Source organism: Bartonella sp. HY406, from assembly GCF_025449315.1.
Taxonomy (GTDB): domain Bacteria; phylum Pseudomonadota; class Alphaproteobacteria; order Rhizobiales; family Rhizobiaceae; genus HY038.
Genome location: NZ_CP104893.1, coordinates 2,479,876 through 2,595,218 on the forward strand (window position 1 = coordinate 2,479,876; position 115,343 = coordinate 2,595,218).

General features: G+C 40.8%; 94 protein-coding genes and 1 pseudogene (2 of these 95 only partly in view). 37 read left to right on the forward strand and 58 right to left on the reverse strand.

Annotated features, from left to right (window positions below):
* The 4 genes from N6B01_RS10535 to N6B01_RS10550 all read left to right on the forward strand — a co-directional run.
* Nucleotides 1–108: the 3' end of a carbohydrate ABC transporter permease gene (locus tag N6B01_RS10535; protein WP_182417725.1), read on the forward strand. Its footprint begins 783 nt before the window's first position; 108 of the gene's 891 nt are visible here — the last part of the coding sequence; its start codon lies beyond the left edge, outside the window; it ends in the stop codon at nt 106–108.
* The gene (locus N6B01_RS10540; protein ID WP_182417726.1) at nt 105–914 is read left to right on the forward strand and encodes a carbohydrate ABC transporter permease; all 810 of its coding nucleotides are present in this window, start codon (nt 105–107) and stop codon (nt 912–914) included. Before N6B01_RS10535 ends, N6B01_RS10540 begins: the two co-directional genes overlap by 4 nt.
* 57 nt (nt 915–971) lie before the next feature.
* Nucleotides 972–1,790: an inositol monophosphatase family protein gene (locus N6B01_RS10545; RefSeq protein ID WP_262078665.1), complete on the forward strand. Its 819-nt coding sequence runs from the start codon at nt 972–974 to the stop codon at nt 1,788–1,790.
* Between the two features lie 128 nt (nt 1,791–1,918).
* A complete protein-coding gene (locus N6B01_RS10550) occupies nt 1,919–3,346 on the forward strand; it encodes an RtcB family protein (RefSeq protein ID WP_262078666.1) in 1,428 nt (475 codons plus the stop codon).
* A 117-nt stretch (nt 3,347–3,463) separates the two neighbouring features.
* Here N6B01_RS10550 and N6B01_RS10555 read toward each other — a convergent pair whose 3' ends face one another.
* From N6B01_RS10555 to ubiG, 13 genes are all read right to left on the reverse strand, one after another.
* A complete protein-coding gene (locus tag N6B01_RS10555; RefSeq protein WP_262078667.1) occupies nt 3,464–5,068 on the reverse strand; it encodes a formylglycine-generating enzyme family protein in 1,605 nt (534 codons plus the stop codon).
* The gene (locus N6B01_RS10560) at nt 5,058–6,251 is read right to left on the reverse strand and encodes an ABC transporter permease (RefSeq protein ID WP_262078668.1); all 1,194 of its coding nucleotides are present in this window, start codon (nt 6,249–6,251) and stop codon (nt 5,058–5,060) included. Before N6B01_RS10560 ends, N6B01_RS10555 begins: the two co-directional genes overlap by 11 nt.
* Complete coding sequence (locus N6B01_RS10565) at nt 6,248–6,988, reverse strand: ABC transporter ATP-binding protein (protein ID WP_262078669.1); 741 nt, start codon at nt 6,986–6,988, stop codon at nt 6,248–6,250. Before N6B01_RS10565 ends, N6B01_RS10560 begins: the two co-directional genes overlap by 4 nt.
* A 37-nt stretch (nt 6,989–7,025) precedes the next feature.
* Entirely contained in the window at nt 7,026–9,047 is a 2,022-nt protein-coding gene (locus tag N6B01_RS10570; protein ID WP_262078670.1) for a vWA domain-containing protein, read from the reverse strand.
* Nucleotides 9,044–10,237, reverse strand: coding sequence for a hypothetical protein (locus N6B01_RS10575; protein WP_262078677.1), 1,194 nt, complete (start codon nt 10,235–10,237; stop codon nt 9,044–9,046). Before N6B01_RS10575 ends, N6B01_RS10570 begins: the two co-directional genes overlap by 4 nt.
* 262 nt (nt 10,238–10,499) lie before the next feature.
* Complete coding sequence (locus tag N6B01_RS10580) at nt 10,500–13,199, reverse strand: virulence factor SrfC family protein (protein WP_262078678.1); 2,700 nt, start codon at nt 13,197–13,199, stop codon at nt 10,500–10,502.
* A gap of 113 nt (nt 13,200–13,312) precedes the next feature.
* A complete protein-coding gene (locus N6B01_RS10585; RefSeq protein WP_262078679.1) occupies nt 13,313–16,420 on the reverse strand; it encodes a virulence factor SrfB in 3,108 nt (1,035 codons plus the stop codon).
* A 225-nt stretch (nt 16,421–16,645) separates the two neighbouring features.
* A complete protein-coding gene (locus N6B01_RS10590) occupies nt 16,646–18,355 on the reverse strand; it encodes a hypothetical protein (protein ID WP_262078680.1) in 1,710 nt (569 codons plus the stop codon).
* Nucleotides 18,352–20,469, reverse strand: coding sequence for a trypsin-like peptidase domain-containing protein (locus tag N6B01_RS10595; protein WP_262078681.1), 2,118 nt, complete (start codon nt 20,467–20,469; stop codon nt 18,352–18,354). Before N6B01_RS10595 ends, N6B01_RS10590 begins: the two co-directional genes overlap by 4 nt.
* A 402-nt stretch (nt 20,470–20,871) precedes the next feature.
* Entirely contained in the window at nt 20,872–21,606 is a 735-nt protein-coding gene (locus tag N6B01_RS10600; RefSeq protein WP_262078682.1) for a glycerophosphodiester phosphodiesterase, read from the reverse strand.
* A gap of 380 nt (nt 21,607–21,986) precedes the next feature.
* Nucleotides 21,987–22,397, reverse strand: coding sequence for a group III truncated hemoglobin (locus tag N6B01_RS10605; protein WP_262078684.1), 411 nt, complete (start codon nt 22,395–22,397; stop codon nt 21,987–21,989).
* Between the two features lie 79 nt (nt 22,398–22,476).
* Nucleotides 22,477–23,538, reverse strand: a complete 1,062-nt coding sequence (locus N6B01_RS10610; RefSeq protein WP_262078685.1) for a hypothetical protein — start codon at nt 23,536–23,538, stop codon at nt 22,477–22,479.
* Nucleotides 23,539–23,647: 109 nt separating this feature from the next.
* Entirely contained in the window at nt 23,648–24,394 is a 747-nt protein-coding gene (gene ubiG / locus N6B01_RS10615) for a bifunctional 2-polyprenyl-6-hydroxyphenol methylase/3-demethylubiquinol 3-O-methyltransferase UbiG (RefSeq protein ID WP_262078686.1), read from the reverse strand.
* A gap of 814 nt (nt 24,395–25,208) precedes the next feature.
* Here ubiG and mdh point away from each other — a divergent pair.
* The 5 genes from mdh (at nt 25,209) to odhB (ending at nt 33,299) form a co-directional block, all read left to right on the forward strand.
* A complete protein-coding gene (gene mdh / locus N6B01_RS10620; protein WP_262078687.1) occupies nt 25,209–26,171 on the forward strand; it encodes a malate dehydrogenase in 963 nt (320 codons plus the stop codon).
* 62 nt (nt 26,172–26,233) lie between these two features.
* The gene (gene sucC, locus N6B01_RS10625; protein WP_182417743.1) at nt 26,234–27,430 is read left to right on the forward strand and encodes an ADP-forming succinate--CoA ligase subunit beta; all 1,197 of its coding nucleotides are present in this window, start codon (nt 26,234–26,236) and stop codon (nt 27,428–27,430) included.
* Nucleotides 27,431–27,433: 3 nt separating this feature from the next.
* A complete protein-coding gene (gene sucD / locus N6B01_RS10630; protein ID WP_182417744.1) occupies nt 27,434–28,336 on the forward strand; it encodes a succinate--CoA ligase subunit alpha in 903 nt (300 codons plus the stop codon).
* 654 nt (nt 28,337–28,990) lie between these two features.
* Nucleotides 28,991–32,002 carry a 2-oxoglutarate dehydrogenase E1 component gene (locus N6B01_RS10635; RefSeq protein ID WP_182417745.1) on the forward strand — a complete coding sequence of 1,004 codons (3,012 nt, stop codon included), beginning with the start codon at nt 28,991–28,993 and terminating at the stop codon, nt 32,000–32,002.
* Nucleotides 32,003–32,075: 73 nt separating this feature from the next.
* Nucleotides 32,076–33,299, forward strand: coding sequence for a 2-oxoglutarate dehydrogenase complex dihydrolipoyllysine-residue succinyltransferase (gene odhB / locus N6B01_RS10640; RefSeq protein ID WP_262078688.1), 1,224 nt, complete (start codon nt 32,076–32,078; stop codon nt 33,297–33,299).
* Nucleotides 33,300–33,452: 153 nt separating this feature from the next.
* Here odhB and N6B01_RS10645 read toward each other — a convergent pair whose 3' ends face one another.
* Entirely contained in the window at nt 33,453–34,679 is a 1,227-nt protein-coding gene (locus N6B01_RS10645) for an MFS transporter (protein ID WP_262078689.1), read from the reverse strand.
* A 213-nt stretch (nt 34,680–34,892) separates the two neighbouring features.
* On the opposite strand from N6B01_RS10645, the gene N6B01_RS10650 reads away from it, so the two are divergent.
* Nucleotides 34,893–35,447 carry a hypothetical protein gene (locus N6B01_RS10650; RefSeq protein ID WP_262078690.1) on the forward strand — a complete coding sequence of 185 codons (555 nt, stop codon included), beginning with the start codon at nt 34,893–34,895 and terminating at the stop codon, nt 35,445–35,447.
* A gap of 80 nt (nt 35,448–35,527) precedes the next feature.
* On the opposite strand, the gene N6B01_RS10655 is transcribed toward N6B01_RS10650, so the two are convergent.
* The 4 genes from N6B01_RS10655 to gloB all read right to left on the reverse strand — a co-directional run bounded on the left by N6B01_RS10655 (nt 35,528) and on the right by gloB (nt 37,893).
* Entirely contained in the window at nt 35,528–35,998 is a 471-nt protein-coding gene (locus N6B01_RS10655) for an Imm63 family immunity protein (RefSeq protein WP_262078691.1), read from the reverse strand.
* Between the two features lie 48 nt (nt 35,999–36,046).
* Nucleotides 36,047–36,520, reverse strand: a complete 474-nt coding sequence (locus tag N6B01_RS10660; protein ID WP_262078692.1) for an Imm63 family immunity protein — start codon at nt 36,518–36,520, stop codon at nt 36,047–36,049.
* A 129-nt stretch (nt 36,521–36,649) separates the two neighbouring features.
* A complete protein-coding gene (locus N6B01_RS10665; RefSeq protein WP_262078693.1) occupies nt 36,650–37,132 on the reverse strand; it encodes a hypothetical protein in 483 nt (160 codons plus the stop codon).
* Entirely contained in the window at nt 37,129–37,893 is a 765-nt protein-coding gene (gloB, locus tag N6B01_RS10670; RefSeq protein ID WP_262078694.1) for a hydroxyacylglutathione hydrolase, read from the reverse strand. The genes N6B01_RS10665 and gloB overlap by 4 nt, the downstream gene beginning before the upstream one ends.
* Before the next feature lie 980 nt (nt 37,894–38,873).
* On the opposite strand from gloB, the gene N6B01_RS10675 reads away from it, so the two are divergent.
* The 3 genes from N6B01_RS10675 (at nt 38,874) to N6B01_RS10685 (ending at nt 44,492) form a co-directional block, all read left to right on the forward strand.
* Nucleotides 38,874–40,214 (forward strand): autotransporter outer membrane beta-barrel domain-containing protein, encoded by a 1,341-nt coding sequence (locus N6B01_RS10675; protein ID WP_182417754.1) that lies wholly within the window; start codon nt 38,874–38,876, stop codon nt 40,212–40,214.
* Nucleotides 40,215–40,461: 247 nt separating this feature from the next.
* Nucleotides 40,462–43,089 carry a bifunctional lysylphosphatidylglycerol flippase/synthetase MprF gene (gene mprF, locus N6B01_RS10680; protein WP_262078695.1) on the forward strand — a complete coding sequence of 876 codons (2,628 nt, stop codon included), beginning with the start codon at nt 40,462–40,464 and terminating at the stop codon, nt 43,087–43,089.
* Nucleotides 43,086–44,492, forward strand: coding sequence for a virulence factor family protein (locus N6B01_RS10685; protein ID WP_262078696.1), 1,407 nt, complete (start codon nt 43,086–43,088; stop codon nt 44,490–44,492). The genes mprF and N6B01_RS10685 overlap by 4 nt, the downstream gene beginning before the upstream one ends.
* A 58-nt stretch (nt 44,493–44,550) precedes the next feature.
* Here N6B01_RS10685 and N6B01_RS10690 read toward each other — a convergent pair whose 3' ends face one another.
* Both N6B01_RS10690 and N6B01_RS10695 read right to left on the reverse strand, forming a co-directional pair.
* The gene (locus N6B01_RS10690; protein WP_262078698.1) at nt 44,551–45,192 is read right to left on the reverse strand and encodes a CatB-related O-acetyltransferase; all 642 of its coding nucleotides are present in this window, start codon (nt 45,190–45,192) and stop codon (nt 44,551–44,553) included.
* A gap of 27 nt (nt 45,193–45,219) precedes the next feature.
* Nucleotides 45,220–45,786: a hypothetical protein gene (locus N6B01_RS10695; RefSeq protein WP_182417757.1), complete on the reverse strand. Its 567-nt coding sequence runs from the start codon at nt 45,784–45,786 to the stop codon at nt 45,220–45,222.
* Nucleotides 45,787–46,025: 239 nt separating this feature from the next.
* On the opposite strand from N6B01_RS10695, the gene N6B01_RS10700 reads away from it, so the two are divergent.
* The 3 genes from N6B01_RS10700 to N6B01_RS10710 are packed head-to-tail and all read left to right on the forward strand — an operon-like array spanning nt 46,026 to nt 49,839.
* Nucleotides 46,026–46,739: a gluconate 2-dehydrogenase subunit 3 family protein gene (locus N6B01_RS10700; protein ID WP_262078699.1), complete on the forward strand. Its 714-nt coding sequence runs from the start codon at nt 46,026–46,028 to the stop codon at nt 46,737–46,739.
* Between the two features lie 3 nt (nt 46,740–46,742).
* Complete coding sequence (locus tag N6B01_RS10705) at nt 46,743–48,509, forward strand: GMC family oxidoreductase (RefSeq protein WP_262078701.1); 1,767 nt, start codon at nt 46,743–46,745, stop codon at nt 48,507–48,509.
* A 10-nt stretch (nt 48,510–48,519) separates the two neighbouring features.
* Nucleotides 48,520–49,839 carry a cytochrome c gene (locus N6B01_RS10710; RefSeq protein ID WP_262078702.1) on the forward strand — a complete coding sequence of 440 codons (1,320 nt, stop codon included), beginning with the start codon at nt 48,520–48,522 and terminating at the stop codon, nt 49,837–49,839.
* Between the two features lie 79 nt (nt 49,840–49,918).
* Here the strand turns inward: N6B01_RS10710 and N6B01_RS10715 are convergent, their stop codons facing one another.
* From N6B01_RS10715 to phnF, 7 genes are all read right to left on the reverse strand, one after another.
* Nucleotides 49,919–50,638 (reverse strand): phosphonate C-P lyase system protein PhnL, encoded by a 720-nt coding sequence (locus N6B01_RS10715; RefSeq protein ID WP_262078703.1) that lies wholly within the window; start codon nt 50,636–50,638, stop codon nt 49,919–49,921.
* A gap of 54 nt (nt 50,639–50,692) precedes the next feature.
* Nucleotides 50,693–51,529: an ATP-binding cassette domain-containing protein gene (locus N6B01_RS10720; RefSeq protein ID WP_262078704.1), complete on the reverse strand. Its 837-nt coding sequence runs from the start codon at nt 51,527–51,529 to the stop codon at nt 50,693–50,695.
* A complete protein-coding gene (locus N6B01_RS10725) occupies nt 51,499–52,413 on the reverse strand; it encodes an alpha-D-ribose 1-methylphosphonate 5-phosphate C-P-lyase PhnJ (RefSeq protein WP_262078706.1) in 915 nt (304 codons plus the stop codon). The genes N6B01_RS10720 and N6B01_RS10725 overlap by 31 nt, the downstream gene beginning before the upstream one ends.
* Complete coding sequence (locus N6B01_RS10730) at nt 52,410–53,498, reverse strand: carbon-phosphorus lyase complex subunit PhnI (RefSeq protein ID WP_262078708.1); 1,089 nt, start codon at nt 53,496–53,498, stop codon at nt 52,410–52,412. Before N6B01_RS10730 ends, N6B01_RS10725 begins: the two co-directional genes overlap by 4 nt.
* 14 nt (nt 53,499–53,512) lie before the next feature.
* On the reverse strand, nt 53,513–54,058 hold the full coding sequence (gene phnH, locus N6B01_RS10735) for a phosphonate C-P lyase system protein PhnH (RefSeq protein WP_262078709.1): 546 nt from the start codon (nt 54,056–54,058) through the stop codon (nt 53,513–53,515).
* Nucleotides 54,058–54,525 (reverse strand): phosphonate C-P lyase system protein PhnG, encoded by a 468-nt coding sequence (phnG, locus tag N6B01_RS10740; protein ID WP_262078710.1) that lies wholly within the window; start codon nt 54,523–54,525, stop codon nt 54,058–54,060. The genes phnH and phnG overlap by 1 nt, the downstream gene beginning before the upstream one ends.
* A 99-nt stretch (nt 54,526–54,624) precedes the next feature.
* Nucleotides 54,625–55,347 carry a phosphonate metabolism transcriptional regulator PhnF gene (phnF, locus tag N6B01_RS10745; RefSeq protein WP_262078711.1) on the reverse strand — a complete coding sequence of 241 codons (723 nt, stop codon included), beginning with the start codon at nt 55,345–55,347 and terminating at the stop codon, nt 54,625–54,627.
* A gap of 190 nt (nt 55,348–55,537) precedes the next feature.
* Here phnF and phnC point away from each other — a divergent pair, with 190 nt between their 5' ends.
* The 6 genes from phnC (at nt 55,538) to phnN (ending at nt 60,910) form a co-directional block, all read left to right on the forward strand.
* Complete coding sequence (gene phnC / locus N6B01_RS10750; RefSeq protein ID WP_262078712.1) at nt 55,538–56,389, forward strand: phosphonate ABC transporter ATP-binding protein; 852 nt, start codon at nt 55,538–55,540, stop codon at nt 56,387–56,389.
* A 68-nt stretch (nt 56,390–56,457) separates the two neighbouring features.
* The gene (phnD, locus tag N6B01_RS10755; protein WP_262078713.1) at nt 56,458–57,450 is read left to right on the forward strand and encodes a phosphonate ABC transporter substrate-binding protein; all 993 of its coding nucleotides are present in this window, start codon (nt 56,458–56,460) and stop codon (nt 57,448–57,450) included.
* A 126-nt stretch (nt 57,451–57,576) separates the two neighbouring features.
* Nucleotides 57,577–58,371: a phosphonate ABC transporter, permease protein PhnE gene (gene phnE, locus N6B01_RS10760; protein ID WP_262078714.1), complete on the forward strand. Its 795-nt coding sequence runs from the start codon at nt 57,577–57,579 to the stop codon at nt 58,369–58,371.
* Entirely contained in the window at nt 58,371–59,045 is a 675-nt protein-coding gene (locus tag N6B01_RS10765) for a DUF1045 domain-containing protein (protein ID WP_262078715.1), read from the forward strand. The genes phnE and N6B01_RS10765 overlap by 1 nt, the downstream gene beginning before the upstream one ends.
* Before the next feature lie 112 nt (nt 59,046–59,157).
* Complete coding sequence (locus tag N6B01_RS10770) at nt 59,158–60,303, forward strand: alpha-D-ribose 1-methylphosphonate 5-triphosphate diphosphatase (RefSeq protein WP_262078716.1); 1,146 nt, start codon at nt 59,158–59,160, stop codon at nt 60,301–60,303.
* Nucleotides 60,296–60,910, forward strand: a complete 615-nt coding sequence (gene phnN / locus N6B01_RS10775) for a phosphonate metabolism protein/1,5-bisphosphokinase (PRPP-forming) PhnN (protein ID WP_262078717.1) — start codon at nt 60,296–60,298, stop codon at nt 60,908–60,910. The genes N6B01_RS10770 and phnN overlap by 8 nt, the downstream gene beginning before the upstream one ends.
* A gap of 442 nt (nt 60,911–61,352) precedes the next feature.
* Here phnN and N6B01_RS10780 read toward each other — a convergent pair whose 3' ends face one another.
* Both N6B01_RS10780 and N6B01_RS10785 read right to left on the reverse strand, forming a co-directional pair.
* Nucleotides 61,353–63,023, reverse strand: a complete 1,671-nt coding sequence (locus tag N6B01_RS10780; RefSeq protein WP_262078719.1) for a calcium-binding protein — start codon at nt 63,021–63,023, stop codon at nt 61,353–61,355.
* A gap of 228 nt (nt 63,024–63,251) precedes the next feature.
* Nucleotides 63,252–63,806, reverse strand: a complete 555-nt coding sequence (locus tag N6B01_RS10785; RefSeq protein WP_262078721.1) for a L,D-transpeptidase family protein — start codon at nt 63,804–63,806, stop codon at nt 63,252–63,254.
* A 109-nt stretch (nt 63,807–63,915) separates the two neighbouring features.
* On the opposite strand from N6B01_RS10785, the gene N6B01_RS10790 reads away from it, so the two are divergent.
* From N6B01_RS10790 to N6B01_RS10800, 3 genes are all read left to right on the forward strand, one after another.
* The gene (locus N6B01_RS10790; protein WP_182417779.1) at nt 63,916–64,599 is read left to right on the forward strand and encodes a response regulator transcription factor; all 684 of its coding nucleotides are present in this window, start codon (nt 63,916–63,918) and stop codon (nt 64,597–64,599) included.
* A 520-nt stretch (nt 64,600–65,119) separates the two neighbouring features.
* The gene (locus tag N6B01_RS10795; RefSeq protein ID WP_182417780.1) at nt 65,120–65,572 is read left to right on the forward strand and encodes a cyclic nucleotide-binding domain-containing protein; all 453 of its coding nucleotides are present in this window, start codon (nt 65,120–65,122) and stop codon (nt 65,570–65,572) included.
* 78 nt (nt 65,573–65,650) lie between these two features.
* Nucleotides 65,651–66,175 (forward strand): gamma-glutamylcyclotransferase, encoded by a 525-nt coding sequence (locus N6B01_RS10800; RefSeq protein WP_262078723.1) that lies wholly within the window; start codon nt 65,651–65,653, stop codon nt 66,173–66,175.
* 54 nt (nt 66,176–66,229) lie between these two features.
* Here N6B01_RS10800 and N6B01_RS10805 read toward each other — a convergent pair whose 3' ends face one another.
* The 17 genes and pseudogenes from N6B01_RS10805 to rpoH all read right to left on the reverse strand — a co-directional run bounded on the left by N6B01_RS10805 (nt 66,230) and on the right by rpoH (nt 89,276).
* Nucleotides 66,230–66,769, reverse strand: a complete 540-nt coding sequence (locus N6B01_RS10805) for a hypothetical protein (protein ID WP_262078724.1) — start codon at nt 66,767–66,769, stop codon at nt 66,230–66,232.
* 15 nt (nt 66,770–66,784) lie between these two features.
* Entirely contained in the window at nt 66,785–67,093 is a 309-nt protein-coding gene (locus tag N6B01_RS10810; protein WP_262078726.1) for a PAAR domain-containing protein, read from the reverse strand.
* A 24-nt stretch (nt 67,094–67,117) separates the two neighbouring features.
* Nucleotides 67,118–67,486, reverse strand: a complete 369-nt coding sequence (locus N6B01_RS10815; protein ID WP_262078727.1) for a hypothetical protein — start codon at nt 67,484–67,486, stop codon at nt 67,118–67,120.
* A 196-nt stretch (nt 67,487–67,682) separates the two neighbouring features.
* Complete coding sequence (locus tag N6B01_RS10820; protein ID WP_262078728.1) at nt 67,683–68,309, reverse strand: tetratricopeptide repeat protein; 627 nt, start codon at nt 68,307–68,309, stop codon at nt 67,683–67,685.
* Nucleotides 68,310–68,357: 48 nt separating this feature from the next.
* Nucleotides 68,358–69,000, reverse strand: a pseudogene (locus tag N6B01_RS10825) (IS1595 family transposase).
* Between the two features lie 382 nt (nt 69,001–69,382).
* On the reverse strand, nt 69,383–73,903 hold the full coding sequence (locus tag N6B01_RS10830; protein ID WP_262078729.1) for an RHS repeat-associated core domain-containing protein: 4,521 nt from the start codon (nt 73,901–73,903) through the stop codon (nt 69,383–69,385).
* Nucleotides 73,904–73,938: 35 nt separating this feature from the next.
* A complete protein-coding gene (locus N6B01_RS10835) occupies nt 73,939–74,955 on the reverse strand; it encodes a hypothetical protein (protein ID WP_262078730.1) in 1,017 nt (338 codons plus the stop codon).
* Between the two features lie 23 nt (nt 74,956–74,978).
* Nucleotides 74,979–75,398: a DcrB-related protein gene (locus tag N6B01_RS10840; protein WP_262078731.1), complete on the reverse strand. Its 420-nt coding sequence runs from the start codon at nt 75,396–75,398 to the stop codon at nt 74,979–74,981.
* A 12-nt stretch (nt 75,399–75,410) separates the two neighbouring features.
* Nucleotides 75,411–78,248, reverse strand: a complete 2,838-nt coding sequence (gene tssI, locus N6B01_RS10845; RefSeq protein WP_315973313.1) for a type VI secretion system tip protein TssI/VgrG — start codon at nt 78,246–78,248, stop codon at nt 75,411–75,413.
* Nucleotides 78,249–78,564: 316 nt separating this feature from the next.
* On the reverse strand, nt 78,565–79,080 hold the full coding sequence (locus N6B01_RS10850; protein ID WP_262078373.1) for an Hcp family type VI secretion system effector: 516 nt from the start codon (nt 79,078–79,080) through the stop codon (nt 78,565–78,567).
* A 735-nt stretch (nt 79,081–79,815) separates the two neighbouring features.
* Entirely contained in the window at nt 79,816–80,223 is a 408-nt protein-coding gene (locus tag N6B01_RS10855) for a PAAR-like domain-containing protein (RefSeq protein ID WP_262078732.1), read from the reverse strand.
* Nucleotides 80,224–80,266: 43 nt separating this feature from the next.
* Nucleotides 80,267–81,892, reverse strand: a complete 1,626-nt coding sequence (locus N6B01_RS10860) for a DUF2169 family type VI secretion system accessory protein (protein ID WP_262078734.1) — start codon at nt 81,890–81,892, stop codon at nt 80,267–80,269.
* A 63-nt stretch (nt 81,893–81,955) separates the two neighbouring features.
* A complete protein-coding gene (locus tag N6B01_RS10865) occupies nt 81,956–83,557 on the reverse strand; it encodes a Tle-like phospholipase domain-containing protein (protein WP_262078736.1) in 1,602 nt (533 codons plus the stop codon).
* A gap of 16 nt (nt 83,558–83,573) precedes the next feature.
* Nucleotides 83,574–84,629: a hypothetical protein gene (locus N6B01_RS10870; RefSeq protein ID WP_262078738.1), complete on the reverse strand. Its 1,056-nt coding sequence runs from the start codon at nt 84,627–84,629 to the stop codon at nt 83,574–83,576.
* A 48-nt stretch (nt 84,630–84,677) separates the two neighbouring features.
* Entirely contained in the window at nt 84,678–86,918 is a 2,241-nt protein-coding gene (locus N6B01_RS10875) for a type VI secretion system Vgr family protein (RefSeq protein ID WP_262078739.1), read from the reverse strand.
* A gap of 316 nt (nt 86,919–87,234) precedes the next feature.
* Nucleotides 87,235–87,750: an Hcp family type VI secretion system effector gene (locus N6B01_RS10880; protein ID WP_262078373.1), complete on the reverse strand. Its 516-nt coding sequence runs from the start codon at nt 87,748–87,750 to the stop codon at nt 87,235–87,237.
* 569 nt (nt 87,751–88,319) lie between these two features.
* Nucleotides 88,320–89,276 (reverse strand): RNA polymerase sigma factor RpoH, encoded by a 957-nt coding sequence (gene rpoH, locus N6B01_RS10885; RefSeq protein WP_182417793.1) that lies wholly within the window; start codon nt 89,274–89,276, stop codon nt 88,320–88,322.
* Nucleotides 89,277–89,722: 446 nt separating this feature from the next.
* Between rpoH and N6B01_RS10890 the strand changes: the two genes are divergently transcribed.
* Entirely contained in the window at nt 89,723–91,348 is a 1,626-nt protein-coding gene (locus N6B01_RS10890; protein WP_262078740.1) for an MFS transporter, read from the forward strand.
* 311 nt (nt 91,349–91,659) lie between these two features.
* Here N6B01_RS10890 and N6B01_RS10895 read toward each other — a convergent pair whose 3' ends face one another.
* Entirely contained in the window at nt 91,660–91,794 is a 135-nt protein-coding gene (locus N6B01_RS10895; RefSeq protein ID WP_262078742.1) for a hypothetical protein, read from the reverse strand.
* A gap of 24 nt (nt 91,795–91,818) precedes the next feature.
* On the opposite strand from N6B01_RS10895, the gene N6B01_RS10900 reads away from it, so the two are divergent.
* Nucleotides 91,819–92,079, forward strand: a complete 261-nt coding sequence (locus N6B01_RS10900) for a hypothetical protein (RefSeq protein WP_262078744.1) — start codon at nt 91,819–91,821, stop codon at nt 92,077–92,079.
* A gap of 53 nt (nt 92,080–92,132) precedes the next feature.
* On the opposite strand, the gene glmM is transcribed toward N6B01_RS10900, so the two are convergent.
* The 3 genes from glmM to ubiA all read right to left on the reverse strand — a co-directional run bounded on the left by glmM (nt 92,133) and on the right by ubiA (nt 96,427).
* Nucleotides 92,133–93,485 carry a phosphoglucosamine mutase gene (glmM, locus tag N6B01_RS10905; RefSeq protein ID WP_182417797.1) on the reverse strand — a complete coding sequence of 451 codons (1,353 nt, stop codon included), beginning with the start codon at nt 93,483–93,485 and terminating at the stop codon, nt 92,133–92,135.
* Between the two features lie 182 nt (nt 93,486–93,667).
* Complete coding sequence (locus N6B01_RS10910; protein ID WP_262078745.1) at nt 93,668–95,059, reverse strand: L-cystine transporter; 1,392 nt, start codon at nt 95,057–95,059, stop codon at nt 93,668–93,670.
* A 378-nt stretch (nt 95,060–95,437) separates the two neighbouring features.
* Nucleotides 95,438–96,427, reverse strand: coding sequence for a 4-hydroxybenzoate octaprenyltransferase (ubiA, locus tag N6B01_RS10915; protein ID WP_262078747.1), 990 nt, complete (start codon nt 96,425–96,427; stop codon nt 95,438–95,440).
* Nucleotides 96,428–96,646: 219 nt separating this feature from the next.
* Between ubiA and N6B01_RS10920 the strand changes: the two genes are divergently transcribed.
* Entirely contained in the window at nt 96,647–97,558 is a 912-nt protein-coding gene (locus N6B01_RS10920; protein WP_262078749.1) for an enhanced serine sensitivity protein SseB C-terminal domain-containing protein, read from the forward strand.
* A gap of 40 nt (nt 97,559–97,598) precedes the next feature.
* Nucleotides 97,599–98,357 (forward strand): hypothetical protein, encoded by a 759-nt coding sequence (locus N6B01_RS10925; protein WP_262078750.1) that lies wholly within the window; start codon nt 97,599–97,601, stop codon nt 98,355–98,357.
* On the opposite strand, the gene N6B01_RS10930 is transcribed toward N6B01_RS10925, so the two are convergent.
* Together N6B01_RS10930 and N6B01_RS10935 are read right to left on the reverse strand one after the other, a co-directional pair.
* On the reverse strand, nt 98,332–99,732 hold the full coding sequence (locus N6B01_RS10930; RefSeq protein ID WP_182417802.1) for a TrkH family potassium uptake protein: 1,401 nt from the start codon (nt 99,730–99,732) through the stop codon (nt 98,332–98,334). The two genes, N6B01_RS10925 and N6B01_RS10930, sit on opposite strands and share 26 nt — an antisense overlap.
* A gap of 304 nt (nt 99,733–100,036) precedes the next feature.
* The gene (locus N6B01_RS10935; RefSeq protein ID WP_262078751.1) at nt 100,037–100,804 is read right to left on the reverse strand and encodes a hypothetical protein; all 768 of its coding nucleotides are present in this window, start codon (nt 100,802–100,804) and stop codon (nt 100,037–100,039) included.
* Between the two features lie 303 nt (nt 100,805–101,107).
* Here N6B01_RS10935 and N6B01_RS10940 point away from each other — a divergent pair, with 303 nt between their 5' ends.
* The 7 genes from N6B01_RS10940 (at nt 101,108) to modC (ending at nt 106,909) form a co-directional block, all read left to right on the forward strand.
* A complete protein-coding gene (locus tag N6B01_RS10940) occupies nt 101,108–101,662 on the forward strand; it encodes an RNA pyrophosphohydrolase (protein ID WP_182417804.1) in 555 nt (184 codons plus the stop codon).
* Between the two features lie 152 nt (nt 101,663–101,814).
* Complete coding sequence (locus N6B01_RS10945) at nt 101,815–102,264, forward strand: GNAT family N-acetyltransferase (protein WP_182419751.1); 450 nt, start codon at nt 101,815–101,817, stop codon at nt 102,262–102,264.
* A gap of 280 nt (nt 102,265–102,544) precedes the next feature.
* The gene (locus tag N6B01_RS10950; RefSeq protein WP_262078753.1) at nt 102,545–103,297 is read left to right on the forward strand and encodes a TSUP family transporter; all 753 of its coding nucleotides are present in this window, start codon (nt 102,545–102,547) and stop codon (nt 103,295–103,297) included.
* Nucleotides 103,298–103,430: 133 nt separating this feature from the next.
* Nucleotides 103,431–104,216: a molybdenum-dependent transcriptional regulator ModE gene (locus tag N6B01_RS10955; RefSeq protein ID WP_262078755.1), complete on the forward strand. Its 786-nt coding sequence runs from the start codon at nt 103,431–103,433 to the stop codon at nt 104,214–104,216.
* 42 nt (nt 104,217–104,258) lie between these two features.
* On the forward strand, nt 104,259–104,999 hold the full coding sequence (modA, locus tag N6B01_RS10960) for a molybdate ABC transporter substrate-binding protein (protein ID WP_262078756.1): 741 nt from the start codon (nt 104,259–104,261) through the stop codon (nt 104,997–104,999).
* A gap of 141 nt (nt 105,000–105,140) precedes the next feature.
* Nucleotides 105,141–105,818 (forward strand): molybdate ABC transporter permease subunit, encoded by a 678-nt coding sequence (modB, locus tag N6B01_RS10965; RefSeq protein WP_182417808.1) that lies wholly within the window; start codon nt 105,141–105,143, stop codon nt 105,816–105,818.
* Nucleotides 105,815–106,909, forward strand: a complete 1,095-nt coding sequence (modC, locus tag N6B01_RS10970) for a molybdenum ABC transporter ATP-binding protein (protein WP_262078758.1) — start codon at nt 105,815–105,817, stop codon at nt 106,907–106,909. Before modB ends, modC begins: the two co-directional genes overlap by 4 nt.
* Before the next feature lie 175 nt (nt 106,910–107,084).
* Here the strand turns inward: modC and N6B01_RS10975 are convergent, their stop codons facing one another.
* Both N6B01_RS10975 and N6B01_RS10980 read right to left on the reverse strand, forming a co-directional pair.
* Entirely contained in the window at nt 107,085–108,152 is a 1,068-nt protein-coding gene (locus N6B01_RS10975) for an alkene reductase (RefSeq protein ID WP_262078760.1), read from the reverse strand.
* A gap of 104 nt (nt 108,153–108,256) precedes the next feature.
* The gene (locus tag N6B01_RS10980; RefSeq protein WP_262078762.1) at nt 108,257–109,135 is read right to left on the reverse strand and encodes an EamA family transporter; all 879 of its coding nucleotides are present in this window, start codon (nt 109,133–109,135) and stop codon (nt 108,257–108,259) included.
* A gap of 103 nt (nt 109,136–109,238) precedes the next feature.
* Between N6B01_RS10980 and N6B01_RS10985 the strand changes: the two genes are divergently transcribed.
* Entirely contained in the window at nt 109,239–110,141 is a 903-nt protein-coding gene (locus N6B01_RS10985; protein WP_262078763.1) for a LysR family transcriptional regulator, read from the forward strand.
* 329 nt (nt 110,142–110,470) lie between these two features.
* Here N6B01_RS10985 and N6B01_RS10990 read toward each other — a convergent pair whose 3' ends face one another.
* The 4 genes from N6B01_RS10990 to mtgA form a co-directional block, all read right to left on the reverse strand.
* The gene (locus N6B01_RS10990) at nt 110,471–110,866 is read right to left on the reverse strand and encodes an Hsp15 family ribosome-associated heat shock protein (RefSeq protein WP_262078765.1); all 396 of its coding nucleotides are present in this window, start codon (nt 110,864–110,866) and stop codon (nt 110,471–110,473) included.
* Nucleotides 110,863–113,868, reverse strand: a complete 3,006-nt coding sequence (locus tag N6B01_RS10995) for a helicase-related protein (protein ID WP_262078767.1) — start codon at nt 113,866–113,868, stop codon at nt 110,863–110,865. The genes N6B01_RS10990 and N6B01_RS10995 overlap by 4 nt, the downstream gene beginning before the upstream one ends.
* A 330-nt stretch (nt 113,869–114,198) precedes the next feature.
* Nucleotides 114,199–114,378 carry a 50S ribosomal protein L32 gene (rpmF, locus tag N6B01_RS11000; RefSeq protein WP_182417812.1) on the reverse strand — a complete coding sequence of 60 codons (180 nt, stop codon included), beginning with the start codon at nt 114,376–114,378 and terminating at the stop codon, nt 114,199–114,201.
* A gap of 185 nt (nt 114,379–114,563) precedes the next feature.
* Nucleotides 114,564–115,343, reverse strand: the 3' portion of a protein-coding gene (gene mtgA, locus N6B01_RS11005; RefSeq protein WP_262078768.1) for a monofunctional biosynthetic peptidoglycan transglycosylase. It continues 6 nt past the right edge of the window; the window shows 780 of its 786 coding nt (coding positions 7–786); its start codon lies beyond the right edge, outside the window; it ends in the stop codon at nt 114,564–114,566.

The following is a 115,343-nucleotide window of genomic DNA, read 5'->3' on the forward strand; positions in this document are numbered from 1 at the left end:
TGGGATACGCCCTATGCCGCAACATTAAGTGTAACCTTGATTATCGTGTTGGCGGTTATTGCAATTACTAAATTTGTTATTCTTGATCGCAGGACCCATTACCAATGAGCCGTACAACTGAATTTCTTGAAACAATTGGCGCTTGGTTTTTGGCTCTTTTATGGATCCTACCCGTGATCTATGCCTTTTGGACAGCGTTCCATCCTAGCGAATACGCGACCCGCTTCGATTTAACCGCACCGCTTACACTTGATAATTTTAAGCATGCATGGGCACAAGCACCGTTTTTACGCTATTATTTTAATACAACCTGTCTTGTATTGCTTATTTTATGCGGGCAGATCATTGTTGCAACTCTTGCTGCCTATGCATTTGCGCGGTTTAATTTCATCGGCCGCGATATTTTGTTCATTCTGGTGCTTATCCAGTTGATGATTATGCCCGATGTCCTCATTGTTGAAAATTACCGCATTGTTTCAGGTCTTGGGCTACTTGATACAATTCCTGCGATGGCGCTACCCTATATTGCGTCAGCCTTTGGTATTTTTCTATTACGGCAAACATTTAAAAATGTTCCCAATGATCTTGTCGATGCGGCTAAGGTTGAAGGCACATCATCAATTGGTATTTTGCTAAAAGTTTTTGTGCCACTTGCAAAACCAACCTATATTGCTTTTGCACTTGTTTCAGCAAGTTTCCATTGGAATAATTTTCTTTGGCCGCTTATTGTTACCAATTCAGTTGAAAGTCGCCCTTTAACCGTTGGTTTGGCAATTTTTGGCTCGCCAGAAACTGGTGTCAACTGGTCAACCATCACCGCAGCAACAGTGATGACAATTGCCCCCCTATTAATTGCCTTTTTGTTGTTTCAACGCCAATTTGTGCAATCCTTTATGCATGCTGGTATAAAATAGGCGTGACGATTTAATTTGCAAAAGCAATAGCAACATCAAGATTATTGGAAGACCAAGATGAGCCAAGAATTTCAAGCTTTTGATTATAACATTGTTATCGAGATAGCACGCCAAGCAGGTCAATTGGCAGCGCAGCATTTTAACAATATTGGGCAACTGGAAGTCATCGAAAAGGGCCATCTTGATCTTGTTTCCATTGCCGACAAGGAAGTGGAAAATTTTATCTATGGTGAAATTGACCGCCATTTTCCTGATGATGGTATTTTCGGTGAAGAAGGCGGCGCAAAGCCAAGCCAAAATGGCCGCGTATGGATCATTGATCCCATTGATGGCACATTTAATTTTTTACGTGGTAGCGGCGATTGGGCTATTTCTATTGGCTTATTAGAAGGTAACCACTCAATTTTTGGTGTTGCAAATGCACCAATTCGTGGCGAGTTGATTTATGGCGGTGTCAATTGCCCACCACAACTCAATAATAGACCTTTGAAAGAATTGGCAAGCCTTGATGCTAAAAAAGCGGTCATTGATATTGCAGTCCACCCCAAATGGGCACCCATTTATGAAATGACAATGCTTGAAGAAATATTGATCCATCAAAAAATGGCCTATCGTGCAACGGGTTCCTCGGTCATTTCGCTAATGCGCGTTGCCATGGGACTAAGCGATGGCTATATAGCGGCGGGCGTTGCATCATGGGATGTGGCTGGGCTTTTACCTATTTTAACTGCTTTGGGGGCAGAAAACACCCTAAATTGGCAAGACCGCCGACTTGAGCAAGAAGTAAATATTTTGGTGGGTAAAAAGGGAATTATTTCACAATTGCAAGCACTTAAAACTATTTGCTATGTACCAGAACAACAAATCACTAGCTAAAGACTATATTTGGCTTTTTGAAACTTTATAAAATTTACTTGATTTTTAAAAGCAAAGCTAATATTGAACCGTGAAATAACTCCGTATTGCTGCGGCTGCTGAACCTGCACAATTTTAGGAGTTAAGTCATGTTACATGATAAACGCCCAGTAAACATGGGCGAACATATTTTTTCATCTATTCCATATCAAGCAATTATTGCGAAAAATGAACCGCAAGGCCATTACTTACGGGCACTCGATGATTTGCGCCGCGCTTTACATGAACCGCAATTAACAAGCGATACCATTGACAATATTGTCACAACACCCGATTTTCATGCGGGCAAACCAGTACCTGTTGGGGTTGTGGTTGATACACAGCATGTCCTAATGCCTCATCTAATTGGCAATGATATTGGCTGTGGCATGCGCATGGTCACTATTGATAATGTGTCACCTGATGAATTATTGCCTGAGCTTGACGGTCATTTAAGGCATATATTATTTCAAGGTGGGCGCAATATTGCGCTGACAGGACGCAATCGCCAAGCCATTTTACAACATGGCATTTTAGGGTTATTGGATAGCTTTAAAGCAGGGCGACAAGGCTTGTTGGCTGATATTAATATTGATGCCGCATGGCACGATGTTAATCATCAAGGCGATTATGGCCATTTCAACGCGAATAGAATTATTGAAGACTTTGCTGATTTTGGCAAAGGATTAGACGAATTTCGCCATGATGCTATTTTGGGAACAATTGGTGGCGGCAACCATTTTGTTGAATTTGGTTTTGTCGATGACATTGTTGATGGTCAATTTGCCCATGCCGCAGGCTTAAAATCTAATAGTTTAGTGGTCATTATCCATAGTGGTTCATTAGATTTTGGCCAAAGAATTGGCAGCATACTGCGTGAAAAAATGCGAGAAAGTGCCGATCATAAATGTGGCCTTGATGTAGATGATAATAATAGCTTAGTGCAATTTTGTATCAATGGATATGCAAATGCCGTCAATATTGCATTTGCCAATCGCTTCTTAATTGGCTTATCAGCTATTAAAGCACTGCAACGCGTTTTAAAACGCAAGGTTGAGCATCATTTGGTTTATGATGCGGCGCATAACGCTATTTGGTATGAAGATGGCGTGTATCGCCATCGAAAAGGTGCTTGCCCTGCCCGTGGTGGTGATATTATGGCAGGCAGTGCCTATCATTGGCTTGGTGAACCAGTTATTTTACCCGGATCAATGGGGGACGGTAGTTGGCTATTAAAAGGGCTTGGCAATAAGCAATTAGCACAATCATCAGCCCATGGTGCGGGTAGGCGTTTGTCACGTGGCGAAGCACGAAAAAGCGCGCCGTTAAATACAAAACTGCGCGTTGTAACACCTATAGCTCATGAAAATAGTAATCTATATGGGCGTTTAGATATTCAAAAGGAACTAAAAGACCGCTTGCGTGAAGAAGCACCTGCCGCTTACCGCCCAATTGACGATGTTGTTGAACCAATGGTTAAAGCCAAAATGGTAAGTAAAGTTGCCAAGATTAAACCTATTTTGACGGTAAAGGGATAGGTAATTCATTATTAAATAACATCGGCGATTAAATCTTAAATTTGGCGTTTTCTTACAAAAAATTAAAGAAAGCGCCAAATATTGCTCATTTTGCTAAAGCATCTTTGCTAACAAATCCTAATCAAACCATGGATGGGCGCCGATAAGCTTATCGACAATGGCACGGGTTTGGGTGACGCTGCCAGCATGATAATCGGATATTTGCTGCATAGCTTCATCCACATAGCGCACCAAGGCTTGACGTTTTTGTTCAGTCAATTCACGCTTAACGATATCGCCTTGAACTGCCACCTTATTGCCCTGATCTGTTGCAATCTGCACGATAGAATCGGTATATATCGTCACAAACATATCAAAATTTTCACGTTCACGCTTAAAGCGCGTCCTTGTGCTTTCCTTCAAGTCAGCAGGAAAATCAGGATCGTTTAAATTCGCATAAAAATTATCAAGGGCGCGCGAGGCCAAATGTAATTCACGTGCCGACATGCCAGCATTAAAAATCGCGCGGCGTAAACTACGATTTTCAACGTCATTACGGCGTGTAAACTCGGTTTCCAAACGTGTACGCAAGCCAGCAATTTCTGTTTTCAAAGGCCCTTCAATCCGCGCTTCAATCTCTTGCAATTGCATACTAGGTTGATTGGCGGCATCGCCCTCTACCTGCTTGCTTAGCTCTTTAAATGCCGCCTCTAAGCGCTCCACAGACGCTAAATCGCCAATAGATGGCGTGCTAATCACCAATCGGAAACCAGCCGTGCGGCGGCGCATTTCACCTTTTGAATCTTGCGAAAAAAATGGATATTCATCACGACGAGACGATGTTAAAGTTTCTGGATTATCTAAGAACGAACCACCGCGCACAACAAAACCACCAACTGCGCCATGCAAGCGATCAAGTCTGGTTAAGCGAAACGGATCAAGCATAATTTCTTCGGCATTGCCATAAAGATCATAAAGACCAAGAGGATTAGGATTTTTTTGGCCAATTGGCTTTGCCTTACCGCTTGCTGATTGTGCGCCATTATACCAAGCATAATCATCAATAGAGCCATTGGTAAAGAAGCGGCTATTGCTACGTTCGGCTGCACTAACCGATAGACCACCACGGGTGGCAAATTCCCACTCGACTTCGGTTGGTAGGCGTACATAGCCATTTTGTGCGCCAATTGCGGTTAGCTGGGCTAGATCATCTTTATAAAGCCAAGCATTTAAACGGCGGGTAAATTCCACCGCATCATACCAACTAATACCAGTTTCAGGTAATGCATCAGGCGGCCCCATACGGGTTGGACATTTTTCGGGACTATCTGCCATCACCGCTTGATATTGCGCATGGCTAATTTCATATTTTCCCATTAAAAAGAAGTTGCCGCGCTCATTAGTTAATGCACCACTAATATGCTCTTCACGGCGATATTCCATATAAGCGCGCTCACCCTCAGTCGCGCCAAGGCTTACTGGACTGTCGCTCAAAGGTGCACTGGCAGAATTTTCGTCCATAACCACTGTTTGTACGGCACGAAATACAAGTTTGCCATCACAGGGCAAGTCAATGACAACATCGCCATCGGCAGGCTTTGGATTCCAAACGCGCAGTGTCCATTCAGCAGAAAGTGCAGTGCCGCTTAAAGCCCCCCAAGATAGGGCAGCAATACCGATAGCAGTAACACGGTGACGCCAAGATTTGAACGATGAGAAAGTGGGATTAAATTTATTCAGCACGTAGAGCCCCTCCCGGTGCAACAGTCACAAAACGCCATGCCGATAGCGCGGTGACGATGAGAATAAGGAACATGGTTGCCAAGCCTGCAGCAACAAGCTGAATTGGCTCCAAATAACAATTGGCCGCACCACTGGCAAGACCAAGGGAAAATCGACTATTGATAAAATCTGCAAGACCCAAATAAAGTCCCATTGCGGTTAGAAGCCCAATGAGGCCAGTAGTTAAACCAAAACCAGCAACGAACCAAAATATTGTTGCTCGCGATCCCCCCATAAGGCGCAAAAGCGCAATATCACGGCGATGCTTATCAAACACACCTAAAATACTGGCACTTGCCGCACCGAAATAAGAAATGATCAGTAGGCTTGCGACCACGGCAATAATACCATTTAATGCTTTTTCGATGGAAACTAGCTTTTCAACATCAGCCGCCCGCGAACTTACCGGATAGCCCAGATCCTCAATCGATTGGGCTAATTTGGGCACAAATTCAATTTGCTTGGCATAAAGACGCAAATTAGCATGGCGCAAATGCCGCTCGAATATGGGGCGGCCCGCAAGCTCTAAGCGATCAATCGCAAAACCATCAAGAAATGACTCAACTTCTTCAACCAATGTGGCATTGACAATCGCCTGACTGCCTGATGCTTGCGCGGCATCAATGAGCCCAGTAACTCTTAATTTTTGCGCCAATGTTAGCCGATCGCTTTCACGTTGCGTTCGTAAAATTACTTCATCGCCAATTGCCACTTTTAAACTATCGGCAACACGTTTTGAAATAACCGTTTCACCTAACTTTGGTGGTGCAACATTTTGCGGTAAAAGTGGATCGCCCTCGCCGCCCGGCAATAGCGAGATCGCCTCCCGCCCACCGTGACTTGCAGGTGATAGCCAAGCGCGTGCTGCAAGGCCGCGCGTAGTTGGTTGAAAAAAGCCAACGCCTTCAAGCCCTTTAATCTTAGCAAGTTCAGCAACTCCCAAAGGATGATCACCAATGAGTCGTATTTCAAGATTGCGTGGGTCGTTGCGCAACTCATTAACAAGCGCGGTCAATGTACCGCTTTTTAGCCCCCATAAGACTAGAATGGGGGCAAGCATAGCAGCAAGCACCAAAAGCGATAAAAACGCTCCGCGTGGATGGCCAAAAATTGTGCGAAGCCCTAGATAGAAGCCAAGCCTCATACCGAAACCTCGCTTGTTGTGTCATATAAAACCGCTTGCGAAAAACCAGGTTTGATATTTTCGCGCTCAACCTTTACCACACTAAAGCCATGACGCGTTGCCAAGCTAACATCATGGGTAATCATTACAATGGCAGTGCCAGTATGCTCGGCAACACTGGTAATCATCTCCATGCAAATATTGGCGGTTTCATCATCCAATGCACCAGTTGGTTCATCACACATTAAAAACGCCGGCCGATGAGCAAGCGCACGAGCAATCGCTGTTCTTTGTCTCTGCCCTATCGACAAATCCTTGGGACGAGCATCTCCATCATTACCAAGTCCAACCGCCTGCAAAAGCGCCATGATATAATTATCATCGCGCCGCCCTGCCAATTTTTGCTGAACGGCAACATTTTCCTTAACCGTCAAAAAAGAAAAAAGCGGGCTAGTTTGTACAACATAGCCGAAAAGATGGGCACGCAATTGTGCAAGCCTTGCATTTTCGCGGCGAATAGCTTTGGCACTAACATCAATTGTGCCAAACTCATCGCCAATAAGTTCGAAATAATCAGATGTTTGTGGGCGGCTAGCAAGAGCCAATAAATCCATTGCAGTTGTTTTGCCTGATCCTGTTGCCCCAACAATTGCTTTTTTATCGCCTTCTTGTAGCGAAAATGAAGGAATATGAAGACAAAAAGAACGCTCACGATCAGTGAGCGTTTTTGTCATGTTTTCAACAACAATACGAGCCAAAACAATGTCCTTAATTTGTTACCATAAAGGCAAAGGATCACGGTAAGCGATCAAGCGAAATAGTTGTGACGAACTCACCAGCCGCAGCATCAGACTGCAATTGCAACCAAGCATTTGGATCATTATGCACCCGCTCATAAAAAGCAAGCTTCGATTTTAAGTCCAAAATACGATCGCGCTGCTGAGAGGCTGGCATTTGTACCCAATCCTCAGGGGTAAGGTTAAGAATTTGACTGGTATAGGGTAAACCTTCCAAATATTCGCCAAAAGCATCCCCTAGCGGCGCATCAGCTGCCAATTGCCGTGGATCATTAGAAGCACGCGCCGCCAAATCACGAATATCACGGAAAAATTCCATCGGATCGCCGCTCATAACCTCACTGCGATTAACAATAGTGCGTAACGTTTCAGATAAGGTTGAAAGTTGGTTTTTGGTGAGCATGATACGAATATCAAGGGCTGGTTTAATAGCCGGTTGGTCAAAGTCACGATCTATCGTCCAAGCCTCATAAAAAGCTGGTGCGGCCGCATTTTCGCGCCGTCCTAAAAACTCAAGTTGCATGGCGCGGCTCGCGCGCGCAATTTGCGCCGGTGCTGAATTATCATCTTCAGCCGGTGCTTCAGTTAAACGACCAGCGGCAATATTGTTTAAATCGGTTACAATTTGGGTTGCGGCTGGACGAATTTGATCAATAAACCCTGATACATCGGTCGTCGTAATTGGCGTATAAAGGGTACCACCGGCAATACGCGACAAGCGGCGATAGGCATCTTCGGCATATTGATGGTCGCGTGCGCCTTCAGGGGTACGCACATGCAAGGTAGTGATGCGGATACCTTTTTTGCGGGCTAACTCATTAATTTCGTCAACAAACAAAGAGCCCGCAAAATTATCGCCATGTTCTGGTTTTCTTGGACCTGCGTCTGTAATCAAGATCATATATTTTAAATCAAACGCATCCCAATCACCGGCCTCAAGCCCTGCAAATACGCCGCCAAGGGCATCTTCATTAATACCTTGGGTTGAGCGAGTTGCCGTTTTCATTTTGCTAATTTCGGTTACAAAATCATCGGCGGTGGCAGTTGGCGTCAAACGCTGAAATACTTTGACATGATAGCCAATACCGCGATTGGTTGTCTCATTTTGGCGAAAGCCAATAAGCCCAAAATTAATTGGCTTACCTGAATCTTCAATATCCCCCTTCAAGGTTAAAACAGCATCGCGCGTTGCATCAATATAAGGCTGCATCGAAATGGTTGTATCAATGACAAACATCACGCCAGTTTTAGGCTGTTGATTGCCAGCTTGCTGCGCATTTGGATCATTTGCCGGTTGGTTAGGTGAATTGGGGTTTTGCTGCCCCTGATTTTGTGCCGTTGCTGGTGTTTGCTGAGATTGCTCGCTTTGAGTAATCGAACCAACCCCTAAGAATGTGCCTTCTGCATCATCATGCAACCATCCTTTTTCAAAATCCAAAATAGGCAAGAGATAAAATTTTTCATCAATTGACGGGATATTTTCAGGCTCCAAAGCAATAACTGGACTACCTTGTTGCCCTGGATTTTGACGAAGGGCTGCAATTTTTTCTTTAACGTCACTTGCACCAATCACATTAACAAGCTTATTTTTATCTGCAAAGAAAAGCTGTCTTTGGCGGCCAACTTCGACGCGATTATTAAAAGCTGCAACAATTGAGTGTTTCCAATCGACCGCAAATTCTTGTTTTATCCAACCCTGCGTTGCGCCGCGGCTATTACCTGCCACTTCCAAAACACCATTTTGACGAGCAAAAACATAATAAATTTCAAAGGCAGGTAACGGCTTACCAGCGCTATCGGGTGAATTGCTTTGCGGCAGCAAAATTGCGCCCGGCTTAGTGACGATGCGTTGATAAAGGGTTTGCCGTCCTTCTTGCTTTAAAGCTTCACGGTCAGCATTTTGCGCATTAACCTGCGTCAATGACAGTATTGCAACGAGCAGGCTTACAAGCACAAGACCTACGAGGCGACCCAAATATTGAACATAATTTGGCGCTAAAGAGCGAAAAGCATGGTTCATTGGCAGTAATCCTGAAAGGTTGTGCGTTCATCCGCTGTACCAGAATAGCGTTTTTCACGTAAATTATTGCAAAGACGGGTTATATTTTCACGCATGGTAGCATCTTGCTCGGCCAATTTGGTCCAGCTTTCAAAAGCACGGCGAATATTGGGAGGTATTATACGATCATTGCCGGTGGCATCTGATGTTGGATCATTAGCCTTGGCATACCACTCAAGTGCTGCACGATTGCCTCTTTCACCAGAACGATAAATTGCTTCAAAACCAATATCAGTATTGCCACCCTCATCATTGCGTAAAGTCCGGCCAAGATCAAAAAGTCGCTGCGGATCAGTATCAGGTGCGGTGATAAGTGCGCTCCAGCCATCAGGGCCAAGCGCAAAATCTCGTTGAACCTGTGTTTGCTCAACGACTGGCTCAGCTGTTGCTGGATCTGGTGTTGTTGGATCTGGCGTTACTGGTGGTTCTTCTCCACCAGTAACGGGCGGTGTTGCCGGTGAACCACCCGCAACCTGTTCTGTGTTTTGATTTAAAAATGAACTATAGATAAAATATCCACCGGCAATGATAGCAACACAAGCAATAAGACCAATTATCACAAAAGGCACAACCATTGATTTTTTCTTTGGCACATTGGCACCAAAATTATTTTGGCCAGCAAGAGCAGCATTTACAGCACGTTTAACATCTTCATTCTTTGGATTTTCATCGGTTTGCGGTTGCCGAGGTGCGCGCGGTGTCTCCTCAAACATTTTAATCTCAGGCTCTGGTTCCGGCTCAATTTTTGGCTGAGGTGCTGTCGGCTCTGGTTCAAAAACCGGCTCAATCTTTTGCGCTATTTTTGCTTTGCCGCCATCAACCACACTATTTCTGCTTTTTTTAGGAGCCGGTGTCACAGGAGGCCAAAATGCAAAAAACGCAACCTTACCAGCCTTAACGGTTACGGCTTCACCATCAAGGACATAATCCACCACATCGGGCCCAAGCAAAACACGTGCGCCACTCGCCATTGGGTCAATTTGTATAGGATCAATACCAAAAGATTGCGCCTGCCAACCATTGGGTCCTAGATTACCTGCAGTATCGGAGTCGCGTGTAATATAAATGACTGCATCATCAGCAATAGGTTCATCGAAAATCAACCATGCATGACCGGGGCCAAATTCCAGAGCGGCAATGATCTCAGCCATTTTTTCCTCTTCCACATTAATTTTAAAGATGACAAATCTTAAAATAAGTTTGCCTATTACAAATACAAGTTACCCAAACTGTAAAGACCTTTCCATTTGAAAATGGAAAATAGTTTTTTACGCACAGTAATTTAACTTATACTCTGCTCATTTTAAAACCTTAAATGTACAGAGTATAGTGGTTTTCTAATTATTCATCTTTTGTATTTGTTTTTAAGCAAATCAAATACAAGCATCATAATTTAAAACTATGCAACAATCGCTATTCGACTGGATGCAACGCATCAATAATTTTCCCCAAAGCGGCATTTTGTTCAATATCTATGGTTAAACCCTCTTCACTTTTAGCATTATCACTGGCAAGTGCCATAAAGGCAATCGCCCAATCTTCTAGCGTTGTGAGATAGGGTGTTGCAGGCTCAAGACCAATATTTTTTGCATTAAACGGTGATGGACCATGATCAAAGACAATGCGTGGTGGCTCGGCATAGTCATTTTTAGGGCGCTCATTCTTTTCCATGAGTGAGACACCAAGATCGGCGATAAAGCGATTAAGAAAACGCTCGCTTACCAAAGCCGCTTTAGAAATTTGCTCATCACGGCGATCAACAAAGGCTACGCGCTTGATAGTTTCCGCCATAATATCAGGCATTTTTAGGCGTTTAGCAGCAAAAACAATATCATCAACCATTTCGCGTAAGTGGCTAGGATCCATCTTAGTTTCAATCAAGAAATGCGGATTATCAACTTGGCGATAAAGATGGCTTATCCAAGTTGCTATGGCTGCACTAACAAATTTCCCCTCACGGCGATTATTGGTGCTAGGCTCAACTGGTACCGCATCACTACTCTCATCGCCCGTGTTTTCCTTTTTTTCCCATGGACGCAAACGGCGCGGCGCGCTTGGTGCTGCCACCGCATCCTGGCTAATAGGGTGGCGATCCATTTCAATCAAGGCTTCATAAAGTTGATCGGTAATGCTAGCATTATCAAGCATTAAACCACGAAGCAATGTACCAAAACGGTGATAGTTTTCCTCTGCCGTATAAAGAGCGTCTACCACATTGCGTGCAATTTCTTCACGCTCTGCTAAGCGTTTGCCAACATCTGTTGTTGTATAAAATGGCTTTAATATTGCTAATAAATCCATATTTAACTTGTTAAGGCGGAAAGCAATTTGTTGATATTTTATCTCTGGGCGACAAACGGGGGCAAGGCTTTTAGCAATATAGCTCGCACCGCCATCATTAACCCGCATCATTTCATCAAAGGCAGTTTGTGGGTCGTTAAAATGCTCTTGCACATAATCGGTTTCTAAAAACCCATCACGCAATTCTTTGACCCAATCCTTACGGTCTTCGCGTATATCCACCTCACGCCCACCATCAAAGGTAAACATATCGGCATTCATAACATTGGGATTACGCATTAAAAACATATTGCGAAATGGCTCATTCGGTGTCCATTGTTTGACCCATGAATCAGGACTTGAGCCAAAAGGCTTAATCAATGATGCCATCATCCGCCCTTCAAACCGCGTTTTTAACCCCATGGAAGAGTCATTGGCCTTTTTTTCAAAATGCATATCAAAACGGGTTAATACAAAGTATAATAGTGGCGGTTTACCAATACGTTCATTTGGCCGCGCTCCATGGGTGGTTGCAATCCAATTGGCTGCAACATCGGCAAGCTGATTAACATCCAGATTGCTTTCTTTAACGCAAAACAGCATAGCGGTAATATCTTGCTCATTGCAGTAACGTTGAAAAAGATATTCAACCTTACCGCGCAAAATAAGCGAAGCCATGGTTTCGCGTGGCGCTTCGCTTAAAAAACGCGCTAAACCTTTTGTGCCGCCTTCATCATCTTCGCCGCTGCCTTGCGGCAAACCACGGGTTCGATAACCGGGAAAATCGAGCAAATCCGTATGCTCGAAAAAAGGCCAAGGATTATCAGCAAGGTTAATCAATAGTTCGGCAGTAAGGGCGGTAATAATCGGCTTATTGAGCGCAACAATTTTACCATTTGGCGTTGCTACATCAAGCTTAACCGCATCTTCTTCAATAATATCGCTTAAGGTTTCAACATCAAGGATAGATTGCTGGTCTTCTGCTGAAATATCAATAGCACTAAACGGCACAAATACTTCTTCAGCAAAATTCAAGCTTTGCAAGCTTTTTACAAGATTAAGATAAACATCGCTGATTGCCTGATGACGACCCCATAAAAGCGATAAAAATTCTGCGAGTTTTGGCAAACTAAGACGCGGCGCAATATCTGCTGCAACTACCCAAAAAGAGCCAAGACGTTTGGTTAATTCAAACTCGGCAAGGGTTTTATTAAAATATTCTTCCAAGCCCCAAATATCTTCAATGGTAAGACCATTAGGCTCGCCACTATCACCTGCACCTTGTACCGCCCCATTACGAAAAGGCGCAAGAAAAGCCTTAATTTCATCTTCTGTTGGCCAAGTCTCATATCGCCCTGGTTGACCATCAAAAAAATAAGCATTGGCAAAAATTTTGATAAGATCGGCATGGCTTAACAGCCGCAAATGCACAGGAAAACCATCGGGAGCAGCTTTTGGATCACGAATAGTAAAGCGGGTTACAAGACCGGTTGCTTCTTTACCGCGATCTGGATTAATCGTTGTAATATAATTAATTGGCTTTTCCATGCCTTGGAAACGCGCCATTAAAGCGTCGCCCTTACGGGCTAGCACTGAAATCAAGTGTGATTTTCCCACTTGGCTTGCACCAAATACCGCAACCGCCATTGGCCGGCGAGCAGCTTTGGATAGCTGACCAGCATTAACAATACCAAGGCGCAAGGCGCGCTCAAGACGGGCTGCTTGATCGCCAACCAATGCGCGATTATTAGCCTTTTGCAACCAATCAAGCGCCGCACGTGCAGTCTCTTTGGTGGTATCGGCTGCCAAGCCCAAATTTTCATTCGCCTTCATGCTACTTACCTATTGCAAGTGGTTTTAACCAAAGCCAATTAAAACCACGATAAAACAACTATAATCTTTTGTGACGAAATATTGCGTTTATTTAAAGTGCAATATTTCACATTTTATAAAACCGTTAATGTGCCAGAATCCAGCCAATATTCACTTGATTTATCATCAAGCTGCAAAGTACAGAATGTCAAATTGATGGAACGGCGTACATCACCGCCATTAGCATCCCATGCTTCTCTAATAGTCAGCTCTTCTTTAGATGCCTCTTGTTCTAACACCGACGCACTATCGCCGTTTTCGTCCTCTTGCACCTCGCGAGCAATGGTGATTTCAATCGGACGGGGAACATTGCCAGCCCCTTCGTCAATCGATAATTGATAAAGCGGATTGGTAATCCAGCGTTGCAATGGCAATTGCCTAAACCCTAGCCGCGCACGTGTGTAAATTTTTAACTTATGCTCGGCTTCAACAGCGCCATTTTGCTGTAATTCTTCAGCTGTAAACAACACCCGTGATTGCTCAAGAACGCCATCACTGCCAAGCTCACCAATATAGGCAGCAGTGGAACGCATTTGCAATTTATGGGTTTGCAAGCTGAAATTTACAATTGAACCTTCGGCTAAAGCACAAAGCATTGCGCCAACAACGGCGGTAGTTTTAGGATCACCAATCGTCACATCACTGCGCGAGCGGAATGGATACCAAATATCGACCCGATACCGATGTAATGGTTGTATCTTATCAGGAGTAACGGCAAGGCTATTTTCCAAATATTCGTGAATAGCCGGCAAACGCGATGGCCTACCTGAAAGCAATACCTTGTCACAATCAAAATGGCTAATGGCTTCACTTAAGCAATCAAGCGCAATTTGCAACGTTTCATTGATTGCCGAGCGTAAACGCTGGAAATCAAGATCAATTGGTGTATCACCAATATTAAAATCAACCGCGCCGCCGGCACGTGCTGCTTCATGAACATAAGCAAGGTCAAGATAATTATCTTTAAGTAAGGCTGGCACCAATTCATCAAGACGCTTGGTATGAATGGCTTCATAGCGGTCCTGCCCAGATTCTTCATAGGCTGACATAAGCCCAAGGGCTGCTGGCATTAGAACTTTAATCACCGTTTCACGGCGCTGATCCTTAATCTGCTCGGCCATATTGGAGCGGTCACCACCAAAAAGCTCATTTAAAATGGCGCGTGGATTACCTGCCCCACATGCGCTTAATTGACGTGAAATTGCCGGTAAAATTAACCGCTCAATCACCGATTTTGTAATATCATCACCAGCAATACCAATGCCTTCACGGAAAGTTTGCACAGGAACTAAAGCGCGATCATCATTTTGATAATAGGTGGTAATCATCAAATCCGATGTACCGCCGCCAATATCAATACTGGCAATACGCAATGATGGTTCAAGCGGTGTATCTGGCTTAGGCTCTTGCCCCGCCTCAAAACGTTGGCGGGGCTTACCGAACAGATCAAAATATTCAACAATACGTCCACCAAAGCGGCGACTTATTTCGCTATAGAGCCAAACAAATTGAACACAGGTTGCCTCATCCCATGATACTTGTACCGTTGGGCGAGCAAGGCTTGGGCTTGAAGATTGATGCCAATCCATCAACTCCCATAAAAGATTAACCGCTCCTTCAACCCGCGAGCGCATAAGCCGTTGTTCAAGCGTTGGCAAGGCTGATGGCAAGGTCATAATCACGCGGCGCAAACGGCGCGGTGCATTGCTTTGCTTACGTTCGGCACGCACTTGCGGATTATTAATCATAGCAATGGCTTGAAATAGAATTTCAGCAATCATTAAAGAATAAAGCGATGAGCGCGAATAGGATAAAGCCGGACTTGGCTGCATTAATTCGCTATCACTTCTTTTGCCATAAAGCCGCTTATATAAAGCACGATCTTTGCGTATTTGCGAAATCACATCGCCATTGCGGTTTAAAAACCGCCGCACAATGCGGCTAATTGGCGGTGCAGCACCATCAGCCAAATATTGCGAAGCTGGAAAACGCCAAGACTGGTTAACTTCTTGCACATCCCATAAATAGCGTTTGGGGCTAGATATACCACCAACAGCGGCAGTACCGCCCTTAATTGCACGTAGACGCGAGGCCTCTGGCCCGACCCGCACAACACCGGGCCATAAAAATGCCCGTTGCCGCCCCGATAGACGTGACAATGTATCATCGCCAAAGGTGGCTTGTGAAAACTCGATATTACTGTCAAAAGGTTCACTATATTGTAATTCTGGACGTTCTAAATCACGCAAAGACAAAATCATCGAATTATTAAGATCGACATTATCCTCATTAGGGTAATTCTCAATCAGCAAACCGCAAGTACGGCTATTGCCAATATCAAGAACGAGGTCAACATCAACCGGCCGTACATGGGATTGCCCTGAAATTGTATCCATAAAGCGCACTTTTGGAATCGTGCAACCAATGCCCAATAATTCAATAAAAGTAAACCAACGCGCCGCATGTTCAAGCGCAAAACGCCGATCACTCTCGCGCAGTTTGCGGCCTAATTCTGTTTCTCGATGGGCAACAAAAAGATTTTCAATCCAGCTTAAAGCCCAGCTTTGAAAATCCATTTCCTCGCCGCTAATTGGGTGCTTGCGTGGATCGCCCAAAAACCAACCATTGCGGCTAATCATGCTTACAAGAGAAAATTCTTGCGGATTAAGAATATCATTGGCAATGGGCGCCGTATAAGGCCATGGTCGTGATTGCGGATCGCCGCTACCACTGCCATGCTGCTCCACCGCTGTATCAAAGGCAAAAACCGCCATATGCGAAGGTGCATCTGCATCATCGCTATGCGGTGCTTTAATCACCCGCACCCGCGACCAATTGGTTGGGCCAGTGTCATAATTTTCTAAACCATTAGCATCACGTCCTGGCAATGCCCGTAAAAACGGCAATGGTACCCATTGATTTAAAAATGGCTCCAAGGCTTTATTCTTATTGACCGAATATTCCTCATCACCCTCTTCACTAAAATAAGGCGCATCTGCTTGCGGATCAATTTCATTCCAGCCTGGAAACAGCCGGAACACCGGTTTACCGTCACTACGCACTTCCATGCGCTTTTCAATAAAAGGCCGATCAAAACGGCTAATTTTATCAAAAGCAAAAGGCAGCGTTATAAATTGAATACCGCTGTTTGGAACAAGAACAATATCTTTTGGCTCGATCATTAGGTGTGCTTCATTCTGTTTTAATTGTTAAATCCGAATGGTGATACGGAATAAAATAATATTCTTATACTTTGTTCATTTCAAATCCTAAAAATCTGCAAAGTATATATCCTTTTTATCATTGTTCGCTTTTTTCCACTTGATTTTCAACCTTAACCAAATGCGCTTTTGATAAAAAATATACTCCGTTCATTTAAATGGAATTCACGGAGTATAATTGTTCAATTATGGATTGGTAATGACATAAATTTGCCTTGGGCTACGACGACGCGCGCCATTGGCAACACCATCAATAATCTTATCCTCAACTTTGGACTCACCAGTTTGCGGATCCACAATCGTTTTACGAATACGCAAACGGAAAGGCGTATTCGGACGCGGATCACCATGATTGTCATAATAATCTACATAGACAGGAATCTTTGGCGGAATCTTTGATGGATCACTCCAATAGATATTTTCAACCGGCTCACGCGATAGCATATCAGGGCGTTGGTTGGCATCACGGTCAAGCGTTGCACCACAACTTGAACGGCGTTTAAAATAAACGCGCGTGCCATTGGGACAGCGGATTGATAAGTCAAGATCAGATTTGCCCTTCCAGATAAGGGTAATTTGCAATGCACCCGTTCTTACCCCTGACCGATTAATCACATCATCAAGTTCACGCTGACGCTCAGTTTGCTGTGGTTGTTCGGGTGTTTGTTCAGGCTCTGCGGGCTGTTCAAGATCAGCAGGTTGTTCTGGCGGCGTTGGCTGAGGAGGTGTTGGTTGCTGCGGAGTTTCTGGTACTGGTACAGGAACAATTTCCACACGCTGCTCCGGCGCATTACCGCCATTTTGTGGCATAATAATTGTAATATTAGGTTGCCCATTATTGGGCCCAGAACCATTGTTGCCACCATCATTACCGCGATCAGCACGTTGTTCTGGCTGGCCATTGTCAAATGGATTTCTACCATCATCCGACCTTGGATTGCCATTGCGACGATTATTTGCAGGTGGCTCATTGGCTGCTTGCTGCTCAATACATTCTTGCTGCCTTTTGCGGGCTTCATCTTCAAGGTTGGTTATTTCCTTGTTTAAATCAGCAATTTTTTGCAAGCTCGGATCGTTATCACTACCAATTTCAACCTTTGGTCCATTGACCACTGTGCTCCAACGGTTAAGCGCCGACGAACTCAATAAAAGCCAAATGAAAATAAGGGCGAGCAAAGCACAAAGCAGCCAAAAAATAAGGGCAAGCCAATTAAAGGGGCGTTTTGCAACAACGCTATTATGATGATAGGTGGTTGTATGCACCACATGTTCAACATTATGGGTTTGTTGTGATTGGTTTGTTTGCGGCGCATTTGTTGGTGTTGATTGTGCAACGGTTGGTTGACCTGCCGTTGGCTGCTCTGCATTAGCTTGCGCAGGGCTTGGTTGTTCAACTGCCTGACTACTACGCACCTGAGCAGCAGTACCGGCAGTGCCAACGGCTGTAAGCCCCAAGGATCGCTGCTCGTTTTGCGCCGAAACATAGCCCCAGCCAACGAGTACTGGCTTACCATCAACGTCATAAAGCCAACCGCTATCTGGCGTAATCATCGCATTACGCAAAGCTTTGGCAATTTCCTTATCACCACGCGATCCTTGCTCAAGACGGTTTGCCAAAGTAATCACCGACATTTTGCGGCTTTCGGCCGCGCTTAGCAATGCCGATTTGCTTTGTGGGTCAAGCTCTTCCATGGGTTGTGGGCGGCTATTGGCATTAACATACCAATCAACCTGTGCACCATTACCTGAAGGGATAGGTTCTGCCAAAAAATTGGCATAATCATTGCCAAGCTCGCTCACCAAGCGGTCGGTCAATAAGGCGTGATCACGTTCACTAACCGGACCAACAGGACGCAAATTATTAAGCAGAGTTATTGCAAGACGAATATTGTTCATTGTGCATTCCCCTGTTGGTTCGAAGATTGATTGCCCGAATTGGCTGACGGCCGAGTTGACTGATCGCTTGATGGTTGATTTGAAGATTGGCTACCATTGGCTGCCCCACCACCTGCAGGTGGCGTAGAAGGTGTAGTTCCCGTTGCAGGACTTTGCGTACCGCCATTAGCACCACCACCAGATGACGGCGCCGGACTTAAAGGTGGATTAGCTGCACCATTATTACTATTACCTGTTGTAGGCGCTGCATTACCACTTGTGCTTGGCTGTGTTGATGGTTGAGCGGCATCTGGTGTTGCAGTATTTGGTGTTGCATTGTTCGGCTGCGCATTGGGCGCCGCCGGGCTGTTTGGCGCTGCCTCGCCATTGGTTGCACCCTCACCATTGGTTGTTGGCGCGGCTTGCGCTACAGCAGGCTGTTGCGCTTGCGGATTGCACTGGGTATCATCAAATTTAAAAGCCACATTGGAGCGCTTTAAAAAGCTGGTCAAGGTACTGGTGCGCTGTGCAAAGCTCAGTGGTGAATTTTCTGAACCGCCAGAGCGCAAAAATGTATTAACCCCAACAGCACGACCACAATAATCGATGAGTGGCCCGCCACTATTACCGCCAGAAATTGCTGCGGTGTGCAGCATCAATTCCAAACCTTCAATGCCTTGCTGGAAAGTAGTTACCATGCCTTGCGTTACCGCCATTTCAGGAGCGGCAGTCGCATCACCGCGCAACAAGCGATGAAATACTGTGTCGGTTTCCATAATAATACCAGGGAAGCCTGCAGCAATAACACTTTCACCCTTGGCGGTTTTTCCAGCAATAGCAAGCACTGCAGGAGCGCGGGCACCGCTCACTCTTAAAACAGCAAAATCAGGAGCACCGATTTGCGCTTCACCGCGCGAGCGGGCGACAACTTTGGCATCAATCGTTTTACCAAGCTCCTTATTAATAATTTTAACATTTTGAGCTTCACCAACCACATGCAGATTGGTTAAAATATCGGTTTCATTGATAAAGAAACCCGACCCCATACTGCCGCCTTCATCGCTATCATCTTCCACCATAATGAGAACGGTTGCCTTTTCGGCATGGGCAATTGGTCCACTGGTTGGCACAACCAACGCGCCAGAAATATCTGGCAATGGTAAATTTGGATCAATCGCGCTAATTACGCCATCACCATTATTACCTGATCCACCACCTTGGGTACGACCTGCTGATTGCGGACCAGCTTCAGGTATTGGGCAACTAAAACCACTTAAACCTTTTTTTAATTCATCACGGCGTGTTTCCAACAAAGCAATAGCTTCATCTTTTTCAGTTGATGAAACCTTAACCCCAAGATTGCTAGCCGGCAAAAAATAAACTAGCAATAGAAGTGCAATAAGAAAAAGGAAAACCCCAGAGAAAATAAGCGGTAATAAAAAACCACCTCTTGATGGCGGTGCGGTGACATATTGATGTGTCTCATGCACGCTTGTTGCATCTGGATTATGGTTTTGGGAATTTTGGCTTACTTGCGAGCCTTGATGCTGATTGCCATCATTTGCAGCCACAGTCTGGCCTCCTATCAAAGGGGTGGAAAGATCGCTATCAGTGCTATGAAAAGGCAAAACAGCCTGAACACCAATCACATGACCTAATCCATTATTAAAATGATTTATGCGTGTCTTTTCGTCTTTACTAATGGCCTTTGGTAAAAGCCCCCAATTGGTCAATATTGGGCGATTGGCTACCAATAATAAATCTTGATTAATATCAGCAATGTTAAACCAACGCTCTACAATTGGTAAAAGAGGCGTTGCGGCAAAAATAGTCAAAATATTTTGCCATTCTTTTTGCAATTCTTGGGCAACCCTTGCTTTTGTGCCCTCATCAAGATCTAGCCAGGTAATGGCATTACCATGCTCGTTGCAATACCAAGAAACAACATCACCACTATTATCACGCGTTTCACTAATAAAGGGTTTTGCAAAAATAAAATGACTAATTCCAGCACTATGGCGAGAAAAATAGGCCTCCACCTCATCAAAGGAATGAACAACAGCTTTTCCTTCAAAACAGGCATAGTCAAACTCTTGCAAATTATTACTTTTTAAAAAGCAGTTGAAATTATCCATTTCGCCCCCTTTTTAATTGCTAACAACAATAAAAATAATAAATGCTGCTGTTTTGTTTGCAAATGCCCCGCCCCAATCCCGTCACCGATAAATAAGTCCTATAGTCAATAAATGCCAATAGGCTTTATAAAATAGTCTAGAAAAAGTGAAAGCAGATTACTTAAGAAAAATCAAGAAACAAGTTTAACTATCCATAAGTGTTTACATTAGAAAACCTATAAAATATTACAATTTTATGCAAAGAAATTAAATTTTATGCATCATCCTAATATTAGTAAAAATTAATATAAAAGTATTTTTCTTTTTTAATTCTATTTATTTAACAAATTTACGGCTAATTTTTAATGCAAGATACTTGCAATAATAGCCCCACAAGATAGTGGGGCTAAATAACAACTATAACTATAAAGCCTTACATATTTCCTTACGCATTTTTAAAGCAAGGTCTGGCTGATCGGTAGTAATATATTTAACTGGTTGCTTGAGCCAATGGGCAAGCCTTGCAGGACCATTAATTGTCCACACACCCAGTTGAAAACCTTCATCAATTGCCGCCTTGGCAAATTCAACCGAAGTTGCGCTGCCATTAAAGCTTAAATCACGATAGCCCTTATTGCGACAGGCGGCAAAATAAGCAGCAAAATCTTCTGGCATGCGCTCAACACAAGAGCCAGATGGAACACCTGCATCAATAAATGGCTTTAAACAATCACCATCAAAACTAATCGCTGATGTGCGATTGCCCATTTTATGCGCTTCAATCAAAGCCAATGATTTTTGCGCTAAAACTAGTTCTTCAGCCTTATTGCCGCGAGTCTTTATCTCAATATGTAAACCAAGATTGCTTGGTGCCAAAGCCTCAAGCACGTCTTCAAGCAAAGGTGGCGCTTCATGACCGCCGCTTATGCGCAAAGCTTTGCGCTCGTCATTATTAAGCTCGGATATATCACCGCTTCTGCCTGCCAGTTGCTCAAGATGAAAATCATGAAAAACCACAACTTCACCGCTTTTTAGCAAATGCACGTCACATTCTACTTCATCAGCACCAAGCACGATGGCATTCATAAAAGCCGAAAGGCTATTTTCTGGTGCAAGTGCTGCACCTCCGCGATGGGCTGTAATTTTTGGCTTATGCATAGCAACCTCTTATTAAACAATAAATAGTTAATCACTTTAAATAATGGCAAAGGATAATGGATCTTAGAGTCAGGACCTATTAATTTAAACGAAATGGCATGAGAAAAATTTTATGAGAACCCAAAGATTAAATGCGAGAAGAGCCGCTGAGAAATATAAATATTTTCAAGACTCGTCGACAAAGCTATCACAAAAAGTAGCATATCCTGAAAGGACACAAAACAGCTGTAATCCACAGCAATGTAAAGCTCAAATGGGTATACCACCCACTTTTTACTTTCCTCTCCTTTATATTTTAAATTATATATTTTTGCTGTTCATTGTGCTTGTTTCTTTAGATTAATAACTTCTCACCCTAAATCATAAATCAAAAAATTATTTTAATCCTTATTTCGGTAATAGCGCTCGCCATTCATGGTTGAAGCACCATTAAAATGCGCAACACCCATTTCTAAACTTTTAGCTATATGGGCTGCCTTTTGCTTAAAGATTTCTGCATCATGAGGTAGACATAAATCATCTACCGTTTGCCTAAAGATATCAAGCCAATGGTCAAAATGCTGCGCATCAATATCAAGCACGACATGTTTAGGCATTGGCCGCCCTTCATAACGGCCACTATGCAGCATCACCGCCGACCAAAAGGCAAACATTTGCTGTAGATGCGGCTCCCAATTTTTTATCTTTTCTTCAAAAATTGGGCCTAGCAATGAATCGGCTCGCACTCTATCGTAAAAATGTCGCACCACGGTTTCAATCAATACTTCGTCAACTGCACTGGTTTGCGTCATTCTTACTTCCCTTCATTTTGCTGACAAAATTTTATCAAAACCAAAATCTGTTTAGTTTTAAGCTTGTCATCATGTCAGCCTAATCTTCAATACGAACTCGGACGGCAAAAATATCAATTTCATATTCAGGGCCCAATAAAGCGCTTTGTAAAAAGAGTTGGCCATTATTATTAATGTTCTGCGGAATTTCAACCGAAAAAAGCAGATCTTCTCGTGTTTGGGGCAAATCAAAATTACGCTTGCCACAACTATTGTCCAAGCCAAAATCACAGGTAATAGCAATTTGTGCCGTTGCATCATTGACGCTACTTGCAATCACATTAAAATAAACTGTTTTACCACGCAATTGCTCAATAACGCCCTCACCAACGTCAATGACAACTTTATCATCAAGACTATTGGCTTTAAAACGCAAGGCACGATTATTACCTTCACCTTTTATTTGCGCCTCAGCACTTCCTTGCACTGAAAAATCATTAATTCGTGATGGATCAAAAACCGTTATCCAACCACCATCTTGGGAAACCTGTGCTTGATCGGTAATGGTTGCCGGTGGATTGGATGTTTGTGGGGTTGCATCATCAGGGCGATTAATGGCAGTAAGACTATTATAAAACGCCCAAGCCACTAAAACCAACAACAGCAATAAAACCATTAAAATAAGGTTGGAACGCCACCAACTATGGCGCTTTTGTAGCCTTGATGCTTGCCCCCCTGGTGGTGCAAAGCCCAATTCCTCTGGACCAACACCACTAGTCTTATTTTGACTGGCCTTTTCATCTATTTCTTGCAAAATGCCGTTTTCAATATCTTCGACCATGCGATCGGCATCATCAATGCTATTGCCAACTTGCGGCCGCCTATCTTCAAAAGCTCCGTCATCAAAAGCTGCTTCAATTGCGTCATCTGGCGATGTTGTAGGCACATCATCAATTTGACTATATTCACTCTCAATTTCTTGGATAAGCGTGGTAAGCATATTACGTAAGGCATTACGATCTTCATCGCTTAAATGAGGATCACCAATAATTGACCTTTCATGATTTTCCCAAACTGCACGATAAACCTGCTCACGCAAATTATCATTAGATGTGTCAATTTTTTCTAACGTATGACGTATAACTTGCTCGATATTTGGCAAAGAAGACCCCTTCACACGACTCTAAAACAAAAGTTTCAACCAATATGCTTATAGCTATCTAATTATATTTATAACTATCCACCCTATCAAAAAGGCTTTGATAGCTAAATTACTTTAAGCGGCGCGCCAATAGCATATAATTTGCATCCATATCGCGTGAGCGATTCCAGCTATCTTTTATCGGGTTAAATGTAATACCCAATTCGTCGATAACTGATAGACCATTGGAGCCAAGCTCTTTCTTCAGCTCTTCAGGACGCAAGAATTTGTCATAGCTATGCGTGCCCTTTGGCAACCACCGCAAGACATATTCAGCACCAATAATTACCAAAGCCCAAGCTTTCAAAGTACGATTAATTGTTGCAACAAACATCAACCCTTGCGGCTTCACCATAGCAGAACATGCCTCCATGAAAAGATGTACATCGGCAACATGCTCAACAACTTCCATATTAAGGACACAGTCAAATTTTTCGCCTGCAGCAGCTAGATCTTCAGCTGTCGTTGCGCGATAATCAATAGTAACTCCACTTTGCTCCGCATGAATTTTTGCAACTTCAATATTGGTTGCAGAAGCATCTGCTCCCACAACACAAGCACCAAGACGGGCCAATGGCTCGCATAATAGCCCACCACCACAACCAATATCCAAAATACGCAACCCCTCTAGCGGTAGGGCCGCCAAAGGATCACGATCGAAAGCCAAACAGATTTTTTCTTTAATATAAGCAAGACGTGTAGGATTAAATTTATGCAAAGGGCGAAATTTACCTTCAGGGTTCCACCACTCGGCCGCAATACGCGAAAAACGCTCAACTTCTGTTTCATCAATAGTTGTACGGCCAGCCTCTGCCATGATAGTCTCCTAAGTACTTTCAGTATTATCAATTTATATTATAAATAAGGGTGATATTTTATCCCAATTTGCGGATAAATATTCGAGCCATTTTTACCACAACCGAGTTATCTTTACTAGTCAACCTTATAACATGCTTCTTGGCTGCTAAAAAAGATAAGATACACATATAACCCTTTTAGATTATATATATAGAAATTCAATTAAAATTAGTACCTTATATAATGTAATTTTAGATAATTATCTTTTTCAAAGCCGTTTTTGATAAAGAATACTTCTGATAAAAAAAGTGAAAAAAAACATTTATCACATTAAACCAAATGGTTTGGAAATTAATAAACACATAAAAGTGATTATAAACCAAAAACACCTGAATCAATAAAAAAAATATATGGATAATAATGTCACTATTTTAAGCAAATTACTTACGTTAACGTAAACTGCTATACCTTTAAGCCTTTGTTTTTATTACAATCATAATAAATTGTTGTTTTTTTCTAAAATATAACCTATAGAATTTTATGTTAGTCTTTTTCGCGGATATTTTTATGCTTTTACTATGACTAATTTTAAAAAATTAGGTGCGATTATGCCTTAGTCATATTAAGCATTAAAGATGAATTTGGATATATCATGAAAACTTCATGATGATACCATAATTCTAGGTTCATCATTCGTGAAAACTGACAAGTGAATAAATGTCGAGTCTATAGGCTTTTAAGTTTAACAATTTGGCAGTATTCGGGATTTGAGGAAACCTTTGGTTAACAGCATTGAGCATTTTGCTCATACAAAGTTTGAGGAAGAGACCAAAATGGCACGCAATAAAATCGCATTAATCGGATCAGGCATGATTGGTGGCACACTTGCCCATATGATCGGCCTTAAGGAACTCGGCGACGTTGTTCTTTTTGATATTGCAGAAGGTGTTCCGCAGGGAAAAGGGCTTGATATCGCAGAATCCTCACCGGTTGACGGTTTTGACGCACATTTCAAAGGCGCAAATGATTATGCTGCTATTGAAGGCGCCGATGTTGTTATCGTAACCGCCGGTGTACCTCGTAAGCCAGGTATGAGCCGCGACGATCTTCTTGGCATCAATCTTAAAGTGATGGAACAAGTTGGCGCCGGCATTAAGCAATATGCGCCAAACGCATTTGTTATCTGCATCACCAATCCACTTGATGCGATGGTTTGGGCATTACAAAAATTTTCTGGTCTTCCAGCCAATAAAGTTGTCGGTATGGCTGGTGTTCTTGATTCTTCGCGCTTCCGTTATTTCTTGGCTGAAGAATTCAACGTATCGGTTGAAGATGTAACAGCATTCGTTCTTGGTGGTCATGGCGACTCCATGGTACCACTTGCACGCTACTCAACTGTTGCCGGTATTCCTTTGCCTGATCTTGTTAAAATGGGTTGGACAACTCAGGAAAAGCTTGATCAAATCATTCAACGCACCCGTGATGGCGGCGCCGAAATCGTTGCACTTTTAAAAACAGGCTCGGCCTTTTATGCACCAGCTGCATCAGCAATCGCTATGGCTGAATCTTATCTTAAAGATAAAAAACGCGTTCTTCCAGTTGCCGCTCATCTTTCAGGCCAATATGGTCTTGATGATGTTTATGTTGGCGTACCAGTAGTTCTTGGTGCTGGCGGCGTTGAGCGCATCATTGAAATTGAGCTTAACAGCGAAGACAAGCAAGCATTTGACAAGTCTGTCAACGCGGTTAAGGGGCTTTGCGAAGCCTGTGCAACTATTGCACCTAGCTTAAAATAAGAAATTGATCCGGGCTTTTATTAGCCCGGGTCTACACGCTTTCAACCAAAGAAGGATTAGATATGGATATCCATGAATATCAGGCCAAAAGGCTTCTTCATGAATATGGTGCGCCTATTGCTAATGGTGTTGCCATTTATTCTGCTGAACAAGCTGAAGAATGGGCAAAAAAATTGCCTGGGCCGCTTTACGTTGTAAAAAGCCAGATCCATGCTGGTGGCCGCGGTAAAGGTAAATTCAAGGAATTAGGGCCTGATGCAAAAGGTGGTGTACGCCTTGCTCATTCCATTGAAGAAGTTGTTGCTAATGTCAAGGAAATGCTCGGCAATACTCTTGTTACCAAGCAGACAGGTCCTGCTGGTAAGCAAGTAAACCGTCTTTACATCGAAGACGGCGCTGACATTTCGCGCGAACTCTATCTTTCCATTTTGGTTGACCGCACTGTTGGTCAAGTGGCCTTTGTTGTTTCGACCGAAGGTGGCATGGATATTGAAGCTGTTGCTGAAGAAACACCTGAAAAAATCGTTACCGTTGCAATTAATCCAGATACAGGCGTAACTGCAGACGATGCTAACAAACTTGCTGATGCATTGAAGCTTGAAGGTGATGCACGTGAAGATGGGCTTAAGCTTTTCCCAATTCTTTATAAAGCCTTCACTGAAAAAGACATGAGCCTTTTGGAAATCAACCCACTTATCGTTATGACAGATGGTCATGTACGTGTGCTTGATGCCAAGGTTTCATTTGATAATAATGCTTTGTTCCGTCATGCTGATATCCTCGCTTTGCGTGATACAACTGAAGAAGATCCAAAGGAAATTGAAGCATCGAAATATGACCTTGCCTATGTTGCTCTTGAAGGTAATATTGGCTGCATGGTCAATGGTGCCGGGCTTGCTATGGCAACCATGGATATTATCAAGCTTTACGGTGCAGAGCCTGCCAACTTCCTAGATGTTGGTGGCGGCGCTTCAAAAGAAAAAGTAACAGCAGCCTTTAAGATCATTACAACGGATCCAAATGTAAAAGGCATTCTGGTTAATATTTTCGGCGGTATCATGCGCTGCGATATTATTGCAGAAGGCGTTTGCGCTGCAGTGAAAGAAGTTGGCTTGCAAGTGCCGCTCGTTGTGCGCCTTGAAGGCACCAATGTTGAAGCCGGCAAGAAAATTATCAATGAAAGCGGCTTGAACGTTATTTCTGCCGATGATCTTGATGACGCAGCGCAAAAAATTGTTGCTGCGGTGAAGGGAGCCTAAGCTATGTCCATTCTTGTTACAAGAGACACCAAAGTTCTCGTTCAAGGTCTAACCGGTAAAACTGGTACATTCCACACCGAACAGGCCCTTGCCTATCATGGCACGCAAATGGTTGGCGGTATTCACCCTAAAAAGGGTGGCGAAGTTTGGACTGCAACGAGCGGTCAAGAATTGCCAATCTTCACCAGTGTTGCTGAAGGTAAAGAAAAAACTGGTGCTGATGCATCAGTAATCTATGTACCACCAGCAGGTGCTGCTGATGCGATCATTGAAGCGATTGAAGCTGAAATTGGTTTAATCGTCTGTATTACTGAAGGCATTCCTGTGCTTGACATGGTACGGGTTAAAGCCCGCCTTGATAAGTCAAAATCACGTCTTCTTGGACCTAACTGCCCAGGCGTTCTAACTCCTGATCAGTGCAAGATCGGCATTATGCCCGGTTCAATCTTCCAAAAAGGTTCTGTTGGCGTTGTTTCGCGCTCTGGTACCCTTACCTATGAAGCTGTTTTCCAAACTTCGCAAGAAGGCCTTGGCCAAACAACTGCAGTTGGTATTGGTGGTGATCCAGTTAAGGGTACTGAATTCATCGACATGCTTGAAATGTTCCTAGCAGATGATGAAACCAAGTCGATCGTGATGATTGGTGAAATTGGCGGTAGCGCTGAAGAAGATGCAGCACAATTCCTTAAAGATGAAGCTAAAAAAGGCCGTAAAAAGCCTATGGTTGGCTTTATTGCAGGACGCACAGCACCTCCAGGACGCACCATGGGTCATGCCGGTGCGGTTATTTCTGGCGGTAAAGGCGGCGCTGAAGACAAGATTGCGGCTATGGAATCTGCTGGTATTAAAATCACAGATTCACCAGCACGCATTGGTAAAACTTTGGCAGATTTGCTTAAGGGCTAATCTTTCTTGAATGCTTAAATAGTTTTCAAGGAATTTAAGTGTCACAATTTGGGGTGGCGTTTAGCCACTCCATAAAAACTAAATCATTACTGGTAAAACTAAGTCATTATGGGCAATGCAACTATAAAACCCAATTTTATGTAAAATAGCATTTATATAAACATAAAGGCAAATAACATAAATAAGGCTTAGCTGTGTAATGAAGTTAGCTGAACTATTTTAAAATGCAGTTGCAGCGCAGTTATAATAATCTTGCCTGCAAATGAAAAACGAAAAGAATTTAATACTTTTAATGCGTTAAAACAAGTTTTACGCATGTTATGTTCGGGAGAACTCCTAACCCTTTAAATCCATTATGGTATAAAAGGCGGTTTGGAAAAGGTGGACATAGTAAGGAATGGATTGGGCGGCAAAATAGTGATGAAAGTGTTTGATGGCAAAAGCCATGATTCATATAAGCTCATCAATGCTACCCAAAATATAATAAAGAGAAAACGGGTTCACCGACTATTTTTTGTTTTTTTAGAGCCTATATAAATATCAAGGCAAATTACGAAAAATAGTATTGAACTGATTAAGTTTTATAAGCTCTGGTCTATAATGACAATTATAACCAGCCCTTTAAAGGAGACGGAAGCTTTTTCCGTAAAGTAAATGGCAAGGCAAGAACAGGCAAATGATCTTTTGGCCCTTACCTCTTTTCTAGATGGTGGTAATGCTGATTACATCGATCAGCTTTATGCACAATATGAAAAAGACCCAGGTTCAGTTGATCCTCAATGGCAAGAATTTTTTAGCACTCTTCATGATGATAAAAATGATGTCGAGAAAAATGCAGCAGGCGCTTCATGGCAGCGGACGAACTGGCCGCTTAAAGCGACAGGCGAGCTTGTTTCAGCACTTGACGGTAATTGGGCCAGTGTTGAGCAACATATGAGCGATAAGCTCAAGAGTAAATCTGCCGCTGGTAGCGCCAAAAATGAAAAAGGCGAAGCCGTTGCAGCTTTAACGCAAGAACAATTAGTCAATGCCGCGCGTGATAGCGTGCGTGCTATCATGATGATCCGCGCTTATCGTATGCGTGGCCACCTTCATGCCAAGCTAGATCCTTTACAGCTTGCTGAACCGGTTGAAGATTACAATGAATTAGCACCTGAAACCTATGGTTTCACCAAGGATGACTATAACCGCAAAATCTTTATCGATAATGTTCTTGGTCTTGAATATGCAACCATTCCACAAATGTTGGAAATTTTGAATCGCACCTATTGCTCGACCATTGGTGTGGAATTCATGCATATTTCAGATCCTGCTCAAAAAGCATGGATTCAAGAACGCCTTGAAGGCCCTCATAAGGAAATCGCCTTTACGCCTGAAGGTAAGAAAGCAATCTTAAACAAGCTTATCGAAGCTGAAGGCTTTGAGCAGTTTCTTGATGTGAAATATAAAGGTACTAAGCGTTTCGGTCTTGATGGCGGTGAAGCTCTTATTCCAGCTCTTGAACAAATTATTAAGCGCGGCGGCGCTATGGGTGTTCAAGAAATCACCTTTGGTATGGCACATCGTGGTCGTTTGAATGTTTTAACCCAAACTTTGTCAAAGCCACATCGCGCTATTTTCCACGAATTTAAGGGCGGTTCTTATAAGCCAGATGATGTTGCAGGCTCAGGCGATGTGAAATATCACCTTGGTACCTCATCTGACCGTGAATTTGATGGCAATAAAGTGCATTTGTCACTTTTGCCTAACCCTTCCCATTTGGAAATTGTTGATCCTGTCGTTATTGGTAAAACCCGCGCCAAGCAAGATCAATTGGTGGGTCCAACCCGTACCGATCTCATTCCATTAAGTGAGAGAGCAAAAGTTATGCCTCTTCTCATTCATGGTGATGCGGCATTTGCGGGTCAAGGTGTTATCCAAGAAACATTCGGCCTTTCAGGTTTGAAAGGTTATCGTGTCGCTGGTTCTATCCACGTTATCATTAATAACCAGATTGGCTTCACCACCAATCCTCGTTACTCACGTTCTTCGCCATATCCATCAGATGTTGCAAAGATGATTGAGGCGCCAATTCTACACGTTAATGGCGATGATCCAGAAGCTGTAGTTTTTGCAGCTAAAGTGGTTACTGAATTTAGACAGATTTTCCATAAGCCTGTCGTCTTAGATTTATTCTGCTATCGCCGTTATGGCCATAATGAAGGTGATGAACCATCATTCACACAGCCATTAATGTATAAGGCCATTCGTGGTCATAAAACCACAACTCAGCTTTATGCCGACCGCTTAATTAGCGAAGGTTTGTTGACAGCGGAAGAATTTGAAGCACAACGCCAAAAATGGCGCGATAAGCTTGAAATCGAATTTGAAGCAGGCTCCGCCTATAAGCCTAATAAAGCTGATTGGCTTGATGGTGCTTGGACAGGACTACGCGCTGCTGATAATGCTGATGAACAACGTCGCGGTGCAACCGGCGTTGCAGTTAAAACCTTGAAAGAAATCGGCAGCAAGCTTGTCGAAATTCCAGAAGGTTTTCAGGTTCACCGCACCATTCAACGCTTCCTTGACAATCGCACCAAGATGATTGAAACAGGTGAAGGTATTGATTGGGCAACGGCAGAAGCCTTGGCATTTGGTACTTTAGTAACTGAAGGCAATCCAATTCGTCTTTCTGGTGAAGATGTTGAACGTGGCACGTTCTCCCAGCGTCATTCGGTTCTATATGACCAAGACACTGAAAATCGCTATATTCCGCTTAACCATTTGCAAAAAGGCCAAGCTATTTATGAGCCGATTAACTCCATGTTATCGGAAGAAGCAGTTTTGGGCTTTGAATATGGTTATTCCCTTGCTGAACCACGTGGCTTAACGCTTTGGGAAGGCCAATTTGGCGATTTTGCTAATGGTGCGCAGGTTGTCTTTGACCAATTTATTTCTTCTGGTGAGAGTAAATGGTTAAGAATGTCTGGTCTTGTTTGCTTGCTTCCTCATGGCTATGAAGGCCAAGGTCCTGAGCATTCATCTGCCCGTCTTGAGCGTTATTTGCAACTTTGTGCTGAAGATAATATGCAGGTTGCCAATTGTACAACACCTGCCAATTACTTCCACATTTTGCGTCGTCAAATGAAGCGCGATTTCCGCAAGCCATTGGTTCTTATGACGCCTAAGTCATTATTGCGCCATAAGCGTGCTGTTTCAAGCCTAAGCGAACTAGGTCCAGATACTAGCTTCCACCGCCTATTGCTTGATGATGCGCAATATTTGAAAGACCAACCAATTGAATTGCAAAAGGATGCCAATATCCGCCGCGTTGTAATTTGTTCGGGTAAGGTTTATTACGACCTTTATGAAGAACGCGAAAAGCGCGGTATTAATGATGTTTACCTGCTTCGCGTGGAACAGATTTATCCATTCCCTGCAAAAGCCTTGGTAAATGTCTTATCACGCTTCCGCAATGCTGAGATTGTTTGGTGTCAAGAAGAACCTAAAAATATGGGTGCTTGGTCGTTTGTTGAGCCTTATATTGAGTGGGTACTTGCCCATATTGATGCGAAATATCCACGTGCACGTTATGCTGGCCGTTCTGCCTCTGCTTCACCAGCAACGGGCTTAATGTCGAAACACCTTGAACAACTTGCAGCCTTCCTAGAGGATGCGCTTGTTTAAATATTAATTTCAAGTCTATCTTAGCTTTTGCCAAGATAGACTTCCCGAAACTTAAGTCTAATGGAATGTAATTATGGCAACTGAAATTCGTGTTCCCACATTGGGTGAATCTGTTACCGAAGCAACAATCGGCAAATGGTATAAGCAACCTGGTGAATCAGTTAGCGCTGATGAGCCGCTTGTTGAGCTTGAAACTGATAAGGTAACAGTTGACGTGCCTGCCCCTGCAAGTGGCAAGCTTGGTGATATTTTGGTAAAGGAAGGCGACACTGTTGAAGTTGGCGCTTTGCTTGGTACCTTGGTTGAAGGCGCTGCCGGCGCTGCACCTGCCGCACCAAAGGCTGAAGCTGCTGCACCCGCAGTTACAGCACCTGCCGCTCCAGCTACAGCTCCTGCATCTTCATCAGCTACACCACCTGCACCATCAGCTGCTAAGCTTATGGCTGAAAACAACTTATCAGCAAGCCAAGTTGATGGTTCAGGCAAACGCGGTCAAGTGCTTAAGGGTGATGTTCTTGATGCATTATCTAAGCCTAGCGCTGCTGCTAGCGCGCCAGTTGTTGCCGCACCACGCGCAGCATCTGCACCAGATGATGAAGCACGTGAAGAACGTGTACGCATGACCAAATTGCGCCAAACAATTGCTAAGCGTTTGAAAGAAGTGCAAAATACTGCGGCAATGCTTACCACTTTCAACGAAGTGGATATGAGCGCTGTTATGGAATTGCGTAAGCGTTACCGCGATGTATTTGAGAAAAAGCATGGCGTTAAGCTTGGCTTCATGGGCTTCTTCACCAAGGCTGTTTGCCACGCCCTTAAGGAAGTTCCAGCAATCAATGCTGAAATTGATGGAACAGATATCATTTACAAAAACTATGCCCATGTTGGTATTGCAGTAGGTACTGATAAGGGTCTTGTTGTGCCAGTGGTACGCGATGCTGACCAAATGTCAATTGCACAGATTGAAAAAGAAATTGGTCGTCTTGGCCGTTTGGCACGCGATAGCAAGCTTGGTATTGCTGATATGCGCGGTGGCACATTTACCATCACCAATGGTGGTATTTACGGCTCACTCATGTCAACGCCAATCATCAATGCACCACAATCAGCAATTCTTGGTATGCATGCCATTAAAGAGCGTCCAATTGCAGTGAATGGCCAAGTCGTCATTCGTCCAATGATGTATTTGGCTGTTTCATACGATCACCGTATCGTTGATGGTGCAGAAGCTGTGACATTCCTCGTACGCATTAAAGAAAGCCTCGAAGATCCAGAACGTTTGGTTCTTGACCTTTAATCTTCTTTTCATCGCATAATGCTTAAAGGCGCTTTATCGCAAGGTAAAGCGCCTTTATTTTTGAACTCACTTGCCATTTTGGAAATTGGCAAGTGAGTTTATCAGCTAGGTTTTTAGGTAAAATCTATTTAAATATGACAGCAATATTTGATCTTATTGTATTTCATTCGTTTTTTTTGTTTCTGGCATAAAGAAATATGCGATAATGAGCCCCATCAAGGCAATTGAGCCTAGCGTTAAAAATGCTTCTGCATAGCCAAATTTTACAACAATGCCGCCAGCCAAACTTGCGCTTAAAGCCGCACCAACGCCTTGTATAAAAGCAACGATGCCTTGAGCCGAATTGTAATTTCCTTTGCCCCACATAATATCGGCGACAACCACTGGAAGCAGCGCACCTAAAATGCCAGCCCCAACCCCGTCGAATAATTGCACAAAAAATAGCCAATAGACATTGTCCCATAGTGGATACAAAAATCCTCTTAGGGTTAAAAAGAAAAAAGCCAAAATTATAAATTTTTTTCTTCCCCATAGATCTGCTTTGGCTGCAACAAGCAATGCAATCGGTATCATGACAATTTGTGCGGCCATGGTACATAATGCAACCAAAGAGGTTGCATGTTCAGCGCCAACAAGTTTACTTAAATATTGCCCCAAAGTTGGTAGCATTGCAGCATTTGCCAAATGAAACACCGCCATTAAAAAGGCAAAAATCAATAAGGATGGGACAAGTAGTATTTTTTTAAATTCTAGCGGCGGCCCAGCACTTTCATCGATGCCTTGCACGGCCTTTTTGTCAATTGAAGAGGATGGAATAAGTAGAATAGAAATAATCGAGAATATTGTTAAAATCGCCATAAGCCAAAAAACAACTTCAGGTCCAAAAAGATAAGCGCCAATCGCCGCCAATGCCGCAGAAAAGAAATTTCCGGCATGATTAAAAGCTTCGTTTCGGCCTATTCTACGGGTAAAATATCTTGGCCCAACAATGCCAAGCGATATACCGGCTATTGCAGGCGCAAAAACACCTGCTGCCATTGTTGTTACTGATTGTGTAAAAGTTATAATAAAAAACGACGACACAAAAGGTAAAAACAAGCATCCGGTTGTTACAATTAACGCCGCCAAGATAAGTAAAGCACGTTTCGCATTTACTTTATCAATAATATAGCCAATTGGAGACAATGTTAAAAGCCCGCATAGTCCAGCAATCGTCATGACAAGACCAATTGACGCCTCATTCCATCCTTGCTCAGGCCCTTTTACAGCTAGAAGATAAATTGAAAGATAAGGACCTAACCCATCGCGAACATCGGCTAAAAAGAAGTTTACACCATCGAGTGCTTTGGAAGCAGAAGTTTTATTTTTAAATTCTGGCAATTATTGTTCTCATTTCAACTGGATAGATAAGGCGCATTAGTTAAAAATATTGTTATTCCAAAATTTAAATTAGATAAATAGAAGTGCTCAATTTTTTTTATTGTACAGAAACACAAATCCGTTATTAACGGCGAATAAAACACTGGAATTTATAATAAAACTAATACAAAATGACATTTAAAAATTATAAGATGATAAATTGGTAAGTAATTTGTGTTGAGATTTGATGAAGATGATCGCTTAGCCTATATCCGTTACAAAGGAAACCTACACCTTTTTTCGATGAAAAGATGGGTTTGGATATTGGACTATAATAAGTGGAATATGGCTTGGATTAAGGCAAGCACTCAGCACGCTACTCCAATTGATTTAGAAGATGCAAAGGATAGATATGGTATCATGGTTCTTGATACTGATACGATTGATTTATTTTTTAAAAAAGCTCGGCATCGTATTATTCATATTGATGATATGAAAAAATTTTTTAAAAACAAAATCTCAAAGACCAATTGCTATTGGGATATCGAAAATTTACTTCCACGCATATATATTGATTTTGATAAAAAACGACTTGATGCATGCTATAGTTTTGATGATAGTCCTTTTTGGGAACTTTATGCTCCTGAGGGATGGCAAGCAAGGTTTTTTAGTTTTTCGACAAAATATCCTGAAGATTTATTACCATTGGATCAAAAATACTGGTGCATCAATGGTGCCAACCATATATATTTGATGAATACCGACTGCAATGATGAAGATGAAAGCTAAATAAACTTTTATGTTAGCTAACTATATATAAAATCTTTAATATTTCTCTATAGTTCCATATGCAACGCGCAACCATTTTTTCAATGCCGTAGCAAAACCTGCGGAATATCAAACCAACTATTAGCGACTTCATCTTTAGTAAGGCGTGAATGTCTTAAAAAACGGATATAATGATCATAGGCATATTTGCCATAATCTTCACTTACCTGCGCCATCACCTCAATTGTTGGTTTCATCCAGTTCCAGCGTGAATGGCAGCTCCCATCTTGGCGATTATTTTGCTCATAATCGCGACCAAATTGGATTACTGATTCAAAAATATAAAAGCGTATAACTTCATCAAAGCTTAAATTTTCAATGCGTCCACATTCTTTGCCACGCTCTTCATAAAGAATTGTAAAAACGTCACCAGCATAGGCTAAATAGGGAGTACCATCACCTTGTGGAGCTTCAGGAACCGTATCATAATAAAGCTTTGGTAAATTGTGTGCGATTAAAATAACATTGACCGCATCCCTTATCTTAGCAATTTTGTCTTTAACTTCTACCATTTTACTTTCCTCTGTATTGCAAGATAATATAAAATCTGGATAAAAGGTTTACTCTAGTGCCCATTGCGGTATTTCAGACCAGCTATTGGCAATTTCATCTTTAGAAAGTGGTGAACCAAATAGTACCTCTTGATAATATATGATTGCATATTCACCAAAATCTTCATCAACTGCTATCATTGCGTCAATTACGGGCTTCATCCAATTCCAACGCGAATAATCATTTACATTGCGACGATTATTAAGTTCATAATTGCTACCAAAATGTTGGCAAGCCGAAAAAATATAAAATTTTACGACACCATCAAATGTTAAATTCTCAATACGGTTAATTTCTTTGCCACGCTCTTCAAATATTAACGTGTAAGTGTCTTGGTCAAAAGTGAGATAGGGTTCACCCCACCCCGTTGGATTTTCAAAAATAATAACAGGCACGCTATTAGAATTAAAAGAATCGTGTTTTTCTAAAATATCAAAAACTTTTGCACGTACAAGTTGAATTTGATCTTTATTTTCAGTCATTTTTGCAGCTCACCATTATAAAATCGATGATTTTTCTGTTAGCTACAGAAAAAGCAGCCATTAACAATAACCAAAAGGGCCAAACCCAATGTTTGACCCTTTATTGAAATGCTTTTAAAAACACTTATGTCAATCAGCCAACACAGCGCGAATACGATCAATATATCTACGGCCAAAGTTCAAATTATTTTCGGAAACCGAAAGGCTTTCGTCAAAAAATTGCTCTTCGCCTTGCGCTGAAGCTGCCGATAAAGCCGCCGACAACGCCATTGAGCCTACGACATAGTCATGAGCAGAAATAGAATATTTGCGCAACAGCGTCATCAATTCAGGGCGACCGCTAATCGCCTGCGTCATGCCATCAATGGACGTATCATCATCACCTGTGCCAGGAGGATTTGATTCAAGCGGCAATGCTTGAAATTCCGTTCGCACTTTTTCCATTCTGCTTAAAAAATCTTCGTTTAATGGATAGGTGGCAACTTCCTTGGCGTTTTCTTCACGAATAAGAGCAAATGACGTATCATCGCCTTTGGGCGCATTTTGTGCAAAACTTAATGTTGGCACTATGATTAATCCCAAAATAAAGAGAATCCCTCTTTTTATTTTCATTTAAAATTGTCCTTTAACATGCGAATTTTTGTAAATACTGTAATATCATCAGCCCCAACAAGATCAAGATTAGCACGAATATTATTGTCATCACAGCGCAAGAATGGATTGGTTGCTTTTTCTTGACCAATTGTGGTTGGTAATGTTGGCAAATTCTGGGCGCGCAATGCATCAACTATAACCATGCGTTGCTGTAAGGCATTATTGCTACCATCAATTGACATGGCAAAACGTCCATTAGATTGAGTATATTCATGACCACAATAAATATGTATTTCATCGGGTAGTTGTGCTAATTTTTGTAGCGATGCATGCATTTGACTAGGAGAACCTTCAAACAAACGACCACAGCCCAATGAAAATAACGTGTCGCCTGTAAACAATAATTGGTCTAATGGCAAATAATAGGATAATGCCCCACTGGTATGGCCAGGCGTAGATAGTGGCACGACACGGCTATTGCCAAAATTAAAATCATCTCCCTCAGCAAGAGCGCTATCAAGCCCGACGATTTGCGATTGCTCGGCTTTGGGACCAATGACCAAAGCCGCAGTTGCTGCTTTTAATTTTTCAATGCCAGCAATATGGTCGCTATGATGATGGGTAATAAATAAATAATCAAGGCTCCAATTTTTTTGTTTTAAAACCGCCAAAATAGCATCGGCATCAGGCGCATCAATAGCAGCCGTCTTGCCGCTGCTTTCTTCATGCAAAATAACGCCAAAATTATCACTACGACACATGAATTGCTCAATTTGCATAAATAGCTCCTTTTGTAAGCGTGCCAAACATCCATACTGGCGCCTGATAATAGATCATTAACGGTAAATGCGGCAGTACTTTGCCTATATATCATTTTTACGCCCTCGGACTGAAAGCTTTTAATTTCCTTAACGAGCCAAGTTGGTGCTAATATATTGCTTGGTGATTGGTGAGGATAGCTCACAAGCGGCGGTATCTACCAATTTTGCTATCAAATAGTCATTAAAACGTTAGATGCGCCTTTAATTAAGAGCAATATTATCAAACATGACCGCATTAGTTATAAGTTTATCTTAAAAACTCGCTGCAAAGTTAATGAATCTATTTATAGCACTTTGTACAAAAAAAGCTAAATTTTGAGAATTTTTTGAAAATCCATCAGTGTAGTTTTTTAAAATTAGTGGATTCTATATATATTATCCTATTATTATAATAGAAATACCATTTTTATTTTAATTTATATTAAAGTATTAACAAAATAGATTTTTTATCACAACATACTGTTTTTAAATATTTTTTTTAAAAAAAATCTAGTAATTAGGATATAGCTAAACAGATTTGCCACCGCTTACTTATTTTGTACGCAAGCTCAATTTGCCTTATATTTTATTAAATTATAATAAAACAAAATAATATATTTTATATTTATAAAATAATAATTTAGTAATATTAAATTTAATTACACACATAACCAATTGATTTTATTAAATTTATTTTTTTATTTTTTATATTATTTATTATTTAATTTATTACATAATTAAATAATTATATAAATGTTATTAAATATAACAAAAATAAAAAATAGAATGAGCTAATATTTGAAATAATATTTAAATTGACAACATATATATTATGAAACTACAAATGGAATTGTAGAAAGAAAGATATATACATTCGAAATATTATCTTATTTAGATTTAAACATTACGCATGAGAATTCAAATTCACTTTCTCAAGTTGAAAACGAAAGGTTGCTAACATGGCTAAAGGTCTTACAAAGTCTATCCGTGAAATCGTCACAAAATATGGCTTAAAATATTTCGATGGTAGTAATAATGATGATGTTCTTACTGTACAAAAAAATATTGAAAGCAAATCTAATTCTGCAATCGGCATTAATTTAGGTAATGGCGATGATATATTGAAAGTTAATGGTTCAATTAAAGCTCAAGGCAAAAACACTATTACTGGTGGCGATGGCGATAAAGAAATCAATATTCGCAAAGGTCTTGAAGCAGACAAGGGCGGCGAAAATCGCTTTACCTTTGGTGAAGGCTCTCACATCCTAACTTTTGGTTCAGATATTGAAGCTGGTTCAGGTTCAGCCAACCGTATTATCGCTGGCGAAGGTGATAGTATCATCAATGTTAAAGGCGATCTTGATAGCAAGGGCTTAAATGAAATCCTTCTCGGTTATGGCTCCCATGAAATCAACATTGAAGGCTTTGTGGCTGAAAAAGGTGGTGTAAATCGCTTGACAACCGAAGGTCAAACAGAGCTAAACATTAAAGATAGTATCAAGGCTAAAAGTGGTACCAATGAAATTACCACTGGTGAAGGCGATGACCACATCATTATTGGCGACAAACTTTCGGCCAAAAACGGCGGCGTAAACCGTATCTCAACTGGTGATGGCGATGATGTTGTTCATATTAAAGATGGTGCTGAAGCCGATCGCTCAAGCCACAATTATGTAGATACTGGCGCAGGTAATGATACAATTATTCTCGATGATGGCGTGAATGTTGGTGGTCTTACTATTGACGCTGGCGATGGTTATGATGTTTTGGTGTTAAACTCCAATTATAACTGGTCTTTCCAACTAGACTATCGCAACTGGTTAACCGACCTTCAGCAAAGTGGTGAGCTTGCCTCAACCAATCTTGAAGAAATTCAAGCTAATATTGGCTATCGCGCTTCAGTTTCTAGCATTGATTGGCTAACCCAGCTTATCAATGATTATAATGCGGAAGCAGGCCATGATGACATTAACTTGACAGTTAATCTTGATAGTGCTGGCCGTGTTATCAACTTTGATAGCCTATTTACCAGTGCCGATGAAAGTGCAATCACTGGCATTAGCCTAACTGGTGGCCGTGCCAATACCTTGAAAATCGGTTCGGATATTCAAAGTTCTGGCTATGATAATGATAGCTTGCACATCACAGGTGATGGCAATGACACTGTACAGCTTGCATCTAACTGGCACTTAAGTGAAAGCAATTATACAGCTGAATCTGGCGTTATCTATAATGTTTATAATAATGGCGCGAATGAAGAAATCTTCGTACAAGCAAGTATGAATGTTGCTTATGGCTGATAATTACTACAAGTAAAGCGCCCCCGCTAGGCCCGCACCATAAAGGTGTGGGCCTTTTATTATTTTTACTTCAAAAAAATGACCTATTAATTGTGATCTGCTCATATTTACGCCACTATTGACTAAACTAAATATTATAAGCGGCTATATTCACGACAATATGATTTCACATTAGCCTAAACCGCCATAACTTTGCCGTGCGATTCAATAAGGAAATAGATAAGCTTAAGCCCTTGGATATTTCATAATGACAAATAATACCGCGACACCTTTTAGCAAAGACGATGACAACCATAAAAATAAAGCCTCTTTTAGCCAATACCCCCGATTAAAGCGCTATTTAGGGCTTTTGGCAGGAATAGCTATTGCCTTTATTTCTCTTTACGCTTTTTGGCATCTTGCTTCATCAACCCCGCGCCATGAAACGTGGAATGCGTTGCATAATATTGATAGCAAAAATATTATGCTTGCTATTTTATTTATGATCATAAGCTATTGTGGTATTGCTCTTTATGACGTGATTGCTGTCCATATTATTGCACCGGGGAAAATCCCTTTACCGCTTGCAGCTGTCACCAGTGCAGCAGGCTATGCAGTATCCAATGCCCTTGGTTTTTCCTTTGTGACTGGTGGTGCCTTGCGCTACCGTCTTTATGCGCAGGAAAAAATCAATATCGCTGATATTACCCGTATTACTAGCATGTCTTGGATTTCCATGTGGCTAGCGCTCATGGTCATTTTAGCTTTTGCCTTAATTCTTGATCCGATTGGTTTCCCCCACCTACTTGCCTTTATGTCGGGTTTAGAACGTCCAATCGGCTTTTTATTGCTAATTGTGCTCGCCGCACTGTTATTTTGGCTGCGTAAAGGCGCACGTGTATTAAGAATAAAGTCGTTATCGCTGCCCTTGCCTGATGCCAAAAATGCCATTTTTCAAATGATTGCAGGACTAATTGATTTAATTGGTGCGGCCGCAACGCTTTATATTTTTATGCCGGCAGATTTAAATATCGGCTTTGCCGCCTTTACTGTCATTTATGCCTTGGCCGTGGTTATTGGTGTTTTTAGCCATTCCCCAGGAGGCCTTGGTGCTTTTGAAGCAATCATTATTGCTGGCCTTGGCATGCCAAGTGATGGCGAAGTTTTAGCCGCCCTTGTGCTATATCGACTTGTTTATACAGTATTACCTTTAATCCTTGCGGCTTTTGGTGTGGCATTATGGGAAATAATACGCCAACGCAAAAAAATGACCAGTAAAGCCGCCTTAGTTGCAAGAATTATTGAGCCTTTCATTCCAATATTATCAGCAGCTCTTACCTTTTTGGCAGGCGTTGTCATGCTTATTTCTGTGGTGACACCGGGGCGAAAAATAAGACTGGATGTGTTATCCGATATATTGCCGATGATTTTTATTGAGACGTCAAATCTTGCTGCAAGTCTTGTCGCTATTATCTTGCTTATTGTTTCTTATGGTCTTGCCAAACGTCTTGCCAATGCTTGGTTGGTTACCATGTGCCTTTTAGCTGCTGGCGCAGTATTTTGTTTAACCAAGGGTTTAGATTTTGAAGAAGCGCTTATTCTTTGCGTATTTGCTTGGCTTTTATGGCAATTTCGCCATTCCTTTTATCGCCGGCCATTAGATAGTAGTTTTTCAATCAGCTGGGGTTGGCTTACCAGTGTTATTACCTGTATAGGTGCGGCGCTTTGGCTTGGCTTTTTTGTTTATCGCCATGTTGAATATTCCAATAACCTATGGTGGGATTTCGCATGGAACGCCAATGCACCGCGTTTTCTGCGCGCTAGTCTTGTGATTTTGGCCGGCATTTTTATTATTGCCCTTTATAATATTATTCATCGATCATCACGTAAAGATAATCATCATAATTATCAAATTCCTGATATTATACCCTCACTTGTTCAATCATCACCAATGTCTGATACAGCTTTGGCGTTATTAGGTGACAAACAATTTTTAATCTCTGAAAATCAAGATGGTTTCATTATGTTTGATCGCTCAGGCGGCAGCCTCATTGCTCTTGGTGAACCGGTAAGTACTAATGGTGATACATTAAAATCACTTGCTTGGGAATTTCATAAAAAAGCTGACGGCGCTGCGCTCCGCACCGTTTTTTATAGTGTTGGGGTTGAAAATCTACCGCTTTATCTTGATATGGGGCTTAGTGTTTTAAAACTTGGTGAAACGGCGCGTGTTGCGCTTGAAAACTTCACCCTTGAGGGAGCAAAGCGGCAACCTTTCCGCTATGCTTATCGTAAAGCCGAGCGTGATGGATTGAAATTTGAAATCATTCCGGCAAAGGATGTAAATCTTCATTTAGATGAATTGCGTGATGTTTCGAATAGTTGGCTTGCCAAAAAGTCAGGTGCAGAAAAACATTTTTCTATTGGTAATTTCAATGATGAATTTTTATGCCGTTTTGATGTTGCAGTTATGAAAAAGGACGATAAAATTGTGGCTTTCGCCAATATTTGGCAAAGCGCCCATAAAAATGAAATTACTATTGATATGATGCGCTATTATGCCAATATTTCGAATATTTTAATGGAGGCGCTTTTTGCCAATTTGTTACTTTACGGCAAAGAAAGTGGCTTTAAATGGTTTAATCTTGGGGCAGCTCCCTTATCTGGTCTTTCAACCAATCGGCTAGCATCGCGCTGGCAGCGCATTGGATCATTTATTTATAATCGTGGCCGTGATCTTTATCATTTTGATGGTTTGAAAGCCTTTAAGGATAAGTTTGATCCGGTTTGGACACCTTATTATCTTATTTGCCCTGGCGGTCTTGATACGGCAAAAGTTCTTTTTGATGTTACAACCTTGATTAACGGCAACCCATTGGAGTTTATACGTAAATGACCAGAAGAAAAAAAATATTCACGTCATTGATGATTATAGTGGTTGCCTTAATAGCGGGCGCAGTCATTTATGGCTTTATGCATCAGGGTAAAATAATGCGTCTTTTAGCAGGTTGGAAAGGTGATAACGCCCCGATTGCTTATGCAGAAGGCGAAAGACTGCAAAATATACCAGTTTTTATACCAAAAGGTGATCCACGCGGCTTTGTCATTTTTGTTACAGATAAGGGTGACAGTTCAGCCAATGAGCAAGCTTTACAAAAATCTTTGCTTGAACATAATTTAATTGTTGCCAATGTACGCTTTGATGCATGGCGCAAAGCTTTAGATGCCGAAGATGGCGAATGCATCTATTTGGTTTCCGATCTTGAAGCTTTGGCTAAAGATGTGGCACGAAGACTTGATCTTGAACAATATTTCCGTCCTGTGATTGTTGGTTTAGGCGAAGGTGGCGCCATTACTTATGCGGCAGCTTCAGACTCGCCATTAAATACTCTTGCAGGTGCGGTAAGCATTGACGCAAGTAGTGGTTCGCATACCCGTCTTCCCTCATGTACTGAGAATGCTCTTGCCACCAAAACTACCGATAATGGCTTCCAATATGGGCTTAACGTTTCCATTCCTGTTCCAACCGTGATTATCGACAATAAAAACCCAATCGATAATAATCCGATTGAAATTGGCGAAAGCGGTGATGTAGCCGTTCTTGCCCATGTCAGCAATGATGCCCAGCGCATAAAACAAGCCGCCGACACAGCGCTTGCTTTTGCAATTCGCGATAATAGCGACAATGCATTACCGGTAGTTGACTTACCGTCGAAACAGGCACCCAAAGCTGTAGTGATCTTCTTTTCTGGTGATGGCGGTTGGCGCGATATTGACATGCAAATTGGCGATTGGATGCAAAACCATGATGTTCATGTCGTTGGCGTTGACTCCTTACGCTATTTTTGGGCAAAAAAAACACCAGAAGAAATGGCGCATGATATTGAACAAATGATAAAAAAAGCCGATCCAACCGGAAAATTACCGGTTAGTCTTTTTGGCTATTCTTTTGGGGCAGATGCTTTACCATTTGCATGGCCTTTACTGGATAGTAAAACTGCTAATCGCATCAAAATGATAGCGTTAATGGGCGTATCAATGAGTGCTGACTTTCAAGTATCAATTGACGGTTGGTTTGGCGGAGCAGGAGATATGCCGGTTTTGCCAGCGCTGCAAAAAATGCCAATGGATAAAACTATTTGCATCTATGGTGATGAAGAAGATGATACAGCTTGTGCAAGTAAGGATCTTGGCACAATGCAACGCATTGAACTAAAAGGCGGCCACCATTTTGATGAAGATTATGCAAGCCTTGCACAAACCTTGCATGAAAATCTATTAAAGCGCATCAATAATTAAGAGTTAAAAGGCATCTCGCTAGGGTTAGGATACTAGCAAGATGCCTTTTAAATTAACATTAAGTGCTTGATAAGCCTTGATCATAAATTGCAACAGCTTCTTTTAAAGCATGCATATCATTTGCACATAATTGCCGTTTTACCGCATTAAATTTATCTTCTGGCCAATCATAAATTTTCAATGCCAAAAGATCATTAATCACCTCCGATGTAAAACGATGCTTAACCAATTTTGCTGGGCTACCCGCAACAATGCTATAGGGCTCAACATTTTTAGTGACAACGCTATTGGCTGCGATGATGGCTCCCTCACCAATTTTGACACCAGGTAAAATAATAGATCGCATACCAAGCCATGCCCCATCTTCAATAATAGTATCACCCTTGCGTTCATAGGATTCATCTATAAAGTCAGCAAAGGGATAAAGACAAAACCAATCTGCACGATGGGTGTGATTACCACCCATTAAAATAATAACTTCAGCAGCTATGCAGACGTAATCGCCAATATGAAGCTTATCAAGTTCCCAATTATTATTCCATGCGCGGCTAATTGCATCACCTTGCAAATAACGTACACAATAACTTTCAAAGCCGCTATCCCAGCAATCACTATAATAGCTATGAGTGCCTTTAACGATAATATTAGGGTTGGTAACAACTTTATGCAAAAGCTGTGTTTTTGACCAATGTTTTTCCATTATAAGCACGCCTTTACCATATAAACACTAATAGCCAAGCGTTGCACGAACTGCCATAGCGGGCAAAGTAAGAATCTGCATACCGATACAAAATGCCAAAAATGCAATAATCGTACCCAAGACAATACCAACTGCTCCATTCATAAACTTTGCTGTCCAAATTGGATCGCGCGCAATTGGCGGTTCTGGGTCATTTTTATCATCATCAAGGGTAACAATAAAAAGTCCCAAATTAAGAAGTGGTACAATGCTTAGCCATGCTGCCCGTTTACTACCAAAACCATCGCGCGCCCGCATTACAGCTAAAACCATATAGAAAAAACCTAGCAAAAATGACGGTAAACTTAATAAGGCTAAAATTACTAAGGGCGGCAGCAAAATCATATTTGTGGTAATAGCAAGATAAGTAACCAACCAGCTAAGTAGCATATAGAAAAAATAAAGAGTTCCAAATAGGAAAAGGTAAGGAATACGGTAAAGGGTTTTTCGACCAAACATCAAAAAATAACCCAATACCAATCCAATAAAAAGCGATAACAACCATGTTCCGACCGGTAAGATCGGGCTTCTAATAGCAAAAATATAATCTAGCATTTTATTTCCTTTAAATACCGCACGGTAATCATCAATTTAATTTTATTCTTGTTACTCCATGGTAAAACTTCCTACAATAATTAGCAAAGAAATAACAATATAATTAATGTTTTGATTGCTAAAAGCGCCATAAATCTTGAAAAGATAGTTCAAGATTATCACTAAAGGTTCAATACGTTTCTTCTTCAAACAGTTTATAATTAAAATAATTCAATGTTTGTGTGGAGGGACATCTTTATATGAAAAATCCTAACCTATTGTCGAAAACGGGACATATTACAAGGCGAGGCCTGTTATTAGGTGCTGGCGCTTGTGCAGCTCTTGGTCTATGTGCGAACCAAATGGCAGCGATAGCTCAGCCTTTACCAATTGATACCTATCAGCGGGTATTTTTTAATGCCCAAGAATGGGCTTTTATTAAAGCCGCAACGGCGAGAATCATTCCATCTGATGGCGCTGGGCCAAGTGCGATAGAGGCCCATGTCCCTATTTTCATTGATAAGCAAATGATGACTACATGGGGACAAGGCGAAGATTGGTATCGCCATGAGCCTTTTGATCCAAAGGCACCAAGCTATACCGGTTATCAAGCAGAGCCGACACCCGCACAAGCCTATCGCATCGCCATTGCACGCATTGATACTTGGTGCAGCGAACAATATGGCGATATTTTTGCTAATTTAAAAGCCGAGCAACAAGATGAAGCTTTGACTCGTATTGAAAAAGACGAAGTCCCCATTGACGAGTTTCGCTCCAGTGATTTTTTTGCCTTTCTATTGCAAAATACCAAAGAGGGATACTTAGCTGATCCGATTTATGGCGGTAATCATGATATGGCGGCTTGGGTCTATATTGGTTTTCCAGGCGCAAGAGCAAGTTTTCTTGAATGGGTAGAAAAGGACAATGTAAAATATCGTCTCGGGCCCGTAAGTCTTTCCGGCGAAAGGGCATAAATCATGACAATAACCATGAAAAAAAAAGACGTTGTAATTATCGGCCTTGGCTGGACCGGAGCTATTCTTGGCATTGAACTTGCGCAAGAGGGCTTAGAAATACTAGCGCTTGAACGCGGTGAGGACCGCGATACTGTACCACAATGGGCTTACCCAAAACCTGCCGACGAATTAAAATATGGTTTGCGTTATGATAATATGGTGCGTCCTGCGGATTGGACAATTAGCATTCGTCGCTCGCTAACCGATAAAGCAGAACCCTATCGGCAATTAGGGTCATTTTTACCCGGTAATGGCGTTGGTGGTGCAGGCATGCATTGGAATGGTCAAAACTGGCGGGCACATCCACAAGAATTACGTCTTCGTTCCTATGTGCAAGAAAATTTTGGCAATATTATTCCAGATAATATGACCATTGAAGATTGGGGCGTTAGCTATGAAGAATTAGAACCATTTTATGATTATTTTGAGAAAGTAGCCGGAGTTTCAGGCTATGCAGGTAATTTAAATGGTGAAATTCGTGAAGGCGGCAATCCCTTTGAAGGCCCACGAAACAATGATTACCCCATGGCACCGCTTGATCTTACTTATAACGGTCGCCTGTTTACTCAAGGTGCAAAATCACTCGGGCTTCATCCATTTCCTTTCCCATCGGCCATCGCATCGCGTTCTTATACCAATCCTTATGGCATGCAAATGGGATCGTGTAATTATTGCGGTTTTTGTGAACGCTATGGCTGCTTGAATTACTCGAAAGCTTCGCCACAACTTGCTATCCTTGCAGCGCTCAAACAATATAAAAATTTTGAATATCGTACAAAATCGGATGTTATTCGTATTAATAAAGCTGCTGATGGTAAAACGGTTACCGGCGTCACTTATGTAAACGAGCAAGGGGAAGAGGTTTTTCAGCCAGCAGATTTAGTCATTCTTGCTGGTTTCCAATTAACCAATGTCCATATGCTATTGGTTTCAGAGATTGGCACGCCCTATAATCCCGAAACGGGTGAAGGCGTCGTTGGTAAAAATTACGCTTATCAAACCACTGGCGGTGGCAGCAAATTATTTTTTAAAGACAAAGTTTTTAACCCGTTTATCGGCCATGGTGCTAATGGTGCGGTGATTGATGACTTTGGTACAGCAAATATCGACTTTGCCAAAGAAGGCTTTATTGGTGGCAGCTATATTAGTTCATCACAAACCAATGGTCAGCCAATCCATTCTACTAGCCTACCCAAAGGCACCCCTGCATGGGGTGCGGGTTGGAAGAAAGCTATGGGAGATTGGTATGGCCACAGCATGGGTATTGGCCATCACGGTACCAATATGAGCTATCGCGATAGCTATCTTGATCTTGATCCAACCTATAAGGATAAATATGGCCGCCCATTGATGCGCATGACCTTTAATTGGCATGATAATGATATTTTAATGGCCCAATTCATGGCACGGCAAATGGACAAAATTGCTCATGCAATTGGTGCAGACCAAATTGAAACATCGCAAATGGAAATTGGTCAACCCTATGATGTGCGCCCCTATCAATCAACCCATACAGTTGGTGGTGCAATTATGGGAACAGATCCAAAAAAATCGGTTCTAAACCGCTATTTACAGCATTGGGATGCCCATAATCTCTTTGTGACTGGTGCTAGCGCCTTCCCGCAAAATATTGAATATAATCCTACTGGCACAGTAGGAGCTTTAGCCTATTGGCTCGCGCATGCCTTACGTACAAATTATCTTAAAAATCCACGTCCATTGGTATAGGGGCAAGAAAATGCGTCGTTTTATGAAGATTATTCTTTCCCTTATTATTCTTGGTCTTGTTGCAATTGCTGGGATTATATTTATTCCCATTCAACGTACTGGCCCATTAGAAAACCTCCCCACAGATTATAAACCAGCCAAAGGTGCTGGGGAATATGTCGCAATGTTAGCCGATTGCGCCGCCTGCCACACTGCGCCTAATGGTAAAGCTTTTGCTGGTGGCCGAGAAGTTGAAAGCCCGTTTGGAACAATCTACTCGTCTAATATTACGCCAAGCAAAGAGGGTATCGGCAATTGGACATTAGACCAGTTTCGCGATGCTGTGCGTGATGGCATTGCCGCTGATGGTAGCCATTTATATCCAGCTATGCCTTATGAAAACTATCGTAAAATAAGCGAAAAGGACATGGTTGCACTTTATGATTATTTCATGCATGAGGTGAAGGCCGTTGATGAAGCAACGCCAAAAACATCACTCATGTTTCCATTCAATCAAAGATGGGGCATTAGGGTGTGGAATTGGTACGCCTTGCAGGGGGATGCCGGTTTTAACAATCGCTATAAAAATGAGCAGCTTGACCGTGGTGCTTATATTGTTGAAAGTCTCGCCCATTGCAGCGCTTGCCATACGCCACGTGATTTATTCTTCCGTCAAGAAAGCACCGATGCCACAGGTAAAAACTTTTTAGCCGGCGCTAATCTTTCTGGTTGGTATGCACCCGATTTATCAAGCAATCATTCAACAATGCAAGGTTGGAGCGATGAGGACATTGCTCTTTATCTAACCACAGCACGTAATAATATAAGTGCAGCGGTTGGCCCAATGCAGCTTGTTGCCGGTGAATCTTTACAATTTGCGAGCAAGGATGATGTCAATGCGATTGTTGCTTATCTTCGTCATATCAAACAAGATAGACCTGTTGTAAAATCAGCATCTGCCGCAATTATCGACACACAAAAAACAACTAAATTGCTCACGGATGCTGCACCGGATATGCCGCTTGGCGCAAGGCTTTACCTTGACAATTGTAATGCTTGCCATTTTGCCAATGGCCGCGGCGCACCGCAGGTATTCCCACAACTTGACGGTGCAAGCATTGTTAATGCCAAAGACCCATCTGGCATGATTGATGTTATTTTGCATGGAGCCCGCTTGCCTTCCACCAAACAAAGGCCGGCTGATCTTGCTATGCCAAGCTTTGCCTACCGCATGAATGATGAGGAAGTAGCAACATTGGTTACTTTCTTACGCCATGCTTGGGGAAATAATGCCCCTAAAGTAGATGCTAAAGATGTAGCAAAAATTAGAGCAAACCCGCTCAAACAATAAAAAAACGAGCACCTTAATAGTTTTACCAAGAGGGTAATGACGATTAAGGTGCTCTTTAAAACCAATCTGCTATTGCCCACTATTGCAGTTGCTTGACCATTGGTGAAAGATCAATTTCACGATCAATCAAATCTTCAACATCTTCTCTATGATGAAATACCCCTATCATAGCCGTGCCATTTTCCTTTAATTCTTGTAAGCGCTTAATCAGAGCCGCCCGCGCTACAACGTCAAGCGAGGCAGTCGGCTCGTCAAGAAACAATAATTTTTGCGGTACAATCAGTGCGCGCGCTAAATTTACCTTTTGCTGCTCACCACCTGAAAAAGTCGATGGATAGGCTTGCCATAAAGTTTGTTTAACCCCAAAGGCAGCTAAATAGTCTTGTGCCTTTTCTAATGCTATTTGTTTGTCTTCGCCTGCATTTAAAAGCGGTTCAGCAACAAGATCTTGCGCACTTACCCTTGGGCGCGGCTGCAAAAATTGTGTTACAAAACCAATCTCCTTACGGCGCAATAAGGCTATATCAATATCACTTGCACAAGCAAGATCAACCACACCGTAATCACTGGCATAATACACATGACCACCGCGCGGCACGCATGAGCGATAGAGCGTGCGCAGCAAAGTAGATTTACCAACACCATTTGGCCCACGTAATAGAATAAATTCGCCGCGATTAAGTTTAAAACTAATATTTTCAAAAGCCGGCAATTGAGTTTTTAATAAATGAATATCAAAAAATTTGGTAAGATTTTCAACGCGCAACAGCGGGTCATTTATTTGACCTATAAAATCCATTTTTCAAATGCTCCTTTCCTATTGATATAATTTTACCACCGATAATCTTACTACTTACAATTTGGCATGGACGAGTTGCTGGGTATAGGCATGTTGCGGATCATGAAAAATTTGATCAGCAAGCCCTTCTTCAACCACCAAACCGTGCCGCATAACCATAACCCTATCAGCCATAGTACGAATAACGCCAAGGTCATGGCTCACTAATACCATGGTCATATGCCGTTCACGTTGCAAACGTTTTAAGGTATCAAGAACAAGAGCTTGCACCGATACATCAAGCCCTGTGGTTGGTTCATCAAGCAATAATAATTGCGGCTCAAGCGCAATAGCCTTAGCAAGCTGCACCCTTTGCTGCATACCGCCTGAAAGTTCGATTGGACGAGCATCCATGCGCTCTAATGGAAACTCGGAAGCTGCCAATGCCAAACGCGCTTTTTGCCGCAATGCAGCAAAATTACGCTCACCTGCGACCAATAAACGCTCGGCAACATTGCCGCTACTGGTGTTTTTCATCAATAAGCCAAGATGAGGATTTTGATATACGATACCAATATGGCGCGCCCGTAACATACGCCGCGAAAACCGATCAAGATGAAACAAATTTAAATGATCATAACCATCCAAATCAAGATGATACTCTCCACTATCAGGACTATCTTCTAAATTCATCATTCGCAGAAAGGTTGATTTACCTGAGCCACTTTCGCCGACAATACCTAATACCTCGCCTGGATAGACCTTAGCACTGACACCGCGCAAAGCTTGCACAGGACCGAAATTTTTTGTAACATTATCAAGCTGCATCAACGGTGTTGTTTGCACAATTTGTGGATTATTGAACTGCCGCAACTCACTTATCATTGTGCCATCTTTCCATTTTGATACCATGTTTGCCCAAGGGTTTCATCTTCCCCTTCATTTTTACGAATGGTTTTTATGCCATAATTGCTATCTGATAATTCATAAACAGCCGAACCATCCTCTTGTGGCAACTCATTCATGAACATTCCTTTGACACCGCTACGCGTACAAATGGCGTTTTCATGGTTTTCAACCGCATAAGGAATATCGTCAAAAACAAGCGGTTCTACTTTTGTGTGAGGTGGCACCGCATAAAGACGTTTTTCACGGCCAGCAGAAAGAATAGTTAAATGATCCGCCATATGCAGTTTTTGCACATCCCAACGTGGAATGGGCGATGGGGTAATGACATGGCGGTCATTTACTAAGCTTGGATAGGACGCCCCTTGTAAAATACGCCCAGCGCGCACCATTTGCTCATATAAAATAAGCCAAAGCCTACTGTAATCAGCATCACCATGCATTTCTCGGGCCGTTGACATATTAGGCTCAACCGGTCTTAACGGCTCGGGATTGGGTACTTGCAATATGAGTATCTGATCAGCACTCAACTTTTCTTCAGGAATGCGGTGGCGTGATTGAATAAGGCTTGCTTTAAGCGTATCCCATGTTTCTTGCGCATTGCTTACAGTCTTAATAAATTTTCGGATTGTTGCCGCATTAACGCTATCATCTGCACCTTGGTCAATCACTTTAATAATTGAGCGTGGATTAACAAGGGTAAGAGTGACTTGCAAACCGCCCGTCCCCCAACCTCGTGCAATTGGCACTTCACGGCTTGCATAGGGAATTTGATAGCCAGGAATAGCAATGGCTTTCAACATGGCGCGGCGTAATTCACGCTTGGCAGATGGGTCTAAAAAACCATAGGAAAAAGACTGCCACGAGTGGGTAAGATCACTTAGTTTCATATTAATTCTTCTTCCAGTCTTTTTAAATCTTCACGCATTTCACTACCATCAGCATTGCGTCGCTTTATGCCGCGCAAGGCGTCAAGGCTCGATTGAAAGGTGACATAGTGAGGAAGTTTAAAATGGATGCAAAAGCCAGAAGATTCGACAGCTTCGGTATGATAGAGAAAAAATTCTTCTGACACAGCATCCGATTTGCTTTCGGTAGATGCATTTAAATCAAGTGTTGCAGCTGCAATAACTTTAACTTCATTCCAACCAAAAGTAGCAGAAAAACCAAGCTCCAACTTATCCTTTTTGGTTTTGGAGATAACCTCGGCTTGCGATATCTTAATACGCCCAGCGCTAAATTGCGTACCAGATGGATGCGACACTATAATTTCCGCTTCACTTAAGCGTAACTCATTAACTGTTGGATGAGCACTACCAAAACCACGCATAGCAGAATAACCAAGCGCCAAAACCCCGCCGGTATCGGCACGGCTTAGGCTTTGCAAACGATGGGCGCGACTTGCTGGAAATAGCAACGGTTCACGGGTAAGGTCTGGAATATCCTCTGCTGCAATTGGATGATGAACTGGTGCTTCAACCAATCCTTGCGCTTGTTGCCACTGGCTAAGAGAGGGTAAAAACGCTGGCGATGGCTTGGTACTTTTTTCCACTGCCTGCGCAATAAAAGGCTCTCCATTTAAGCTGTGGGTTGCTAAAATTTTATGGGCATAATCTAATGTTGGCCCTAAAATTTGTCCGCCCGGAATATCTTTAAATGCCGCAGATATCCGCCGAAGCGTAAACAACTTGTCCTGTTCTATGGTTTTAGCAATAGCAATGCGTGGCTGCGTTGTGCGCCAAGCGCGAAGTAGCAAAACCGCTTCATATAAATCACCACCGCCTTGAGCAATGGCGAGAGCGGCAAGCTCTGGCTCATAAAGTGAAGCCTCACCCATGACACGATCAATAAGATATGGGAGAGTGTTTTTAATTTCGGTAATGCGTTTTTGATCTATAGTGCCAATTGATTGACGATAGAGGCGCTCTGCTTGATCTATTGCTTTTTCACCACCGCGTGTTGCGACATAGGCCATGATTTTTTCTCGCTTTACAAAACTTCAACATAGGTGGAACGGGGTAGCCCGATAAGACTATTTTGACCGAAGAAAAAAATGTCAAAACCAAGCGGATAGGAAATAAGAGCATTACGCATTGCCCAAAACTCTGGGTGAACTCCGCCAATATGAATAGTTTTTTGGCCTTTAATGCCAGGTCCGGAAAGCTTTAATGCTGTTCCAACACCAAATTGTGCTGGCGCAATTAATAATGCGCCTTTTTCAGGATAGAGAAGGTCGCCAATTGCAATATGCTTTATCGCCTCAACATCGCTTTCATTTTCAAGTGACATAAAAACATATTGCGCTTGTGGAAGGGAGGAAGGTAAAGCACCAGTTGCTTGCAATTTTTGCCTTAGCGTGGGTTCATCGAAAAAAAATCGCGTTTCACGGTCAAGCAAAGTTTCGCAAAATGTTGCCCATGACAGATTATCACAAGTTATGTCACAACCAGGATTTGCCAAGGCTTTCATTAACTTTTCAAAATGCCTATTATCCAGTTCATCTTGTATGCTTGGTTGTATGTTTGGATTTTGCATTAAAATGTTTCCATCTCTACACGGGTGGCATTTACTTCACATAAGCGTTGATGATCTTCTTGGCTTTGCAACTCAAAGGCAGTTTTCAAAAAGCTGGAAATCTCATTGCTTTGGATATTTGCATTAAAAGCGGCATCAATAACCGCGATTGCCATGGCTTGCTCAAGATCACGGCCGACAATCATGCCATAACCGATACAGTTTAATTGTTTGAGCTGAATGTGAGCTTCAGCAACAAGCACTTCACCAAGGTGAAATTCACTGCCTTTTACGCTGTCACGCATCGGCACCATGACAAGACCAGTACGGCTTTGAATAACCTCGATATCGCCTAAATCATCAATTAAAGTTTCACTGAGTTGCTTGATAGCTATGCTATCAGCACGCGCAAGAATAGATAACCTATCACTATGCTCAAAAATATCATTATCACTAGGATTATCCCGGTTCTCAATGGTTGGGGACATAATAGTCGTCCTTTACTCTAAAAGGGTTACACAAAAATAGGGTAAATAAGTAAAGGCGCCTTAGTCGGTCTTAGTCTGTATTTAGCGCCAAAAGCCGTATCAAAGGCGGCCTGTATCAAAAGCAAATTGCACCTTTTCAGCTGCCCAGATTGAAACTGCATAGCCAATGGGGCGATACTCCAAATCGACATCGCATTTTTCCATCACGATAACAGGCTGGCCATTTGAAAGTTGGAGCATTTCCGCCTCCTCATCAAGCGCCAACCGCGCTGATATAATGGTTTCATGACGCAAATAATCATCAATGCCGTAATGGCGATAAATGGCACTATCACCAAGACCATCTTGATAGAATTGCAAAAATTCAGGAAAGCGTTGCGCTGGGTGATAAGAGCGTGAAATATGAATAGGCTCACCATCAGCAAAGCTGCGCTGTCCCACCATCACCAGTAAATCACCAAGATTTACTTTTAACTGCTCAGCTTTTTCTTTATCTGCTTCAACAAGACATGCAGAAATATTTTCAGTACTTGGCACACGCCCCTCACTTATAAGATTGGGGTGAAACCGCGTGCGCTGCGACACGACGTAACGGATTGGTCGGCGAAACTCGACAAAAGTACCTCGCCCTTGATCAACCCGTAATTTACCCATCGATACCAAAGCGGCAATTGCGCGGCGAATAGAATGGCGGCCAATGTCAAAACGCTGTGAAAGTTGATTTTCTGTTGCAAGTTGGCTACCCGCAGAAAGAATACCTGAGGATATTTCGTTATCCAATACGTCTCTAACGTATTTCCAGCGTCCATATGAAGAATTCATAGTATATCCTGTAAATTCATTCGAATGAATTCTTTATATACCTTCGTCATTTCAAATTTATTACAATTTAATTAAAATTAATATGATGATGAAAAATTTTATATTATTATTTAACCATTTTATTGTCATAAAAGTTTAATCTCTACTTTTTATATGATGCTGATATGAATGAAGTGGGAGAGTAAATATTATGAAAGCCGTTGAAGTTGCCAATATTTCCAAAACCTATGGGCGCACCAAAGCGCTTAAAGGTGTTAGCTTATCAATTGATAAGGGTGAAATGGTAGCGCTTATCGGTGCTTCGGGATCGGGAAAAAGTACATTAATCCGGCATTTGGCAGGTCTTGAAACAGCAGATCGCGGCAGTGCTGACATTAATATTTTTGGCGAAAAAACCCAAGAAAATGGTCAAGCAACCAAAGCCAGCAAAATGATGCGTGGCAAAATATCGGTGATCTTTCAACAATTCAATCTGGTTAACCGTTTATCGTTATTAACCAATGTTCTCATTGGTCTTTTGGGGCGTATTCCATCTTGGCGTGGCACTTTAGGCTTTTTCAAACGCGAAGAAAAAATAGCTGCAATTGATGCGTTGACACGAGTGGGAATTGACCATGCTGCATTTCAGCGCGCCTCAACCCTTTCAGGTGGTCAACAACAACGGGCAGCAATTGCCCGATCACTTTTACAAAATGCTGAAATTTTAATTGCCGATGAGCCAATTTCAGCCCTTGACCCAGCATCGGCCCGCCGCGTCATGGATATTTTATCTAAAATCAATGAAGAAGATGGCATCACCATGATTGTCTCGCTTCATCAGGTAGAATATGCAAGGCGTTTTTGCCCAAGAACCATCGCCATGCGTGATGGTGAAATTGTTTATGATGGGCCGTCAATCAACTTAACCAATGCGTTTTTATCCGAGCTTTATGGTAGCGCATCAGAAGAACTTGTTTTGCCCGATGCGGCTGATATGCCGTTAGCAAGCCACGATACACCGCCAAAAGTATCTGTAAGACAACAATATTTCCAGCCTGCGTGAGTTTATTTCAAATTAAAACAATTTTCGACCTTCCGCTTTAATATTTTTAAATCTAGGAGAAATGATTGATGAAAAAGCTTCTCAAAAGCTTTGCGCTTGGTATAGCAATGGCAACAGTTGCAACTGTATCTTTTGCACAAACCCTCAATTTCGGCATTATTTCAACAGAATCACAATCTCATTTGAAAACTGCTTGGGATCCATTCCTTGCCGATATGAAAAAGAAAACTGGCTTTGAAGTAAAACCATTTTTTGCATCTGACTATGCTGGTATTATTGAAGGCATGCGTTTTGGTAAGGTTGATATTGCATGGTATGGCAATAAATCGGCCATGGAAGCAGTTGACCGCGCCAAAGGTGAAGTAATAGTGCAAGCTATGGCTGTTGATGGCAGTCCGGGTTATTGGGGTGTATTAATTGTTGAAAAAGACTCGCCAATTAAAACCGTTGAAGATGTTTTAAAATGCGACAAGACTTTGAATTTCGGTATTGGTGATCCAAACTCAACATCGGGCTATCTTGTACCGATGACTTTTCTTTTTGCAGCCAATGGCATTGATCCTAAAAATTGCTTCAAAACCGTGCGCAATGCCAATCATGAAACCAATGCTTTGGCGGTTGCCAACAAACAGGTTGATGTAGCAGCAAACAACACAGAAAACATGGATCGTATCAAGAAAAACAATCCAGATGCTTATGCAAAATTACGCGAAATTTGGCGTTCACCACTTATTCCCGGTGATCCAATTGTTTGGCGTACCGATCTTCCCGAGGAAACCAAAACAAAGATTAGAGAATTTTTCCTCACCTATGGTACAGATCAATCAACTGGCAATATTGAAGAAGAAAAAGCTGTTCTAAAAGGCTTAACTTGGGGGCCATTTCGCGCTTCTAGCAATGATCAACTATTGCCAATCCGCTTGATGGAAATTGGCCAGAAGATAAGTAAGCTTGAAAATGATGATAAGCTTGATACAGCAGAGAAAAAAAAGCAGCTAGATGCATTAAATGCTGAAAAGGCTGATTTTGAAGCAAAGCTTGCAGCCAACACAAAAAAATAAAAGCTTAGGGGACAACTGGCTCATCCTGCACACTGTTTCATTATTATAAAATGCAAAGCATTTCATGGCTAGATTATCATCTAGCCATGATGGCTTTTGATTTACCCAATCAATAGGTTCAAAGACATGACAACAGCGGCTGAACGCTATCAGACATTAAATAATAAGAGTGGATGGAAGCACTGGATTTTTCCAAGCATCATTATTATCATTCTTGCATGGAGCTGGACCCCTGCCGAAATGTATTTATGGCCACAGCTTTTTACCCATGCCGGCAATATGGCTGAATATGCTGCAGGTTTTTTACATCCCGATTTCACCGAATGGCATTATTACTTGACTGAAATGCTAGTCACAGTCAATATTGCAATTTGGGGTACATTTCTTGCTGTTGTCTTTGCTATTCCTTTAGGCATTCTCTCATCAGCCAATATGGTGCCTACCTATATTTTGCAGCCTGTAAGACGTTTGATGGATCTATGCCGCGCTATTCATGAAGTTGTTTTTGCGGTTCTTTTTGTGGTTGCTGTTGGTCTAGGGCCATTTGCTGGTGTCATGGCACTTTTTGTTCATACTTTGGGCGTGCTTGCCAAACTCTTTTCTGAGGCGGTTGAAGCGATTGATCCACGTCCTGTCGAAGCTATCAAGGTTGCAGGTGGAACACCGATACAGCAAGTAATTTATGGAGTTATTCCGCAGGTTTTACCGCTTTGGATTTCCTTTTCACTCTATCGGCTAGAATCCAATATTCGCTCGGCAACCGTACTTGGCATTATTGGTGCAGGTGGTATTGGACAAATCATGTTTGAATCCATTCGCGGTTTTTCTTACTCGCAATCATCCGCAATATTATTAATCGTTATTGTAACCGTTGTTATTATGGATATTATTTCCCAACAATTACGAAAGCTGTTTATTTAATGCGAGCCGCTATTTATTTTACCCCCGATAAAAATCATCCAATAACAAAAAAAGCTGTAAGTTGGTTGGGGCGCGATGCATTTAACAGTGCAAATACGATATCTAGCCCTAATAACAAAGATTTAACGCTTATAAAAAGCCCAGCACGTTATGGCTTTCATGCAACGATTAAGGCGCCTTTTGAACTTGATGTGAGCTATGGGATCGATGATGTAGCAAAAGCATTGATGGATTTTTGTGCAATCAATAAATCTTTTAAGCTGCCCAATATCAAAATTGGGAAACTAGGTTCTTTTTTTGCACTGGTTCCCGAATTTTGCCCCGATGAATTATTTAATATTGAAGCGCGTACTGTAAAACAATTTGAAATTTACCGCGCATCACTAAGCGATGAAGATATAAAAAGGCGCAATCCACAAAGCTTAAGCGACAGGCAAAAAGACAATCTTACCGCCTATGGTTATCCTTATATCTTTGAAGATTTCCGCTTTCACATGACCCTAACAGGGCCTGTTGAGCACCAAATCCAAGATGAAGTGGAAGAACAGTTAAACACTTATTTTTATGAGTTTTTAGGCAAGGATCTTGATTTTGACGGATTAGCGCTTTTTATCGAGCGAGAGCGGCAAAGCAGTTTTTATTGCCATAGTTACTTCAAGCTTGCCAAAACCTAACGCCTATCCCCATGAAACTTAGTCAATGACCTTATTATCATATTTATTTTGCGCATTTTACGCAAAACTGCTGCACCGTTTTGCCAAAATGCTTTAATTGCGGAGATATATAATGCCTTATGAACAGGTATTTAAAAACGCCAAAATTGTTTTAGAAAATGAAGTTATTTTTGGCAGTTTACAAATAAAAGATGGTAAAATTGCCAATATAGATCAGGGTAAAATTACGACAGGTACAGATGTTGGCGGCGACTATCTTGTCCCTGGTCTTATTGAACTTCACACCGATAATATTGAAGGCCATCTTCATCCGCGACCAAAAGTGCGTTGGAACACTTTAAGTGCTCTTCATGCCCATGATATGCAAATTTGCGGTGCCGGCATTACTACTGTTTTTGATAGCCTGCGTGTTGGCAACGAAGAACTGCGCGGTGTAGCTACATCCTCCATTGCAGAATTAAAAGATTTAGCTGATACAATCGCCTATGCGGATAAAGAAAATTTGTTAAAAGCTGAACATTTTATCCATTTACGCTGTGAAGTGTCACTGCCTGATACAGTCGATATTTTTGACCAAGTAGCTGATAATAGCCAGATACGCCTTGCTTCACTAATGGATCATGCCCCAGGGCAAAGGCAATTTGCAACAATTGAGGCGTATAAAATCTATTATCAAGGCAAATATGGTATTTCTGATAGTGTTTTTGAAGAATATGCTGCACGCCGCGTTAAGCAATCAGCACAATATTCTCGTGACAATCGCTTGACCATTGCCCAAAAAGCGAAAGAAAAAAGTATTATCCTTGCGAGCCATGATGATGCAACCACCGATCATGTAAGCGAAGGGTTAGCGCTTGGCGTTGCGGTTTCAGAATTTCCAACCACCCTTGACGCAGCTATCCATGCCCACAAAAACGGTCTACATGTACTAATGGGGGCACCTAATATTGTGCGTGGCAAATCTCATTCGGGCAATATATCAGCCTCCTACTTATTAGAGCATGGCTGCCTTGATATTTTATCATCCGATTATGTGCCTTTTAGCCTATTGCATTCAGTTTTTGCTATTGCAGGTGATAATGATAATGATCTTGCAACTGCGATGCGCTATGTGAGCGCAAACCCCGCCACAGCAGCAGGCCTATATGATCGTGGCATATTGCAACAAGGGCGACGCGCTGACCTATTGCGGGTACGCAAGCATCAACATATGCCAATTATCAATGGTGTATGGCGAGAGGGACAACGAGTTGCCTGATAACCAGACCTTTGAAAATTCAACCTATGTGCCTGATCTTGGTTTTTTTGTCGCAATTATTGGGCCAAGTGGCGCGGGTAAAGATACGCTACTTGCCCTTGTGCAAGAAAGTTTCAAAAATGATCCACGCTTTGTATTTGCAAAGCGTGTGGTAACCCGCCAAGCGCAAGGTGAAGACCACGATACTTTATCAATTGAAGGCTTTTTGCACGCACAAAATAATGGTGCCTTTTGTTTAAACTGGCAAGCCCATGGGCTTTATTATGGCTTACCGCAGCAGCTTATTGATGACCTTACTCAAGGCAAAACTGTTATTGCCAATATTTCTCGCAAAACACTCAATCAGTGCGCAGATAAATTTAAAAACTTTGCAATTATTGAGATTACCGCCCAAAGAGACATTTTACGACAGAGATTAAAAAATCGTGGTCGCGAAAGTAACCAAGACATTGAGCAGCGTCTATTGCGAGCAAGCCTGCCCTTTGCATTGCCAAGCAATATATTGGTCTACCCAATTGACAATTCTTTCGCACCTCAACATGGTGCGGCGCAGTTGCAAAAAATTTTATGCCTTTTGCAAACTAATTGTAGGGGCAGGACCTATTAATTTAAATGACATAGCACAATAAACCGTAAAAGATACGAGCAGAAAAGCAAAAATGGGTAATATACTTGTCTAAGCTTTACAACATCGTGGATTAAAACGCTTTGTGCCCTTTCAGATAAAAAAATCTTACAAACACCATGTTGAAGAGCCTCAAACAATATTGATCTTTATTGACGCTTCTTCTTATATTTAATCTTTAGTTTTTTTGCAAATTTCCACATACCATTTTGCTAAAATTGAGAGGTTTTTGCAATAAAAATAGCAAAAGGCGCGAGCATGTCACGCTCGCGCAGCGAAATGCGGTGCGAAATTCCACTATAATAAGCGCATTTCGCCAGCATTTTTTATTAAAAACATCAACTATTGATCGAAGTATAGCTAAAGATGCATTAACTAAAAATAGTGGCGAAATACAAATTAGTTCGAAAAATAACGGTTTTCTTTAAACAATAAGTGCTGTTTGTGCATGTTGGTCAAAAGCCGCATTATAATTGTCATTGGCAAAATCGCGAGCTGAAGCACTATCTGCGCTATGCTGATCAGCCATAATACTAAAGGCATTCGCAGATCCGCTATCAGCAGCAAGGCCAAGTTGTGGCTCAGTAATAACATTACCATTTTTATCTTCTAGGGTAATGTTTGCACCATCAGCATTGGCCTGATTGACCAAATCTGTTAGCCAACCAATTTTATTTGGCTGCACATTGCGAACATCCAAACGAATGGTTTCAATATTGCTAGCAAGCAAACCAGAAGAGGATAGATCAACCAACCAATCTTTATAATTTGCTTCAAAACGGCTTAATGTGCTTGCGGTCAAGATAAGCGTATCATTACCTTCGCCACCATCAATTTGTAAAGCTCCGGCATCAATATGCCCATTCAAATGAATAATGTCGTTGCCAGCACCTGCATCAATTTTATTTTTACCACCATTAGCAGCAGTAACATTGCCAATTAAGGTCATTATGTCATTGCCTGATCCTAAATCAAACAGGTTAAGACCGCCGATGTTTTCTGCATGCACATTGCCTTCGATATAAAGGTCATCATTGCCGCCGCCAGCAAAAATATTATTAGCCCCACTATTGGCAAAGAAGTTACCAAGGAAAGTCAAACTATCGTCTAAATCACTTAGTTGAAAACGGTTTCCTGTATCATATGTAGGATTACCATTATTACTACCTTGGCTTACGATATCTCCGTTCACTTCCAGAGAAATTTGGCTGCCCAAATCAATATAGTTGCTACCATTATTAATTGCGCTGATACTATCATTGACAGTCATATAAAAAGGACCATCGCCACTTAAATACTGGGAGTAGCCAATAGAAATCATATTGTCACCGTTATCAGCGAGTATTGAGCCAAGAGTAAAATATCCTTGGTGAGACCCTAAACCTAAGGTGTTAAACGCACCTGTTGCATAAAGAGCGCCCAAAAGTGTAAATTCTGTTTTTTCACCCAAAAAAGTAAATTGATTATTGCCGCCTTCAGCACGAAGGTCACCACCAATAAATAACTTTGAAATATCAGAATCCATATAAATGAAATTGGAACCATTATTTTGCGCAACAACATCACCTGAAATCGCTATGTCACTCTTGTACCCATGCTCTCCCACATTTCCAAAAGAAAAGGAATTTGTAGTCGAAGAATCAACGCCTTCTGCATGCAACCCACCCTTTATTGCTAATTGATAATTACCACTACCAAACATAGCAACTTCAAAATATCCCCCGATGTTTTCCACCTTGTTTCCAAGTATAATGTTTTTATCACCATCTTGACCATAAATATTGAGTGAATTTTTTTCCCCTACGATAGTTTCACCTTTAACATTAACTGTATCATTACCGTTTAGTAAGTTTATCGTCAGTAAATTTGATCCATTATTATTCCAGAGTGGCGTACTACCGAGCAAATTACCTGTAATAGTAACAGTGTCATCAAGGTTAGTGCCCGTGAAATAACTACCATTGCCAAAATCACCAACAATGTGGAGTTGGCTGCCAGTAGTACTTGAACTCAAAACCTGCGCTAAAGCATTTTGGTTGCTTTGCTCCAAAGCATTTTCATCAGCATCAAATAATTTTTTTGAAATTACAGTCATCTTCCACTCCTTTAATAATTAATAATATAATTATACGATAATTAAATAAATTAACTTTACAAGTAGAAATAAGCGATTCACAAATAAATATATTTATATTATATTTAACTTATTTATAATATAAATCAATAAATTTCAAATTTTAATTATTCTAAAAAAGCAATATCATGACACTTAACTTATTGCACATTTACATATAGTTACGTCGTCACTGCCTTTTTAACATTGTCACCCCAAAATATTCAATCTTGTTTTCGTTGATAAAAATGGCAAAAGGCGCAGCATATCGCGCTCGCGCAGTGCGATGCAACCTTGGGTGCCACGATAATCAGGTCGTGCCAAATGGAAAAAGATTGCGCTACCGCAATGTTGTCGGCGTGGGCGAAGATTATAATCAAGAATAAAGCCAATATTATAAAGGCAATCTTGGCGCAGCATGGTTTCACAACTTGCAGGATAAGGCAGTTTTACCGGCCGGTTATAATTGCGGTCATTAACCGCATCACACCAACCATCATTTTTTCCAACTGTTTTAATAGGCACAAAGCATGTTGGTTTGATGCGTCGTGTTGGTTTTTGATAGCCCGATATAATCCGCATTTTTGCAATAGGTGTTTTTCCGTCCCCCTCGCGCTTTAATGCGGTTATTCCATTTTTGCCAATAGCACATTGAAAACTAAATTTGCCCGCGCGTAAAATAGCCCTATTTTTACCCAATGCGCTAGGGCGCACATCAATATTGTGCAAAAAACGGTGTTTTAAATTAGATTTTCGTTGTTTCATCACTATTTTCACCACTTCAACACTTGCAAGCACCTGTATTTATGTGAAGAATACATCATAAAATAATAAGGTAACAATGGCTATAAATGCCCTTGATAAGGAATGACATATGAGCGGTCGTACAATTTTAGTTATTGATGATGATGATGACCTACGTGGAATTTTGGTTGAACAATTGCAAATGCATGAAGAATTCACCGTTTTTCAAGAAGATAGAGCCTTGCCCGCGATAGAACGCGCTAAAAAAGATGATCTTGATCTTGTGATTATGGATGTTGGTTTACCTGATCTTGACGGCCGAGAAGCGGTAAAACAAATGCGCCAAAATGGGTTTCGCGCACCGATCATCATGCTAACTGGTCACGATACTGATTCTGATACGATTCTTGGCCTTGAAGCTGGCGCTAATGACTATGTTACAAAACCTTTCCGTTTTGCAGTATTGCTTGCTCGTATCCGTGCGCAGTTGCGCCAACATGAACAAAGTGAGGATGCAACCTTCCAAGTAGGTCCTTATATTTTCAAACCAGGCCAAAAATTGCTCATTGATGAAAAAGGCGGTAAAATTCGCTTAACTGAAAAAGAAGCCGCTATCATTAAATATCTTTATCGGGCGGGCGAAAAAATCATTAGCCGCGATACCTTGCTTGAAGAAGTATGGGGTTATAATTCAGGTGTTACCACTCATACACTTGAAACCCATGTTTATCGCTTGCGCCAAAAGATTGAAAAAGACCCTTCGAATGCTCAGCTTTTGGTAACCGATAGCGGCGGATATCGTTTAGTACCTTAATGAAAAAAAATGCTAATTTGCGCCTCATATTATTTAAAGTAAAGTGCGGCGTAAATAGCAAAATCTATTAAGAGAATTTCATTTCTGTTTCAATTAAGCGCCTCATTTATCACTAGCATATTTTCAATAAATAGGATCACCATCGAAATTCAAAATATGTGCTATATGAAATCGTTACAAAAAGCATAATTGATGGAGTTAAACTCCAACGAGATTGGTTTTAGTTAATTATGTGATAATCATAACGAGTGCATTATTGGCTAAGTTGGAAAGGAAATTCTCGTAAAGATTGTAGTTAAATAAAAATAAACATTAATTCTGATAAAATGTCACATAAGATATAAAATGCGGTGATGTTAAAACTATTTTTAGTTATTAGCAGTTAAATATTAGCTATTCATGGTTGAATATTGCTATATAGCAAATATGGTGAAAAATTTTGACTATGGGTTAGGATTATTGCCTAATTGCTTTTGCATATTATATCGGAGAGGAACTCTTTTGAATTTGGTAAATGGCCATGTCGGTTGAAGAAGAATTGCTAATTTTAAAGCAGCTTGGCTTTTTTCAATGCTTTACCGATGAGCAATTGCGCCTTGTTGCCTTTGGGGCAGAGAGGGTTCAGTTTCGCGCTGGCCGTGAATTATTTCGCGAAAATCAACCAGCTGATAGCGCATTCATTCTTATGTCAGGTCAAATTGACCTATATCAAATGGGCAATGAAGGGCCAATATTGGTTCATAATGTTATGCCAGGCTCGATGATTGGTGAACTTAGTCTTATTTGCAAAATGAAACGCTCCGTTAGTGCAGTTGCGGCAGACGATGGCACAGCTTTGCGCGTTAGCCGTGGTATTTTTAGGCGCATTCTTGATGAATATCCGCAGGCGGCTAAGCTACTTTTTGAGCATTTAAGCAATGATTTCCATCACATGGTGGAAAGATTGAGTAATACACAAATTACAAAAGAATAACGGCTTTATTTAACAGCAGCGCAGGTCACTATAGTTTTTAATTTCATGATAATCAGCAGTCTATAAGGTCAAAAATTCATGGATTCATTTTGGGTATTTGGCTATGGCTCTCTCATGTGGAATCCGGGTTTTGCTTATGAAGAAGCAAAGCTTTGCCGTCTTTATGGCTATCATCGCAGTTTTTGTATCTATTCTACCCATTATCGTGGCACAGTTGAGCAACCTGGTCTCGTCCTTGGCCTTAAAAAAGGTGGGTCTTGTCTTGGACTTGGGTTTAAAATTGCCAAAGAACATGCTCAAAAAACCTATGATTATCTCGTCGAGCGCGAACAAGTAACAGGCGTTTACAAAGAAAAACATCTAAATTTATATTTTGACGATAACAGTCATAATCATGGTCTTGCTTTTGTTGCTGATCCCTTACACGAACAATATGCGGAAAAACTTGATTTACAAAGCATGGCTGATTTAATTAGTAAGGCGGCAGGAATAGCCGGTAAAAATGCCGATTACGCCCTTAATACCGTTGAGCATTTACAAAAAATGGGCATTCATGATCGCCAACTTACCAAGATTGCACAAATTTTAAAAGCAAGCATATAAAAACTTGGTTCCACTTTAAGATCTGAACAAAATAAAAACTCATGATTGCAAGGTTTAATATCTGCGTTCTTTTAGCATATTGATCACTTCATGGGGTAAGCGATTTTGTAAATCTATTGGCAAATCAATTTCTGGCAAATCTGGTCGTGCAGCAAGTAGTAAGCAGACGGAACCAATATTATGCTCACCACATTCAATTATTTTTGATAAGCAATTTTCAGGCAAAACTATTGGATTGGTAAATAAGGCTGCAAATTCGTAATTTGGCTGGGGTGCAACTTTAAAATCTAATTTGTTCCATATCGTGAAAATATCTTTCAAAACTGCATTTTCACACCATGTTAAAGCAGTCGTTGCCTCTTTTGTCCAACCAATAGCATGATTGAATGAAATCCAATTTTGGGCAGGAAGAATTTGTAATTTTTCTGCCATACGTAATGATACGGCTATTTGCTCTCGCCAATCTTCTGATTTTTGACGATTTTTCAACCAAAATTGCGCATTGGCATGAATTTCATACCAGATATCAATAGCCGAAAAACCATCACCCAAATCAATGAGAGGATTGATATCATTAATGTCCCATTGTTGCATTATGGATTATTAACCTCACCCATCACCATCATCAAAAAATACATCAGGAGACCCTGTTTGCGAAACTCCACCGCAGTCAATAGCATCGCCAATACGCGCTGCAGGACGACCGTTTATAAATATCATTGGCGAACCTTCTGCTTGTTTTCTAGGATGATCAGGCGTAGGACATGTTGGACAGCCATGTGCAGCATAACTATCCCCAACCCGAACGGCTGGAATATCATTTATAAACACATCAGGACTACCACTCGTGGCATCAGTTGATGGAAAGTGGCAACTATGGCCTGAACCAATATCACCTTTTCGAATACTTGCTGGCATAATAACCTCTAATATAAATATGTATTAATATATTATATCATAACAAGTAAAGTTTCCCGCACCATATATTTTTACAAGATATCTTGTTACTGAATCATTATATGCACATCGATCTTTAAAATTCATAACATATATGTATCCATTCATTAATTTTTCTGAATATAATTTATTAACTTCATTAGGTGCTTGTTCATAAATTTTTTTACCATTCATATCAATAACTAAAAACATCGCACCATATCTTATATAGCTTGTATTTTCCTTCTCCAAATATGTGATATTTTCATCTGTCTTTTTATTATTATGCGTTTTTACAATATATATTGTAAAAAACGCTGCGATAATACCAAGTAGAAATCCTAACATTAAAATCATTGCATATTTAATTTTCATTTTTTACCTTTCTAATCACCTACAATTGCACCCCACCAGCGTTTATAAACACATCAGGACTACCACTTGTAGCAATAGTTGGCGGATAATGGCAGCTATGACCTGAACCTATATTACCTTTTCGAACACTTGCCGTCATAATTACCCCTATTTATTCTTATATAGGTGTCTCAAACAATTTTTTGTAAAAATAAGTTTAATCGACTAGCCACTCTAATGCTCTAATAGCATTTGAATCCCCTTGCTCTGCGGCAAGCTTATACCACTTAATAGCTTCGGCGTTGTTCTGGGCAATCCCCTCACCTCTTGCATATAATGATCCTAAATTAAATTGGGAGTATACATCGCCTTGCTCTGCAGCAAGTTTATACCATTTAATAGCTTCACTGTAATTTTGTTTCACGCCTTTGCCATCTGAATACATTATGCCTAAATTGAATTGAGCTCCAATGTGGCCTTGATTAGCTGCTAGTGTAAACCACCGAAACGCTTCATTATAATTTTTTTCTACTCCTTCACCATGTAAATACATTATACCTAAATTGAATTGAGCTTCTGGTAGGCCTTGGTTAGCAGCTAGTGTAAACCATTCAATTGCTTTGTTGTAATGATGAGAGGTACTATCATCGTTATAATATACTATTCCCAAATTAAATTGAGCCTCGGGCAACCCTTGTTCAGCTTCCAAAACCAATTGTTCAATACTTTTTTCATTAATATAAAATTTATTATAAACGTAAAAAAATGATATAAATATAAATATAAATATAAATAATATTAAATACTTCCTTTGGAATTTTATTTTATTATTTGATAAATACATTTAATTTCCTTTTATTTAGGGGCTAGCATAGATAAGGGTTAAGTATAATTATTTCATCCAACTTAACAATACTTTAATCAAATTCTGTGTTGAATGATAGTTAAAACGCCATTCACACTCTTTTAAGTAGAGGTGAAAGTGCTCTTTTGGGATGCCATTAAAGCGACCCATATGCCGCCGCTTGTCTTGGCTCCCGAAGTTCTCGATCCCATTGATATGATTGTGCTCATCCACAAAGGCTTTTGCCCAAAGGTTTTAAATGCTTGACCCGCTCATGGTAAAACTCAGTCACATCAAGAACATCATAGGCACAAAAGCATATCTTGATAAACAATGGAATCTGGCTTAATTGATTGCCTAATAATCGGTAAAGCATTTCAGTACGGGCATTTGGTATAGGAAAAGCATAAACTTTTCCATTGCGTTTTAACAATTCGAATATGGGTGTTTTCCAACCTATTTCACATCTTCTTTTGCCTTCACGCACAGCACCCAAATAACTCTCACCAAGTTCAATTTCACCGCACATAAGTTCAGGCGTTTCTTGATTAAGGCGGAAGGCTATTTCCTCTTGCAGCTTGTGGAAATAAAGCGTAGCCGTGCTCCTGTTTACACCTGCTAAAGCGGTGGCAGAAGAAACCGCTGAACCTCTAAAGAAATACTTGAGGAGTTCAACTTGTTTTACTTGCAAAAGACGACATTCACGCCGTCACTTATCCATTTGACACCAATAGCTTTTTTTAGCTATCTATGCTGGCACCTAAAATATTCACGGCATTGGAACCAGTTGCCGCTACCTCGCAAAAGCGAGATAGAAGCGAAGGGACGGTTTACCGTCCCTTTCGTCATTTTAGAGCATAAGAATTATGATTATTGAAACTTATAAATTATCGCAGATTAGAAATGTAATTTCAAGAATGCTTTTTGATAAAATAAAATGACCGAAGACCAGCTATTCATTATCAAAAATCAATTTTTCTCAAAAACGTTCGTTATAAATTTTATCAGGAAGCTTATTAACTCGGTATTCATAATATTCACGCGCAGCATCTAAAAATATTTCACGACGATCGTTATTTTCTAGGCCCCTTAGGAGGTCCATTGTATAGAGGACTGTGTGGATCCGTGAATGGACTATATGGTTGTAAAGGTTTTGGGTTCGGCTTGAATGGCGAATTAGGTGGTAGATTTGGCTGTGGATTTATCGGTGATGAAGGTAAAGGCGATGTTCCACCGTTTAGCCTATCAATATGATTTGTTATAGTATTTGGTTTATTTTGGGTTTCAACCGGTCCCGCACCACTTGATGGCTGATCGGATGAAGTTGATGCTGGTGGTTTCAGCCCCAAAGGATCTATCATTGTTAGCGGATTGCTAACATAGGCATGTGGGCTAAATCCACCTTCAATTCCAATTGGATCTGGTGTAATATATTGACATGCTATAGGATCATAATAACGGAAATAATTATAGTAAAGGCCACTTTCAGCATCCTCATATTGGCCCGCCATGCGCAGTGGGCATAATAGGGCATATCGTTTTAAGTTGCTATCCCCCTTTATGGCTAAATTACCTGTCGCATTATATGCCAAGCCATTATCATTATGGGCTTGCCAAGCTTGGTTAATATCCCCCCAAATATTGTGATCCACAGACCAAACAAGGTAACCTTTTTCGCTGAACATATCCTTAGGAGTGCCGATATGGTCACTAATGATATAATAAAATTCGCCATTGATCTCCTCACGGGCAAAAGGCATTAAACTATTAGGCAAATAGTGCCAAATAATACCTTTGCTCCAATCAACAGTTTCATTTGCTAATAATGGTGCTTCACCAATAATTATTGAATTGTCCCAAAGATAATATCGACCAACTTCATCTATTTGTTGACCACAATTATCCGAGTTAATGGCAGATGTAACATTGCGTTTAGATATTCTTCTTCCCAAACCATCATAACCATAAAGCCATGTTTCATTATTAGGTGTTATAAGAGATGTTAATTGGTTATCAGCATTCCATTGATATTTCCATATATTTAGCCCCTTGCCATCACCCTCAGAGCGCCGCTCAATGACACGATTTAATGCATCATAACGCAAAAATATTCTCTCGCCCGATGATCCGCTTGCTAAATATAAAAGATTATTTTCACCACGATGCCAAATTTTTCTATTATTGTCTAAACCTGCAACCTGCAATTGGTGCAATGAATCATATTCGTAACATTCAATTGTTTTGCTATTAAGTTTTCGCTCTGTTACAAGTCCTACATTATTGTAATCATATTCAATATTACCCCAACGCTTGTCATGAATTGAATTCGGTTCGCCTGCTTTGTTCCATTCATATTGCCGATTAATCTGCGCACCAGCTGTATGAGGATCAATATTGCGATCTCGAGCTTCTAAAGCTGCGATTAATCCCTCTCCCGCAATACCAACGCGTAAGCCAGCTTTTTGTTTATTAAGCTCACCCATAACAGAAAATTCTGCACTATAGATAAAGCCCTTATCACCCTCGATGGTGAGTTGATGGTTAGCCCAATCTTCTTTGAATACAGCTTTTGCACCAGATTGAAAATCTGCAGCTGTTAGCCTTTCCATTTTATCATAGTGGAAATTAGATTGCTGTCCTGCGATAGTTTTTTGAACAATTTGGTTAATTGTGTCGTAAGATGTTAAAACGCTAAAGCCATTTTGCTCTTCCGCAATGATGCGTCCCATCTTATCGCGTGTAAAAATAATATCAGCATGTTTATTATTTACACTAGTAAGTAAGCCCGCACGATCAAAAGTATATTTTATGATATCATCTGCTTCGCTTTCTACCGAAGCGTAAATAGCCTTATACTTTATAAACCCTGCTTTATCATAAAAATAGCAAATGAATGAACCATCAGGATTTAGCTTTTTAACAACCTCGCCTTTTTCATTATATTCATAATTATAAATCAAACCTTCAAAGTCTTCTTCACGAATTACAAGACCTAAATCATTGCGTTCAAACGACCATGTTTGATTTTTAGCATTACGTATTAATGCAATACGGTTTTGATTGTCATAATCGAAAGAATAGCTTGAACCATCAGCTTTAGAAAACCGTATTAATTGGTTAAAAGCACCATATTCATAATGGGTTTCACGTTTTTCGCTATCTTTATAAATACCGATATGACCATTTTCATCATATTTACGATGAATCTTAGTGCCATCAGGATAGCAAGCATTATTATATGTATAAAAATTTTGCCCCGAACTATTATAATATTCATAGTTAACGATACTATTATCTGGCTTAATTTGCGTGATAATACGCCCAAAAGCATCACGTTTATTATGTGTTTTTGTGCCGTCCGCATGAACAACTTCGATGATGCGATTAAAGCGATCATAGACTAATTCTTCAATGAGCACATCATTTTGGTATGTCTTATTTAACAGCCCCTGTTCATTATAGTCATAGCGCGTTTTTAAACCTGATGGGTGTTCACTACTAATAAAATTACCGCGTTTGTCATATTCATAAAACCACGCTGCACCTTCACCATTCGTAAAACTAGAAACAATATCAGGACCATTCCATTGCCAGCTTTGTTGGCGGCCTTCACCATCTACTATCCGTGTAATATTTCCAAAATAATCATAATCATATGTTGTTTTATTGCCCAGTGCATCTATTTCGCAAGTAAGCTGGTTAAATTCATCAAATTCAAACTGTTTTTTATTGCCTAATACATCAATAATTGACGTAACATTGTAATTTTCATCATAAAAATAAGTATCACCTTTTGCTTTGCCGCCATCGCGATAAGTCGTTGAGCGGGCTTTATCATCATATTCAAAAATATCATTATTCCACGCGCCAGTTGATGTTGTTGAAATAACCCTATCTTGATCATCATAGCGAAATTCTACAAAAGTTTTACCACTTTTGTCACGCCAAGATTGTAAACGATTTTCATTGTCATAAGTATAAATAAAACTTTGTTCAGTTTTAGCATTTACATGCGTAAGATTGCCACGCCTATCATAGCTATAATTTACAAGGCGCTTTTGTTCGCCGCCGCTAAGCCATGATATTGATGAACGCCGTCCCTCATTGTCGTTTTCAAAAATAAGATCAAATCCATCAGAATGTTTAGCTCTTGTGATTAAACCCAAATTATCATGTTCAAAATCAATAAAATTATTATTGCTATTTTCAATTTTAGTTAAGCATAATTCACTAATACCAAATGGCTCAAAAAGCTTAGAAACTTTACCTTCAATAACGCGAATAACGTCATTTTCTTCTGTCATAAAAATTATATTACGAAAATAAGGGTTAGCGGTAATTTTACCAGTTTCTGCAGGTTTAAATATAATATTGTCACCAGTAACTGTTATATAAATATATACGCCATTTATAATGCGAATATGCTCATCAAAAACTGAAAGACGCCCTCGACCCAATGGCGTATAAATAGCTTTATCAGATAAAAGTGTACGACTGGCTTTAACTGGAATACTAGCTTCAATTGAAAAATCAACAACATCTTCAACAAACTCACCAGTTACTATTATTATGGGATCCCCAGCTGTTAATGCCTGATTTCTCCGCGAATTTCTAATCGCTTTGCCTATCGTTATAGCGTCTTTTAATAAATCATGTATAGCTATGGCAGTCATTACTATTTCATACGCTACTTCAGCTCTTTTCAAATAAAAACCATTGATTTTTTCATACCAAGTAGGCATTGGCTTCATTTCTTGAGTGGTCAAGAGGCCTGTTTTTATATGATTAACCCCCTCGTAAACCATAGCACTGCATAAACATTGATGTCCTACGCGTGCCAAAGGCTTCGTGTTTACAAAAACTGTTTTACTTCCTTCAATTATGCGATTATCAGGTATTGTACCACAGTCCAAACATTGGATTTCATCACCCATCCGTGCGGCTTTTTTTCCATTGAAAAAAACATTACAAGAACCTTCAATAATTGTGCCACAAACTGTGACAGTATTTTCGTATGTTGAGGTGATAAGTGCTTCAAAGCTTTTACCTATCGCATCACCAAGCGCCAAGCCTATCACTGGCCCAGCGGGGCCTGAACCTAGCGTACCCACAACTCCCAAAACCAAGCCGACACCTCGGCATGTCCATTTTGCTACCCCCCCCCAAAATGCCGCTTTAGCTGCATTATCATGGGCAATTGCTAACAATTTTGCAGATGGCAATTTGCGTTGCTTTGCATCGGGTCGCATATCCATTTTTAAACCGTCACGTAAATAGTGTCCTGCCCATATACCCAATGGTGGCCCAAAAACTGAAATAATAAGAGCAGCAATATTATATCTCGCTAATCCATTCAATAATGGTTTTTTTTCGTAGTATGCAGCCCCAATTCCTGCAATTATTCCAAAGCCGGCAAAACTAGTTTCGCCCAACGAAAATGAACTCCATGCCTCTTTATCTTTTCTTAACATAGTATTATAGTTGATTTGAGTATTTTCACTATCATAAATATCAATATGACGTGGTACTATATTACCATCTAAATCATAAGCTATTTCATCTGGTGTTGAATAATCTTTATCATCAGAGACCATGATATATTCTTGCTCCCAAGGTTTATTATTAATTTTTATTTTTTCGGCGGATTAAATACTTTTTGGATTTTTGTATCAGGTTCCTGATCTATGTAATCGCTTATTTGTTGTAATTTTGCAGGGTGCTGTGCAATCCATTGCTGATAGGCCTTTATATTATTAAGCAGTTTATTCTTATTTTCCTTTGATAAAGCAAGCTGTGTTAAATTATAATCTAATAAAAGACCACCGCCATTACCCTGCGGTTGAACTGCAACACCAATTGTGTGTTCTTCATCCAAAAAAATAGGCTCTTGGCGCCTTTTTATGAGAGTAAAAGGCCCAGCATTTCGTGCTCTCGATGTTAAAGCCAAATCTAAAGAATTGGGGACGATTTTCAATACATCACTGTAACCATCGCGCTTTAAACCATAAAGGTAATAAAATGTGCCACGCCAATGTTTAACACGTCTATCAATTTTGACCGCACAAATATGTACCTTATTTCGCGTAAGCCGATGATAACAAAAGCGACACCAAACACTTGCCCCCCACAAGCAAAGTAAAGCCACGCTACCCCTAAAAATAAAAATGGCCATAACAGCGGCTAAACGTGTTTTTAACGTATCAATACCAACTTTAATCGTAAACCTACTAGGGTCATTGACACTTCTTACAACAGCAGATTTTCCCTGTAGAGCAAAATTAACAGGAATTAGAAAATCATATAAAGTAAATGGATAATAATCAAATTTACCTTTACTCTTCTGTACTAAAATGCCATCTTTTTCAAAGCTAAAACCACACTCGATAAGACGATAATTACCCTCCAAACATCTATAATTGGCCTGTAAATCCGGAACGACCTCATAATTTCGTGAAATTACCCAATCTGTCCAAATATGCTTGAGAGGAAGATACCCACTAAATACGACAATAGCTATAAAAGTCCCGCCAAAAAAAATGGTCCAATATGTTGCTATGCCGGTGAAAAACCAAGTGCCAAGATATTTTAAACGAATTTCTTTCACCGGTAGCTCTATATCTAAGATATTATCCTGTGGCTCACTCATCAGTTCGTCGCTTTTTATTATTGTTATTTAAATTTTATGTTATTAAATATTAGTTGTATTTTCTTGGAAAGTATTTCATCAATAATACTTGGATAAGTAAAAACAATACAAACACCATCGCCTTTATTTTCAACATAAAGTACCATTTGCTCATTATAACTGCCAGCAATCACCACCGACATCTCAACATATTGCGATGGTCGCCCGTCAATATTACCTTTTTCGTGTTTGGTAATTTTAATTTTTGCGTCAGGAGCTTTTTTTAAATGATCGAAATCTTCTTTTATAAAACTATCCAAAGTCATATCTTTGGTCAATTCACGTCGACTAATTGAGATATTTGCCTGCGGTGTAGGACTATTACGCATATTAAACACGTGAATTGAACGATCCTGCCAATCTTCAGGTATATTAATGATGCAATCACCTAAATCTCTATCCATTGTATTTTCCTATTATTTTAATTGATCCTGTACTATTGGACATGAATCAGCCCCATCATTTAAATGTATTTGCTGAGCTTTTTCAGTTATATGATGTCCCGCTAAAATATCTATATTATCTTGAGCTTTAATTTTTATATATTTTGCTTCAAGTACCATATCTTTATCAGCATTAATATTTATATTTTTTTCAGCATGAATTCTTATATTATTCTTACAACTTATCTCAATATCACCATCGGAATTCAAAGTAATAAAAGCTTGTGCCACCGCCGTTGCATCTGGGGTTTTACTCTTATTTTTACCGTCAGCGTCACCGTCACCGTTAACCTTACCAACCATAATAGTAATTGTTTCCCCAACACTGAGTTGATGAGATGTGCCTACTTTTGTTGATTGCTGTACATTAACAGTAATGTCTTGAGTATGCCCTATATATTGGTAATGCGCATGACCTGTTACATCTGATCGCACCGAACCAACAATTGAAGAAGAAGAGAAGCTAGTAACACTCAAAGCAGAACGTGTATTAAATTGCGAAAAATTACCTTTATCCGCAAAATCGGATGTAATTTTTCCGGTATTGTTTCCTGCAGATGCCATGGAAAATCCGCCTGCATTCCTTAAGTCGTGCTGTTTAGCATTATTGACCCCACCTCTTGCTTCATCAAATTGAGGTCCATTCATTGCTAAATTGAATAAAGGTCCTCCATTTGCAACGGCTTGCGCCAAAGCAGACATTGTACTATTAATTAGTTGAGGACTTTGAAGCGCATCATTCATTGATGAGAGTGCATCACTTGCATCTGACGACTTACTGCCATCTTGAGGTGAATTACTATTATCAGAGTTTGAAGATGCAGGCGGTGCATCTTTGGCGGCTTCATTTAGAGCTTCTTTAGCATTTTCAGATCCACTTAACATCATGCTAGCTGCTGTCGCCATTAATCCTGACAAAGGGCCCGCCAGCATTTTAGCTGCTTCACTCCCTACCGCCCCAACAACCATATTCATACCACCACCGACTTGGTGATTGACGTTATTACCAACTTCAATGGCTTGGTTGGCACCAATGTTTTGAATAGCATTTGCATCAATACGCTGTGTCTGGTTGTTCTTAACTTTGATCGTCTGGTCTTTTTCCGCATGCATAAACATGTTTTCTTGACCATTCTCATCTTCAAAAGATAGCTCATTAAAACCGCCATTGCCCTTATGCGAATTAGAGCGTATAGCCATTTTGGTCTTATGATCAGGTAGTTTATATGGCGAGACGTTCATTTCATGATAGGTACGACCCATAATGATTGGTTGGTCTGGATCACCCTCGAGAAACTCGACAATCACCTCATGACCAATGCGCGGAATGGCAAGGTTACCATATTCACCGCCACCCCATGCTTGGCTCACACGGATCCAGCATGATGAATCTTCTGCTTTTGGGTCTTTGTGGCGGTCCCATGGGAAGTGAACCTTGACACGGCCATATTGGTCGGTGTGGATTTCTTCACCCTCTGGCCCAACAACCGTTGCTATCTGTGGGCCGTCGATGAGTGGCTTCACCGTCTGCGGTGCGCGGTAGGGCAAATGCGATGGCTGTACGGCAAAGGCATTGGCATAGACGGTGGCATTATCGCTTGCGTTATTGTTACCCGCAATGGCTAGCCCCATGCGGCGATTTAAGCTCTGAGTAAGCAAATTAGGGCTTTGCGATGATGTTGTACCAAAACTTAAGCCCGACAGTGTTGTACCATGCAAGCCCGGTGCTACAATGCCGGTGTCAGCCATACCTGTTCCTTGCGCATCCTCACCCCATGCTTGCGGCTGTACGCCCTCATGACGAATGGTGAGGAGCCGCCATTTCTGGTTTAAACGATCATCAGGATGCTCAAACAAGGTAATTGCATGACCGGTAAGCAAATGCGGTGCATTGGATACACCATAGCCAAGGGATGCATCCACACGGGTTGCTTCTAGCTTATAACGAGTAAAGGCTTTACCTGCGCTATCCTTCTTATAGCGACCTGGATAATCATAAAGCTCATAGTCATGCTTTTCGCCATTAGGATTAGCGGTGCGCTCCTTATGCTCCTGATTATAGACAGGGTTCTTGAAGGTGTAATCGCGCTGCACAACCGTTGTGGCGCGCAATTTCTCACGATAAGAAAGCGATGAGCAAAATAGCCCCTTTACTGAGCCTGATGACAGAGAATTATATTCAATCTCTTTTAAGCCTGGGCAATCATGCAAGACATTGGGCTTATCGGAGATAATGAGCTTTAACAGGCCTTCCTTGTCATGCTCAAAGTAATAGAAAATACCTTCTTCAGCCAAAATACGCTCAACAAAACCAAGATGGCTTTCACGATATTGCACGCAATATTCACGTGCATCGTGGCTACCTTCATCAATATCCCATGTAACATTTTCAATGCCATGCTCTGAGAAGAGTTCCTTAACAATATCGCCAACTTTTTTGGTCTGGAACACACGGCAATCAGAACCATGATCCAAACGATAAAGGCTTGGCATTAAAACAAGACGATAGGCGGTACGGTGATGACCTCTGTCACCGCGTTCAGCTTCCACCACAACGCCGGAGAAGTGACGTAAGGTCTCCATATATTTATGATGGATGGTTAAGGTGCCCGGACTATCAAGCAAGGCTTGCAGATCAATATTATCATCACTGCTTGACAGCATGACTTCTATTCTGGTCATGCCAAAGATTGCTTCATCTACCGCAAAGGCAGTGACGACAAAAGTATCATTAGGCGCTTCCTTCATCCAATAGCTAAAGGCAATATCCTGCTCTTGGAATTGTTTTGGCAATATTGGCATAGCGCTCATTCGTCTTCTCCGGATGATAAAGTTAAAGCAGAACTATTATAAAAATCAATCAAAGCTCAAAGAGCCAAACTCATTATTCAATGGGACAAAAACAAATACCGACCCATTGTCTTTATTTAAAAAGTATTATTTAATTTTAATAAGCCTTAAGCACATAGCTAATGGCTTAACATCATCGGTATGACTATGCCCCGCAAAGCCATACCGATGCTTCTTCCCTCATTCATAGCTCTGATCTTATCAATGAGGGCGATAAGCAAAAGTGAAGCGTTTATTTTTTAACCCCATATAAACGCTTCATCCCTTGCCTGATGGCTTAAACCTTAGGCGCGCGCCAATCATCAGCACCTGATGTGCCAGCAACTGCATGTTCCCATTCAATCTTACGATAGCTTAATGACACTGTTACCAATTGGGTAAAGTCTGCATTTTTTGGGTCTTGGCAATGAGGCATGTTGCAATCAATATCAACAATGATTGCATCCGTAAGCTTGGTGGTGAAGAAATGCTCTTGCTTACCTGATGTGCTGGTGCGATACCATTTAACTTCACAAGTGCTGAGCATTTCGCCAGAAGTAAGCGCATTATAAAGCAAAGGTGTTGCTTTGCTCAAAGATGCGGTGAACTTGAAAGGCTTATGGACGCGCTGACCTGAAGGCTGACCTGACTGTGGGTCACGAGGAATGGTTACAACATGGTCAATGGCCTGAACGAGGATTTCGTCTTCATGGCCTTCTTGCCAGATATTGCCGATTGAATCTTCAGAAGCTGCACCTTGAGTGATTGGGCCCTGTGTTGTACCTTCGATTTTAATATAGGCTGGTGTTGGCATTTCTTTATCCTTTTATATAAACAAACAAACTTACATTTTAAAAACTGACGGCACTTAAATCCCCCTCAATTGAGAGCTTAAAATGATGGTAGCCAACAGTCCTGTGAGCAAAGAAAGTTCAAAGGAGAAATGAAAACCCTTGCCCACAGTAAATACTAAGCAAGTTTCATGCCAACTTGATGCAACAACAAAAATAAAATGACAAGCAATTGAAAATAAACAATAAATTAAATTATAGCTGCCATACATACAATAATTAGCAAATACTAATAACTGCAAAAAATTGCAGTCCAAATTCACCAAAAACAGCTAAAATTGCACCTAACTATAAGAAAAAAAACAGAAAAACACCCGACTGCAAAAAATTGCAGTCGACTGCAATTTTTTGCAGTAATTAGAATGTTATTAATACTCTAATATAAAAAATCCTTGATATTTATCAAATTTTTCAAAAGCACCCGTAAAAATCTACAAATATTGATAGTTATTTTTATGATGCGACACATTTTTACACAATGTGTTTCTACAATGATGGGTTATTATTTCAGTCATAACCACTATCAGCTTACATCTTTAACTGAATTTAACAAATGCCAGAAAATTTTGCAAAAGTGCTGTCCGGAACAATCAAACGTTAAAGTTAGGTGTATTATTTATATTGCATAGCATCAACACTACTACACAGTAGGTAAAACCTTACCTGTTCATTGTTCTATATTATAGTAGTCGCAATTATTACTTTTCATCAGTATAGCTAATTTTTCCAATTGTATTGGATGAACCGTCAGGGCCTGCACAATTCATTTCAAAAATGCAATCGTCTTGTATAACCTGTTTGCCATTAATAAAGAAACTAGATTTATTGGATTGTGGGCGGCACCAACCAACATTCACACCCGATGACACACCGCCACCAATTCCAGGTTCATTGCCTTCAACCTTAGTGGTGCGGCTATCCATGGTAAAGGCCTCATCGCCCCCAAATGTTACATTACTAATTGTTTTAGCTGCCCATTCTAGTTTTGATATAATCATATAAGGAACAGGAACTATATCGCCGCCACGCGGCGTTAAACAAACACATGGCGAAAGACACGTAATAACATTATTCTTATCTGTAAAACGAAGTGCGCTTTTGTTCATTTCATTTAGCTTTCCAATAATCAATATTATACAAATTCAAAAATTACCAATGGCTATTATCGCGCTCAACCGCAATTAGACATTCACCATTTAAAAATGTCTGGTATTTGCAAATAACTTTTTCATTGGGTTTAAATTCCCAATTTTCATCTGTATGAACCGCTTGTTGCATATGAATAAAATAGGTGTCATTGCCATGCCATAAAGCATTAACGGGTCGCCAAACATCTATTGGCTCATCGAGTAAACGGACATAAATAATGGTAGGATCATTTATTTTTCGAGAAAGTTCTTTTTTAGCGACACTTTGCCCAAATGTATGTTCTACAGGAGATGTAATATTGTATAAATAGTCCTTTTTGCCTATATGTAATATTTCTTGTGATGTATCGGATATTAAAATTGGATTTTGTGTCTGAGGATGAAGATATAATTTAGCCGCAACTATACCAGAGACTGTACCAATAGCTGGTTGGTTAACTAAAACTTCAAAATCCTGCAACGTTAAATTCGCTTTTTGAAGTAAAGATCGTCTATTTTGTAATTTCTCTATATAGTCTTCATAATCTTCTTGACTATTTTTATTGTCTTTTGGCTTTTTATTCAACTGATTTGAAAGTGTTGAATTTCCTGAATGCACGAGTATATGTTCGATTGTGTCGGGATCATCAACAACTATCCGCCATAAAAGTGTAATGAGGTGCTCTTCAATATTTTCAGATTGAACATCACAATGTATGGTATCAAGATTTAATAAAATTTCTTCATTATCTTTTTTTCCGCGCCGTTTAATACGCGCACTTATTTTTTTATTGGGCAATTGAAGATTATAAGATCTTGGATCATGAAATAAGCCATTCATAGTAATAGTTTCATCACCATTTAAATAAGATGCACTCTGCAGTGGTAAAGGCGCGGCATTCCAATAATTAAAATCAAAATTTTCTGGCATAAGAGGATAGCGCTCACGCAACCAAGCATCGTTTAAAGCACCAGCACAGGCAATACGTGGCAACCAGCTTTTTGTGATAGGTCCGCAACCATGGATAGTAATATTTTTTCCAATTTTGAAATTGTTAAGTTCAACGATTGAACCAATTTGAGGAACAGAAATAGGTTCTTTTTGTGTTAGAACATAATGACTTACCAAGCCCTGTCCAATAGGATTATAAGAATAACTTGTAACATCTTCATTAGATGTTTTTACCGTTCCGCCAAAAGCATATTGATAAAGTATAGGCAACTTTGAAAAAGGCTCTGCATCAGATAATTGCCAATCAAAATTGCTAGAACTTCCTTTTGGTTCAAATTGCCGCTTTCCTTGAACGTGAAACCCATATGATAAGCAATTATCTATTCCAAACTTAACTGGCCAATTTTTTAGCATTTTATTTTCAGGAGAACGCGCTACAGCGTTAATAATAAAGTCAGTTTTTGGCTTAAAAGGTGCTAAGTCACTTTCATAGAGTAATTCTTGCATATCACTATTTGGCAAAAATATATCGGAAAAAACAAAGTCCGGAACTTCTTTAACAAAATAAAGCTTTTGATTAAAATCAACCTTTAATTGCCCCTTAACAACGATAGTTGTATATTCTTTACCATGAAAATCTAACTGGTTGAACTTGAATGCACTTACCGGCAAATTATTAACAACTTGAAGTTCCATACTAATTATACCTAGCCCCTAGCAATCTGAATTTATAATAAATGTACTATATCATTCATTTTATTATCCACGCCGCAACATCACGCTTTGTGCAACAACATCAATCCGATGATAATCACCCGATGCCGCCATGAGATGTAATAAATCCTTTAGCTCTTGCTTTATATCCTTATGAAAGAGCTCTGCAATTTGCTCCCACATGTCCTTATTTCTTTTCTCTCTAGAATCTATAGGATTCCACATGCTTGTTTTTTCTAATTTATCATAATCAACTGCGTCTTTATAACGATCGTATAATATTTTTGTAAATTTTGTACAAAAATCTTTCATGTCTTTTGAATTCTGCAACATCGCATCAACTTCACAAACTTGAGGAAAAGTCTGGTTGGGTATAAAAGTTTGTTTATTTATGGGAAAGAGCCGGGGCAATGGCTTACCTACCGGCACCTCAAATCGATCAAACTTAACCAAAGATTCATTAAAGGAAACATCAGCACGAGGTATGAAATCTGATGGTAATTTAGGTTTGGGAGGTGGTCGTTTTATAGGCTTATAAAATTCATTTCTTTGATCCAAATCTGCATATACTCTACCTGGGCTCAAAGCCTTATATTCTGTTTGCGCACCATATGCTTCAGGTATGGTAATATTCTTCATCCTAGCAATTGCACCAAGAAATGGAATATTATTCATATGGCTTTGCAGCATAGTCAATACTTCATCTTGTACTGTATGCACAAAAAACGGCACAGTTCCTATGTCTTGCTTAGGAACTGTATTTTTATGTAAACCAGAGGCATTAAACGTTGTACCCATAATTTTTACAGCACCTTGGGTTGTAAAATAAGCGGCATGAGCGGCGGCTGATGCAAGTCCTCCACCTAAAGAATGACCTGTAAAATGTAATACTTTTTCACTATTTTTAGTTGATCTGTTTAGTATCAGCGATGCTATGCTATGACCAAAACTCATAGCGGCTCTATAATGAGAGGTTTCTTCGCCAAAGGCTTGTTGTACATTTATAGCCCAACCTTTGCCATTCTTTGCACCCAAAACAACATAAATTTTATATGGTACAGTATTTCCTCCCCAAATCCAACGAGGATCATCAATTGTAGGTAATTTAAATTCTCCACTTTCATCAATTATTACTTTTTTCATATAGTCATCATCATCAAGAAAATCCTTATCAAGGAACTCTAAATGGGAAACAGTTTCTCCATTTTCTTTTAAAAGACTTTCGCCATTTATTTCAATTTTAATATGAAGGCCAAGGTCAACCCACTCACTCGATGTACCGCGAAAAACTACCGTTGGGACACAATCACCTTGCATAGGCTCATAATACCGCCCCAAATAATTATAGTCTTCGTTTTTATCATCTGCCACTATCTTCCAGCGTTTTTTACAAGGAACCCAAGGTCGCATATGCTCAGGTATTAAACTTGTGTTCGCATAACTAGTTTCGTTAGTAGTTTCTTTCTCCAAATCATAAATATCAAAGCAAAGCCAACCTCTTTCTTTAAAACAATAATCTGCATTTGCATCGCCATTAATAGTAGTGCTGTTGTCAGCGGTAATGGTAACGGTGTCTAGAACAACTTCAGTGTCACTAAAATTAGGATTAGAAGCAGTATGAGCGTTATTGTCGATTGCATCACTCATAATAAATCTCACTATGCTATTGATTTGTTGAGTTATTGTGGTAGCCTTGTACTTTTTTATCACCTTGCCAATTGATATAATCAAACATTTTTTTTGTTGGAATAATATCAGTACGTTCAATTATTGAGCGTAAAATCCGTTGCCTACTTTCTGTGCCGGCATAATCAGCATATAATGGCATTTCCATTATTTTGGCGATTAAATCTTCAATATCTTCTTTACTCGCAGTTCTTAAATAACCATTTTCAATTACATAATCTAAAAAGCCTATATCTTCGCTTGATGCAGCGTAAGCTGCAATATTCATTATTCTACCACCTATCTTAAATTTTGCCCAAGGATTACCCCCACCCTCCATCAATGAAACCCAAGCTAATTCATTTTTAACCAAAACCATGCCGGCTAGAAATGTCATGCCATTTTCTACAAAAGTTACACCGTCCAATTTTAAATCCATAACATGATTAGGATCAAACCCATTTTTTGTAAAAAGCCTAATAGCATCAACACTAAAGCCGGGGTTAAACGTATCGCGCATCTCATAGGCAAAATTAATAAAAGGCGGCTTACCACGCGGAAAATCTCCCGCATAAGACATAAAAGGATCAGCGCCATATTTAAAAAGCAAATCAATGGCCTCTAAGTTTCGTTGATCAACGGCTAATTCAAGTATCACTCGCCCATTATATCGCTTATTGATACGATCTTTAATGGCCTCCATCTCCGCATCAGTTATTTTTTGGCAAAGACCAATCTTTAATGCCATTTCATGCATTTGCAGGTCTTCTTTATAATGTTCTGCAGTTCTATACACCCGTGAAGGCCTGCGTATACTGATATATTCACTATAAATATCACTTGCGACTCGTTTTCTGCGCTCATAAATCTCATCGGGATAAGTATAATTTTTAGAATAAGGATAATCATAATTATGATCGATTATTTTTTGTAACTCAGGACTTAATTCAGACACCGGATCTACTCTTTCAATTGGGCCACCATTTGCAAAGCTATGATTTTGAAACAAAATAAAACTTGTTAAAATGCCAAGTAGAAGAAAAATATATTTCATAGCTTTATCCATGGTGCTTTAATGTTTCAATTTAGTTTCAATATTTCATTAGTTGATTTTAATAATGTCGGAATAAAATTCAGCGCTGTCTTTTTGATTGGAAATAAGTTTAATACCATTTATGGTAATTGTGCCATCTTTAGATAAGGTAATTTTACTTTTCCCGCATTTTAAAATAATATTTTGTCCTGCTTCAATCAAAACATCTTCTTTAACATCTTGCATATAACTTTTTTCAACAAAAAGCCGCTTGTCCTCTTCAACTTTTTCAATACTCGTTGCCCCAACATTAATCATGCGATGTTTTTCAACCGTAATTTTCAAATTACCAACACCTTGCGGGGTTGCATCGGGCGATCCTAGCGTATCTGTCAAATTGCCAATGCCTTCGTTGAGTGTCATTGCATGATTGGGTACAAGAAGACCTGCCTGTGATGGACCTACATAAAGCGCCATATCACCACCCACAACTTCAGTACTATGATTACCTATTTCGCTTGCAGAGCTATGTCCTATCATTACTAAATTATTTAAATTGACCATGCGTGATGCACTGCGTTTCACTTTTGTGTTCATGTCACGCTCAGCGTGCATAAAATACTCTTCATGCCCCTTATCATCTTCAAATCTTAATTCATTAAAACCATCACCCTTATGGGTTTTGGATTTGATCGTCATGCGTGTTTTGTCTTTAGCAAGATCATAAGGTGGCATGTTTTGCGCATTATAAGTGCGACCTGTTATGATTGGCTGATCGGGATCGCCTTCGAGGAAATCAACGATCACCTCATGACCAATACGAGGAATAGCAATATGTGCCCATTTAGCCCCTGCCCAATTGGACGACACTCTTATCCAGCATGATGAATCTTCTGCTTTTGGGTCTTTGTGGCGGTCCCAAGGGAAGTGAACTTTGACGCGGCCATATTGGTCGGTGTGGATTTCTTCACCCTCTGGCCCCACCACTGTGGCTATTTGCGGGCCATCAATCAGCGGCTTGTTGGTCTGCGGTGCGCGATAGGGCAAATGCGATGGCTGTACGGCAAAGGCATTGGCATAGACGGTGGCGTTATCGCTTGCGTTATTGTTACCTGCAACGGCTAGCCCCATGCGGCGGTTTAGGCTCTGGGTGAGCAAGTTAGGGCTATGCGATGATGTCGTACCAAAGCTTAAACCCGACAGTGTTGTACCATGCAAGCCAGGCGCAACAATGCCCGTGTCTGCCATGCCTATCCCTTGTGCATCCTCTCCCCATGCTTGCGGCTGCACGCCCTCATGACGAATGGTGAGGAGCCGCCATTTCTGGTTTAAACGATCATCTGGATGCTCAAACAAGGTAATTGCATGACCGGTAAGCAAATGCGGTGCATTGGATACACCATAGCCAAGGGATGCATCCACACGGGTTGCTTCTAGCTTATAACGAGTAAAGGCTTTACCTGCGCTATCCTTCTTATAGCGACCTGGATAATCATAAAGCTCATAGTCATGCTTTTCGCCATTAGGATTAGCGGTGCGCTCCTTATGCTCCTGATTATAGACAGGGTTCTTGAAGGTGTAATCGCGCTGCACAACCGTTGTGGCGCGCAATTTCTCACGATAAGAAAGCGATGAGCAAAATAGCCCCTTTACTGAGCCTGATGACAGAGAATTATATTCAATCTCTTTTAAGCCTGGGCAATCATGCAAGACATTGGGCTTATCGGAGATAATGAGCTTTAACAGGCCTTCCTTGTCATGCTCAAAGTAATAGAAAATACCTTCTTCAGCCAAAATACGCTCAACAAAACCAAGATGGCTTTCACGATATTGCACGCAATATTCACGTGCATCGTGGCTACCTTCATCAATATCCCATGTAACATTTTCAATGCCATGCTCTGAGAAGAGTTCCTTAACAATATCGCCAACTTTTTTGGTCTGGAACACACGGCAATCAGAACCATGATCCAAACGATAAAGGCTTGGCATTAAAACAAGACGATAGGCGGTACGGTGATGACCTCTGTCACCGCGTTCAGCTTCCACCACAACGCCGGAGAAGTGACGTAAGGTCTCCATATATTTATGATGGATGGTTAAGGTGCCCGGACTATCAAGCAAGGCTTGCAGATCAATATTATCATCACTGCTTGACAGCATGACTTCTATTCTGGTCATGCCAAAGATTGCTTCATCTACCGCAAAGGCAGTGACGACAAAAGTATCATTAGGCGCTTCCTTCATCCAATAGCTAAAGGCAATATCCTGCTCTTGGAATTGTTTTGGCAATATTGGCATAGCGCTCATTCGTCTTCTCCGGATGATAAAGTTAAAGCAGAACTATTATAAAAATCAATCAAAGCTCAAAGAGCCAAACTCATTATTCAATGGGACAAAAACAAATACCGACCCATTGTCTTTATTTAAAAAGTATTATTTAATTTTAATAAGCCTTAAGCACATAGCTAATGGCTTAACATCATCGGTATGACTATGCCCCGCAAAGCCATACCGATGCTTCTTCCCTCATTCATAGCTCTGATCTTATCAATGAGGGCGATAAGCAAAAGTGAAGCGTTTATTTTTTAACCCCATATAAACGCTTCATCCCTTGCCTGATGGCTTAAACCTTAGGCGCGCGCCAATCATCAGCACCTGATGTGCCAGCAACTGCATGTTCCCATTCAATCTTACGATAGCTTAATGACACTGTTACCAATTGGGTAAAGTCTGCATTTTTTGGGTCTTGGCAATGAGGCATGTTGCAATCAATATCAACAATGATTGCATCCGTAAGCTTGGTGGTGAAGAAATGCTCTTGCTTACCTGATGTGCTGGTGCGATACCATTTAACTTCACAAGTGCTGAGCATTTCGCCAGAAGTAAGCGCATTATAAAGCAAAGGTGTTGCTTTGCTCAAAGATGCGGTGAACTTGAAAGGCTTATGGACGCGCTGACCTGAAGGCTGACCTGACTGTGGGTCACGAGGAATGGTTACAACATGGTCAATGGCCTGAACGAGGATTTCGTCTTCATGGCCTTCTTGCCAGATATTGCCGATTGAATCTTCAGAAGCTGCACCTTGAGTGATTGGGCCCTGTGTTGTACCTTCGATTTTAATATAGGCTGGTGTTGGCATTTCTTTATCCTTTTATATAAACAAACAAACTTACATTTTAAAAACTGACGGCACTTAAATCCCCCTCAATTGAGAGCTTAAAATGATGATAGCCAACAGTCCTGTGAGCAAAGAAAGTTCAAAGGAGAAATGAAAACCCTTGCCCACAGTAAATACTAAGCAAGTTTCATGCCAACTTGATGCAACAACAAAAATAAAATGACAACATACTGAAAAACAAGGATAAATTAAATTATAGCAGCCATACATGCAATATTTAGCGGACACTAATAACTGCAAAAAATTGCAGTCTTTTTTGGCCGCAAACAGCTAAAATTGCACCTAACCATAAGAAAACAAACAGAAAAACGCCCGACTGCAATTTTTTGCAGTCGACTGCAATTTTTTGCAGTAATTAGAATGTTATTAATACTCTAATATAAAAAATCCTTGATATTTATCAAATGATTTTTCAGCAGTTATTCAAAAAAACCTCCATCATGCAATGAAAGGGTTTTTAGTCAATAAATTGCAAATGAATTAGGGACATTTTTCATTGTCAAGCAATGTCCCTAATTATGATGTTTATATTAATGAGCTGAAATCGTTTTATGGTTATGTTCGACCGCTTCTTCTTGCGACACAGCCGCAGCCTTAACCGCCTCTTGTACCTTTTCGAAAGCACGCACTTCAATCTGTCGTACACGCTCACGGCTAATGTTAAACTCAGCTGATAACTCTTCCAAAGTCATCGGATCTTCTGCCAAGCGGCGCGCACTAAAAATACGCTTTTCACGATCATTTAGGCCAGCCATGGCATTTTCAAGCATTGTACGGCGATTTTCAAGCTCGTCCTGATCGATCAAAGTTTGTTCTTGCGATGTTGAATCATCAACGAGCCAATCTTGCCACTCGCCGCCCTCGCCTTCACTGGCGCGAATAGGCGCATTCAAAGAAGCATCGCCTGAAAGGCGCTGATTCATGGATACAACCTCTTCTTCAGAAACATTAAGACGCGTTGCAATCTCCTTAACTTGATCAGGCTTTAAATCGCCATCATCAAGCGCTTGGATTTTGCTTTTCATTTTGCGCAAGTTAAAGAATAACCGCTTTTGATTGGCGGTTGTCCCCATTTTAACGAGGCTCCACGAGCGCAAGACATATTCTTGGATAGAGGCTTTTACCCACCACATAGCGTAAGTGGCAAGACGAAAACCGCGCTCTGGCTCAAAGCGCTTGACTGCTTGCATAAGCCCAACATTGCCTTCAGAAATAACTTCACCAATGGGCAATCCATAGCCGCGATAGCCCATGGCAATCTTGGCCACCAAGCGCAAGTGACTTGTTACTAATTTATGCGCAGCCTTTGGATCTCCATGCTCGGCATAACGCTTGGCTAGCATATATTCTTCCTTAGGCTCAAGCATAGGAAAGCGCCGAATTTCTTGCAGATAACGGCTTAAACCACCGTCACCGGCAGTAATAGTAGGCAATGAAGTAGTTGACTGGGCCAAAATTGCACCCTCCGTTGTTACAGCTCCCGACATGGCAAGCCTTTGGCATGATCTTTTTAAAAACGATCATATATTTTCAGTTAAACGACCAATTTAGGCGAAAAAACGAACAAAGATAAAAAAAATTCTAACGAAACAGTGATTTGCATTTTTTAACAATTGCATCCCATGTCCTTGAGCAATTATCATAACCACAAATTAAGAACAGATTATTGCAGATGACTATTTTGTTCAATTTTTCAATTAAAACAATGGACTATTTTTATTGTTCACAAGGATATGAACCAAAGTTAGCCATTAGATATAAGGTTGAACTATGCATTTTCAATAGGAATAAATTATAAAAAAATTTCATAACTATTTTATAATATAGATCTTCCTATAATCTACCAATTCAAATTTTCTTGAAAAACATCTAACAAAAAATGAATTTGCTTATTAAACGATTTCCCCTACTATGAGATAAAAACGAGGGAAATATGTTACCACGCGGATCAGCTCTTGCACCATTTAAAACCATTGCCTTTCGCAATTTATGGTCAGCAACACTTGTTTCCAACCTTGGAGGCTTGGTGCAAACCGTTGGTGCTGGTTGGCTTATGGTATCAATCACCAATTCGCATTCTATGGTGGGGCTTGTTCAAAGTGCGACCACCCTACCCATCATGATTTTTTCGCTAATGGCTGGGGCATTAGCCGATAATTTTAATCGTCGCCAAATCATGATAACCGCGCAGAGCTTAATGATGCTAGTATCAATTCTACTCGCATTTTTAACCTTTATGGACTGGATCACACCATGGATGTTAATCGGCTTCACCTTTTTAATTGGCTGTGGCGGTGCACTTTACAATCCGCCATGGCAGGCAACGGTTGGTGATATTGTACCGCGCAATGATATCCCGGCAGCCGTTACGTTAAACAGTGTAGGCTTTAACCTTATGCGCTCAGTTGGGCCTGCAATTGGTGGTTTAATTGTTGCTGCATGGGGTGGTGCTGCTGCATTTATTTTTAATGCCTTTAGCTATATTCCACTAATTGGCGCGCTATTTTTTTGGAAACCAGTTTACCAAAAGCCAGCTTTACCGCGTGAGCGTTTGGTTGGTGCAATGTCTGATGGCTTGCGTTATGTTTTAATGTCGCCGCACCTCATTAATATTATGGTGCGCTCTTTCATGTTTGGCATTGGCGCGATTTCTATTTTAGCACTTTTGCCAATTATAGCCAAAAACATGCTAAACGGCAACGCGCTTTCCTATGGTAGTATGCTTGGTTTCTTTGGTATTGGCGCAATTATTGCTGGAATATTCAATTCGCGCATAAGAGCGCATTTTCGTAGTGAAAGCATTGTTAAGTTTGCCTTTATTGGTTTTGCGTTTTCCTGCATTTGCTTAAGTTTAAGTACATCACTGATTATTAGCCACATAGTTCTTTTGCCAGCCGGCATGTGTTGGGTTCTTGCGCTTTCGCTTTTCAATATATCGGTGCAGCTTTCAACTCCGCGTTGGGTGGTTGCACGCGCATTAGCGCTTTACCAAACTGCTTCATTTGGTGGCATGGCGGTTGGCAGTTGGCTTTGGGGCAATATTGCCGATCATTATGGCACAACGATTGCTCTTATCACTTGCGGCCTATTTCTTCTGCTCGGTGCAATCGCTGGCTTTCGGTTTGCCATTCATGAAATTGGCGATATTGACCTTGCACCTTCTAACCTATTTCGCGAGCCTGAATTACGCCTTGATTTAAAAGCCCGTAGTGGGCCAATCATGATTATGATCGATTATAATATTAGTGAAGAAAATGAAGAAGCATTTTTGAGCGCAATGGAAGAACGTAGACGCATTCGCCTGCGCGATGGTGCACGCCACTGGACATTAATGCGCGATTTAGAAAACCCAGAATTATGGACAGAATCCTATCATATGCCAACCTGGGTTGACTATTTGCGCCATAATCAACGCCGTATTAAATCCGATGTTGAAATAATTGAAGTATTAAGCACACTGAATAAAAATGGTGAACGACCAAAAGTGCATCGCATGATAGAACGTCAAGCTGTACCGCCTGCTCATGAGCTTCATATTAAACCGCCCCATGATGTATAAAGACGTTTTTTCAATTTACCCATTAACAGGATGCAACGATATTTAACCAACATCTAACTCAGCAAAAAAACGGTAAAATCAAAAGCCTTCGGAGATTTAATTTGATACCCATCAATATTTTCGATCATGCCATAAAGATGTATATGATTGACTGGCATTGTTTTAAAATGGTAAAATTGCATTGGGTTAGCAATAATATATTCAATATTATTTTCTGACAAATAAATGAAAATACAGCCATTTTTTACAATGATCTTGTTAAGTTTCGACGATTTATTTAAACTAATTTTTGCTTTATCGGTCTTTGTTTTTTAGATTATATAATCTTCCCATTCCATCTTGACCGCATAAAATGCATCAACAAATTTTATGATATCATTATAAGCAATGTTTAATACCAATTCATTTTCGGTAAAGACAATATTTTCTTGGAAAAATAATACCATTTTTTCCCTTTTAAAGGACTCCAAATGTGCGGTTTAGATGAAAAATATCTTCTAATGTTAATTTATCAGTTAACCATTGCGCAACGGGCTTTATTTTCGCAAAGCCAAAACAAAGATTTTGAAATATTTAAACTTATCCATATTATTAGTTCTTTTAATCTTCAAAACCGCAATATTGACCAATTACACACGATAATAAAAAATCATTGTGAAAACGATACGATTTTAAAGGAACAAGTTAATTATGCGCTAACACTTGCTTATAATGACAACATGAAACAATAAAGCCACTAACGGCACCTAAGAATACGTTAATGGCCTTCAATTGAAGAACAGATTTAAGCCGCTGCACGCTCGGCAGAAATAGCGTCGATAATCATATCAACCACCTGCTCAACAAGGCTAAGATTATCACCTTCCGCCATAACGCGAATAAGCGGCTCTGTCCCTGATGGACGGATTACGAGGCGACCATTTTTGCCAAGTTTTTCATTACCATCACGAATAGCGGCTTGCACATTTTCGCTTTCAAGCGGTTTACCACCACTAATGCGAATATTTTTTAGCAATTGCGGCACAGGCTCAAATTTATGGCAAAGCTTGCTCATTGGTTTGTTGGCACCTTGTAAACAGCCAAGCACCTGTAAAGCGCTAACAAGACCATCACCGGTAGTACCATAATCAGACAAGACTATATGGCCTGATTGCTCGCCACCAACATTAAAACCATGATTGCGCATATGTTCAACCACATAGCGGTCACCAACCTTAGTGCGGGCAAGAGTTAAGCCTTTATCCCCTAAAAACCGTTCTAAGCCGAGGTTGGACATTACGGTTGCGACAACGCCGCCACCGCGTAAATCACCATTATTATACCAGCTTTCAGCAATAACGGCCATAAGCTGATCACCATCAATGACCTGACCATTTTCATCCACCATCAATACCCGATCACCGTCACCATCAAGCGCAATACCTGCATCTGCACGCACTTCATGGACTTTTTTAATCAAAGAAATTGGATGGGTTGAACCGCAATCTTCATTAATGTTAAAACCATCCGGCTCATCATGAATGGTGACAACCTCAGCGCCTAGCTCCCAAAGCGCAAGCGGGGCGGCTTTATAAGCGGCACCATTGGCGCAATCCACAACAATTCGTAGACCCTCAAGGCGCACATCGCGCGGCATTGTGCGTTTTGCATATTCAATATAGCGATAAATATCACCTTCAACACGTTTTGCGCGGCCAATTTCGCGTGGGCCGGCCAAAAACGGTGTCATGTCGCTTTGGATAAGCTCTTCGATTTTTTCTTCCCGCTCATCAGAAAGTTTAAAACCATCACGCGTAAAAAGCTTAATACCATTATCAGCATAATGATTATGGGAGGCAGAAATCATCACCCCAATATCGGCGCGCATTGAACGACAAAGCATAGCAACAGCAGGGGTTGGAATTGGTCCTAATAAAAATACATCAACGCCAGCGGAGGTAAAACCAGCAACCAAGGCATTTTCAAGCATATAACCCGAAAGCCTTGTATCCTTACCAATAACGACACGGTTTTTATAACCCGAACGGCGAAATAAAATACCCACTGCCATACCGATTTTCATCGCAATTTCAGGTGTCATCGGGAAGCTATTGGCTTTACCACGCATTCCGTCTGTGCCAAAATATTTTCTTGCCATGCTGATACTTTCGTTTTGAAACATGCAATTTATAACATCCGCATGCCCTATTTTATGTTGCTTACATCAATTAAAATTGCTCTGCAAACAATAATTAACGCCATTATAATATCGAGGCGTTAATTTTTTGAAAATATAAAAAGCCAATAAAAATGCGAGGATACGCCCCTCGCATTTAATCATTAACCTTGCGTCAAACTTGCATCATCATCTTTATCAAAAATAGATTTATCCGTTTCATGCATGATTTGACTGGTAATCATACCTGCTGTCATCGAACCATTCACATTTAGGGCTGTGCGTCCCATATCAATCAGCGGCTCGATAGAGATAAGCAAAGCAACAAGAGTGACTGGCAAGCCCATAATCGGCAAAACAATCAATGCCGCAAAGGTTGCGCCGCCGCCAACGCCGGCAACGCCTAGCGAACTAACGGTTACAATGGCAACTAACGTCATGAACCACATTGGGTCAAAGGGATTAATGCCGACGGTTGGCGCAACCATAGCAGCGAGCATAGCAGGATATAAACCAGCACAGCCATTTTGACCGATTGTTGCACCAAAGGAAGCAGAAAAACTTGCTATTGATTGCGGTACGCCAAGGCGCTCAGTCTGCGCTTCAATATTAAGTGGAATAGAAGCAGCACTTGAACGACTGGTAAAAGCAAACGTTAAAACGGGTAAAACCTTTTTAAAAAAAAGCATAGGATTAATTCCCGATAAGGCTAATAATCCACCATGCACCGCAAACATGATAGCAAGACCAATATAAGATGCTATAATAAATGTGCCAAGATTTATGATAGCTGCAATATCAGATTGGGCAACGACCTTAGTCATTAAAGCAAAAACACCATAAGGTGTAAGGCGAATGACAATGCGAACAAGTTTCATAACCCATAATTGTGCGGTATCAATTGCCGAAAGAAGCCCTTTACCTTTTTCAGGATTATCACGCAATAATTGGATTGCGGCAGCACCTAAGAAAGCTGCAAAAATAACCACAGCAATAATTGATGTTGCACGGGAATTGGTAAGATCAGCAAATGGATTATTCGGCACAAAAGACACAATGATATCTTGAATACTCATGGAGCTAAGCTTTGCAGCATGGTTACTTTCGATATAACTTAAACGTGCAGTTTCGGCAGCTCCTTGCACGAGACCTTGCGCTGAAAGACCAAAGATCTTGACCATCAATACACCAACTAATGCTGATATCAAAGTTGTACCGAGCAATATGCCAATGGTGTAAAAACTAATTTTGCCAAGAGAAGATGCATTATGTAATTTGGCAACTGCTGACAAAATGGACACGAGCACCAAGGGCATAATGACCATTTGCAACAAGCCAACATAACCATTACCGACAATGTTAAACCAAGCAATGGACTGCTTTAAAACATCGCTTCCCGCTCCATAAAATAACTGCAATATGCCACCAAAAATAACACCTAACACGAGGCCGACAAAAACTTTAAGAGCTAGGCTCCAATTAGTTTTTTTCAACTGATGAAGTGCAAAAAGCAACGCGATAAAGACGACAAGATTTATAAAGAGCGCGGGCGACATTTTAAATACCTTTATTATTTTGCTCATTGGAGTGGTTCACAACAAAGCAAAATCAATTTGAATAGGAATGCTTGGTTTTTCTATCTATTTTAACATATAGAGCGCTAAAATGATTTTTCGCTAAAATTAAACTGAAAATTTTTTAAATGTTAAAACCCGATGACATGCCTTATGAGGAATGGAAAATAGGTGAGAAATTAAAACAACAAGCATAATTAATTTATACCTGTTTGATCATCTCCCAATGAAATCAACAAGAGCAAAAAATATCACAAATTAGGGTATATTAAAATAATAATCTCATTATTTAATAAAAATTAGAATTTTATTATTAGAAAAACAGAAAAAATTCCCCATGGGCATTGAAAACAGCAATATTTAAAGAGACACCCAGACTCCACCTAAGATCAAACCTGCAAAAATTAAAAATCCTAAAAATGAATTGGATAAAAATAATTTTAAGCATTGTTGATGATCATCTATATCAAGTACCCTTATTTGATAAATCATATGAATGAAAGCAAGCAATAAGCCTACAAAAGCAAGTGAGGGTATATGGGCAAGAAGAAATGCTGCAAGTGTGAAAATAAGCATACCACTATAAAGCAAGGTCAAAGCGAGTTTAGTCTTGTCACCAAAAAGCCTTGCGGTTGAGCGCACACCAACCAGCGCATCATCTTCCTTATCTTGATGAGCATAAATCGTATCATAGCCTATTGTCCACATGACAGAGCCGATATAGAGCAAAATTGGCGGCCAATCGAGCGAGCCTCTAGCTGCAGCCCAGCCCATTAAAGCGCCCCAATTAAAAGCAAGCCCAAGCACGATCTGTGGCCAGTCGGTTATTCTTTTCATAAAAGGATAAATAGCTACAATGATAATCGACCCAAGCCCTAAATTAATGGTAAAGGCGTTAAATTGTAAAAGCACCAGTAACCCAATGATACATTGCAGCAATAAAAATAATTTGGCTTGAATCCGGCTAACTTGCCGTGATGGTAGTGGGCGTGAACGCGTTCGCTCTACCGCACTATCAATATTATGGTCAACAAGATCATTATAAGTGCAGCCTGCGCCGCGCATGGCAACAGCGCCAATAAAGAACAAGAATAAATGCCAAAGCGATGGCATAACATTCATAAATTGCGCGCCATGATGACTACCAGCAACACTTACCAGTGCCGCAGACCACCAACAAGGCCACATTAAAAGCTTCCAGCCAATCGGCCTATCCCAGCGCGCCAATTGTGCATAGGGCCAAAATCCACGTGGCAACAAGCGGTAAACCCAATGACTGGACGGAGCATCTCTTACCCGTCCTTGCTGTTTATCTGATTGAATATCCGATGTATTTTGCTTGCCTTGCATGGTGCAAGTTATCCTTTTATGACATAATTTTTGATGCAACATGCCAGATTATAATTTGAATTGCACGTTAAAAATATGCCGATAATTAGCTGTCTTTGACAAGTTAACACCTTATGTTTAAAAATGCGAAGCTATAAAATAATATTACCATCAAATAGCAATAACCTATTATAATTTAAATTTTTCAGCTTTTTAAAAATAAGTGGGGGTACAATAATTATGTTCAGCAAAATTAGAAATTTTTTTAGCGATAAATTGCAAAAAAAAATCACTGATCGGCAATTTTCAACCGAAGAAGATGCCAGTCCACCCACCACAAATGACCAATTGCCGCTTCTCGCAAATCCGGGACTTATCGCAGCTATCACTACGTTAAGAAATGAAGAAAGCGCAGAAAATCGCATCAGATTTCAAAACCTTATGAAGGAATCGCGTTTCATCCTAGTGACGACCAAATTAAGTGCGATGGACAAAGACGATAGGGTGATATTTGATCATGCTGAAGACGAGCATAGCAGTGACAATAAATTTGGCATTGCCCTTACTGCGAGAAATGAAAAATTATATTATCTTATTTTCACCGATATGGATCGCTTCAATACTTGGCAACAGCAACATGATAATGATGCTCATAGTAACTCACCTAAATCGCAACCCAATTTGATTGCATTTGCAAATTTATGCGACCTGATCATGGAAACGCCATCCGAGCCTTATGGTATCCTTATCAATCCAAAATGCGAAGACTTCTTGGTTCAACATGAGTTTTTTAAAATGGTTTCGGTCGAAGCCCAGTTGCAGATGTCACACAATGAGGGAACAAAGGTTACTCTCCAAACCCTTGAAATCTCAGATCTGTCAGAAAATTTAGTCAATGAATTGAATGATTTTTTTAAAAAAACAATAGAAATTCATGCCGTTTGGGCGGTGATTATGGTCATGGAGCAGCAACAATATTTTACACTTATTATCGACTGCTCTGGTAATCATGATGATCTTTTTCCTAAAATACTGAATATTTGCGCAGCTTATATTGGCGAAGATGAAAAGACCACTGCGGTACAAGCAGAGCATGAGCCATTTAAATCACTGGTTGAGCAATTTGCGCCAATTTTCATACGCGCACATTAAAGCACTACAACAAGTAAAATTGGTAAAAGGGATTGTTTTGATGCGAAAATTCATTGAAAAACTAAAAAAAGATAAAAGCTTAGCCAATCAACAAGCATTTTTTCATGCCCTATCAAAACAGATTATTTATCTTGCTGAAACTCCACAACACGAACAAAAAGCGCAAACAGATCACAAACTGCTGATTGAATACCACGATAATGGAGTTGGTTATTTACTCGGCTTTAGCAATCCTCAATATTTCCAAAAATGGCAGCAACATGAGCAATTAACGCGCCAAAAATATTGCATTAAGCCATTTAATTTTGAAGAATTGTGTTTGCTAATGAAAGATTTTCAAAAAGATGAAACTGCACTTATTCTTAATCCAGCATGTGATAATCTCATAATTGCCAATGAATTATTTCATGATGCAAAAAAGTACGAAAGTCATCAAGATGATACAATAAGCGATAAGCAAACCTATGTCGCTATGACACCGCTTGAGCAAGGCGATTTTTCGTTTGAACTTTTACAGCTATTGCAAAATGAATTTAATAGTGAAAACTGGATAAGCAGTGTTTGGGCGGCAACAATAGACATTGACAGCATGGAAAGCTTTTTACTTATTATCGCAGGCAACAACACGCAAGATAGTGCTGACCACGGCGAATGTGATCAAAACCTATATCAGCTTTTATTAAAGATTTGCACACCATTTCTTGGAAGCGCCAATTTGACAATTTTAAGTAGCACAACAAGCCCTTTTAATCGGGCTATTTTAAACTATGATCCTATCTTTGCCAGAAAGCCGGGATAAATAGAATAAAAATAGTTACAATTTCAAGGCGGCCAGCCAACATTAAAAATGACAAGATCCATAAACTATTATCTTCAATTGTAGAAAAATTTCCAACAGGGCCAATTTTATCGCCAAAACCTGGGCCAACATTTGATAAAGCCGTAAGCGCACCGCTGATTGCAGAAACAAAATCTAAGCCGGTAATGACCAGTAACATAGCACCAATAATAAGTGTTGTCATATAAAGGCATAAAAACAATAATACGGTTTGGGCAATATCGCCAGAAACTTCTGATCCACCATAGCGCACTTTAACAACGACATTTGGCGACAATAAGCGGGCAAGATTGGCAGAAGTCAAGCGCCACAAAATAATGATCCGGTTAATCTTGATGCCGCCAGAGGTTGAACCAGAGCAACCACCAATGAGCGAGGCTAGAAAGAATATACCAAGCGCTAAAGGCCCCCAATTTGCATAGTCTTCAGTTGCGTAGCCCGTGGTGGTTATAACCGATACAAAGTGGAAAAGCGCCGTTAAAAATGCTTCAAAAAATGACTCTTGACGGGTGATACTTAAAGATAAAGCCAATATAAAACTGGCAATTGCGACGATTGACAAAAACAGCTTAACCTGCGGATCATAAAAACGTTGTTTGCTATGCCCGATAACCATTTTGACATAAAACACAAAGGGCATAGCCGATGCTAGCATAAAAATTGTAGCAATAACAATAATCATCGGCTGATCGGCATAAAACCCTAGTGAATCATCATGGGTTGAAAAGCCTGCTGTTGCAACGGTTGTCATCGAATGGTTAAGCGCATCAAACATATTCATGCCGGCAGCAAAATAGCAAAGCGTGCATAAAACAGTTAGCGACAAATAGGCAATGATAATTGCATTGGCGATTTGATTAACCCGCGGCAAAATCTTTTCTGATCGATCCGATGACTCCATATGAAAAAGCTGGACACCTCCAACGCGTAGCGAGGGCAGCAGCAAAAGCGCAAGACCGATAAAGCCGATACCACCAATCCAACATAAGAGTGAGCGCCAAAGCAAAATCCCAGCCGGTTTATCATCAAGATCGACAAGCACCGTTGCGCCTGTTGTTGTTACCCCTGATACGGATTCAAAAATGGCTTGGGCAAAACTTATCGGCAAATGGGAAAAGAAAATTGGTAATGAACCTAAAAAACAAGCGGTCACCCATAGGCTTGCGGTTAATAAAAAGCCAAGCCGTGTTGAAAATCGTGCGGTTGCCCCATGGGTTGATACTAATACCAAAGTGGCGACCATAAAGGTTAAGAGGCTAGCATAGATAAAAACCTGCCAATCATCATTGCCTTGCCGAATGTCGGCAAGAGCCGGCAACAGCATTGCAGCCGCCATAATCAGCGAAAAGCGGGCGCAAATATTGGCAATGAATCGAAAAATGATGAAACCTCAATCTTGGTCTGTAAAACAATATTACTAGCGTGGGGCGGTATTAAACTAAAAGCATATATTAGCCAATTATTAATTGCGCTAAATACCCTCATATTTTGCATATTTATAGCTCTTTTACCATTAGTCCAATTTTTTTCCAACACCTTCACACAAAAAACAGCTAGGTTTAAAACCGCCCAAATAAGCTTATGTTTTATCGCCATAATTATGAAGTTTACTTAGGCTAAAAACCAAAACCCATATTCTATTAGCAAGGAAGAATCGATACAGCGAGACTGAATAAAGAACTTATAAACTCAAGTACAATGCGTGTTATTAAACCATGCCAGCATAAAATATCGATAAGCCAGAATATCGCTATAGATAGATAGGCGTAATACGCAAAACCAACAAAATCATTAAAAATGATTCTATGCATCCAGTCCTGCTGAAAAAGATAAAAATAGCCAACCAAAAAAGCAGAGCCAAGCAAAATAATCATCGGCAAAACAAGGTGGATATTTGCTCGTGGTCGCAACCACGTAATAAGACCAAGAGCTAGAAATACCAGTAAATTCGCACTACTAAAAATACGTGTTTCTTTAATTAATCCTGAGGTCACTTCTGCATATTTGACTTCAATAAGATTGGTAAGTTTTTCATTGATGTTTTGTAAATTAAAACGCTCGGTAATAAGGCTCTTTGTTTTAAGTGCATTAAAAATAGCGCGGCATGTGCAATCTGGATCGCGCATGCGGGCAGAAATTTCTTTGACTTTGGTGGGAAGTGTCGTTTTTAATAGTTTATCAATGGCTGCAATGCGTGCTTCATTTAAATTAGTCCTGCGGGCGACATAATTGCCAACTTTACTATCAAAAGCACGCTTCACCGTTTTTTCAACGCGTGATTGCACTTCACCAACAATAAACGTCTTGCCCCAGTTCTCAATTAAAAAAGGCATAGTAAAGGAAGCTAAAAAGACAATGAGAAAAAATAACGAACCAACTATACTCATCAAATAGGATATTTCTCTCATCTATCCCCCTATATATTATTCTAGGTTCAATATAGTTCTGAAACCTATTTATACTTTATTATTAAATATTATAACTAAAAAATGGCAAGGTTTGATTTCTTAGCCATAAATTTTATTTTTGCACCTATTAAAGAATTTTTTAAAATTGGATATGCCACTTTTAAATAATCGCCACAAATTTATTGTGGGCATAGTGCCGCATTTGAAATTTTTATAATCTTTGTAATTGGCAAGCATCAAAAAGCTATTATAAATTACCAATGAATAGACATCTGCAGCTAAGCTATGATTGGAATTTGCCTGATGAGCAAAAAGGAAAAAAAAGACCTTCCCTTAAATGCTAAGGATCTACCCTACCGCCCTTGTGTTGGCATTGTTGTTTTCAATAGACTTGGCAAGGTTTGGGCAGGCAGACGCTTACCGATTGAAGGTAGCGAATTAAGTGGCGCCCATAATTTTTGGCAATTTCCCCAAGGTGGTATTGATAAGGGTGAAGATCCTTATGACGCAGCTTTGCGCGAATTATGGGAAGAAACAGGCATTAAAAAAGTTAGCCTTTTAAAAGAGGCTGATGATTGGCTTAATTATGATTTGCCTGAACATCTCATTGGAATTACTTGGAAGGGTAAATATCGCGGCCAAAAACAAAAATGGTTTGCCTTTGCTTTTGAAGGCACAGATAGCGATGTTGCAATTAACCCACCGCCGGCTGGCAATACGGCAGAATTTGATAGTTGGCAATGGGTTGATCTTGCAGATATGCTTGATCTTGTTGTACCGTTTAAAAAATCTGTCTATGAGGGTGTTGTGCGACAATTTGCACCCATAGAAGAGCAAATAAAACAAGCTAATAAGTGATAAATATTGCAAATATATGTGTTTAATTAGCATTCAATTTTTATTGTAATTTTTGCTAAAAATCAAAATGCGATTAAAAAATAAAAAGGCTATGCGAGTTTAAAGTACTGCATTTAGTCATAAAGGAGACCAAAATGACCGTTCAGACCGATATGGGTTCCAATGTCGACATTTCTCTTTTGCACCTTAAGGACGCGCATGTGCTTGCGCCTTTGCTTGCAAGCTACGCTCAAGCCTTAAAGCGTGGTGCGCCGCGCCGCCCCGATGATTTTTATGCCGAGCAACTTTTGCAGGACCGTTCCGCTGAAGTGGTGGGGGCATGGATAGGCACTGAGCTTATCGGCTTTACTATTTTTTACGATTTACCAGAGCCAGTGTCGGGCCTAAGGGCGGGCCAAGTTGACCATATTCACGTCCACCATGCCCATCAAGGCAAAGGCGTTGCCAAAGCAATGATTGATGTTTTATGTGAAAAGGCTGAAGACCGCAGTTGGGCAAAATTAGTACTCAATGCCCCTCGCCTTCCTGAAGATGGCAAAAAGCTTTATGAGCAAATTGCCTTGCGAGGTGACTGGACAAGCTACGTCATTCGCTTTGATTAGTCGTGCAACTCAATATTTATAAAATATGGATTTATAAAATATGGAGCGTTTTATAAAAGCGCTCCTTTTTTATCAGTAGATATTTTAAACATATAGACAAAGCATTTGATTTGTCCGTATAAATCAAATGATCGAAACAAACAAAAACATGTAATTGGGATCACTACCTAAAGGCTTTGCTTTTTAAAGTTTTGGAATGTCTGCTATATAGATAAAAAGTGATATCCCCTCCCCTTGCCGTTTACCCTGCAAAGACGCATAAAACAAATGGGAGCTGATCATGACCACTATAGTAATGTTTTTGAGTTTTATTATTTTAGCCACCTATGTGCAAACGGTTACTGGTTTTGCCTTTGGCCTTGTTTTAATGGGATTGATTGGTCTTTCACACCTTCTTCCTCTCGCCGATACTGCTATTATTGTTAGTATTTTAACGCTAACCAATGCGGCGGTTATTTTATTAAAAGCTTGGCGTATGGTGGATATAAAGCATTTATCCTTAACCTTGGCAGGTGCATTTCCTTTTGTTATCATTGGTGTTTTTTTGCTTGATTGGTTGGCATCAACCTCCTTAACTCTTTTGCAGCTTATTCTTGGCCTCGTTATTGTTTTATCAAGCTTTCAACTTTTACAAAGACCTAAAACTGGCAGCCAAATTGCACCCAATTATAGCTTTGTCATTTCGGGCGCATTAGGCGGTTTATTAAGCGGCTTGTTTTCAGCAGCGGCACCACCTATTGTCCACCATTTTTACCGCCAGCCGATAGATTACAAAATTATTCGCGATACCCTACTCGCACTTTTTGCCTGCACTGGCATTCTACGCCTTACCACCGTAGTCATCAGTGGATCATGGCATAGCAATATTATCTGGTGGACATTAATCGCCCTGCCCTTCGTCATTATTACCAGCTATCTAGCACGTCGCTTCCCTCCACCTCTGGGGCCAGAGGCAATAAGGCGACTCGTATTTTTACTGTTATTTGCATCGGGTGCTATGCTAGCTGTGCCGGCAGGATTAACTTTTTTATAATGCTATAGCTTAGTGTCAGGACCTTTAAGCTTAATTTTGAATAGTTTTAAACAACAGATGTTAGGCAAATGTGATAAAGAACTTGCTGTTTCTCATTTTCGTTATATAGTATTGCATCATAACGAGGATAGACATGCCGATTCAAGCCGATCTTGCTTTTTCAAGTAAAAATATTTCACCCATTGGACAAACACGTATTGCATTATTAGAGGCGGTTGGCCGTGAAGGCTCTATTTCAGCCGCTGCACGCGCGGTAAATTTAAGCTATAAGGCCGCTTGGGATGCTCTTGATACCATGCAAAACTTGGTTGAAAAACCACTACTTGAAAAGACCAGTGGTGGCAAGGGTGGCGGTGGCACCAAATTAACGCCAGCTGGTATTGCTTTGATTGAAACTTTTTATCGCCTACAATCTGGCCTTGCCAAAATGCTTGAGGATTCTGCCAAAGATCTTGATGCCATTGGACTAACATCAAGTAGTCTTATTCAAGGCTTTATGATGCGCACCTCGGCGCGCAATATTTTTGCCGGCGTTCTTGAAACCGTTAACTTGCGCTCAGTCTTTGCAGATATTGGAGTCCGCGTTTCACCTGATATCTTTATTACTGCCCAAATAACCCGTAAAAGTGTTGAAACCTTGGGGTTGGTCACTGGTCGCCATGTAGCAGCTTTAGTTAAAGCCCCCTTTGTGATGATCAACCCTGCCAAGGATGACGTTGCTCACCTAAATTCAATGCAAGGCGTCATTCGTGAAATGTTGACCGAGGGTGATGCTGTTGAAATTACCATTAATCTTGGCGCGGATAAGACTATTGTTGCCACAAAAAGCACAGCTGAAGTAAGGGCGCTTAACCTTCAAGATGGTATGAATGTAACAGTCGGTTTTGACCCTTGCCACGTGATTATCGCAACCCATTAAACAAATTCAATTTCTCCTAACTCCTAAAAAGGATTTTTTAACATGCGTTTTAAATTAGCACTCATTGCGGCTCTCCTTCTTGGTTCAACCGCCCTTGCCAATGCTGAAAAAACGTCGGTGGCAGTAGCCGCCAACTTTACCGATCCCGCCACTGAAATTTCTGCTTTGTTTAAAGAAAAAACGGGCCATGAAGCAGAGCTTGCTTTTGGTGCTACCGGCAATTTTTACAATCAAATTACCCAAGGCGCGCCTTTTGACGTTTTTCTTGCTGCTGATGACAGTCGCCCAGCGCTTGCTGTCAAAGAAGGCTATGGCGTTGAAAATAGCGTTTTCACCTATGCCATTGGCACCTTAGTATTATGGAGCAGCAAGCCAGACCTTATCAAAGATGCCGATAGCTTAAAAGATGCCTCAATCAACCATATTGCTTTTGCCAATGCTAAAGCTGCCCCTTACGGAAAAGCGGCTATTGAAGCCATGGAAAAGCTTGGCGTTTATGACAGCTTAAAGCCGAAATTGGTGGAAGGACAAAATATTTCGCAAACTTTCCAATTTGCCAAAACGGGCAATGCGGAAGCTGGCTTTGTTGCTCTTTCACAGGTTATTAATGAAAAGGGCGGCTCGCAATGGATTGTGCCACAAGAATATTATAACCCAATCCGCCAAGATGCAGTTTTATTGAAAAATGGTGAAAAAAACGAAGCGGCGAAAGCCTTTATCGAATTTTTAAAAACTCCTGAAGCCCATGAAATTATCAAAAAATATGGCTATCAACTCGACTAGTCACCCAAATTGGTAATCATGGTGCGGACGTTCCTATATTTTAAAAGGAACGTCCGCTCTTTCATATTCATAATATTAGAAATTAATCTTTTCTAGCAATAAGCAAATAATTTGCTAAGGGCTTAAAACATTGGGTGATGGATGGAGCTTCTCTCCGCACAAACATTAACCGCGATCGGTCTTACCTTACGCCTTGCCATTATAACCACCCTTATATTGCTTATATTGGGCATACCCTTGGCATGGTGGTTAGCGCGCTCGAAAAGCCTTTGGACAGAAGTTATTGCCACCATTGTCTCAGTGCCATTGGTGTTACCGCCAACGGTATTAGGATTTTATCTGTTGGTGGCTCTTGGTCCCAATGGCCCAATTGGATGGTTTGCGCCGCTCTTTGGTTTACGCACATTTGCTTTCAGTTTTACCGGCCTTGTCATTGGTTCAGTCGTCTATTCACTACCCTTTGTTGTTCAGCCTGTACGCAATGCCTTTGCCGCCATTGGCGATAGGCCTATGGAAGTTGCCGCAACTTTACGCCGTTCGCCATGGGCTGCATTTTGGGGCGTTGCTCTACCCCTTGCAAGACCGGGAATTTTAACCGGTGCGGTGTTAGGGTTTGCCCATACGGTGGGTGAATATGGCGTCGTATCGATGATTGGCGGCAATACTCAACAAACGCGGGTAATTTCCACCACCATCGTACATTTAAATGAAAACCAACAATTTGATGAAGCTTATATTTTGGCTGGCCTTATGGTTGCCTTTGCCTTTTTGGTTATTTTAACCATTATGCTTATTGAAAAGAAAAAAGCAAGCCAATGAATACAGAGCAAAAAACCATAGAAGTTTGCGTTCATGGCAAGCTTGGCACATTTGATCTTGATGTCGCCTTTCAGGCACCGATCACTGGTATCACTGCACTTTTTGGACCATCTGGCTGCGGCAAAACCAGCGTTCTTCGCGCTATTGCTGGGCTTAACCATTTAAATGGCAAAATAAGCATTGGCGATGATATATGGCAAGATGATAAGCAATTTGTGCCAATTTATAAGCGAAAAATTGGCTATGTCTTTCAAGAAGCTAGCCTTTTCCCTCACTTAAATGTACGCAAAAATCTATGCTACGCCTTTGATAAGTCGCTAACTGGTGCAAAGCAATATTTTGATGAAGTGGTCGATATGCTCAATATCGGGCATCTGATTGACCGCTCGCCCAAAAATCTTTCTGGCGGCGAACGTCAACGCGTTGCAATAGGGCGCGCACTCCTTTCATCGCCGCAAGTATTGTTGATGGATGAACCGCTATCCGCCCTTGATATGGCAACACGCATCGAGATTATGCCGTTTATTGAGCGATTGCGCGACCAATTAAAACTACCAATATTCTATATTACCCATGACATTAATGAAGTGGAACGCCTTGCTGATACACTTATTTTAATGGAGCAAGGGAAATTATTAGGTGCAGGCAAACTACAAGACCTACAAGCGGATATGAACCTTCCACTTGCTCAGCAACGCAATGCTGCGGTTAATTTCAATGCCCAGATTGATCATTGGGACGAAGACAGCGGCATTTGTGCGTTTTCGGTGAAGGGCGCACGCTTTTTAGCACCATTAGAAAAAGCACCTCAAAGCCAAGACATGCGCATCCGTATTGCCGCCAATGACGTTAGTCTTAGCCTTGAAAACCCTCAAAAAACCTCAATTCTTAATGTTGTTAATGCGGTTATTTTGTCAAAAACGTCAATTAATAATCATGAAATTTTGGTTTCGCTTAGTCTTGGTGATGATGACCAAGGCGCACATATCCTTTGTCGCCTATCGCGCTATTCTTGGCAAAACTTGAATTTACAAATTGGGATGAAAATTTTTGCGCAAGTTAAAGGCATTGCCTTGCTTGGTATAAATTAGCATCTCGCCATAAATGCAATAAATTAAGAATATAGTTTCAAAAATGATTTTTAGTAAGTTATATCATAAATTTAATGCAAATAAAAATATTGAAAATGCACGCTCAAACGGTTATCGGTAAGGTTGAATATTTAATGTCTCATATATCAAGGCATTAAATATATAATGACGCAAACTACATTGTCGGATAATCAGTATAACCTAATGCACTGCCTGTATAAAAATATTCATCTTTGGGACTATTTAATCCATATCCAGTTCTAATTCGATCAACTAAATCCGGATTGGAGATGAATAATGTACCCATACTAACTGCATCAGCAATTTTACTCGAAAGAGTATCATTTAATGTTTGAACAGTAGAGGGCCATAGCTCAACAGATTCATGTGGGTTAAGAATCACTACTCCATTCCATAAGCCTCTAATCAACTTAGTCATTTCTCTATTATTTGACTCCATGATGTGAATATAGGCTAAATCCTTGGGGATTAATGGAATAAATGTTTGATATAAAGTTTTGGAATTACCCTCATCAATATCGTTGTAACGATTTTCAGGTGAAATTCTTATGCCAACTTTATCTGCACCAATAGCTACAGAGCATTGGTGTATTACTTCTAACGCAAATTTCAAACGGCCAGTAATATCTTTTCCGTAATCATCACTTCTAAGATTTGTATTTTCCGCCATAAATTGATGGATTAAAAAACCATTTCCACAGTGGATTTCAACCCCATCAAAACCTGCTAATATTGCATTTTTTGCAGCAGTTACGTGATCAACTATTGCTTGAGTGATATCAGTACTATCCATTTCTTTGGGTATTTCGAATGATTTTAAACCTTCAGTTGTATAGATTTTACCTTGTGCACAAACTGCAGAAGGTGCAATAGGTTGAAGTTGCTCAGAATAATTTAAATGATGACCAATTCGACCAGAATGCATCAGTTGTGCAAAAATTTTTCCATTTTTTTGATGAACAGAATGAGTTACGTTTTTCCAGGCTTCCACTTGCTCTTGTGAATATAAACCAGGAGTATTCATAAAGCCTTTGCCTATTAAGCAAGGCTGGATCCCTTCCGAAATTATTAGGCCTGCAGAAGCTCTTTGGGCATAATACTCGGCCATAATTTCAGTAGCACAACCATCATCCAAAGCGCGACAACGCGTCATAGGCGCCATTACTAAAGAATTAGATGCGGTCGTGCTACCATATCTAATTTTGGTCAAAAAGTTTCTCATTAAAATCTTTCCTTATATTATTAGCCTTGTTGCAAATAGTCTTCTATTGTTTTACGGTCTTAAAAACTTTTCGAAAAAGCCATTTCTATTCTTAAGTTTGAAATTTAAGACTTCGCCTCGTTGGTGGTAAGCCGCGTTTCTAGCCAAACGGCAAAAAGGATCAAGGCTAAGGCACACCATTGAAGAGAGCTTAGATTTTGCCCCAAGATCAACCAGCCGAGAAGCACGGCGGCAACGGGACTTAAAAATCCAAGTGATGCAATGATAGAAGGGGCCAGACGTTCGATGCCACGAAACCACAGGATATAGGTGACGGCCGCGCCGATTAGGCAAAGATATGCAAAGCCGATAAGATTGGCATGGCTAAGTGCAGGTAATGATGGCTCGAAAATAAAGGCGATAGGCACGAGCATCAAACCACCAGCAGTTAATTGCCATGCAGTAAAGGTTAGATTGGAAACAGGCGGCTTCCATTTGCGACTTAAAACCGTACCAAAAGCCATGAAACAGGCACCAAGCAAACCAGCAGCAATGCCAATTAAATCAAGTTTTGCTTGAGGTGTCAGTACCAAAAGGGCGACGCCTGCCATGCCCATAAGTGCTGTGATGACTGAGTGAGCTTTTAAACGCCGCTTTAAAAGCGGAACTGTTATAAAGACGATAATTAGGGGTTGGATAGCGCCAATTGTTGCCGCCACGCCGCCTGGAAGGCGATAGGCAGAAACAAACAGCAATATCCAAAACAGTGTGAAGTTCAAAAGGCCTAAAATGGCTAAGCGCAAAATCCATTTACCACGCGGCAATTGTCGCACAATTAGCAAAAGCAGCAGACCTGCCGGAAGAGCCCGTAGCATGGCAGTACTGACCGGATAGCCAGCGGGTAGCAGTTCTGTTGTAACAATATATGTGCTGCCCCAGATAAAAGGTGCCAATGCTGATAGGGTTAGATCCTTTGAAATTGCCATATTGGCTGAATTGGACATAAAATTATTTCCCATTACTTGTTTCAACAGCTTTTATAAATTATCATACCAGGAAATTAAGACCGTAGATGGAATAAGATTTATTCTAAAATGGAAAATATCAATGGACAAGATTGATGCCTTGCGGGTGTTTCGCCATGCTGCTGAACTCAATAATTTTACTAAAGTTGCTGAACGCACCACGCTTTCGCAATCTGCAATCAGCAAGGCAATTCAACAGTTGGAAAGTGAGCTAAAACTTCGGCTATTCAACCGCACAACGCGGCATATATCTTTGACAGAGGGTGGTGAGACCTATTATCGACATGTTTGTCGTATCTTGGATGATCTTGATGCTGCCGATCTTTCTGTCAGTGATTGCGAGGCTGTACCACGCGGTACTTTGCGCATTAGTTCACCGATGACCTTCACCCTCATTACACTGACAAAGCGGATACCAGAATTTCTCGATTTATACCCCGAACTTAAGGTCGATCTTAAAATGGACGACCATAAACGTGATTTTTTAGGTGAGGGCTACGACGTGGCGATCCGAGGCAATACGCGCGGTATACCGGATTCGTCATTGATTGCCAAAAGACTGATGACGATGGAGCATGTGCTGGTAGCTTCACCGGATTATATTGCGCATGCCGGCAAGATCAATCATCCAGATCAAATCAATCAGCATCAAACTATCCAATTCAGCCTGACCGCACACGCTGATTTATGGACTTTTACCAACGGCAATGAAACAGTCAAGCTTCCGATTAATGGCCGCTATCGAGTCTCTTCAAGCTTAGCTGTTCTTGATGCAATTCGCGCCGGCATCGGCTATAGTTTGGTACCGAAAATTTACATTGAGGATGATCTGGTAAGTGGCAAGCTCGTAACTGTTCTTGATGACTGGAAGAAGGACGAAACCAATGTCTTCGCCCTGTATCCCACCAAAAGCTATATGCCAATCAAAACTCGAGTCTTTTTGGATTTTTTGGTGGAGCTATTTAAAAGCTACGGATCATCTTGAGCTTATTGAGATGCTTATCACGGTCTGGCTATGATGAGACAGAAATCCTTAAATCAGAGATCTTATTGCAAATATTTTTATGCTAAAATTTAATTGTCAAATTAATAGTGGACTTTTAATTTTTTCCGCTTTTCAACTCTAAAATTGAGTAATTTGATGCTTCTACATTTTATATAAACGGGCAATATTACCAATATGTAGAATATTTTTCTATTTTTACAGTCTCAATAAAGCTTTGGCAAAATCAAAATCAAAAATATCCAAAATAAACAAATTAAAAAATACTAAAATTTAATATTTTTCTATTTAATACCTTTTTTAAAATTGAATCAATTATCAAACTTGTTTTGCAAATTATCAAGCTGGCGGCGATCGCGCTTGGTTGGCCGCGGCCCTGTTTGCGTTTGCGCTTCCAATGCTTGGCGTGCTAGTTTTTCTTCCGCAGTTTCAACCGGCGTTAAATCTTGATATAATTTTTGCGCTTCTACAGCCGGACCTCGACGCTCGCCAAGGGCAACAATTTTTATAGTTCTAATTCTTTGATTATAGCTAATCGTCAAGACATCATCAGCTTTCACTAAATATGATGCCTTGTCGATTTTTTGTTTGTTTACTCGGATTTTACCGCTATTAGCAAGCTCCGCTGCCAGACTACGCGATTTTAATAAACGGCTGAAAAACAGCCATTTATCAATTCTCAATCTATCTGGCAGCTGCTCACTCATTTTTTCAACTGGTCACGCAATGCTGCTAATTTTGCAAAAGGTGAATCTGGATCCATGTCTTTTGCTGGCTCATTATTGCGGGCTTTGTTGAAATCTTTTGGCTTATTATTAGCGCGGCGTTCATTATTGTTGCGACGATCATGATTACGACCGTCTTTATTAAACTCACGCTTTTCGCCAGATCTATCTTGATTTGACTTATCTTGGCGATTTTTATCATAACGTGGCTTATCGGAACGAGCCTGTTGCTCACCACTTACTTCGCCTGTAGCGGCGTTTGGCTTGCGGTCAAATTTCTTTTTGCCATCATTGCGGTTATTATTATCGCGCGGCTTGTGCGGACGATTTTCCTGCCGCCCCTGATAGCGCCAAAGCAACATCATCTTGACATTTTCAACCGGTTTTTCTGCTTCAATCTCTGCAACTTCTGCAGTAGTTTCAGCAACAACTGGTTGGCTTTCAAGATTTGCCCACATTGGGCCAACTGGTTCAGCATCTAATGCTAGCGCAGCGGCTACTGGCTCTGCTCCTTCATTAAGCTTAGCTTCAACTTCTGCCACGCTAATGGAGTGAGAACGATAACCAAGATTTTTAAGTACATCTTCCATATCAGCATGGCTTGCACCCAAAATCGACATCATAGCTGGTGTTACAATGAACTGGCGGCCATCAAATGCGCCTTCTGGTCTTGGACCTGTGCCCTCACGCCAAGCTAAAGCAGGACGAATAAGATCAGCCAAACGCTCAAGGATATCAACGCGCACCGCACGCTTACCAAGAATACGATATCCAGCAAGGCGATAAAATTCTGGGTTAAATTCGCCATTTACTTCAATAGATGTACGACCAGCAGCCATAGTTTGAATAATATCGCCATAACCGGGTTGGTCTTTTGCATCATTTTGCAAAGCCCAAAGCAATGTAATTGCTTGTGCTGGCGCTGGCTTTAAAAGTGCTGGAATAAAAATGTGATAGGCACCAAAACGCACACCAAGACGGCGAAGTGCAGCGCGCGAATCTTGATCCAAGCTTTTTACATCATTAGCAATGTCGCGCCGAGGCAATACGCCAAGCTGCTCAACCAACTGGAAAGCAATACCGCGAGTGATACCAATTAAGGCATCAGCATTGATAAGATCGAAAAGTGGCTTTAATGCTGTTTCAAAATGGAAAGCAACAAAGCGACCAACGCGGTCATTGACCTTATCACGCTGTGCACCCTGCAATTGCTCATCAGCCAGCAAGATAATGCGTGGCTTTAAAAACTCATCACCACTCACCAGAGTTGCAATAGGTTGACCAACCCAACGGACGATGCCGTCCGATGCCAGCGCTAAATCACCATTAGCACATGCACTAAGCCTTTCAGCCCGCGCATCGTATTCAGGTGCTAATGCTTTTTGCGCTGCCGCTCTCACCGCTTTGGCATCACTGCCTTCGGCAGCTTTGTCCATGGTGAAACGGAAGCCTTCCAAATGTCCAACATGGTGACCTTCTACTAGAACATCACCGGTTTGCGAAATTTCGGCATCTATCATTGTATTCTCTCTCAGCCGTTTCATCAGAACGCTTGTTCTGCGGTCTACAAATCGTTTCGTCAACCTCTCATGCAGCGCATCAGACAATTTATCTTCAATTTCCCGCGTTTTTTCTTGCCAATGTTGCGGATCTGCCAACCAATTAGGTCGATGAGAGACATAAGTCCAGGTCCGAATCTGCGCAATGCGGTGTGATAAAGTATCAATATCGCCATCTGTACGATTAGCAAGTGCTACCTGAGATGCAACATAATTTTCATCAACTACACCAAATTCTACCACATCACGGAACAATGTGGCAATAATGTCGGCATGTTGGGCGGGGGCAATCTTACGATAGTCGGGAAGCGCGCAGATATCCCATAGCAATTTGACTTCATCGCTACCCTTTATACGTCGAGCAATCGAATCGTCTTTAGCCAAATAGCTAAGCGCACGAGCATCAACAGCTGGCATTGCCTTAACCAGACCGTCAATTGGGGATGGAGTATCAAGGGAGCGAATTAAGTTTCCAATTGTGCTAAAATCCATATTGGCAGTACGCCATTGCATGACTTTAACAGGATCGAAATAGCTACCTTCAATTTTTTCAACGAGTTCTGCTTCAAGCGGAGCAACACGTCCAGTAACGCCAAAAGTGCCATCACGTAAATGGCGGCCTGCGCGCCCTGCAATTTGCGCAAGTTCGCTTGGATTTAAATCACGATATTGAAAACCGTCAAATTTTCGAGTTTGAGCAAAAGCCACATGATCGACATCAAGATTAAGCCCCATGCCAATCGCATCAGTTGCGACCAAATAATCTACATCGCCAGATTGATAAAGCTCTACCTGTGCATTGCGCGTGCGCGGCGACAAAGCACCCATAACAACCGCAGCACCGCCTCTTTGCCGGCGAATAAATTCCGCAATAGCATAGACCTCATCAGCGGTAAAAGCCACAATGGCAGAACGTCTTGGCAGCCGTGCAATTTTTTTTGAGCCACTATAGGTTAGTTGCGACAGCCTTGGCCGCGATGCAACGCTAAGCCCGCGCAACAGCTTTTCCAAAACACCACGCATGGTTAAGGCGCCAAGAAGCAAAGTTTCTTGCCGTCCACGTAAGTGCAAAATCCTATCGGTAAAAATATGGCCACGTTCTAAATCATTGGCAAGCTGCACTTCATCAATGGCAACAAAGGCGGCATTGGTCTCGCGCGGCATTGCTTCCACAGTGCATACAGAATAGCGAGCCTTAGGTGGCTGGATTTTTTCTTCACCAGTTACCAGTGAAACTTTGTCTGCACCAATTTTTTCGCAAATCCGTGTATAAACTTCACGCGCCAACAAACGTAACGGCAAGCCAATAATGCCGCTATCATGCGCCAACATCCGCTCTATCGCAAGATGCGTCTTTCCTGTATTGGTTGGCCCCAACACTGCCATGACATTACGGCCAGAAAAAACAAGGGGGGTGTTCCCCATTGGCAACTCCAATGTTTGAAAAGGCCGTTAAGTCAATCACTCGCGGCCTTATCGCGCTTTTTAAAAGCTATATTTGTATTTTATCAACACAAGGGTTTTTCAGCACTATTCTAATTATAATTATTAGACATTTTAACGTTTCATTTATGTTAAAACATTTAAAATTCAATATCTTTTAAATCAAACGCTTAACTAAACCATGAAACAATAAAAAAACCGACTTATCGTCGGTTTTTATATATTCTATCAGTCAACTCAAAATCAACCTACTTACTTAGCTTAAATCTAAACTGTAAATAGAATCAATTCTAATTGAAACCCAATAAAGAATTAAGCCTTAGGTGTAAGAACTTGACGACCGCGATACATACCAGTCTTAAGATCGATATGATGTGGACGACGCAATTCACCTGAAGTCTTATCTTCAATATAAGTAGGTGTCTTAAGGGCATCAGCTGAACGGCGCATACCGCGCTTTGAAGGTGATGTTTTTCTTTTAGGTACTGCCATGGATCTATGCTCCGAATTCGTTCAAACACATTGAAGCGTGGCCATGAAAGCCTGACTCGCCCAATATAATTCACAAAGTTTGGGACGCTATACACTGATTAAAGCAATTTGACTAGCCAAAAGGTGTATTTTTTTAAAAAACTCCCAATAAAACATGCATTTTTTTACAAAATAGCGATTATATTTTAATTTACACAAGCAATATAAGCACCAGAATTGCGCGCACGTGATTCAAAAACCCGTGCCAGTTGGCTCATACCAGGACCTGGCTTTGCAGGATTGCGGATATAGGGATTGGGTAATGCTGCCGCCAGCAAAGCACCTTGCCTTGGAGTTAGATTGCTAGACGAGCGATTAAAATAATGGCGTGACGCAGCCTCTGCGCCATAAATTCCCGGCCCCCATTCGGCAATATTTAAATAAATTTCCATAGTGCGCTGTTTTGACAATAAAATATTAGCGCCAAGGGCAATGGGAATCTCAATCGCTTTGCGCACATAGGAACGATCTTGCCAAAGAAAAAGGTTTTTTACCATTTGCATCGTAATGGTGGAAGCACCACGATTTGGTCCACCATCATTATCCAAAACATCGCCCAAAGCATCCCAATCAACGCCATTATGGCTGCAAAATTTGCCATCTTCAGCCATCATTACCGCATTCACCAAATTAGGGGAAATAGCTCTGATAGAAACCCATTGGCGATCATAGCCACGCAATAGAACAACATCTCGTAGCATCAAAGTAGAGATTGGCTTGATAAAGGGCAAATTATAAAAGAGAAGCAAGAAAAAAGGCAAGAGCAGCAAGAGAATCAGACCAAGGGCAATCTTTTTAACAAGAGTTTTTTTGGTTTCCCCCTCGTTCCTTATCTCATCCTTATCAAGCAACAATGAAAAATTCCTTTTATTTGCGATGATCTTGGTAATAATGCTTGATTTATAAGGTTTATCTGGCGTCTGCAA

Excerpts from the sequence above, each read along its gene's own strand:
- N6B01_RS10540 (WP_182417726.1), top strand. The coding sequence starts at position 105 with ATGAGCCGTACAACTGAATTTCTTGAAACAATTGGCGCTTGGTTTTTG.
- N6B01_RS10545 (WP_262078665.1), top strand. The coding sequence starts at position 972 with ATGAGCCAAGAATTTCAAGCTTTTGATTATAACATTGTTATCGAGATA.
- N6B01_RS10550 (WP_262078666.1), top strand. The coding sequence starts at position 1,919 with ATGTTACATGATAAACGCCCAGTAAACATGGGCGAACATATTTTTTCA.
- N6B01_RS10560 (WP_262078668.1), bottom strand. The coding sequence starts at position 6,251 with ATGAGGCTTGGCTTCTATCTAGGGCTTCGCACAATTTTTGGCCATCCA.
- N6B01_RS10570 (WP_262078670.1), bottom strand. The coding sequence starts at position 9,047 with ATGAACCATGCTTTTCGCTCTTTAGCGCCAAATTATGTTCAATATTTG.
- N6B01_RS10575 (WP_262078677.1), bottom strand. The coding sequence starts at position 10,237 with ATGGCTGAGATCATTGCCGCTCTGGAATTTGGCCCCGGTCATGCATGG.
- N6B01_RS10580 (WP_262078678.1), bottom strand. The coding sequence starts at position 13,199 with ATGAAGGCGAATGAAAATTTGGGCTTGGCAGCCGATACCACCAAAGAG.
- N6B01_RS10585 (WP_262078679.1), bottom strand. The coding sequence starts at position 16,420 with ATGATCGAGCCAAAAGATATTGTTCTTGTTCCAAACAGCGGTATTCAA.
- N6B01_RS10590 (WP_262078680.1), bottom strand. The coding sequence starts at position 18,355 with ATGAACAATATTCGTCTTGCAATAACTCTGCTTAATAATTTGCGTCCT.
- N6B01_RS10595 (WP_262078681.1), bottom strand. The coding sequence starts at position 20,469 with ATGGATAATTTCAACTGCTTTTTAAAAAGTAATAATTTGCAAGAGTTT.
- N6B01_RS10600 (WP_262078682.1), bottom strand. The coding sequence starts at position 21,606 with ATGCATAAGCCAAAAATTACAGCCCATCGCGGAGGTGCAGCACTTGCA.
- N6B01_RS10605 (WP_262078684.1), bottom strand. The coding sequence starts at position 22,397 with ATGACGCAAACCAGTGCAGTTGACGAAGTATTGATTGAAACCGTGGTG.
- ubiG (WP_262078686.1), bottom strand. The coding sequence starts at position 24,394 with ATGGCAGAGGCTGGCCGTACAACTATTGATGAAACAGAAGTTGAGCGT.
- mdh (WP_262078687.1), top strand. The coding sequence starts at position 25,209 with ATGGCACGCAATAAAATCGCATTAATCGGATCAGGCATGATTGGTGGC.
- sucC (WP_182417743.1), top strand. The coding sequence starts at position 26,234 with ATGGATATCCATGAATATCAGGCCAAAAGGCTTCTTCATGAATATGGT.
- sucD (WP_182417744.1), top strand. The coding sequence starts at position 27,434 with ATGTCCATTCTTGTTACAAGAGACACCAAAGTTCTCGTTCAAGGTCTA.
- N6B01_RS10635 (WP_182417745.1), top strand. The coding sequence starts at position 28,991 with ATGGCAAGGCAAGAACAGGCAAATGATCTTTTGGCCCTTACCTCTTTT.
- odhB (WP_262078688.1), top strand. The coding sequence starts at position 32,076 with ATGGCAACTGAAATTCGTGTTCCCACATTGGGTGAATCTGTTACCGAA.
- N6B01_RS10655 (WP_262078691.1), bottom strand. The coding sequence starts at position 35,998 with ATGGTAGAAGTTAAAGACAAAATTGCTAAGATAAGGGATGCGGTCAAT.
- N6B01_RS10660 (WP_262078692.1), bottom strand. The coding sequence starts at position 36,520 with ATGACTGAAAATAAAGATCAAATTCAACTTGTACGTGCAAAAGTTTTT.
- N6B01_RS10665 (WP_262078693.1), bottom strand. The coding sequence starts at position 37,132 with ATGAAAATAAAAAGAGGGATTCTCTTTATTTTGGGATTAATCATAGTG.
- gloB (WP_262078694.1), bottom strand. The coding sequence starts at position 37,893 with ATGCAAATTGAGCAATTCATGTGTCGTAGTGATAATTTTGGCGTTATT.
- N6B01_RS10675 (WP_182417754.1), top strand. The coding sequence starts at position 38,874 with ATGGCTAAAGGTCTTACAAAGTCTATCCGTGAAATCGTCACAAAATAT.
- mprF (WP_262078695.1), top strand. The coding sequence starts at position 40,462 with ATGACAAATAATACCGCGACACCTTTTAGCAAAGACGATGACAACCAT.
- N6B01_RS10685 (WP_262078696.1), top strand. The coding sequence starts at position 43,086 with ATGACCAGAAGAAAAAAAATATTCACGTCATTGATGATTATAGTGGTT.
- N6B01_RS10690 (WP_262078698.1), bottom strand. The coding sequence starts at position 45,192 with ATGGAAAAACATTGGTCAAAAACACAGCTTTTGCATAAAGTTGTTACC.
- N6B01_RS10695 (WP_182417757.1), bottom strand. The coding sequence starts at position 45,786 with ATGCTAGATTATATTTTTGCTATTAGAAGCCCGATCTTACCGGTCGGA.
- N6B01_RS10700 (WP_262078699.1), top strand. The coding sequence starts at position 46,026 with ATGAAAAATCCTAACCTATTGTCGAAAACGGGACATATTACAAGGCGA.
- N6B01_RS10705 (WP_262078701.1), top strand. The coding sequence starts at position 46,743 with ATGACAATAACCATGAAAAAAAAAGACGTTGTAATTATCGGCCTTGGC.
- N6B01_RS10710 (WP_262078702.1), top strand. The coding sequence starts at position 48,520 with ATGCGTCGTTTTATGAAGATTATTCTTTCCCTTATTATTCTTGGTCTT.
- N6B01_RS10715 (WP_262078703.1), bottom strand. The coding sequence starts at position 50,638 with ATGGATTTTATAGGTCAAATAAATGACCCGCTGTTGCGCGTTGAAAAT.
- N6B01_RS10720 (WP_262078704.1), bottom strand. The coding sequence starts at position 51,529 with ATGGTATCAAAATGGAAAGATGGCACAATGATAAGTGAGTTGCGGCAG.
- N6B01_RS10725 (WP_262078706.1), bottom strand. The coding sequence starts at position 52,413 with ATGAAACTAAGTGATCTTACCCACTCGTGGCAGTCTTTTTCCTATGGT.
- N6B01_RS10730 (WP_262078708.1), bottom strand. The coding sequence starts at position 53,498 with ATGGCCTATGTCGCAACACGCGGTGGTGAAAAAGCAATAGATCAAGCA.
- phnH (WP_262078709.1), bottom strand. The coding sequence starts at position 54,058 with ATGCAAAATCCAAACATACAACCAAGCATACAAGATGAACTGGATAAT.
- phnG (WP_262078710.1), bottom strand. The coding sequence starts at position 54,525 with ATGTCCCCAACCATTGAGAACCGGGATAATCCTAGTGATAATGATATT.
- phnF (WP_262078711.1), bottom strand. The coding sequence starts at position 55,347 with ATGAATTCTTCATATGGACGCTGGAAATACGTTAGAGACGTATTGGAT.
- phnC (WP_262078712.1), top strand. The coding sequence starts at position 55,538 with ATGAAAGCCGTTGAAGTTGCCAATATTTCCAAAACCTATGGGCGCACC.
- phnD (WP_262078713.1), top strand. The coding sequence starts at position 56,458 with ATGAAAAAGCTTCTCAAAAGCTTTGCGCTTGGTATAGCAATGGCAACA.
- phnE (WP_262078714.1), top strand. The coding sequence starts at position 57,577 with ATGACAACAGCGGCTGAACGCTATCAGACATTAAATAATAAGAGTGGA.
- N6B01_RS10765 (WP_262078715.1), top strand. The coding sequence starts at position 58,371 with ATGCGAGCCGCTATTTATTTTACCCCCGATAAAAATCATCCAATAACA.
- N6B01_RS10770 (WP_262078716.1), top strand. The coding sequence starts at position 59,158 with ATGCCTTATGAACAGGTATTTAAAAACGCCAAAATTGTTTTAGAAAAT.
- N6B01_RS10780 (WP_262078719.1), bottom strand. The coding sequence starts at position 63,023 with ATGACTGTAATTTCAAAAAAATTATTTGATGCTGATGAAAATGCTTTG.
- N6B01_RS10785 (WP_262078721.1), bottom strand. The coding sequence starts at position 63,806 with ATGAAACAACGAAAATCTAATTTAAAACACCGTTTTTTGCACAATATT.
- N6B01_RS10790 (WP_182417779.1), top strand. The coding sequence starts at position 63,916 with ATGAGCGGTCGTACAATTTTAGTTATTGATGATGATGATGACCTACGT.
- N6B01_RS10795 (WP_182417780.1), top strand. The coding sequence starts at position 65,120 with ATGTCGGTTGAAGAAGAATTGCTAATTTTAAAGCAGCTTGGCTTTTTT.
- N6B01_RS10800 (WP_262078723.1), top strand. The coding sequence starts at position 65,651 with ATGGATTCATTTTGGGTATTTGGCTATGGCTCTCTCATGTGGAATCCG.
- N6B01_RS10805 (WP_262078724.1), bottom strand. The coding sequence starts at position 66,769 with ATGCAACAATGGGACATTAATGATATCAATCCTCTCATTGATTTGGGT.
- N6B01_RS10810 (WP_262078726.1), bottom strand. The coding sequence starts at position 67,093 with ATGCCAGCAAGTATTCGAAAAGGTGATATTGGTTCAGGCCATAGTTGC.
- N6B01_RS10815 (WP_262078727.1), bottom strand. The coding sequence starts at position 67,486 with ATGAAAATTAAATATGCAATGATTTTAATGTTAGGATTTCTACTTGGT.
- N6B01_RS10820 (WP_262078728.1), bottom strand. The coding sequence starts at position 68,309 with ATGTATTTATCAAATAATAAAATAAAATTCCAAAGGAAGTATTTAATA.
- N6B01_RS10830 (WP_262078729.1), bottom strand. The coding sequence starts at position 73,903 with ATGGTCTCTGATGATAAAGATTATTCAACACCAGATGAAATAGCTTAT.
- N6B01_RS10835 (WP_262078730.1), bottom strand. The coding sequence starts at position 74,955 with ATGAGTGAGCCACAGGATAATATCTTAGATATAGAGCTACCGGTGAAA.
- N6B01_RS10840 (WP_262078731.1), bottom strand. The coding sequence starts at position 75,398 with ATGGATAGAGATTTAGGTGATTGCATCATTAATATACCTGAAGATTGG.
- tssI (WP_315973313.1), bottom strand. The coding sequence starts at position 78,248 with ATGAGCGCTATGCCAATATTGCCAAAACAATTCCAAGAGCAGGATATT.
- N6B01_RS10850 (WP_262078373.1), bottom strand. The coding sequence starts at position 79,080 with ATGCCAACACCAGCCTATATTAAAATCGAAGGTACAACACAGGGCCCA.
- N6B01_RS10855 (WP_262078732.1), bottom strand. The coding sequence starts at position 80,223 with ATGAACAAAAGCGCACTTCGTTTTACAGATAAGAATAATGTTATTACG.
- N6B01_RS10860 (WP_262078734.1), bottom strand. The coding sequence starts at position 81,892 with ATGGAACTTCAAGTTGTTAATAATTTGCCGGTAAGTGCATTCAAGTTC.
- N6B01_RS10865 (WP_262078736.1), bottom strand. The coding sequence starts at position 83,557 with ATGAGTGATGCAATCGACAATAACGCTCATACTGCTTCTAATCCTAAT.
- N6B01_RS10870 (WP_262078738.1), bottom strand. The coding sequence starts at position 84,629 with ATGAAATATATTTTTCTTCTACTTGGCATTTTAACAAGTTTTATTTTG.
- N6B01_RS10875 (WP_262078739.1), bottom strand. The coding sequence starts at position 86,918 with ATGAGCGCTATGCCAATATTGCCAAAACAATTCCAAGAGCAGGATATT.
- N6B01_RS10880 (WP_262078373.1), bottom strand. The coding sequence starts at position 87,750 with ATGCCAACACCAGCCTATATTAAAATCGAAGGTACAACACAGGGCCCA.
- rpoH (WP_182417793.1), bottom strand. The coding sequence starts at position 89,276 with ATGTCGGGAGCTGTAACAACGGAGGGTGCAATTTTGGCCCAGTCAACT.
- N6B01_RS10890 (WP_262078740.1), top strand. The coding sequence starts at position 89,723 with ATGTTACCACGCGGATCAGCTCTTGCACCATTTAAAACCATTGCCTTT.
- N6B01_RS10895 (WP_262078742.1), bottom strand. The coding sequence starts at position 91,794 with ATGGTATTATTTTTCCAAGAAAATATTGTCTTTACCGAAAATGAATTG.
- N6B01_RS10900 (WP_262078744.1), top strand. The coding sequence starts at position 91,819 with ATGTGCGGTTTAGATGAAAAATATCTTCTAATGTTAATTTATCAGTTA.
- glmM (WP_182417797.1), bottom strand. The coding sequence starts at position 93,485 with ATGGCAAGAAAATATTTTGGCACAGACGGAATGCGTGGTAAAGCCAAT.
- N6B01_RS10910 (WP_262078745.1), bottom strand. The coding sequence starts at position 95,059 with ATGTCGCCCGCGCTCTTTATAAATCTTGTCGTCTTTATCGCGTTGCTT.
- ubiA (WP_262078747.1), bottom strand. The coding sequence starts at position 96,427 with ATGCAAGGCAAGCAAAATACATCGGATATTCAATCAGATAAACAGCAA.
- N6B01_RS10920 (WP_262078749.1), top strand. The coding sequence starts at position 96,647 with ATGTTCAGCAAAATTAGAAATTTTTTTAGCGATAAATTGCAAAAAAAA.
- N6B01_RS10925 (WP_262078750.1), top strand. The coding sequence starts at position 97,599 with ATGCGAAAATTCATTGAAAAACTAAAAAAAGATAAAAGCTTAGCCAAT.
- N6B01_RS10930 (WP_182417802.1), bottom strand. The coding sequence starts at position 99,732 with ATGGCGGCTGCAATGCTGTTGCCGGCTCTTGCCGACATTCGGCAAGGC.
- N6B01_RS10935 (WP_262078751.1), bottom strand. The coding sequence starts at position 100,804 with ATGAGAGAAATATCCTATTTGATGAGTATAGTTGGTTCGTTATTTTTT.
- N6B01_RS10940 (WP_182417804.1), top strand. The coding sequence starts at position 101,108 with ATGAGCAAAAAGGAAAAAAAAGACCTTCCCTTAAATGCTAAGGATCTA.
- N6B01_RS10945 (WP_182419751.1), top strand. The coding sequence starts at position 101,815 with ATGGGTTCCAATGTCGACATTTCTCTTTTGCACCTTAAGGACGCGCAT.
- N6B01_RS10950 (WP_262078753.1), top strand. The coding sequence starts at position 102,545 with ATGACCACTATAGTAATGTTTTTGAGTTTTATTATTTTAGCCACCTAT.
- N6B01_RS10955 (WP_262078755.1), top strand. The coding sequence starts at position 103,431 with ATGCCGATTCAAGCCGATCTTGCTTTTTCAAGTAAAAATATTTCACCC.
- modA (WP_262078756.1), top strand. The coding sequence starts at position 104,259 with ATGCGTTTTAAATTAGCACTCATTGCGGCTCTCCTTCTTGGTTCAACC.
- modB (WP_182417808.1), top strand. The coding sequence starts at position 105,141 with ATGGAGCTTCTCTCCGCACAAACATTAACCGCGATCGGTCTTACCTTA.
- modC (WP_262078758.1), top strand. The coding sequence starts at position 105,815 with ATGAATACAGAGCAAAAAACCATAGAAGTTTGCGTTCATGGCAAGCTT.
- N6B01_RS10975 (WP_262078760.1), bottom strand. The coding sequence starts at position 108,152 with ATGAGAAACTTTTTGACCAAAATTAGATATGGTAGCACGACCGCATCT.
- N6B01_RS10980 (WP_262078762.1), bottom strand. The coding sequence starts at position 109,135 with ATGTCCAATTCAGCCAATATGGCAATTTCAAAGGATCTAACCCTATCA.
- N6B01_RS10985 (WP_262078763.1), top strand. The coding sequence starts at position 109,239 with ATGGACAAGATTGATGCCTTGCGGGTGTTTCGCCATGCTGCTGAACTC.
- N6B01_RS10990 (WP_262078765.1), bottom strand. The coding sequence starts at position 110,866 with ATGAGTGAGCAGCTGCCAGATAGATTGAGAATTGATAAATGGCTGTTT.
- N6B01_RS10995 (WP_262078767.1), bottom strand. The coding sequence starts at position 113,868 with ATGGGGAACACCCCCCTTGTTTTTTCTGGCCGTAATGTCATGGCAGTG.
- rpmF (WP_182417812.1), bottom strand. The coding sequence starts at position 114,378 with ATGGCAGTACCTAAAAGAAAAACATCACCTTCAAAGCGCGGTATGCGC.